A 95,143-nucleotide genomic window follows, 5' to 3' on the forward strand; every position below is an offset into this window, starting at 1 on the left:
AGTTCCGTGGTCATCTCTATAATTGGTATGAAACGGATACGCTCAGGCCTCTTTTACCTACTTATGTATCAACTGTTGATTCAGGAAATCTTGCTGGTCATTTGATAACACTCTCTTCTGCCTTAAGTGAATGGGCTGAAAAACCGCATCTTTTTTTTCAAATTGATCGAGAAGGCTTATCAGATGTTCTTACTATTCTTGAAGAAACTGTCAGAGAAATTCCAGATTATCAACCTAGGTTACGCTCTTTACGCCAAAAAATCGAAGAAAACATCACTCGTTTTCATGACTCTGTCTTCACTTTTGCAGAACAAGAAAATACGCTCCCTTCTCACATCATAGATCTTTCACTTGTAGCCCACGATATTGTGCGCTTAGTCGGTGAACTTGACCATGAAATTCAAACGATAGAATCTGCGCGTGCGCTTTCTTGGGCTAAATGCCTTATCGATACCTGTAACGCTTATCATCATGATGAGACTGCTCATTGTGATCCTGAAAAATTACATACAAAACTAAACAGACTGGCTATAGTGGCACGGCAAATAGCCTTTGATATGAAATTTGATTTTTTAGAACAGCCTAACCGGCATCTCTTATCTATTGGATATCGTGTTCAAGAAAACAAACTCGATGAAAATTGTTATGATCTACTTGCTTCAGAAGCACGTCTTGCAAGCTTTTTTTCCATCGCAAAAGGAGATATAAAACTTAAACATTGGTTTCGTCTTGGTCGACTCCTCGTCCCCATAGGTTGGAAAGGTGCGCTCCTATCATGGTCTGGATCGATGTTCGAATATCTGATGCCATCTCTCGTAATGCATGAACCTTTAGGATCTCTCCTAGATCAAACAAATCGATTGATTATTCGTTGTCAAATACAATATGCCCATAAACGGGAATTGCCATGGGGCATTTCAGAAGCCGCATTTAATGCTCGCGATCATTTAATGAATTACCAATACGCTCATTTTGGTGTTCCAAACCTCGGACTCCAACGTGGTCTTTCACGCAATGCTGTCATTGCTCCCTATGCCAGCCTTCTAGCGGCACAATATGCTCCTGCTTGTGCTGTCGCTAATTTAAAACGACTCCGTGATCTTGGAGCTTTAGGAACATATGGTTATTATGACTCTGTCGATTTTACTCCTTCACGCGTGAAAACAGGAGAAAAATACGCTGTTGTACGCAATTATTATGCGCACCATCATGGCATGTCTATCCTTGCTCTTAACAATGTTATTTTTCAAGGACGAATGCGTGATCGTTTTCACCGTGATCCCGTTGTTGAAGCAACGCAACTGCTGTTACAGGAAAGAGCGCCTCATCTCATTCCTATTATTCATACCAAAGCTGTTAATCGTATGCGCAATAAGTCTCAAGCATTTGAAGCCGCCACTTTGCGCATTATTACAAACCCGTTGCTCAAACCACGAGCAACTTTACTTTTGTCTAATGGTTTTTTTTCTACCATGTTAACAGCGAATGGTTCTGGTTACAGCCGTTGGCACGATTATGCGATTACGCGTTTTATTCCTGATGCAACAGAAGATCAACAAGGTACTTTATTCTTCTTACGCGATACGCATAGTGGACGGTGGTGGTCTGTTACTGGTGAACCAACACGTGTTATTGAAGAAGAAGCTGTCAGCATTTTTACAGATGAAAAGGCTGAATATACAAAAATGGTTGATGGTATAAAATCAACACTTGAATGTCTTATTACATCTGAAGGATGTGGCGAAGGTAGACGTATTCAACTGATGAATACGACAAATAAAGACCGACTCATTGAAGTGACTTCTTATGGTGAATTAGCGCTTGCCACAATGGATACAGACCAAGCTCATCCTGTTTTTTCCCGTATGTTTATAGAGACAGAAATTGCGGAAGAAGGTAAAACAATTTTTGCCAAAAGGCGCAAACGCTCACCTAGCGATCCTGAAATCTATGTTGCCCATTTTGTCTCCAGTACAACAGATACTCTCCAAGAGACAGAAGCTGAAACGGATCGCTCTCTGTTTATTGGTCGGGGGCGATCCATTCATCGGCCTGTTGCATTTGACCAAAATGCTCGTTTCAGTAACAGTCAAGGTTGCGTTCTTGATCCTGTTATGTCATTGCGATGCCGTATAAAAATTCCAGCCCATGAAAAAGCAGAACTTATTTTTTGGACTTTTGCTGCTCATACAAAAGAAGCGCTAAATAATCATATTAAACATTATCGACAACCTGATATGTTTCAAAAAGAACTTTCAATGGCATGGACGCGCTCACAAGTCGCACTGTATCAGAGCGGAACTGAGCTTAAAGAAGCTATTGTCTATCAAAAATATGCAACACCACTTATTTATCCAGAACGAACGTGGCGTCTTCCTTCTGAAATATTAGCAAAAACGCTAGGAAAACAGTCTGATCTTTGGCCCATGTCTATCTCGGGAGATAATCCACTCTGTCTTCTTAGGTTAAATAACGAGGGAAATATAACCGTACTGCGCGAGCTCCTTAAAGCACACGAATATTGGCGTATGCGCGGACTCATTGTTGATTTGGTTATTCTTAACGAACAAACATTTTCCTATATACAAAATACACAACGCGCTCTTGAGTGGGTCTGTGAATCTTATTATCACCACACGCAAAAAGCAGATGAAAGCCAACATATTTTCATGCTTCGACGCGATCAAATAAGTGAACAGAGCTTTAAAACGCTTCTTGCATCAGCGCGCATCGTTCTTGATGCCCAAAATGGCTCTTTATCTGAACAACTTAAACGACTTGATGAGAATAATTTTAATCTCACAATTCGTAAAAATTATCAAGAATCTTATGATCAATTAGACTTGTCAAGATATAACGAAGGAAAGCAATTTACAACACAAACTGAACAAAATCTTTTTTCTTCCATTGGTCTTATTAGCCAACAAAAATCCTCCTCTTCTCTCCCAAATGGAGAAGGTCTAAGATATTGGAATGGTTACGGTGGTTTTAATCAGCACAATCATTATGTAATACGTCTGCATGGACGTACCACCACACCGCATCCGTGGATTAATGTCATTGCTAATCACAGATTTGGTTTTCATGTCTCTGCTGAAGGTGCAATTTTTACTTGGGTTAACAATAGCCGCGATTATCAACTAACTCCTTGGGCGAATGATCCAACGTCTAACCGGCCAGGAGAAGCTCTTTATCTTGTTGATCGCCAGTCTTTAAAACGTTTCTCACCCGTTTCTACTGTTGAATGTGACGAAAATATTGTCTATGAGGCTTGTCACGGGTTTGGATTCTCAACTTTTAAATCAACACATTCAGAAATTGCATTAGAACTGACTCATACACTTGATCCCGAAAAACCTATTCGCTTTTCACGTCTTATCCTTACGAATGAAGGGGAAAAGCCACGTAGTTTACGCCTTTATAATTATGTTGAATGGGTTTTAGGAAATGTCCGTACAAAATATGCCCCTTTTATTGTTTCCTCTTATGAGGCCAGATGGGGTGCACATTTTATTCAAAATCCCTATCACATAGAGAAATCTCAACAAGTTACATTTTTATCAGCATCCGAAATGCCAACCAGCACTACGACTAATCGCGCTGAATTTATTGGTGCAACGGGAACTGTAACACGTCCAAATGCGATCCGTAAAGCCGGTGCTCTTTCGAATACCATTGAAGCAGGATGTGATCCTTGTTCAGCATTCACCTATGATATTGATCTTCAACCAGGGCAAACAAAAGAAATCATCTTCTATCTTGGCAGTGCTGAAAACAGGCAAGAAGCTGAAAAATTACTCAATCAAGTACGTGCAAGTGATTTTGAAATTCTGCTCACAAAACAAAAACAGCAATGGAGTGATTTTGTTTCTCCTTTCCAAGTCAAAACACCTGACGCTTCTTTTAATCTTATGGTCAACCATTGGCTTCCTTATCAAATCTACGCATGCCGCATCATGGCACGCGCAGGCTTTTATCAAGCGAGTGGTGCATTTGGTTTTCGTGATCAGTTACAAGATAGCTTGTCTTTGTTATTGCTGGAACCACAATTAGCACGTGAACAATTGTTAAATGCAGCAGCGCACCAATTTCTTGAAGGTGATGTGCAACATTGGTGGTTGCCTGACACAAATGCTGGTGTTCGTACGCGTATTTCTGATGATATCGTTTGGTTTGCATATGCAACAGCTCTTTATGTTAATACCACTGGCGATGATGACTTTCTTGATACGCTCATTCCTTTTATTGAAGGTGATGTTCTCAAAAGTGAGCAACAGGATGCTTATTTTCAACCTATCCAATCCTCAAAGGGTGCAACAGTTTATGAACATTGTGCTTTAGCTTTAGACCTTGCCATTAAACGCTGCGGACCACATGGTCTCCCTCTTATTTTAGGTGGGGATTGGAATGATGGCATGAATTTGGTAGGTGTGGAAGGAAAAGGCGAAAGCATTTGGTTAGGATGGTTTCTTGGGTACACATTACAAGCTTTTATCTCTTTAGCAAAAAAACGTGGTGACAATAGCCATATGCAAATATGGAGTACGTACCTTGAACATTTAACAAAATCCCTAGAAGAAAACGGTTGGGATGGTGCTTGGTATCGACGTGGTTATTTTGATGATGGAACACCTCTTGGCTCTAAAATCAATGATGAATGTCAAATCGATACCATTGCTCAATCTTGGGCTGTCATTTCTCAAATGGCATCGCCTGAACGTCAAAAACAAGCGATGAAATCAATGTTGGAACATCTCTATGATAAAAAAGGCGGACTCATTCGCCTTTTTTGGCCACCGTTTGATAAAAGTACACTCGAGCCTGGTTATATAAAAGGTTATCCTCCAGGAATCCGAGAAAATGGTGGTCAATACACGCATGGTGCCATTTGGAGTATTTTTGCGTTGGCTGAAATGGAACAAAACGATAAAGCTTATGCTTTATTTTCTATGATAAACCCAATTACTCATGGACAAGATCCTGAAATTTATCGTGTTGAACCTTATGTGATGTCCGCAGATATTTATTCTGTTGAACCACGGTGTGGTCAAGGCGGTTGGACTTGGTATACAGGTTCAGCCGGTTGGTTTTACCGCGCCGCAACACAAGCTATTCTTGGAATACAGCGTCAGGGAGATCTGTTGTTTTTACAACCACATTTACCCTCTATTTGGCCAAAATATGAAGCAACAATGAAGTTTTATGATGCCGTTTATAGCATTAAAGTAAAATGGGGACCTAAAAATATGCTCCATGTTAATGGCAAAGAATATACCGAAGTTCATACAGGGATAAAGTTACAAAAAACAGGTCAGCATGAAATTATACGTATTGTCAAATCTTAGAGATGAAAGATGAAAAAAGAGAGAAGACTTTTTATTCTTGCTCAAAACTGTATAGTTGCTATATTGCACCGCCTATATTAGCCGTGTTGGTGCATAATATTTTAGATTTTATGAAACTGAAAGAAAAAGGTTATGAATCATCCGGATATTGCTAGACGTGTTTACAATCACACTTGGAAACTTGATCCCATTATTCGCTCACTTCTTGATACGGATTTTTATAAGCTTCTTATGGTGCAGATGATTTGGGGGTTATATCCTAATGTTAATGTTACTTTTTCCCTCATAAATCGCTCTAAAACAATACGTCTTGCCGATGATATTGATGAGAGTGAATTACGTGCTCAACTTGATCATGCTCTTAGTTTGCGCTTTACAAAAAAAGAAATGATCTGGCTTGCTGGTAATACATTTTATGGACGCAAACAAATTTTTGAACCGGATTTTCTTCAGTGGCTTGAGAGTTTTCAACTCCCAGAATATGAACTAACCCGTAAAGATGGCCAGTATATTCTTCATTTTTATGGTTCGTGGGCTCATAGCTCTATGTGGGAAATTCCAGCCCTTGCTATTATAAGTGAATTACGTTCACGTGCTGCTCTCAAAAAACTAGATCGTTTTGCTCTTGATGTACTTTATGCGCGTGCTAAAGCAAAAATGTGGAGTAAAGTTGAACGTCTCAAAAAATTGCCTGATATTAAAATATCTGACTTTGGGACTAGGCGCCGCCATTCTTTTTTATGGCAGCGCTGGTGTGTGGAAGCATTAAAAGAAGGCATTGGTAATTCTTTTACTGGAACTTCTAATGTTCTTCTTGCCATGGATACGGATTTAGAAGCTCTTGGAACCAATGCACATGAATTGCCCATGGTGATTGCAGCTCTCAGCAACAACGATGATGAATTACGCAGAGCTCCATATCAAGTCTTGCAAGATTGGAACCGTTATTATGGTGGAAATCTTCTCATTGTTTTACCTGATACCTTTGGTACAGAAGCATTTTTACGCAATGCACCAGATTGGGTCGCTGATTGGACGGGTTTCAGACCCGATAGTGCGCCCCCTATTGAAGGTGGTGAACGTATTATTCAATGGTGGAAAGAAAAAGGAAAAGATCCACGCAAAAAACTTTTAATTTTTTCTGATGCTCTTGATGTCAATACAATTGAAAAAACCTATCATCATTTTCATGGTAGAGTGCGCATGAGTTTTGGATGGGGCACGGATCTTACCAATGACTTTACAGGCTGTGCACCTCAGGAAATCGAAACTCTTGATGCTCTTTCCCTTGTTTGTAAAACCACTCATGCCAATGGTCGACCAGCCGTAAAACTTTCAGATAATCCTGAAAAAACGATTGGTGATCCAAAAGAAGTACAACGTTATCTCAATTTTTTTGGTAATAATAAAGAGAATTGCTAGACCTATAAAGTAAAGACCTAGTTTCCGGTTTTTTAAAACGAGTATATTGAATCATCATATTGTTTATAAGATTGATTTTTGTCCTGCCCTAAGGATGAGGATTCTTAGCCTTTGCTGGTCCGTAAACAGTTTGGCTGTTTTTTGAACAGATTGTACTTGGCCTACCACTTATATGCTTCACTTACATAAGAATCGACAGATAAAAAAATATTTACTACGCATTAAAAAATACTTAACGTGCTAGGGAAGTTTAACCAAGGAGTCTTTCTTATATCATTGTTATAAATAACGGTATTATACGGCATAACAAGATACTATCATTTTGCATGTATGAAGGTTTTCAAGTTTTAAGGGTTATTGTTGTAGTTTGACAGTAGGTTTTGTACTAAGTGGGAAGAGATAGGATTAAGTATGAATACGTGGTAATTTGTTGTTTTTATATACAATTTTTACCATTAAATGCGCGTTTTATCAAAATAGATTTTGACACCTAAAATTGCAAAAATTACCGAAAATTAGAAAAAAGTGCGTTTCCATAGTAAAAATGAGAAAAGGCTTTGAAAACCCTTTGAGAACATCTTTAAACTCTTTAAAAAAATAAATTGGTACAAAATCTAGTGTCAAAATATACAAAACCAGATGACAAGATATAATTGTAACATTAGGAATTACTAAAGCCACATTGGAAGATGACAAATAGCATGGGGACTATCAGTGTGCATTTTGCAAGGCAAGGATGATAGTGCTCAAATAGACTTTATACACTTTACAGGAGATTTTACTTTATCCATGAATGGTCTGCTACCATGAAATGAGTAAAGCGTTGAGAAATGTTTCATTAAAATAAATGTGTAAATAACATGTTTAGGAGCCCTTTTGTTTTACGTGAAGGGCATGACCTCATTAAAAAACAGAGAATGCAATAATATTTTTATTTCGAAAAAGCTTTATACGAAGACAGAGAATTTATTTATTCGCATATTATAATAAGAATGCGTGTATGCATAAAACCATTTGAAAAACTCTGTTGTTTCTTATGAATTATTCTTAAGTTAAGAACAGATGTAACATTAAAGATTGATATAATAGACCGGCTTCTTAACTGTATAAGTACAAAAATGATGGTGTTTAGTAAGCTTTGTACTATATCCTCATTAAGAGATATAAAAACAAACGAAATGTCTTTTTAGAAAGAAATAGCTATCATATCAATGACTTCTCAATGATGTATATATAGAGAGATTCATACAAACATACCTAAAATAATGCTCTCTTCCATGAATGTGGTTTATCATTGTTTACCAAGTGAGAACATTTTGAGTGTTCGTAAACAGTCTTCTTTGTTCATAAAAATTATTTCACAAACATATTATTAATTAATTGCTTTCAGAAAGCTCGCTATTTCATATGCATTTTGGATATGGAGAGCTTATACTCACAACTTAAAAGTTCTCATAGTTTTTACAAATAAGCCGAAGCTAAAAAGAGTATCTCATAAAGCCTTTTTTATCATTATGAAGATGGACGTGTTCCAATATAAATGGCAATCAGCAATAATATAACCGCAACAAGTAAGGAAATCCATAAAGGAGGGTGTACCATTACGAAAAAAGATAAAAATCCTCCTGCCATACTAATCATTGCAAAAACTTTAATGAATGGAGATATTGCTTTTTTTTCTTCCCATCGCTTAATAGGGGGACCAAAAATACGATGATTGTTCAACCATTGATGAAAACGTGGAGAAGAACGCGTAAAACACCATGAGGCAACTAACAAAAAAGGCATAGTTGGCATAATAGGTAATACTACACCGATAATACCTAATATAACCATTATCCACCCTGCTATATAATAGCAGATACGCAAAGGGTGCGATATCTTAAAATCTTTTTTCATTTTCTCGTACTATTTTCCTCTACGCAAAGTCCTATACAAAAACATTGTATCTGTTTTTTGTTTACATGTCTGAGTGAACAATTACACTCTACCCCTTCATGCGTAAGCGTCTTTTTTGTTATAAGTTCCTTGAAAATACCGAATAGCTTACGCAATATGATAATTATTTTAAATGATTTCAAGAAAAGAGAAGAGATTTTAGAAAAACAAAAAAATAAAAAGGCTGCAGAATAAATCAATGCAGCCTCTTAATTAAGAATGCAGTGTTGGGGGGGGGAGAAAATATACTGCATTCACCTGCTAGACATTAGGAGGAAAAATAACCTAGCACCCCAAACTCTAATTAAAATAAAGATGAGAAACAATATATAAAAATGCATGGCTGATATGCATGAATTTTAACATTTTCAAGTTTCTTGAACTGTGCTTTGACGAAAGAAAATCATCATGAAAATAGCCATAAAAATCAACGTCAAGATCAACACAATTGTGGAAGCAGAATCAGAGCCGATAAATAAGCTTAGATAAATCCCTAAAAAACCAGAAAAAGCTGCAACAAGTATCGCGATCATTAACATAAAAGAAAACCGCTTTGTAACAAGATAGGCAATTGCTCCTGGTGCTATCAGTAAAGAAATAACGAGCACAATACCTACAGCTTTCAAAGCCGCAACAATTGTAAGAGAAATCATCGTTAGAAGGGTATAGTGGAGTAGAGATATTGGTAACCCCATTGCACGTCCTTGAACTGTGTCAAAAATATACAGCATAAAGTCGCGCCATTTTGCTGCTAAAATAAAAGTGACAATAGCAGAAATGATCGCCGTCTGCGTTATATCAAGCCAGTTAACACCCAAGAGATTACCAAATAGAATATGATTCAAATCTAAGCTACTATAAATAGATGTGGCTAAAACAAGCCCCAAGCCAAACATCGAAGAAAAGACCACTCCCATTACCGTGTCCTGTTTGATACGGCTATTGCTCCCTAAAAAGCCCGTTAATAGTGCACATACCATTCCTGCAACAAAAGCACCGCAAGTAATCAAAGTCATTGTAATGTTCTCTGGACGCATATGCTGAAACCAAGCAAATGGCAAAGAAGTTAAAAATGCGATTACCCATGGTGTTGTCATATAACCAACAACAACACCTGGAAAAACTGCATGAGAAATGGCATCGCCTAACAGCGCCCATCCTTTCAAAATAAGAAAACAGGAAAGCATCGCCATGGGAATAGAAAGAATCATGACAATAAGCATACCCTTAAGCATAAAAGAAAACTGAAACGGAAGCAGTAATTGATCAATCATGATAATATTACACCCTTTTTTGCCGCATTTATGCGTAAGCGCGCAGCAATATACCCATGTTTAGGAGCAAAAATAAAAGCCAAAACAAATAAAGATGCTTGAAAAAGCACAACAACCCCCCCCGTTTGTGCATTCAAAAAATAACTCACATAAACACCCAAGACACTTGTGAATGTTCCAATTACAACCGCAATAACCAAGATGTTCACGAAACGATCACTTAAAAGATAGGCTGTTGCCCCAGGTGTCACAACAAGACAAATGACTAAGAACGCTCCAACAGTTTGCATAGCAGCAACAGTACAAGCGGCAAGCAATGTGAAAAAAAGAATTTTTAAAAACTTTACGTTTAATCCAATGGCATGTGCATGCGTTTCATCAAATAACGAAACAAGAAGATCTTTCCATTTCAAAAGCAATATAAGCAACGAAACAAAGCCGATAAAAGCCAATTGTAGAATATCTGATGAACTAACTGCTAAAATATTTCCCAAAACAATCGTATCAATATTAACAGCCATTGGTTTTAATGATTTGAGAAACAACCCAAAGGCGAAAAAGGAAGAAAAAATGAGCCCAATAATGGTATCTTCTTTAAGCTTTGTCCGGTGGTTAAAAAAGAGCATTGCTGCTGCTGCAAGACCACCGGAAAAAAAAGCGCCAAGTGAAAAAGGTAACCCTAACAGGTAGGCTCCTGCTACACCAGGAACAATCGAATGGGAAAGTGCATCACCAATCAATGACCAACCTTTTAACATCAAAAAAGCCGAAAGAAAGGCACAAACACACCCAACTAACCCAGAAACCCACATTGCATTCACCATATATTGATAGCTCAGTGGCTCAAGCAACCAAGAAATCATGCAACGTGCTCCACTCTTTCAATATCTTCACAAACTGCAGACTGCTTTCTTCCCATGAAAACATCATTTTTTTTCGTACTTTGAAGATCAAAAATATGGTGGTGCAAAGACCCTCCAAAAGTTTTCTCCAAATTTTCCTTTGTAAAGATTTTTTCTGTTAATCCAGAAGCTAAAACGGTCCCTTTTATTAAAACTGTATGATCACAAAATTCGCGAACAGATCCTAAATTGTGCGTTGAAACCAAGATTACAGCTCCTTCTTTACGAAGATCTTGTAACAAAGCAATGATTTTATCTTCTGTTGTAACGTCAACCCCTGTAAACGGCTCATCTAATAAAATAGCTTTTGCTTTCTGTGCAAGAGCGCGCGCTAGGAAAACACGCTTTTTTTGTCCACCAGAAAGTTCTCCAATCTGGCGCTTGGCAAAAGCCAACATATCAACGCGTTCTAAGGCAATGCGAACGGCTTCATAATCTTGTGGACGGGCATAGCGAAAGAAATTCATATGACCGTACCGCCCCATCAATACAACATCTTCAACCAAGACAGGAAAATTCCAATCAACATCTTCACTTTGAGGAACATAAGCAATAAGATTTTTTTTCAAAGCTATATCAACGGGCAAGTCAAACATGCGAATTTTTCCCTTTGAGGGGCGTACAAACCCCATAATCGCTTTAAATAATGTTGACTTACCGGATCCATTAACTCCAACCAATGCCGTAATAGAACCCTTTGGACTTTCAAAATTCACTTCACGTAAAGCTGTGTGTCCATTACGATACGTTACCGTTACTCCTTGGGCAAATATTCCACAATCCGTCATTGGCTTTTTACTCCCTCTAATAAAGCATTGCTAATACGCCCACTCGTGACACGTAATAAATCAATATAAGTGGGCACCTCACCATTTTTCTCACTTAAAGAATCAACATAAAGAACACCACCGTATTTGGCCCCTGTTTCTCTGGCAACCTGCTTAGCAGGAGCAGGAGAAATGGTGCTTTCAGAAAAAACTGCATGAATATTGTATTTGCGAACCATATCAATAACATGCTTGACCTGCTGTGGTGTTCCTTGTTGGTCAGCATTAATGGGCCATAAATAAAGTTCTTTTAGATCAAAATCACGCGCCAAATAGCTAAAAGCGCCCTCACTGGTCACAAGCCAACGTTTATCTTGCGGGACGGCTTCTAATTCAGCCCTAATTGGATCAATGGTTGCACGAATTTTCTGTTTATAAATTTCAGCATTCTCTTTATAAATTTCAGCATGTTCAGGATCATATTTTACAAAAGCATCGCGAATATTATCAACGTAAATCAAAGCAGAGGTCGGTGACATCCACGCATGAGGATTGGGTTTGCCGCTAAAGGGGCCATCACCAATTTTAATGGGTACAACACCTTTTGAAACAACAACACTTGGAACATCCTTGATGTTTTGAAAAAACTTTTCAAACCAAAGCTCTAACTCTAATCCATTCCACAATACAAGGTTAGCTCCCTGAGCACGCATAAGATCGCGTGGGGTGGGTTGATATTCATGAATTTCCGCACCTGGTTTTGTAATGGATTCAACATCAGCGGCATCACCTGCTACATTGCGTGCCATATCAGCAATGATAGTGAATGTCGTAACAGCTTTAAATTTACCAGCACACAAAGCAAAATTGGGTGTAAAAAAAATAACACTTCCAAAAACTATGCTGAAAAACGTTCTTACGTTCATTGATTCTCTCTTTCCTTTATATGCCTTCTTTTTATTGCAAATAATTTGCATTATCATTTAGCAATAGCAGTTATCTTTTATATTTGCAATGAAGGATTAAGAGAAAAAATAACTTTTCAAGATGTTTAAAAACAGTTTTTTCATATTGAAAAAATTGATGATTTAAGCAGCTTGTTTTGGTAAGGAGGTCCGCTTTCAAGAAGCTCTATAGCTCTTTAATGCCAAAAAAGGGAGCACTCAAAAATGCTCCCACTTCATCTAAAATATCTCATAAAAAATGAGAATACTCAGTAGCGCAAATATGCACCTGTCATTTTGGTAACATTATCCACGATCTTTAAGGCAAGCTTTTCTAAATCTTCATCTGTTAGAGTCCGTTCTATGGGCTGAATAGTTACTTCAATCGCCACAGATTTTTTATCTTCACCAAAGCTTGGATCTTCAAAAATATCAAAAATCTGCACAGAATGAATAAGTTTTTTATCGGCTCCACTTGCTGCACGAATAATAAGAGAAGAGGAAACAGTTTTATCCGCTATAAAGGCAAAATCACGCCGCACCATTTGAAAAGGTGAGAGTTTCAAAGGAGGACGGCTTTTGGTCGTTTTTTTCTTTGATTCTGGAATTCGGTCTAGAAAAATTTCAAAGCCGCATAAAGGGCCACTGACATCTAATTTTTCTAATGTAGCAGGATGAAAAACACCAAAAAAACCAAGAATAATCTTTGATCCAAGTTTTATGACACCTGAACGACCAGGGTGATACCAACTGGGTGCTCCAACTTCAATCTGCACTTTCCCAACATCTATATTGCATGCTTCTAAAATAGCTAAAGCATCTGCTTTGGCATCAAAAACATCAACGACGGTTGCATTTCCATTCCAAAAACGCCCAGCCCCTTTAAATTGCTCTGTTCCGCGACGAATCCCACTAACAACACGGTGTTGTTTATCAGGGGTGTCGCCTTCATAAATACTGGAAACTTCAAACAAAGCAAGATCGGAAAAACCACGATCCGCATTTCTCTGTGCCGCCATAATCAAACCAGGTAAAAGGGAAGGACGCATCATTGACATATCAGCAGCAATAGGATTAACCAATTTAAGCTCTTCTTGACCTCCTCCAAAAGCAAGAGCTTGATTTTCAGAAATAAAAGACCATGTTATCGCTTCTTTCATACCACGTTGCACTAAAGCCAAACGTGTAGCACGTGAGCGAATTTGTGCGCATGTTAAAATTTGATCTTTTCCTTCTGTGAAGTTTTCCAAAGGAATAGGTTTAATTTTATCTAACCCATAAATCCTCATGACCTCTTCCACCAAATCAGCTTTACCCATAATATCATGGCGCCATGATGGTACTTTTACCGTAACGACATCTCCTTTTCCTTCAACAAAAAATCCAAGTTTTGTTAAAATAGAGATGACTTTTTCAGGCTCTATTTCCAAATTTGTTAAACGTTTAATTTCAGAAAAAGGAAAAGCGATCTGTTTTATTTCTTGTTGCTGATAGCCAACGATCCTCTTCTTAGATACTTCACCACCACAAAGGCGTAAGACCAACTCTGTTGCAATCTCAAGCCCTGTTTCTATAAAAGCCGGATCAACACCTCGTTCAAATCGATAACGCGCATCACTGATAAGACCTAATGCTCTTCCTGTTTGTGCAATGCTTTTCGCATCCCAAAGCGCCGATTCAATAATAACGCGATGTGTTGTTTCATCACAACTCGTTCTTTCACCACCCATGATACCGGCAATCGAAACAACACCTTCTTCATCTGCAATCACACAATTCTTAGCGCCCAAACGATAGATTTTTCCGTTCAGTGCTTGAAGTTGTTCTCCTTCACGAGCACAACGTACACACAAATTACCTTTAATTTTATCAGCATCAAAAACATGGAGTGGACGACCAAGGTCAAAACTGATGTAGTTGGTCATATCAACAAGCGCATTAATCGGTCTCAAACCAATTGCATTCAAACGCTGTTGCATCCACTGTGGCGATGCACCATTTTGAACATTGCGAACTTCACGCCAAGCAAAACCTAAACATAATGATGAATCTTGTGAAAAATCTAATGAAACATCGAGAGGTGTTTCAAAGGAAGGTTCAAATTTTGACAAGGATAATTCTTTTAATTTTCCCATTCCGGCGGCAGCAAGATCACGGGCAATACCACGAACACCTGTACAATCAGAGCGATTGGGGGTCAAACCAATATCAATAATCGGATCATCTAAACCAGCATAAGCTGCAAATGAATCTCCAATAGGTGCATCTTCTGGAAGTTCGATAATCCCGTCATGTTCATTTGATAATTCAAGCTCCGCTTGCGAACACATCATCCCAAAACTTTCAACACCGCGGATTTTTCCTACAGATAATGTCACATCGAGTCCTGAAATATAAGTGCCTGGTAGTGCTAAAACACCAACAAGACCTGCACGCGCATTTGGTGCTCCACAGACAACTTGAACAGGTGTAGAAGTTCCTGTATCGACGGACAGAATCTGGAGTTTATCTGCATCAGGATGCTTTATTGCAGTTAAAACTTTTGCAATCACAAAACCTTTTAAAGAAGACCGATCATCAACGTAATCAACTTCAAGACCTATAGCTGTTAGTTTCTCACAAATTTCATCCAAAGATGCATTTGTCTCTAAGTGATCTTTTAACCACGACAATGTAAATTTCATTTTAAAACCTCACATGAAAGCGATGACTAAGATCACACATTTCTATTAGGAAAAAAAGCAGGCATATCAAAGCAACGAAAGCCATAATGGTCTAACCAACGCAGATCGGCATCAAAAAAAGCTCGTAAATCAGGCATACCGTATTTCAACATGGCAATACGATCAATGCCCATTCCCCATGCAAAGCCTTGATATTCATCGGGGTCTAAACCAACATTTTTCAACACATGAGGATGCACCATTCCGCATCCTAAAATTTCCAACCAATCCTGTCCTTCTCCGAACTTTACTTCTGAACCAGAACGATCACATTGAATATCCACTTCCATAGATGGTTCGGTAAAAGGAAAAAAAGAGGGACGAAAACGCATTTTTACAGAGGGAACTTCAAAAAATTCTTTACAAAAGGTTTCATGTAACCACATCATATGGGCAATGGTGGAGGTTTTATCAATGACAAGACCTTCCACCTGATGGAACATAGGAGAATGTGTTGCATCCGAATCCATACGGTAAGTTTTTCCAGGAATAATGATCCGTATCGGTGCTTTTTGTTTTTCTAGTGTGCGAATTTGTACAGGTGATGTATGGGTCCGCAATAATTTTCGTTCTCCCATTTTATCGACATCAAAAAAGAAGGTATCATGCATTTCTCGTGCTGGATGTCCTTCAGGAAAATTCAATGCCGTAAAATTATAATAATCTGTTTCAATATCAGGCCCCTCTGCAATAGAAAAACCCAACTTTGTATAAATGGCAATAATTTCTTCAATCACTTGTGAGATAGGATGAATGCGTCCCCGTTCTATAGGTGAAGAGCGAACAGGCAAGGTAACATCAACTGTTTCACGAGAAAGACGGGTATCCATTGCCTGTCTTTTCAGAAGATCACGCTTTTGTGCCCATAATTCTAAAATACGATTTTTTAATCCATTAAGAACTGGTCCAACTTTATGGCGCTCGCCAGCATCCATTTTTCCTAATTCTTTTAATTTTTCAGAGATACTACCTTTTTTACCCAATGCTGCAATACGCACTTCCTCAAGTGCTTGTTCATCACCTGCTGCCTCTAAGGCTAAACAAATTTCTTGTTCCAGACGCTCAATATCATTCATATTTTTGCCTATTTTTTAATAAAGAAAAACCCGCACTCGCAATAGCCAGCACGGGACCTCGAATAAATGAATGCTTTAAGAGAACACGACTGGCTTATTTGACAGCGCCTTCGAAAGCATTAGGTGTCGTATCTTTTAAATATTCCAAAGCCTTTTTTGCCGAGGCAATTAAAGCAGAAAAAGCTTCTGCTTCGTGGATTGCTATATCTGAAAGAACCTTACGATCAACTTCAATACCGGCTTTTGATAAGCCATCAATAAAACGTCCATAAGTTAAACCTTCTGCGCGAACAGCCGCATTAATTCTCTGAATCCACAAAGCACGGAAAGTACGTTTTCTATTTTTGCGATCACGATAAGCGTATTGCTTTGAACGATCAACTGCTGCTTTAGCCGCACGAATGGTATTTTTACGACGACCGTAAAAACCTTCAGCCTGTTTAAGAACTTTTTTGTGCTTAGCGTGTGCTGTCACACCTCTTTTCACACGTGCCATATTATAATCTCCTCAAAATCAAAAGCGTAAGGTTTAAACACCATTCGGCAAATAATGCTGAATGACTTTTTTAGCATCTTGTTCACACAAAACCATTGTTCCACGCGCATCGCGAATAAATTTATTCGAACGCTTAATCATACCGTGGCGCTTACCGGCAGCTGCTACTTTAATTTTGCCTGACGCAGTGATTTTAAACCGCTTTTTAGCGGATGATTTGGTCTTCATCTTGGGCATTTTGCTACTCCATACATTAATTTATTCAATCAAACATTTTATTCACTCAAGCGGACCAACGCTTGAGCAAGCATTTAAACAGCCACGGCATGCCCTGCCGGGCGGTTCTACATAGTGTTTCCATAAGCTACTATACACAAAATAGCAAGACCGTATTACAAAAAAATCGGCGCTCCATTGCCTTGAAGCTCAACTAAAGGTGCCGGAATAGCATTTGTTTTGATGGCTGCTTTACATAAATCGGCAATAATGCATTGCCCACATTGTACTTTACGTGCTTGGCAAATATAGCGTCCATGTAAAATCAGCCAATGATGCGCATCACGAAGATAATGGATTGGTATAATCTTTAATAATTTTTTCTCAACAATCTCTGGTGTTTTGCCAGGTGCTAAACCAAGACGGTTGCTTAAGCGAAAAATATGTGTATCTACTGCCAATGTAGGCTGACCAAAAGCAACATTCAAAATAACATTAGCCGTTTTGCGCCCCACTCCAGGAAGGGCCATAAGTGCTTCACGCGTATCAGGTACTTGACCTCTATAATAATCAATTAAACAGTTGCAAAGTGCATAAACATTGCGTGCTTTTGCTCGCCAAAGACCAATTGAACGGATATGATGTGCTATTTCTTCTTCTCCTAATGCGACCATTTTTTCCGGTTGATCAGCAAGGCGAAATAATTCTTTTGTCGCTTTATTAACGCTTACATCTGTCGCTTGAGCCGAAAGCACAACGGCAACCAAAAGCGTAAAAATATTTGTATAGATAAGATCACTCTTAGGCGCTGGGCGCTGCACAGAAAAACGGCGAAATATTTCTGCAATTTCATTTTCATTATATAATATACCAGATAAATTTCGCACTTTTGACAATTTTATGGTACGTTGAGGCATTGAACTCTCTTAAATCTTCTCTCTTGAAGTTATCATTTACGCTCGCCATATGAGAGGAATGCAGCGAACGCTTTTATAGAGTTTGGTCAAGTAAAGCCGTTTTAAAGAGGATACTCATGAATGACACATGTGACACCTTTCTCCAATCCCTTTCTTTTAGGGTTTGAAACCGTAGAAAAAATATTGCAACGTATCGGTAAAGCTGATGAGGCTTACCCAGCCTATAACATTGAACGTTTGCATAAAAATGATGATGCAAATCATATCCGGATAACTTTGGCTGTTGCAGGATTTAAGGTTAACCATCTTAATATTTTGCTCGATGATAATCAATTGGTTATTCATGGTAAACAAACAGACAACCAAAATCATCAATATTTATATCGTGGTATAGCTGCGCGACAATTCCAGCGAACCTTTGTTCTCGCGGAAGGGATGCATGTTACAAATGCAGAGTTGAAAAATGGTCTTTTATCAATTAATCTGTATCAACCAAAATTAAAAAAAGAAATAAAACAGATTCCAATTAAAGTCAGTAGTGGTGTGTCATAAAAGTTAAGGCGTAAAGGAACAGTGAAATGGGAGAACATAAACAAAACTTGTCGTTTCAGAACACGTCCCACTCTGATGCGGGACAGATTGCCTATTTAAAAAAAGTTTGTACAGATGATCTGGCTAAAAACTTTCCAGATCTTCCACCAATGACCCCAGGCATTACGATATGGGCTCTCTTTGGTGAAACAGGTTATCCTCTCATTTTATCCGATGAGCGTTCTATTGCCCTTGCTGGAGCCAATGAGCATGAACTACAAATTGTAACTCTGCACTAGATTACCTTACGAGAAAAAGCTGTACTCTTTATAAATTCTATCTGTTTTTTCGTAAAGGGTGTAATGTGAGTTATAATGAGATAAGTATTGGGTTATATTCATAATTAATTTTTTACAACTGGAATGAGAGTCCCGAAAATCATAAGGTTCTCTCATTTTAGATCCTCTTACATTGCAACAATTAAAGTCACTTTGCTTGTATTCATAAGCAGGAAGAACCGTGTGGATAAAAATGCTTGAAGAAAGGAATAAAAATATCTCTTGTGAATTGCCTTAATTACCAAGGATGCTCGCAATATTGGGGATGAAAAAATGTATGATGGTGTCAGTTTGCTTCTTTATAAGTGTGAAGATGTTCTTTATAGATTTATATTATTCACGGGGACTTTTATACCATTCATAGGCGCTATCGTGAAATGAGCTCGAGTGCATTGAAAGATGTTGCTTTAAAATGAGTACATGAAGGCTATACAAGTGTATTTTGTTTGGGGTGTTCCGTTCTTCCTAAGGGAAGTAACTCCATTGAAGAGTGTAAAAAAAGCATGAGATAATGCGTCATCATTATTTAAAAGATATTGCTATGAATGCTTTTGAAAGGTGTAAGGCTAAATTGTAAGGAGATGATAGATTTTTACCATGATGCCTTATATTCTTTCCAAATGAGGCTGTCTTCTTGTTCCCAAAATTACGCAAACAGATAGATGCAATATACTAACCAAATCTGGCCAAATCTTGCATACAAAAATCTAGAACAGTTCGTGCCACACCGAAGTGTTTTGATATTTGTCTCAAACGTGGAATTGCACAGGGATTAGATGTTGATTAACAGGTAACAAAAAAATAAGGCCTTATGAAAAAGTTTATGCAGAGCTTTTAATTTTGTGCTTCAAATGCCTCAGTACAAGGTATTTTTCTCTTTTGAATATTAAAGCTCTTGTTTTTATAATGAAGTTACAGCACAACAAGTAAAATGGAATTATTTGAGGGGAAAAAAATAATGCCTTCTTACCGTTCAAGAATATCGACCCACGGGCGTAATATGGCAGGAGCCCGCGGACTTTGGCGTGCAACAGGGATGAAAGATACTGATTTTGGTAAACCCATTATTGCGATTGCGAATTCTTTTACACAATTTGTACCAGGGCACGTCCATTTAAAAGATCTTGGGCAATTAGTCGCACAACAGATAGCAGTTGCTGGTGGTGTTGCGAAAGAATTTAATACCATTGCTGTAGATGATGGAATTGCAATGGGGCACGATGGAATGCTCTATTCTTTGCCATCACGTGAAATCATTGCTGATTCTGTAGAGTATATGGTTAATGCACATTGTGCAGATGCACTTGTCTGTATTTCTAATTGTGACAAAATTACGCCTGGTATGTTAATGGCTGCTTTACGGTTGAATATTCCGACAATCTTTGTTTCAGGCGGTCCTATGGAAGCAGGTAAGATTAAATGGAAGGATCAAGATCTAAGGGTTGATTTGGTCGATGCCATGGTCGCAGCAGCTTCAGAACAGAATTCAGAAGAAGAAGTTGCTGAAATGGAGCGTGCTGCTTGTCCTACATGTGGTTCTTGTTCAGGAATGTTTACGGCCAACTCCATGAATTGCTTAACGGAAGCATTGGGGCTTTCGCTTCCCGGAAATGGATCAATGTTAGCAACACATGCAGATCGACGGATGCTTTTTGAAGAAGCTGGAAAACAGATTGTTGCATTGGTTAAACGTTATTATGAAAAAGATGATGAAACAGTTTTGCCGCGCTCTATTGCTTCACGCAAGGCTTTTGAAAATGCAATGACCGTTGATATTGCCATGGGGGGATCAACCAATACAGTACTGCACCTTTTAGCGGCGGCGCGAGAAGGTGAGGTGGATTTTACCATGACAGATATTGATCATCTTTCACGTCGTGTTCCTGTTTTATGTAAGGTTGCTCCTGCTGTTGCAAATGTACATATGGAAGATGTTCATCGCGCTGGTGGTATTATGGGGCTTTTAGGCGAACTGGATGCGGCAGGACTCATTGATACGTCAACTTATACGGTTCACGCAAAAACGATGAAAGAAGCTCTTTACCGCTGGGATATAAAGCAAACTAATGAACCAACAGTTCGTGCATTTTATCGTGCCGCTCCAGGTGGTATTCCAACACAGACAGCTTTTAGCCAATCTTGTCGCTATGAGACTCTTGATCTTGATCGTGAAAAAGGTGTGATTCGCGATAGGGAACATGCATATTCACAAGATGGAGGATTGGCAGTTCTTTATGGAAATCTTGCGAAAGATGGCTGCATTGTAAAAACAGCAGGCGTTGATCAATCAATTTTAACTTTTAAAGGTCCGGCAAGAATTTTTGAAAGCCAAGATTCAGCTGTTTCAGCTATATTAACTGATAAGATTAAAACAGGTGAAATTGTTTTAATACGTTATGAAGGTCCACGTGGTGGACCTGGAATGCAAGAAATGCTTTATCCAACAAGTTATCTCAAATCTAAAGGATTAGGAAAGGTTTGTGCACTTGTTACAGATGGACGTTTTTCAGGGGGAAGTTCAGGGCTTTCGATAGGACATATTTCACCAGAAGCTGCTGAAGGAGGAGAAATTGCGTTGGTAGAGGAGGGGGATATCATAGAAATTGATATTCCAAATCGTAGAATTCATATGTTGGTGGATGATGTTGAAATGAAGCAGCGCCGTGCTAAGATGGAAGCAAAAGGAAAAGATGCTTGGCAACCGATTGAAAAGCGTCAGCGTAAAGTTTCAAAGGCTCTCAAAGCCTACGCAGCGATGACCACATCTGCTGCAAAGGGTGCAGTACGTAATATTTTATGAGATGAATAGAGATAGTACTCTGATTTTTTGCATCTTTTGTACGATATTCTAAGCTAATTATTCTATGAGTTTATGCACTTATCAGAATATTTCGAGTCATGATCAGTATGATTAAAAAGCTATCAATACGACTAAAAGCTGCTGAGGATTGCTTATTTTAGCAGCTAGGTAAGACAGATAAAGATAGATATGGTATGATTACTATTCATATCATATTCCAATTTTATACGAAATTACGATTTCTTGTTACTCATATTTATGAAAGATATTTATTGTACTGGTGGCATTATCTTGCAGTACCGTAAAACACTGCCATTTAGGGCTGTAATATAGAGCATCCTCGTTAATATATTAAGTGTTTTTTAGTGCGTGGTGAATATTCTTAGACTTGTTTGTAAAGCTTTGAGTTTAAGTGAATCTTATGACTGGGAATTCAAGGCAAAACCCGTTAGAATCTGGACTGTTTGCAGGCTTGGTTCGAATGAAAATCTTCATCCTTTGAGGTGCGGGAAGGAGTTCAAAGGATGTTTAGGAAAATAAAATGCTGCTGTGATATATCTGATTATATGGTTCATATGAAAACAGTAAAAGAGCTCTTTATAACTTAAAATGTGAAGAAAATGCGAGACCCATTATCTATGAATTTATTATGCAAAATGGGGTGGTATCCCAACACCGACAGCTTTAAACTAAAACTGTTGCTATGATAACAATAATATTGATTGTGAAAAAGCATAATTCATTAAATATTGCGTATTTGCAAGGTGGAGGAGATTTCATGACAATCTTTACAAAAAACGACTATCTTGTAAAAATAGTCGATATTGACCAATTTTTTGTATACGGGACAATATTGATCTAAGGAAATATGAAATATAATGCATAGGATTTTGCCTCTATATGCATTACACTTATCAAAATATATTTTGTAGAAAAGCGATGGGAATACGGTAACAACAGTTTGTGCTGTAGCATATCAAAAAGGGATACTTCATCTCCTATTAAGAAGGTTTTTTAATAAAAATAACATCCGTTTTCTATAAAGGGTTACTCTTTTCAAGCTGTTTGAGGTGGTAAATTGCTTCTAAAGCTTGTTTAGGGGAGAGTTCGTCGGGATGGATATTTTTTAAAGCTTCGTGAAGTACACAATGTTTGTTTCTTGCTTCATTGACGGGAGATGTTGCTTTAAGAGAAAAGAGTGGTAAATCATCAATGAGTTTATGTCCTTTTCCAGCCATTTCACCTTGTTCTAATTGATGGAGTACATCTGTTGCTCGTGTAATAACGGCTGGGGGAAGTCCAGCAAGCTTTGCGACTTGTACACCATAGGAACGGTCAGCAGCTCCTGGTGTGACCTCATGAAGAAAAACTACATCACCATCCCAATTTTTGACTTTCATGGTTACATTATGCAGTCTGTCAAGTTTTTCGGTAAGTGCAGTCATTTCATGAAAATGGGTAGCCAGAATAGCACGACAATGGTTAACTTCATGGAGATATTCAACAGCAGCCCAAGCAATAGAAAGTCCATCAAAGGTTGATGTTCCACGTCCTATTTCATCAAGAATAACAAGGGAATGGTGGCTAGCATGATTAAGAATCGTTGCTGTTTCAACCATTTCCATCATAAAGGTTGAGCGCCCCCGTGCAAGATCATCGGAAGCTCCAACGCGACTAAATAGGCGATCAACGACACCAATATGTGCTGAAGTTGCTGGAACGAAGGACCCCATTTGCGCCATAATAGCAATAAGAGCATTTTGCCGCAAAAAAGTTGATTTTCCTCCCATATTAGGCCCTGTCAACAGCCAGATTGCTGCATATTGCTGATTTTCTTGCACAGAGAGATCGCAATTATTGGCAATAAAAGGTTCTGCTGCTTGTTTGCGGAGTGCTTGCTCGACGACAGGATGGCGTCCTGCTGTGATATGAAAGGTAAGTGAAAGATCAATTTTAGGGCGGCAATATCCTTGTTCTTCAGCAAGATATGCTAAAGCGACAGAGACATCTAAAATAGCAAGTGCTTCAGAGGCTTTACGAATAAAATCAACTTGTTCAGTAATTTCCTGAACGAGAATATCAAAAATCTCTAGTTCAAGTGTCAATGCGTGATTGGCAGCATGGGCAATACGGCTTTCAAGGTCAGCGAGCTCTGTTGTCGTAAAACGCATAGCGTTTGCCATTGTTTGCCGATGAATAAAACGTGCTTTAGCTTGTGGATTATTTGTAAGAGCAGATGCTTGTGTACTGGTTACTTCAATGAAATAACCTAGAATATTATTATGCTTTATTTTAAGCGTCTTAATATCTGTTTCTTGGGCATATTGCGCTTGAAGTTCAGCAATGACACGGCGCGATTCATCACGTAAAGCACGCATTTCATCGAGCTCTTTATGATAATTGGAACGAATAAAACCACCATCACGTTTAAGGAGTGGGAGATCATCAGCTAATGCTTGTTCTAAATGAAAATATAACGCTGTGGGTAAGTTTGAGAACATCTGTTGTACATCACTTATTTCTTGAGGCAGAAGCTCATTATCAAGAAGTTGATGCAATTCACGAATGATTTCAAAGCCGCGCTGGATTGTCGCCATATCACGGGGACCTCCTCGTCCAAGAGCCAAACGTGAAACGGCGCGGGGCATATCTGGTCCCCCTTTTAAAATAAGCTTTATCGCTTCTGCAAGAGAAGGATTACGTAGAAAAAAATCGATAGAATCCAAACGCGTATCAATAGCTGAAGGAGTGGTAAGGGGAGCAATAAGGCGGTCAATAAGAAGGCGTGATCCCCCTCCTGTTACAGTGCGATCAATAGCTTTTAATAAACTTCCATCCCGTTGACCTGAAGTTGTACGAATAAGTTCAAGGCTTAATCTGGTTGCGGCATCAATAAAGAGAGTCGCACTTTCATTTTGGCGCTCAGGTTGCATGAGGGGAGGACGATGCGTGATTTGTGTTTTTTCAATATAACGAATAGCAGCTACAATAGCAGAGAGTTCGGAACGTGAATAATCGGCAACGCCTTCAAGAGTTGAGAGTTTAAAATAATTGCAAATATCGCGTTCAGCAGTCAGTGCATCAAAGAGACAAGCAGGTTGAGGTGAAACAATACGATCAAGAACATTAAAAAGTGGTTTGTGAGATTTATCATGAAAGAATGAATCAGCAACAATAATTTCTTGTGGATCCACACGCATAATATCTGCTAAAAGTTTCTCTTGGCGGCTTTCTATTACACGAAATATGCCTGTTGAGATATCAATCCAAGAAAGAGCAAATTCCTCTCCATCGCTAGTTTTTATACGGGAAAGTGTCATAAAATAATTTGCGCGTGTTGGATCAAGGAGTTTTTCTTCTGTTATCGTTCCAGGTGTTACAAGGCGAACAACATCACGCCGAACAACAGATTTTGAGCCACGTTTTTTTGCTTCAGCAGGATCTTCTATTTGTTCACAAACAGCAACACGGTAACCACAAGCAATCAGTTTTTGTAAATAATCATCTGCAGCATGAACGGGAACACCACACATAGGAATATCTTGTCCTAAATGTTTTCCGCGTGCTGTGAGTGTGATTCCTAAAGCCTGAGCAGCTTCAATCGCATCATTAAAAAATAATTCATAAAAATCCCCCATTCGGTAAAAGAGAAGGGAATCATGATGGACGGCTTTGATTTCTATGTACTGCTCCATCATAGGTGTCAGACGTTCTTGAGAGGAAGCAGATGAGGAGGCAGGCTGTGGAATTAAATTATTTTTATGGTTGTTTTTTTTATCCATTTGTACGAGGCCTGTTTCCTTTAAGTGAAGTTTTTACTCTTTTTTGTTTACTTCAATATCTATTTATCTCTAAATTGCAACGCATCATCAGATTTGCTAAGGCAAGAATAGCGATTTCTAATATATGAATCAAATTTAATGACTATACGCATTATCAAGCAACATTTACACTGTTTTTGGAGAAAATAAAGTGAGATGAAAAAAAGCGAGCAGGATCAGAAAATGTCTCAAACTGTTTACAGTGCGAGCGAACGAGAAGCTCTAGATTTTCATAGTCGTGGTCGACCAGGAAAGCTTGAGATTGTTGCAACAAAGTCTATGACAACACAGCATGATTTAGCACTTGCTTATTCACCAGGTGTTGCAGTTCCAGTGAAGGCAATTGCTCAAAATCCAGCGCTAGCTTATGATTATACAGCAAAAGGAAATCTTGTTGCTGTTATTTCAAATGGTACAGCTATCTTAGGGTTAGGCAACTTAGGGGCCCTTGCCTCTAAGCCGGTCATGGAAGGCAAAGCAGTGCTATTTAAGCGTTTTGCGGATATTGATTCCATTGATTTAGAAATTGATATAAACGATACAGAAAGTTTTATCAATTTGGTGCGTCATTTAGAACCTTCTTTTGGTGGAATTAATCTTGAAGATATTAAGGCGCCTGAGTGCTTTATGATTGAAAGCCGCCTACGCGAGGTGATGAATATACCTGTTTTTCACGACGACCAACATGGTACAGCAATTATTGTTGCTGCTGGTGTTCTCAATGCTTTGACTTTAACAGGGCGCGATATGCAAAATACGCGGTTAGTCTGTAATGGTGCTGGTTCTGCCGGGATTGCTTGTATTGAATTGATTAAAGCGATGGGCTTTCGTTCCGAAAATATCATATTATGTGATACAAAGGGTGTGGTCTATGAAGGGCGCAAAGAGGGAATGAATCAGTGGAAATCTGCGCATGCTATTCAAACAGATAAACGTACGCTTGTGGAGGCAATGGAAGGTGCAGATATATTTTTTGGGGTTTCTGCTAAAGGTGCTCTTACTCCTGAAATGGTAAGATCCATGGCCCCCCAGCCGATCATTTTTGCTATGGCTAATCCCGATCCAGAAATTACGCCGGAAGAGGTTATGCAAGTGCGTCATGATGCCATTGTCGCAACAGGACGTTCCGATTATCCAAATCAGATTAATAATGTTCTCTGTTTTCCTTATATATTTCGTGGTGCACTTGATGTGCGTGCAAGAGTTATTAATGAAGACATGAAGATTGCTGCGGCAAAGGCTCTTGCCAATTTAGCGCATGAAGAAGTGCCTGACAGCGTTGCAGAAGCTTATCGTGGAAAGCGATTAAAATTTGGTCCTGATTATATCATCCCTGTTCCTTTTGATCCGCGTTTATTAACGGTTGTTTCAATAGCGGTAGCAAAAGCAGCAATGGAAAGCGGTGTTGCGCAAAAGAACATAGATGATTTAGAGGCCTATGAGCGCGATTTGAATGCGAGACGTGATCCTACTTCCTCGATGATGCGTGGGATTTATAATCATGTTCGTCAAGCGCCAAAACAAATTGTCTTTGCAGAAGGTGAAGAAGAGCAAGTTATGCGGGCGGCCGTTTCCTATGTTCATCAAAAATTAGGACAAGCGATTTTGGTTGGTCGTGAAGAGCAAGTAAGAGAAGCGGCTGTTATCGCTGGAATTGATCTGGATCGTGAAGGTATTTCTATTATGAATGCTAAGCTTTCTTGCCGTACAGATGCTTATGCGAATTATCTTTATAAAAAGATGCAGCGTCAAGGCTGGCTGTTGCGTGATTGTCATCGTCGTATCAATAATGATCGCAATTATTTTGCTGCGTGTATGGTGGCACTAGGAGATGCTGATGCAATGGTTACAGGGGTGACACGCAATTATGAAACAGCGCTGATTGATATACGTCGTGCAATTGATGAAAAACCAAAAGAACGATTGATTGGTATCTCAATGGCTATGTGCCGTGGAAGAACTGTGTTTATTGCGGATACAGCCGTTTATGAAAATCCTAATGCTGAAGAACTTGCTGATATAGCGGAACAAACCGCTTCGTTTGTACGTGGATTTGGATATAAACCACGGGTAGCATTTCTAGCATTTTCTACGTTTGGTTATATGAAAGGGCCGATCACACAGCAAATTCAGGATGCGATTAATATTTTGCATGAACGCAAGGTTGATTTTGAGTTTGATGGAGAAATGAGCGCCGATGTGGCACTCAATTCCAAATTGATGCAGCAATATCCATTTATGGGATTAACAAAACCCGCTAACATTTTGGTTATGCCTGGATATCACGTGTCTTCCATTGTAAGCAAAATGTTACAAGAACTAGGTGAAGCAACCATCATTGGCCCTATTTTAATTGGATTGGAAAAATCTGTCCAAATTGTACCGTTTAGTGGAAGCGATACAGATGTTGTCAATATTGCAATGCTTGCGGCTTATCATGCCGCAAAAGTCGTCTAAAGGAAAAAAGCCCCTAATATACCAATAATATATCAAGGGGCTTTTGATAGCAAAGAATAAATTTTTTAAGAGGGCTGTATTTGACTGTCTTTTTGTTCTTCAGCAAGACGCTTTTGGAAGAGTGCTGCAAAATCAATAGGATCAATCCACAAAGGTGGAAAACCACCATTTTGAGTAGCATCAGATATAATTTGGCGAGCAAATGGGAATAAAAGACGGGGACATTCAATAAAGACCAATGGCATCACATGTTCTTGTGGAATGTTTTTAAGGTGAAAAACACCACCGTAAATCAATTCTACATGAAATAATGTTTCAGTTTCATCATTGGCTTTGACGGAGAGAGACAAAACGACATCATAATTGTCATCACCAATTGGGTTCGCATTGACGTTAATATTGATATCAATTTGTGGTGACTTTTCACGTGCACGCAATGAACGAGGAGCACCTGGGTTTTCGAATGATAAATCTTTTAAATATTGAGTTAATACAGCAAAAACCGGCTCTCCACCACTGTTATTTATTTCACCTTCGGCCATACGACGAACCTCTCTCATTATAATATGTATATTTATTTAGATCTAAAGTCCGAATTGGTTATCACGCCTTGCAAAAGGTTGCAAGAAATGCGCTCTTTATCTTGAATATTTTTTTAGTTTGTTACAGATTTTTTAGGCATTTCAATGGTTATCATTATTTTTGCGCCATGGAGATTCTGTCGTATCATAAATTGTGTAATCTTCTGCGTTAAGATCAATTATTTTTTCAGAGTCATTTTTTCTTTTAGTATTGGGATTCATTTTGTTTTTTAATGATGTAAAGAAATGCCAAACAACAGAGCGAATTGGTTTAATAAGAAGTAATATTCCCAAGAGATCACTTACAAAGCCAGGAAGAATAAGTAAAATTGCACTAAACATGATGAAAGCATCATTAATAATATTATTCTCTAATGTGCGTCCTTGGATAAGTTCAGTTTGTATATTTTTTAAAAGGCTAATCCCTTGAATTCGCAATAAAACAACCCCAACTATGGTTGTGAGAATAACCAAACTCAAAGTTGCCAAAATACCAATTTCTTGACCAACAAAGATAAAACCAGCAATCTCGATTAAAAGAATGCAAAGAAAGATAACAACAAAAAAACGAGGGTTTATAGAATAAAGTTTTATCACATGAAAATTTCCTTCTGGATGAGGTGGGGAGAAATTCTTAAGAGCACTCCGTTTAATATAAAATCTATAAAAATATTTGAATGATAAGATTCCTTATTTTACATATTTATTGATAAATGGTATTGACTGCAATGTTTATTAGAGATTTAAGCTTTGGAGATTGACAGCGCCCATGGAATTTGACGTTATACTTGTCATAGCTCTTGTTGTTATGGTTGTTATTTTTGTGCAACTCCGTAATGTATTAGGGAAACGAATTGGGTTTGAAAAGCCCCCCTTTGATCCTTATTCACGTCGTTCTAAAAAACAGGTTGAAGCAGAAACGGCTGATAATATTGTTTCGTTCCCTCATCATAAAAATTCACAAAAAGATGACTTTAGTGAAATTGATAAAATTTCACCGGAGGGGAGTATTTTGAATAAAAATTTGCGGGAATTGCATAGAATTGATCCTCATTTTTCTCCTCAATTTTTTATAAAAGGTGCACAAATTGCTTATGAAATGATTGTAACAGCTTTTGCCAAAGGTGATCTCAATCAACTTAAAAGCTTGCTGTGTCAGGATGTTTTTGAGAGCTTTTGTGCGGCTATTGAGCAACGAGAAAAAAATAAAGAAAGAATAGAGTTCACTTTTGTTGGAATTAATAAGATTGAATTTGTTGCGGCGGCAATACAAGAAAAGGATGAACTTTTAACAATACGTATTGTCAGTGAGATGATTTCTGTTACTTATAATGAACAGGGCGAGCGTATAGACGGTGATCCTGATGCTATTGTAGAAATTAGGGATATTTGGACTTTTGTTCGCAATAGTTTGTCGTCAGATCCCAACTGGAAACTTTTTGCTACAGAAAATGAAAATTAAAATACTTTTTGTTTTTCTTCCATAAGCATTCAATGATTTATGAGAAATTAAAATGTCCTCAAGTAAATGGAGACAAAAAAGAGATTTATTGGCTTCACAAGATCGCCTTTTATGGGAGATGGTTTGTCGTACGATAACGCCGCTTCATGGTAAGATGCTGTCTTCTACTTCAGAAATGATTGCAAATATTAATGATAAAAAACAGCCTGTAACTCAAATCTCCACATTATCTCAGAAAAATCAACAATCCTCGACGATTAATAAAAGAGGAAAGAGGGCAGTTACACAAGCACAAAAGATTCATTTCTTTGATCATGTTGCACATCGTAAAATTTCCCAAGGTCGTTATCCTCTTGAGGCGCGTCTTGATCTCCACGGTTATATGCAGGAAGAAGCTTATTTTTTCTTAAAAAATTTTCTACAATCCTCTCAGCAGAGAGGATTGCGTTATGTCCTTGTGATTACAGGAAAAGGACGATCCGTTGGGAGCGATGGAGCTTTGTATAGGTTTGTTCCGTATTGGTTATCAACACCAGCTTTTCGATATTATGTCCACGCGTTTGAGCAAGCAGCGCGTCAGCATGGAGGAGAAGGTGCGCTTTATGTTTGGTTGCGCCGTTTTGTGTAGGGAAAAGGAAAGTGATGTTGTTGTGGTTGTTCTAGGTTTAATATTGATTTATACGTAATAATTTATAGTTTTCGTATGTTTCGTAAGAGCCTTGAATTACAATATCCCCTTATTTATAATTTTTTATAAAAAATTATAAATATATTATTTTACATTCTAGGTATTACTGCACGCTTTTGTTTATCGCATGCTTTAATGGGGTACATGCCTTACGTAAAACAGAATGCCATTGGATTGCATATATTCACGAGCTTGTTTTAAAGAAATATTTCTCAATGCTCCCCAGCCCATTTCGCGACACCATTTGTGAAGGGTATAACGGTAAATCCATTGAGCGCTCCCTATCTTTATGCTTTATAAAAGAGCACGCTGGCATCATCATACACTTTGCCAGCTCCCAATGTTGCGACACCCCTTGAAGCCCTTGGTACTTGAAAGCATTTATAAGAGGCAAGCTTTTCTCTAAGTGTTTTTACTCTCCACAGCTCTCATCTCGCTCGTGACACCCAAACGAAAGATTTTTATTGATTCAATATAAGAGGGCTTAAAATGAGAGAGATATTGATGAATCTCATTCAGGTTGCGAAGCGATACATTATTTTTATAAACCACAGCATTACTCTATTAAATACATGAAAAATAACAACATGAAAAATTGAGAAACTGTATTATTCAAAAGAGATTGCTATGGATAGTGTTAAAATCAGTACAACTAAATTAAAGAGAATCTTGAAAATAAACAAGAAACTTTACAATATATAGCTATGCAATAGCACTAAAAGATACAATTTCGCTGAATGATTTCATGAAGAATTTTTTTCATTCATCAAAAGCTTCATCAAATTTCTTTCTCATAATAATTTGATAACTAAAATTTAATAACGAAGCGCAGAAAGCATAAAATATGAGATTCAATCGAGGATATTACACTCTTATCCGACGTCTTTCAGATATTGGTTGAAATGCTAGCTTAGCATGAAAGGCACAATAGGGGCTATTTTCATCAGAATCTGCACCACAAAAATGAAAATCTGCTGATAGTGGATCGCCAACCGGCCATCTACATGTATTTTCACTCAATTGTAGAAGATTAAGTTGACGTGATATAGGCACAACTACATTGGATTTTGTGGATACATCAACTTCTTTTACATCTTCCACTACAAATTCTGTCTTTAAAGCTGTTTCTTCAATACTTACAGAGCTTACAGATGATGTGTTTATTGGCGATACCGTGGACGTGTTGCGACGCACACGTGGAGATGGTGGGCTGCTTCCCATGGGAGTTTTTTGCGCACGTGCGCTTCCTTGTGCTGTCTTACCACGTCCTGGCAACTTTAATCGATGTACTTTGCCGATGACTGCATTTCTACTGACCCCACCTAATTGAGCAGCGATTTGACTTGCACTTAACCCTTCACTCCAAAGCTTTTTAAGAAGCTCAACGCGTTCACATGTCCAACCCATACCAGCACTCCATTCCGATTATGTCACTAAGATGCTCTCCCCCTTTGCATCTTCAAATGTTTAAATAATATTTTCATTACGCTGAATGAAAGAGTTTTACACTCTAAGCGAGCATAAGAAAATCATCCAACCTGTGGACTTACAAATCAAAACACATCATCTTTCTTATTATATTGTAAATTACAATATGCACTCACTCTATGACAAGAGTCTTTACCTCTTGAAGAGTTTATTTAGAATGTTTTCCCCAACTTGCAAATCAATCATAGGTTAAACTATCACTTTTGTTTAAGGCTTTTCCCCAAAATGCTTATTGGTAGAACCTTTATTGACTTTTTTTCAATTGGTGTAATGATCTATTCCATAGGTGTAATCATTAATCGTAATGAAATGTTGAAAGCACCGTAGCGAAATGTACCATGTTGTTTTATTTGTAGTGTTACTTTGTATATATATTGAAAAGGTTAAAATATAAAGGAAATTATGATGGATGCCGTTTCTATACAACCACTTTATGAATGCTTCGCACGACGAAATTTGCATTTTGAACAGGGGCATGGTGTATGGCTTATTTCCGATAAGGGAGAGCATTATCTTGATTTCACGTCTGGTATTGCTGTTAATGCATTAGGGTATTCACATCCAAAATTGGTTGATACGCTCAAAATGCAAGCTGAAAAACTTTGGCATGTTTCTAATCTTTTTCAATCTCCTGAACAAGCATCTCTTGCTACACGGCTTTGTGCAAATAGTTTTGCGGATAAGGTTTTTTTCTGCAATTCAGGCACTGAAGCATTGGAGTGCGCATTCAAAACGGCACGCCATTATTATTATGCTGCGGGTCATTCAGAACGCATTGAAATTATTACTTTTGAAGGGGCCTTTCATGGACGTACACTTGCAGCACTTGCTGCGACTGGGCATGAAAAATATCTTGAAGGCTTTGGACCTAAAGCTAGTGGATTTATTCAAGTACCTTTTTGTGATGAAATCGCTTTGCGTAACGCTATTAATAAAAATACTGCCGCTGTTCTTATTGAACCTATTCAAGGAGAAGGAGGAATACGAACGGTTTCTCATGAATATTTAAGATTTTTGCGCAAAATATGCGATGATAATGGTCTGTTATTGATTTTGGATGAAGTCCAAACGGGTATAGGACGAACAGGAAAGCTTTTTGCTTATGAATGGAGTGATGTCTCGCCTGATATTCTTACCCTCGCAAAAGGATTAGGAGGAGGATTTCCATTAGGTGCTTGCCTTGCAACGGATAAAGTTGCAAAAAGCATGACACTTGGGACCCATGGTTCAACCTTTGGAGGAAATCTTCTTGGAATGGCTGTAGGAAATAGTGTTCTTGATATTTTGTTAGAGCCAAATTTTCTCAACCATGTTCAGTGCATGGGAAATAAACTAAAAAGTGGACTTTTGCACATTCTCAATAGCTATCCTGATGTTATCTGCGCAGTTCAGGGGATGGGCCTAATGGTGGGTATTCAGTGTGTTGTGTCTTCAAATCTTGTCGTTAATGCTTTAGAAAATGAATATCTTTTAAGTGTTGCTGCCAACAACAACGTTGTGCGCTTATTGCCTCCTCTCATCATTAGGGAAGAAGAAATAGATGAAAGTTTGCATCGTATTGAAAAAGCAATAGCTTATCTTTCGCAAGTAAACAAAGAAAGACAAATATCACACACATGACAAATGCTCTTCGTCATTTCACGGATTTATCCATTTTAACGCCAGCAATAGCACGCGCACTGATCGACTATGCAAAAATCCTTAAAGCATCTTTTAAAGCAGGAAAAGGTTCAAAACCTTTTATGGGTAAAACGCTTGCGATGATTTTTGAAAAACCATCCACACGAACCCGTGTTTCATTCGATATCAGTATGCGTCAGCTTGGCGGAGATACAATCATGCTCACAGGTTCAGAGATGCAGCTTGGTCATAGTGAAACTATAGCTGACACGGCTCGTGTTTTATCCCGTTTTGTGGATATCGTGATATTACGAACCACAAAACATCAACGTATGCTTGAATTGGCACAATATGCACAAATTCCTGTCATTAATGCCCTTACAGATGATACACACCCCTGCCAAGTTCTAGCAGATATATTAACCTATGAAGAGCATCGGGGACCAATTTCTGGAAAAATATTTGCGTGGATGGGGGACGGTAATAATGTGCTCCATTCCTTAATTGAAGCCGCAACTCTTTTTGATTTTCATTTGCGTATTGCCACTCCAAAGGGCAGTGAACCACAAGAAAAATTTATACATTGGGCACGTGAACGAGGAGCGCACCTTACACTAACCCATAATCCCCAAAAAGCAGCTCAAGATGCTGATTGTATTATGACCGATACATGGGTCTCCATGGGACAAGAATTTCGTGCTCGCAGTCATTCTATTTTTCAGCCTTATCAAGTCAATGAATCTCTCATGAAATTAGCAAAATCTGATGCTCTTTTTATGCATTGTCTTCCTGCTCATCGTGGTGAAGAAGTTGTTGATTCTGTGATTGATGGACCGCACTCCGTTGTTTTCGATGAGGCTGAAAATCGTCTTCATACTCAAAAAGCAATTCTTTCTTGGTGTTTACAAGATGCGTTTTTCTCTCCACAATAGCCTTCCTACAACAAATTATATAAAAAAGGCAAAGCTATGAGTGAACAAGCTAAAGATGAAGCCTCTCTTAACAACAACTTCTTGTATGAAGATGATAGTGTTATTCCCTTTCAAGTTGAAGAACTTGATATCCGTGGACGTGCTGTACAACTTGGGAAAACTTTAAATTCTATTCTTAACAGACATCAATACCCTGAACCGGTTTCTTATCTTCTAGCAGAAGCTTTACTTTTAACTGTTCTGCTTGGAACTTCTCTAAAACTTACGGGAAAATTTATTTTACAAACTCATTCCGATGGGCCGGTTAATATGTTGGTGTGCGATTTTTCGCCTCCGTCCAGTTTACGTGGATACGCTCGTTTTGATAAAGAACAGCTTAAACAAGCCATAGACAATAATCAAATCTCTTCAGAAACACTTTTAGGAAAAGGCACTTTAGCCTTCACAATTGATCAAGGTCCCCATATGCAACCCTATCAAGGGATAGTTGCATTAGAAGGATCAAATTTACAAGAAGCTTCTCGTATTTATTTTGATCGATCAGAACAAATTCCTACCGATATCCGCTTGGCTGTTGCTATATTAATTAATCGTGACCAACAAGGAAAAACGCAGAAAAGCTGGCGAGCTGGAGGTATTTTGGTCCAACTTTTACCCCAAGAATCGTCTCATCATAAAATAGATGCTCCTCATCAAAAGCGAGAAGAAACGAAAACCCATACCCAATTGGATAACCAATGGCAGGAAGCTAAAATGCTCATGGCAACGATTGAAAGTTCAGAATTAACAGATCCTCAAGTCGGTAGCAAAGAGCTCTTGTTTCGTCTTTTTCATGAACAAGGTATTAGAGTTTTTAATCCTTTTTCTCTTGTCGATCAATGTTCTTGTTCACACGAAAAAATTAAAGGAATCCTAGCAGGATTTTCTATTGATGAACGCAATAAAATGGTTAAAAATAAATATATTTCAGTCACATGTGAATTTTGCTCAAAAACATATTGTTTTACACCGCAAGAGTTTTTAGAAGAAAAAACATAATCAAATGTTTTTCATAAAAAATGATGATTGCAACTTTTATTTGCATCATAAAAATTTACGCCTAAGCTCATATGAACTTGTAGAGTATTTCTTTTCTTAAAGTTTTTTAATGTATACGAGTGATCTTTCTGCTGAAATCAGCAATTACGTCATAGAGTGCTTAAAAAGAGTTCTCTGTACAATATATTTTCTCCTCTCGAAAAAGCTTCTTTTTTACTTTTTACATCTCAAAAGTTTATTTCTTACAATGAATTCTTTTATAATATTCATTGATAGATTGATTATATACTCATAACTTATTTTCTCTGTTAAATAAGATTTTTTGATTGTAGTCATATTTTCTTACTCGGATTTATCTTATTTAAGAGTCAAAAAAGCTCATTAGCTATAATCATAAGAGAAGTTATCGAGAGAATAAATAATGTATAGACTCAATATGGACTTTATAGAGTCTATTACGAACAGATAGTGTAATGGGAATAAATATAACAATGATGCTGCGAAGGAACGGATTTGTTATTTTATAAAGATGAAAATAGTGGTGAGGTCTCCTCATAACAATGTGCATTTCAGATAAAAAAGCGGAGACAGAGCACTATATGATTTTGAAAATAATAGTTGGTTTCTTCACTAATTTAGCGATGTTTCTATAGCAATATTGTTTTGTCCAACTAATTAAAAATAAAGCTCCTAAACAGATATTTAATTGCTAAAGAAAAATGAAAACTACTTAAATTTTGTCATATTTTGGAGGTTTGCTCTACAGATATTTCTGTACACATGTTTTTGAATCAACAATGGTAATGCTTTTGCCAAATTTTCCTAAGAAGAATGAGGGGTCGTATAAATAAAATAGCATACATAGCATGATTAAACGTTATGTTTTTACAAACCTGCATTATTATATTTTTCAACTTAAAATATTGCCAATTATTTTCACGTTTAGACAATTCATAAAAGGTATTTTTAGCCTTTATCTTAAATGTTTTTTTGATTCAACATATAGAAACTTTGAAAAATCTCATAGTATAAGGTATTGTCATTTAACAGATAAAGATTGTAAATTATTATTTATAAATCAATATGTTGATATTTTATTTTTCTTCTGTCATGATCGCTTGTTCAATTTTGGGTAGAATTTTTTTTTGATAAATTTGCCATGTTAAGGGACCAACATGTTTGGCAATAATGATGCTCTCTTTATTCAAGAGAAAGGTTTCTGGGGGTCCATATATTCCCCAATCAATGGCTGTATATCCTGAAACATCAAAGCCAATAAATTTAAAAGGATTGCCAAAATTGTTTAAAAAGCGCAGGGCGTTAGTTTTGTTATCTTTATAATTAATACCAATCAGATCAAAACGTTTATCTTGTGCAATTTTCATAAGAATAGGATGCTCTTCGCGACAGGGCAAACACCAAGAGCCCCAAAAGTTGACCAATGTGACACGTCCTTTAAACTGTTTTGAATTGAGATAACTTTCTTTATCAAGAAGAGGAAGATGAATATTAGGAGCAGATTTTTCAGCTAATGCGTTTGGAAGAAGAGAAGAATCTTTAAGGTGTTTTTTATCCATAAAGTTGAAAAAAAGCACCATGAGAAGAAGAAAAAGTACAAATGGTCCAAAAAAAACAAGCAGAACAGGCAAAGATATATTTTTTTTAAGTTTTGGAGGGATGTTTTTCATTATACTTTTCTTTTTGTGACAACTCTTTTTTGTTTAGCTGTTGGAGAATTTTTTTTTGGTATAGGGCTTTGCAAAGAATATATCCAATAAGACATAAGAGGGATATTGCAGAAAGCACATAACTTAAAACAACAATTTGCTCGTGTTTAAGGGTGCTAAGGAAAAAATCAATTTTCTGAGATAGATTTCCTAAAAGTCCGCCCTGGATGCTATTTAGGTCGAGCATGATGAAGCGTCCTGTTGTTGTGCACGACGGGATTTTTTAATCTGAAGTATTCGGATATAATGACGATTGATTTCATTTCGCATAGCCATCAAATAGAGCGCAATAAACATAAAGATGAAACAAAATAGCATTGTTATAAGGGGCCATAACATAGCATTGTCGATTGTTGATCCTCCAGCACGTAACAATGATGCTGGTTGATGCAATGTATTCCACCAATTAACGGAAAATTTAATAACAGGAATATTAACAAACCCAACAAGTGTAAGAATTGAAGTAGCGCGAGCGGCTTTTACTTTGTTGTCAAAAGCGCGTCCAAGCAGGATAATGGAAAGATAGATAAAAAGCAGAATTAAAACTGATGTTAACCGTGCATCCCAGACCCACCACGTTCCCCATGTAGGTCGCCCCCAAAGTGCTCCTGTCATGAGAGCCAAGGCAGTAAAAATTGCCCCAATAGGCGCGCCACATTTAAGTGCCACATCAGCAAGATGATATTTCCAAATCAGATTTCCTAATGCCGCTGCACTCATCATTACATAACAGAATGTCGACAACCACGCAAAGGGTACATGAAGGTACATAATCTTAACAGTAATGCCTTGTTGATAGTCATCAGGGGAATGCATCACCAGAATAAGCCCTAAGATAAGGAAACACAATGTTATGCCGGCCAACCAAGGTAAGACGATACTGCTTATTTTCATGAAAAAGGTGAAACTTGCAGGAAGCGATCTGATTTTATATGTACGAGATAGTTCATTCATGAAATTCATAATAGGCAGAGTTTTGCTATGCGGCAATCATCTTTTATTATTCTGATAAAAGTTTAAGCGTTATCGCAGCAACAAAAGAGCCAAAGAGACTCAAAAGAAGTGAAAAAGCGCTGAGAAGAGCCAAGGACGTGAGAAAAGAAATATTTGGATTTATTGGGGCTGTAGCAGCAGAAACACCAAAAATCATAATTGGAATGATCCACGGCAAGATAATGATAAAAATAAGCAGAGTACTGTGCAACAATGAGGTTGCGAGTGCAGCTCCTATGGCGCCAATAAAAATAATGGCTGGTGTTCCGCATAAAAGGGTAAGTATTGTTGTAAAAGTTATTGTTAGATCTAAATGGAGCATGAGGGCTAAAATAGGTGTAGCAAAAATAAGAGGAAGCATTGTCCCTACCCAATGGGCAAGACATTTGGTAAAGATAATTAATGTAAAACTTTGTCTTTTCCCTGAAAGGATAAATTGGTCGAGATTACCATCATCGCGATCGATTTGGAAAAGTTTGTTCAGATTGAGGAGTCCAGCAAGAAAGGCTCCAAACCACAATATACCAGGCCCTATTTGTGCAAGAATTTTGGGATCTGGTCCAATGGCAAAGGGGGTTATGACAACAACAGCGATAAAAAACAATAGTCCTTTTAGTGAAGAGGCTTGTGGTGCTAATAATAGTTTAAGCTCACGCCAGAACAATGCTTTCATTTGATTCTCTCCTAGAGAGGTGAAAATTTTTCCAGAGCAATTTTATGGTTTTCTGGAATACCTAGGAAATTATGAGTTGCAGCGATAATCATACCACCTTGATTGAGATGACGCTGGAAAATACAAGTAAGGAGTTTTTGAGCATGGTTATCAAGCCCAGATATTGGTTCATCTAAAATCCAAAGAGGACGATAGGAGAGCAAAAGGCGAGCAATAGCTACACGTCTTTGTTGCCCAGTTGACAGAGCGTTAAAGGGTAAATGTTCAAGGTTAGAAAGACCAATATCGGCAAGAGCTTCATGCACAAAGCGTGAATGTTGACCGTAAAAATTTGCCCAAAATTGCAAATTGTCCATAACAGATAAGAGAGGCTTCATAGCATTTTGAGGACCAAGATAATGACACGCAGTTGCAACAGGGTATATTTGATCATGGTCTTTAAGTATTATATGACCTTCAGAAGCTTCAAGAAGACCAACAATGATTCGGAGTAATGTAGACTTTCCGATACCATTAGGGCCGGTGATTGTCATCAGTTGCCGTGAAAATAAACAAAAAGAAAGACCTTTAAACAGAATTTCCTCATTTCTGTAAGCGGCTAAATCTTTGCCTGATAACACCATGTGATTGCCTATTTTGTTTTTATTTTCATATTCTTTATTGCATTATTGAATAAAAAACACATTTTTTATTCAATTGTACCTAGAATAGTTCTAGAAATAGTTCTATAAGGGATACCTTACATCAATATCTGGTGTAAAATGGTTTCTGGCGCTGATTTCCGCATTTGCCTATGAGAGGGTGGAGGGGGAAATGGATAGCGGAGGTAGTTGCGTCTGCGCTCAAGCTGCGACCTTGACTCGTAGTTTGTGTTGTTCATTCCTGGAAATTGGGTGGTTATAGTATGAGGGTGGACAGTCATGACTCAAATTGATAGCTTTAATTGTCGCAGAGTATTAAATGTTGGTGGCAAAGAATATACTTATTATAGCTTGATCGAAGCGGAGAAGAATGGCCTTGAAGGTGTTTCTCGTTTACCGTTTTCGATGAAAGTTATTCTCGAAAATTTATTGCGATTTGAAGATGGTCGCACAGTTAAAAAAGAGGATATCCTCAATGTTGCTAAGTGGTTAAACGACAAAGGGAGCGCTGGGGCAGAAATTGCTTACCGTCCTGCACGTGTTCTTATGCAGGATTTTACAGGTGTTCCAGCAGTTGTTGATCTTTCTGCAATGCGTGATGCTATGGTTAAACTTGGTGGTAACGCTGAAAAAATCAATCCTCTCATTCCCGTTGATCTCATCATTGATCACTCCGTTATTGTTGATGCTTTTGGCAATTCCATGGCTTTTAAGGAAAACGTTGAGCATGAATATGAACGCAATGGTGAACGCTATCGTTTCCTTAAATGGGGGCAGCAAGCCTTTCAAAATTTTCGCGTTGTTCCTCCAGGAACAGGGATTTGTCATCAGGTTAACCTAGAATATTTAGCACAATGTGTATGGATGAAGAATGAAGAGGGGTGTGAGACGGTTTATCCTGACACCTGTGTGGGAACTGATTCGCATACGACTATGGTAAATGGTTTAGGGGTTTTGGGTTGGGGTGTTGGTGGTATTGAAGCAGAAGCTGCAATGTTAGGCCAACCTGTTTCTATGTTGTTACCTGAAGTGATCGGTTTTCGTCTAACAGGTAAACTTAAAGAAGGTGTAACAGCTACCGATCTCGTATTAACGGTGACCCAAATGCTACGCCGGAAGGGTGTTGTCGGTAAATTTGTTGAGTTTTTTGGTCCTGGTTTGGAGCAGATGACGCTTGCTGATCGGGCAACGATTGGAAATATGGCACCTGAATATGGAGCAACGTGTGGTTTTTTCCCAATTGATAAGGAGACAGTGCGTTATCTCAATATGACAGGGCGTGATGAAAATCGAATTGCTTTAGTAGAGGCTTACACCAAAGCACAAGGGATGTGGCATGACGAAATGGTAGCTCATCCCATTTTTAGTGATACAATTGAATTAGATATGGGAACTGTTGTTCCTTCAATGGCTGGTCCTAAACGTCCTGAAGGACGTGTTGCATTGGAAAATGTTGGGCAGGGTTTTGAAAAGGCATTGGTCGAAGACTATAAGAAGACTTCTGGACAAGATAAGCGTTATCAGGTTGAGGGTGAAGAATATACGCTTGGTCACGGTGATGTGGTGATCGCTGCGATTACGTCGTGTACGAATACATCGAATCCAAGTGTTCTTATTGCAGCGGGTCTTTTGGCACGAAATGCTGTGGCAAAAGGTCTCAAGAGCAAACCATGGGTAAAAACTTCTCTTGCACCTGGTTCACAAGTCGTTGAGGCTTACCTTCAAAATTCGGGTCTGCAAAAAGATTTAGATGCATTAGGATTTAACTTAGTAGGATTTGGGTGCACAACATGTATTGGGAATTCAGGTCCTTTGCACCCAGCTATTTCCAAAACGATTAATGACAATGGTATAATTGCATCTGCAGTTCTTTCCGGAAATCGTAATTTTGAAGGGCGTGTTTCCCCTGATGTGCAAGCGAATTATTTAGCTTCACCACCGTTAGTTGTTGCACATGCGCTCATCGGGACGGTGTGTAAAGATTTAACCAAGGAACCTCTTGGTGAAGATTCAAATGGTCACCCCATTTATTTGAGAGATATTTGGCCAACTTCTCAAGAAATACAAGAGTTTATCGAAAAAAATGTCACGCGTAAGGTTTTTGCCGAAAAGTATGCAGATGTTTTTAAGGGAGATGAAAATTGGCAAAAAGTTCAGATTCCTACGGGTTCTACCTATTCTTGGGATGAGCAATCCACCTATGTACGCAATCCACCTTATTTCGATAATATGCAGAAAACACCTGATATTTTACCAGATATTAGAGATGCACGGATTTTAGGTTTATTTGGTGATAAAATCACGACGGATCATATTTCTCCTGCTGGTTCTATTAAAGCAGCTTCTCCTGCCGGAAAATATTTAATGGATCATGGTGTTAAAGTGGCTGATTTTAATCAGTATGGAACGCGTCGTGGGAATCATGAAGTTATGGTGCGTGGGACCTTTGCCAATATTCGTATTCGTAATTTCATGTTAGGGGAAAATGGTCGAGAAGGAGGTTATACGGTTCATTATCCGTCAGTGGTAGAACAAGCCATTTACGATGCGGCTATGGCGTATAAACAAGAAGGTATTCCGCTCGTTGTTTTTGCTGGTATTGAATATGGTAATGGATCATCCCGCGATTGGGCAGCCAAAGGTACCAATCTTCTTGGTGTAAAAGCAGTGATTGTGCAGTCTTTTGAAAGGATTCATCGCTCTAATCTTGTTGGTATGGGCATTGTTCCCTTTGTCTTTGAGGAGGGTGTAAGTTGGAAATCTTTGGGCTTAAAGGGAGATGAAAAGGTAACAATTGAAGGAATTCATAACTTGAAACCTCGTCAAAAGACAGTAGCAACAATTACTTTTTCTGATGGTACGGTAAAAACCGTTCCGTTATTATGTCGTATTGATACTGAAGATGAGCTAGACTATTTGCATCATGGGGGAATTTTGCAATATGTCTTGCGTAAGCTAGCCGTTTAAATTCTTTTGTTTGTTAAGGAGTATCTGTTATTAAGCTATAAAGTTGCGGATCAAAGAGTTTGGCTTCGTTTTTTATAACTATCTTTGAAAATTTAATTGACGTTAGCTTTAGGATTGCGCTATAAGTCACACGAGTTATAGGCAGCTTTATAGTTTTGCTTGGGTTGGATTTATTTATATTGGTAGAGTTGTTCTTTAGATTCATTTTACCAAGGTGTTGAAAGAGAGATTATATTTATGGCGAATACACCTTCTGCTCGAAAAGCGGTGCGCAAGGTTGCGGCACGCACACAGGTTAATAAAGCCCGCCGTTCACGCGTTCGTACCTTTATACGTAAGTTTGATGATGCTTTAGCGGGTGGCGATAAGGCATCTGCAGAGATTGCATTTAAGAATTTTGAGCCTGAAATTATGCGTGCAGTTTCTAAAGGGGTTTTTCATAAAAATGCTGCTGCGAGGAAAGTATCGCGTTTAGCTAAACGTTTGAAGGCTCTCAGCGTTTAAGCTTTTTCTTCTTTATTGAGAATAAAGCCAGTATCCATGAGGATGCTGGCTTTTTGTTTATTATTTCAAAAAGTTTCTATTGAAAATAAGAATCGGTGATGATTCTCCACTTGAAAAAGGAGAGAAAGTTTATAGGGGGGGGTATGGTTATCCACAAGCTTTGTGGATTTGTACAGAGTCTTTTTTGTCAAGCATTTTATTTTTTTTTTTAAATCTGAAGAGATTCTTTAATTATTGGTAAATTTAGAGAAAAAAAATGAATTGAATCAATATTTTTTTCAGTCCTCATTAATATAAGCATTTTTTTCGGGTTTTTTGATTTTATTTTGACCTCTTGCATTTTACCTCTGCTGTTTTGTATGGTTCTTATGAAGACTAAGACTAAAAGGCATGAAGGGGTTACATCAGCGCATTATTCTGTATTTTTTTGAATACAAGATGTCTTGATTTAGACTTTTCGAAACTTTTGTGTTGGAGAGGTTTTCTGACGGTTTTTTAGTTTTCTTAATGGATATGTTTACCATTTTTAGAAGGGTGGGTCATATCATGAGTGCAAGTAAATCTTATTGGTCATCTTTGTTAGTGGGGTTGTGATGAGGCTATCCTAGGGGAGGGTGAGTAATCTTATTTGGGGTAGGGCGTTTTGCCTTGGCTAGATTTATTTTAGCTGTTTGGCAGGACAAAATTTTATTTTTATCAGGATGGAAGATGGTGGATAAATTGAACTCTAAAGCTAGTTCCTTAAAAAGGGTTTCGGTAAATATCCTGTCGGCAGAGAACATAATAAAGAATAGGATGACGGAGAGTGATGAGAACGTTTGTAGAAATGCTTCTATAAGGCATTCTATTGTTTCAGAGGAGGAAAGTGCGGCGGCTTTTATACGTGTTATGGCGCAATTAAAGGTGCAGGTTGGTGTTGAGGCTTATACCAGTTGGTTTGGACGTGTGAAGCTTGCTGAATATAGTCATACTCTTGTAAAGCTTTCTGTTCCTACTGCCTTTTTACGCTCATGGATTAATAATCACTATGGTTCTCTTTTGACTCATTTATGGAAACAAGAGAATTCAGCAATTCTTCGTGTTGAGGTTATTGTTCGTGGTATGGAACGTGTTTCAAGAGATGTCGTTTGTAAAAGAAGTGTTCCTTCTGTTGTGTTAGAGGAGCAGGCGGCTTCATCTTTTGTTGAAAGTTGCGCAGAGCATTCAGCTAAGAGTTCTCAAACGGGAGTTTTTGGATCTCCACTTGATTCTCGCTATACTTTTGAAAGTTTTGTTGAGGGGGCTTCTAATCGCGTTGCTTTAGCAGCTGCGCGTTCAATTGCGGAGGGACATAAAAGTGCTTTACGTTTTAATCCTCTTTTTATTCACGCATCTGTTGGTTTAGGAAAAACACATTTGCTTCAAGCGATTGCTGCTTCTGCATTGAAGCGTTTAACGTCTGCGCGCGTTATTTATTTAACTGCTGAATATTTTATGTGGCGTTTTGCAACAGCTATTCGTGATAATGATGCTCTTTCTTTTAAAGAACAGCTTCGTGATATCGACCTTTTGATTATTGATGATATGCAGTTTTTGCAGGGTAAGTCGATACAACATGAGTTTTGCCATTTGCTTAATATGTTGCTTGATAGTGCAAAACAGGTTGTTGTCGCTGCAGATCGTCCACCAGCAGAATTAGAATCGCTTGATCTTCGCGTTCGTTCTCGTCTTCAGGGAGGGGTAGCTCTTGAAATTGAAGCACCAGATTATGAAATGCGTTTGCAAATGTTGCGCCAGCGGTTGAAGGTGGCGCAACAAGATGATGGCATGGTATCAATTTCTGATGATATCTTGGAATATATTGCGAAAACGGTTTTAGGGTCGGGGCGTGATATTGAAGGTGCGTTTAATCAGCTCTTGTTTCGTCAATCTTTTGAGTCTGATTTATCTTTAGAGCGGATTGATGAGTTATTAGGTCACTTGACACGTCCTGGTGAACCTAAGCGTATTCGGATTGAAGAAATTCAGCGTACGGTAGCACGCCATTATAATGTTTCTAAACAGGACTTGTTATCTAATCGTCGAACACGTACGGTTGTGAAGCCACGGCAAGTTGCAATGTATTTAGCAAAAGTATTAACTCCTCGCTCATTGCCAGAAATTGGACGCCGTTTTGGTGGGCGTGATCATACAACAGTTTTACACGCTGTGCGTAAAATTGAAGATTTGGTTTGTGGTGATCAGACCTTGGCTAAGGAACTTGAATTGCTGAAGCGGTTGATTGGAGAACAAGCTGTATAGTGTTTATCATTTCTTTTTGTGGGGATACTTTAAAGAATTTAATGAAAAGATTTATTTTTTCTTATGCAGGAGTGACTTGCCATTTTAAGAGAGGTTTAATAAACTCTAGCAGGCGATTCTTTAAAGAGGGTCTATTCTTTAATCCTAAAGAATTCTTATAGTTTTTAGTAAATCATACGGGGCTTTTATGCGTATTACAGTTGATCGCAGTCAATTTCTCAAGTCTCTTGGTCGGGTTCACCGTGTGGTAGAGCGCCGTAATACTGTTCCTATTTTATCGAATGTGCTGATTAATGCAGAAAATGGCCGTGTGCAGTTAAAAGCAACAGACCTTGATTTAGAGGTTACGGAATCTTTCGCAGTTAATGTTAAACAAGCTGGAGCAACAACTGTTCCAGCACATTTGCTCTATGATATCATTCGTAAACTTCCTGATAGCAATGAAGTTGTATTATCCGTCGATGAGAATCAAGCAGGTACAATGTCCGTTGTTTCGGGTTGTGCACATTTTCAGCTTCAATGTCTTCCGAAGGCAGATTTTCCAGAGTCGCTTCCTGGGCAGTTTGGTTATCGTTTTTCTCTATCGGCATCAGGCTTAAAACATTTACTTGATTGTACACAATTTGCTATTTCTACTGAAGAAACTCGTTATTATCTTAATGGTATTTATTTCCATATTATTAATGATGATGTTTTGAAATTGCGTTTGGTTGCAACTGATGGTCATCGTTTGGCACAAGTTGAGATGGAGGCTCCTTCAGGAGTTGAGGGAATGCCCGGTGTTATTGTTCCCCGTAAAGCTGTAGGAGAATTGCAAAAACTTCTTTCAGAAGAAAATGATAGCGATGTATGTATAGAGCTTTCAGAGACAAAAATTCGTTTTTCTATAGGTTCTGTGATTTTTACATCAAAATTAATTGATGGAACATTTCCGGACTATCAACGTGTTATCCCTCTTGGAAATGATAAAGAATTAATTGTTAATAGGCAGGACTTTTCTTCTGCAGTTGATCGTGTTTCAACAATTTCAAGTGATCGGGGGCGTGCAGTTAAATTAACGATTGAGCATGGACAGTTAAAGCTTGTTGTTAATAGCCCAGATTCAGGCAGTGCAGAAGATCAATTATCAGCAACTTATGCATCTGAACCGCTTGAGATAGGGTTTAATTCACGTTATCTTTTGGATATTGCTGGGCAGCTTTCAAGCGATGAGATGGTTTTTATGTTGGCTGAGGCCGGAGCACCAGCTCTGATTCGTGATAATGATGATGCGGATGTGCTCTATGTACTGATGCCTATTCGCGTTTAAGGGGCTATTGTTTTGCAATGCATGGTTAGTCATGTGCACAAAGTAGCAGTAAGGCAGCTGAAGCTTTTACGTTATCGCAATTATTCTTTTTTCAATATTCATTTTTCTGGTCAGCATGTGGTTTTTACTGGCCATAACGGTGCTGGTAAGACGAATCTTTTAGAGGCGTTATCTTTTCTGTCTCCTGGTCGTGGTTTGCGACGTGCTGTTTATTCCGACGTTAGCTTTGTAGATGGTAGTGGTGGAGGATTTGTTGTATTTGCGCGTCTTGAATGTGCCCTTTATGGTGAAGTAAAGATTGGTACAGCTTTTGAGGTTAGCGATAACAGTCGAAAGGTCCATATTAATGGTGTGAACGAGTCGGGTGATTGCCTAACAGATTATTGTCATATTAGTGTCCTAACACCATCTATGGATGGTCTTTTTACAGGTCCTTCGCTTGAGCGCCGTAGTTTTTTGGATCGTATGGTTTTGGCAATTGATCCTTTGCATAGGCGCCGCATAGCCGATTATGATAGAGCTATGCGCGCACGTAATCGTTTGTTTTTAGACGGAAATGAAGATTGCGCTTGGTTTGATGCTTTAGAAAAGCAGATGGCAGAACTGGCGACAGCTATTTCTGCGGCGCGTGTTGATGTTATTCGTCTTTTAAATGACATGTTTACACAAATGCCATCACAGATACCTTTTCCACGAGCTTTTTTGCAAATTGATGGCTTTTTGGAAACAGCTCTTAGTGAAATATCAGCAACTGAAGTTGAAGAACAATTTTGTGATCGATTACGGCATAATCGCGCAATGGATCGTGCTGCTGGTAGGACGTTAGAAGGACCACATCGTGCGGATTTACAGGTTTTTTATGCTGATAAAAATATGGGAGCTGCCTCTTGTTCAACAGGTGAACAAAAAGCGCTGCTGACAGGTTTAGTTTTGTGTCATGCACGTCTAACAGGTATGATATCGGAAAGATCTCCCATTCTTCTTCTTGATGAAATGGCGGCCCATCTTGATTCGCATCGACGTGCTGCTTTATTTGATATTCTTGATGATTTAGCTGTACAAACATTTATGACAGGAACAGATCGTCTTTTATTTGATGATTTAAAAGGACGCGCAGAATTCTTTGAGATTAAGGATGGAGCTTTATTGCCATAAAAACATGCTAAATATTTTTTTAATAAGTGATAGGTCTGAAAGAAAAGGCTTGCTATGTCTGAGATGATAACGATTTTAAATGGTCCTAATTTAAATTTTCTAGGTCAACGTGAGCCAGAAATTTATGGAACTGAAACTTTAGAAGATATTGAAAAAAGATGCAGAGAATGGGCAAAAAAAAATGATATTATAATAAATTTTTATCAAAGTAACTGTGAAGGGCAATTAGTAGCATGGATACAAGAGGCAATAGAGACAAGTTCTGGATTGATCATTAACCCAGCGGCTTACAGTCATACATCTGTTGCACTTCTTGATGCCCTAAAAATGTTTTCAGGGCCGAAAGTAGAAGTTCATTTATCTCATATTTATCAGCGTGAAGCTTTTCGTCACCATTCTTATACATCTGCAGGTGTAGACGCTATCATAACTGGGTGTGGAGGTGATGGATATTGGTTTGCACTTGAGTATATTGCAAAACAATTAAGCAAAACAAATTAAATTGTGATAGATAAAGAGTAAGCGTTTGATAAGAGTAATATAGGCATTGAATTCTCTTGATAATTATTTTCAAATCTGTACAATGTGAGGTGTGTATTTATGACAATTTTTAGTGCGTATGACGGGGGTAAGTGAAGGTGAAAAGCTTTGTTAGACAATTAGAAATGCTTGTGATTTTAGGGGGAGCACTGCTTTTGTCTGGTTGTAAAATTGATGTTATGCAGCCATCAGGTTATGTTGCACGTCAACAGCTCATTTTGATCGTTGTTTGTGTGGTGGTGATGCTTTGTATTGTCATCCCAGTTATGGTGAGTGTGGTATTTTTAGCTATAAAATATCGTGCATCGAATATGAAAGCGGACTATTCTCCTGATTGGGCGCATTCAAATAAAATTGAAGCATTGATGTGGGGTATTCCAGTTGTAATTGTAATGGTTTTAGGTTCATTAACAGCTTATTATACCTATAAGCTTGAACCTACAAATCCTCTTCCAGTGGAAGTTGTGGGTGAAGGAACGCCATTACAGATTGATGCTGTTGCTCTTGATTGGAAATGGCTTTTTATTTATCCTGAATATGGTGTTGCATCGATTAATGAGATTTATGCGCCTGAAGGACGTCAAGTTTTATTGCAATTGACGTCAGAGAATTCTGTTAATGCTTTTTGGGTTCCCAAATTGGGTACAGTTCTTTACGCTATGCCACAGATGAATGCTAAGTTGCATTTGGTCGCTGAAGAGCAAGGCGTATTCAAAGGAGCTTCAGCAAATTACAGTGGCGATGGTTTTGCGAGTATGCGGTTTAAGTGGCATTCCGTTTCTTCTCAGAACTTTGAAGATTGGATTGTAAAAGCTCGGGCTAATGGTCAAGTACTTAATCGCGCATCTTATCGTCAACTTTCTATTGCGCCTCGTATGGGTGATATTGCTGCGAAGGAAAAGGATGCTGAAGTTCGTTATTTTGCACCTGTTGAGAAGCGGCTTTACTATCGTGTTGTTAATCGATGTGTCGATGAAAAGACGGTATGTAATGAAGATTTAATGAAGCGTGCCGCTGCTCAGACACTGTGGGGTGCGCTATGTTCAGTATTTGATCCTGATGTTATTTAAAGAGTTAATAAAGTAAAGAGCCTTTTAACAAAGGTTTCTTTTAAACTTGAATTTCATTTGAAATGGGTTGAGAAATGTTTGGAAGACTTACAGATCCTACGGCAGGTGCTTTTCATGCGCTTGCACATGAACCGATCGTTTTGTATACATGTATTGCAATTGTTTTAGTTGGTTTAATTGCTGTTATTGCTCTAACAGCACTTGGGTGGTGGGGGATTTTATGGCGAAATTGGATCACAACGGTTGACCATAAACGCATAGGAATTATGTATATCGTGCTTGGCATTATCATGCTTGTTCGTGGTTTTGCGGATGCGATTATGATGCGGACACATCAAGCTTTTGCTCTTGGGAGTGAAACAGCGGGTTATTTACCTCCTGAGCATTTCGATCAAATTTTTTCAGCACATGGTACGATCATGATTTTTTTCATGGCCACGCCTATTTTATTTGGTCTTTTTAATTATCTTATACCGCTTCAAATTGGTGCGCGTGATGTTGCTTTTCCCTTTGCAAATAATCTAGGTTTTTGGATTACGGCTGCAGGGGCGATATTGATTAACATATCCTTAGGTGTTGGGAATTTTGGTCGTGGTGGTTGGTTGATGTATCCACCTTTTACAGAATTGCAAACGAGTCCAGATACAGGGGTAGATTATTATTTATGGTCACTTCAGCTTTCTGGTATTGCAACAACAATGGGATCAGTGAATTTTATTGCAACGATGATTAAAATGCGTGCTCCTGGAATGACAATGATGAGAATGCCTATTTTTTGTTGGAGTGCTTTTGTCAGCAATGTTCTTATTTTAGTTATTTACCCTGTCTTAGCTGTAGCATTTGCATTGTTGGCGTGTGATCGTTATTTGGGCATGAATTTCTTTACCAATGTTGCTGGTGGAAATCCAATGGTGTGGATTAACTATGTTTGGATTTTTGGTCATCCTGAAGTTTATGTTTTAGTTGTTCCTGCTTTTGGAATCGTTTCTGAGGTTGTATCAACTTTTTCTTCAAAACGTCTCTTTGGTTATACCTCAATGGTATGGGCAATGTTGGTTATTTTGATTCTTTCTATGCTTGTTTGGGGGCATCACTTCTTTACAATGGGTGGCGGTGAAGCTGTGAATACTTTCTTTGGTATTGCAACGATGATTATTGCGGTTCCAACAGGTGTTAAAGTCTTTAATTGGCTGCTGACCATGTATAAGGGGCGGATTCGCTTTGAGCCTCCAATGCTTTGGTGCATGGGAATGATTTTTACATTTGTTGGTGGTGGGTTGACAGGTGTTTTGTTGTCTATTGTGCCTGCTGATTGGCAGTTTCATAATTCGTTGTTTTTGGTAGCGCATTTCCATCATACAATTATTGGGGGGGTCGTTTTTGCGTACTTAGCGGGGATTGCATTTTGGTTTCCAAAAGTTTTCGGTTATAAACCGAATCGGGCATTGGGTATTGCATCTTTCTGGTGTTGGTTTATTGGTTTTTACCTTGCCTTTTTCCCAGTCTACGCACTTGGTTTAATGGGGGCGACGCGTCGTCTCCAGCATTACATGGAACCTAGTTGGCAACCAATGTTTATGATTGCTGCATTGGGTGCTATTATTATCTTGCTCGGTATCCTTTGTTTTGTGCTGCAAGTTGTTTTGGCGGTTTGGTACGGTATTAAACATAAAGGATGCTTACCGGTGATAATAGGTGATCCTTGGGGTGATGCACGAACACTTGAATGGTCTATCTCTTCACCGCCTCCTTCTTACAATTTTGCAATACTTCCAGAGGTACAATCTGATGATGCTTATTGGAATATGAAGAAGAATGGTTATCAGCGTCCGACAAGTGGATTTGCAAAAATTCATATGCCATCAAATACGTCCGCTGGAATTATTGCAGGATTCTTTTCATTGGTTGTCGGTTTCGCCCTTGTTTGGCATATTTGGTGGCTTGTTGCGATTGGATTGATTGGTTTTGTTGCAACGATTGTGTGTCATTCGTTAACAGGCGATCATCATGGTTACTATATTCCAGCTGAAGAAGTGCAGAAAACAGAGGACGCTTTTACAGCTGTTCTTAAAGAACAAGGAGTAGCAGTATGAGCGCGGTGACAATGAATAACGCGAGTACTATAGATGAACTTCACCACGATAGTAGTTCGGTAATGACGTTTGGTTTTTGGGTCTATATTCTTTCAGACTTGATCCTGTTTTCAACACTGTTTTCAAGTTTTGCTGTATTTTCTGCTTCTTATGGCGGTGGTAAAGCGGGCAATGAGTTTATAGATTTAAAGTTTGTTTTGGTTGAGACTGCTTTCTTGTTGTTTTCATCCGTCACTTATGGCTTTGCAATGGTACAAGCACATAAAAATAACATCAGTGGTGTTCGTTTATGGATGGCTATTACCTTTGTATTGGGGTTTTGCTTTATTGGAATGGAAATTTACGAATTTCATGAACTTTTGAACGAGGTATTCTATTACGATCCTAATGCTTATGCAGGTATTGATCCTGCAACAGGTTTACAGCTTTTTGGACGAGAAGTTCTATCTGCATATTGGTCAGCGTTTTTTGCTTTAGTTGGTACCCACGGTCTTCATGTAAGTGTTGGTCTTCTCTGGATGATAGTGATGTTTTTTCATCTTCGTCGTAATGGTTTGGATCAGAACAATAAAACACGTTTAGCATGCCTTTCCATTTTTTGGCATTTACTTGATATTGTATGGATTGGTGTTTTCACCATGGTTTATCTATTAGGAGCGTTGTGATGAGCGTGCAAAATGAAACACATGGTCCCAGTACTGGTTCCTATTTAGTTGGCTTTATTCTGGCTGTATTTTTCACTTTGGGTTCTTTTATTCCTGTGATGTATGGAATGATGGAAAGTTGGGCAGTTAGTACGAAGGTTGCGTATCTTATTGGGATGGCGATTATTCAGATTATAGTACAAATTGTTTTCTTTTTGCACTTGAATTCTGGTCCAGATGCCAAGTGGAATTTAAGCGCATTGTGGTTTGCTGCTATTTGCGTTTTTGTTATTATTGGGGGAACTTGGTGGGCTATTTCTCATTTGAATTATAATATGATGGGTGGTTCAGGACGTGTTATTGAACCGGAAATATCAAGTGGAGATGATTCTTCAGTATCTGAGCAGTTATCAGACAAAGACATGTCCGTAAGAAAACAGCCAGAAAAGATACAGGGCTCAGAAGTTTCGATGGAGCAAGGTGCAAGTACACAAACTCCTGTGGATCAAGCACCTGGTTCAGAAGTTCCTATGGGGCAGGGTCTAAGTACGCAAACTCCTGTGGATCAAGCACCTGGTTCAGAAATGCCTATGGGGCAGGGTCTAAGTACGCAAACTCCTGTGGATCAAGCACCTGGTTCAGAAATGCCTATGGGGCAGGGTCTAAGTACGCAAACTCCTGTAGATCAAGCACCTGGTTCAGAAATACCTATGGGGCAGGGTCTAAGTACGCAAACTCCTGTAGATCAAGCACCTGGTTCAGAAATGCCTATGGGGCAGGGTTTAAGTACGCAAACTCCTGTAGAAGAGTAGTGGTTAGAAATATCTGTGGAGCTGATGCGGCATGTATCAGCTCTTACAAGAAATTCGTGGGATATTAAAGAGGGGGTAGGTACAAGATATCAATGAAATGAGTAGTATCATTATTTTGAATGTACTTTTATTTTATAAAAGAGAAATTCCATGGGGTATTGAGTTAAGCTTTAATTTTTGAGACAAATAGCTCTTTGTAGAATATACAAAAAGTGATATTTATACAATTCACTACAAAGAGAGAGAATGTGAAAAACAAGTTTTTATGTTGTATAAGATAAAAAAAGCTACGAAGCAGTAACGTTTTTATGATTTACAGGATTTATATTAAAGATACCATTAAAGTTATTTGCAATAATAATATGCCATTTAAATCAAAAATTTAGAGAATAATCAGAAAACTTAATGAAACCCGTTGTAATGACAGTTATTGGTGCTGGTTCTTTTGGTACTGCATTAGCGATAGCTCTTGCCCGTAATGGTCATAATGTTTTACTTTGGGGATATAGTCCTCAACATATCCAAGAATTACAGGAACAACGCTGTAATCAAGTATATTTACCTGATATTCGATTTCCTGAAAATTTATTACTTGAAGCTTCGCTTGAAACTGCAATAGCAGCAAGTCACAATATATTAATCGCTGTTCCAAGCCATGTATTTCATCAAGTTTTGTATAATATTCAGCCTTATTTAGATCAGCATTCACGCGTTATTTGGGCTACAAAAGGTTTAGAACATGGTACTGGACGTTTCTTACAAGAGGTTGCTCGTGAGATTTTAGGTGAAAAAATTCCTTTAGCTGTTTTTTCTGGACCAACTTTTGCTCAAGAACTCGCTATTGGTTGGCCTACTGCAATGACGATAGCAGCTTCTGATGTTGAGTTTGGTAAAGAATTGCAGCAACTTTTTCATTGTGACAAAAGTTTTAGAGTTTATAAAAGTTCAGATATGATTGGTGTTCAATTAGGGGGAGCAGTCAAAAATGTTATTGCTATTGGTGCAGGAATATCAGATGGCATGGGATTTGGGGCAAATGCACGAATAGCTCTCATCACACGAGGATTAGCTGAAATCAGTCGTTTAGGAGGAGCTATGGGTGCTGAGCTTTCCACATTTATGGGAATGACAGGCTTAGGTGATCTGGTTTTGACATGTACTGATAATCAGTCGCGTAATCGCCGTTTTGGAATACTTCTTGGTAAAGGAATAGATATAAAAGAAGCGGAAAAACAAATTGGTCAGGTTGTGGAAGGGTACTTAAATACCAAGGAAGTACATACATTGGCGCAGCGTATTGGGGTGGAAATGCCCATTGTAGAACAAATTTATCAAATTCTCTATTGTGGTAAAAACATAACTGAAGCGGCAAACACATTACTAAGCCGCGCCCTCAAGGACGAAATACACTGATATTTTGTTTTTAAAAAATAATTCCAATCGTAAAAAATAGAAACATGTTATGAAGCATATAAAATAGATTGTATTGATGGTTGTATAAGGCAGTCATATTCCAGCAAATTATAGATTCATATCATTCGATTCTTTATAAAACATGGCTGAAATATAAAAGTTTTGGCTTTTGTCTAAGAGCTATCTCTTTGAAAATAGATTATCGTTTCCACTTACGCATGTTTATGTAATGTAATGAACAAGATATTTTGATTGTCTCTTAAATTCATCTCACAATGATATTTGCAAACAAAATAATACAAGACTCATTAGGTAGAAGCATCTTATTTATGTAACGTATAAGCTAAGAATATCGGGGCAGGGATATTGTGTATCTCTGTTTTTGTAATTCTTTAAAACAAGAAGACAATCTAATTTGGGAAGAAGATGGAATTTTAAAGATAAAAACCAATTCTCATCTTTACAATTATTTTTAAATTCAGTTTTACGCTATCGAAAGCAATATCTTTTAAATAATGGAGATTATCTCACACCTTTATTTTTTCATTTTCTAATGAAAGCATTTCTCTGATGTGTCAGGTAAAATAGAATGCCCAAAAAACCCGATTGTTGTTGTATATTCACGCGTTTATTTTAAAGAGACCTCTCTTAAAACTCTAAAGCCCAATTCGTGACGGGGACCGTGAATAGTGTAGCGATAAAGCCATTGTGCGCATCCCCATCTTTACGTTTATGAAGGAGGAAGCCGAGCATCATTACCCCCTCGATGTTGAGACAGTTCTTGGCAATTGAAGTTGTTCAGTAGAGATATTTACGCCTTTTATTTTCTCACATGTCAATTCTGTTTTTTATATGCAAGAAATGATTTTTGGAATTACAACTTTAAAAGTCTAAGATTGAAAAAATGTTATTGTACTTGTTTGTGGCTGTCATCTAAACTGAAAAAAATGTGATTATAAAGATAACAAATTGATTTATATGAATAATTCATTTTATTTTTGTATTGAGTTAATTAAAAAATATGTGTTTTCTTGTCACAAGCGGGTTAGTATGTGGATAAAAATTATTAAAAATACTTCTAATGGATCATCTCACGTATCAAGAGTTGTTTCAACATTAGAATATGGCAAGTAAAATGATGGTGTCGGTTTGTCATCTGTATAAACATTAAAATGGTGGTGCAAAAAGGATTTGATGTACTTCACAGGGATTTTTTATACGTATCTACAGATACCATTGTGAAATGGAATGGCGTGCATTGAGAGATATCTTTAAAAAATGCATGAAGGAGCAACAACTGTAGTGTTTTTGGGCGTTCTCTTTTATCTGACACATTAGAGAAATGCTTTCATTAAAAAATGAGAAAAATAAAGGTGTGAGGTAAAGCGTAACCTCTATTATTAAAAAAATATTGATGCGGATGCTTTGAAAACCGTAAAGCCTCATTAAAGAATAATAGTAAGGCTAATGATTGATTTGTTGACGCCTTCATATTCTTCCTAAATTAGATTGTATTTCCGTTTCAAGAATAAACCAAACGGTAGGCAATATTTTTTTCAATTTGGTATACAAAAGCTGAGACTAAGGATTTTAATAATTCTCTAATCTCTGTTTCAAACTGCGGTGGCATGAGGGCTGGATATTGATTTATAAGCAACGGCAAAAGCATATGCTTTAGTAAAGTAAATAACGTCATAAAATACAAAATTTATCAACCATGGATTGAAAAAACATTCGGATTTTTTATAAAATAATTTGCAAAACAAGGCATCATATATCTGGTTTTGTATTACACTTATTCTTATAAAGCCCCCCACAGGTGACTTACGTCATATTTTTCTAAGTGCGATGATTTTTATCCTTCCTGAGTATCATCACTTTTTTTCAGTTCTTCAAGTATTGGCATAGACATGATGTTATAGCCTGAATCAACATAATGGATTTCACCTGTAACACCTGATGATAAGTCAGAGAGTAAATAAAGAGCAGATTTTCCAATTTCATGAATATTTACGGTACGCCGTAATGGGGCATTACGGCGTTGATGTGAAAATATTGCCCGTGCGGCTGCAATACCATTACCTGCTAAAGTTCTAACAGGACCAGCGGAAATCGCATTGACACGGATATTTTGAGGACCAAAGTCCGCTGCTAAATAACGGACCATAGCTTCTAAAGCTGCTTTAGCAACACCCATGATGTTATAATTAGGCACAACTTGCTGTGAAGCACCATAGGTAAGAGTTAAAAGTGTTCCTCCATTGGGCATAAGCTTACTCGCACGCTGAGCAATTTCAGTAAAGGAATACGCTGAAATAACCATCGTACGTTGAAAGTTTTCACGTGTTGTAACATCAACGTAACGCCCTTTTAGCTGATTTTTATCTGAAAAACCAATGGCATGGACAATAAAATCAATAGTTTCCCATTCTTTTTCAAGTTGCTCAAAGACGTAGTCAATATTTTCACTTTTTTCAACATCACATTCTAGCACTAATTTGCAGCCAAGTTTATCTGCTAGAGGCTGAACACGTTTTCCAAAAGCATTTCCTTGATAAGTCAATGCTAATTCAGCTCCTGCTTGTGCGAGCTGACAGGCAATGCCCCAAGCAATTGAATGGTCATTCGCAATTCCCATAATAAGGCCACGTTTGCCCTCCATCAAACCTTTCATATTATTCTCCGTAAGACCGTGCTTTTTTCAATTACTAAGAACTTTTGTTTATTCATAGCGTTGGAAAACAAGCGTTGCATTGGTACCGCCAAAGCCAAAAGTATTTGACAACACGGTATTAAGTTGTTGATGATCGCGGCGTTTACGAACAATTGGCATATCGGCAAAAGCTGGATCAAGTTCTTCAATATGAGCACTTTCACAAATAAAATTATGATTCATCATTAACAATGTATAGATTGCTTCTTGAACACCAGCTGCACCCAAGGAATGTCCTGTTAGAGATTTGGTAGCGGAAATGGGGGGGCATTGATCACCTGCTCCAAAGACACGACGGATAGCTTCTATCTCAGGAGGATCACCAACAGGAGTTGCTGTCGCATGGGGATTGATATAATCAATTTTATTATTGACTGTTGCAAGGGCCATGCGCATGCACCGTTCCGCTCCCTCTCCTGATGGGGCAACCATATCATGCCCATCGGATGTTGCACCGTATCCAACGATTTCTCCGTAGATTTTTGCACCACGTGCTTTAGCAAGTTCTAAATCTTCAAGGACTAAAACACCAGCCCCTCCAGCAATGACAAAACCATCACGATTAACATCATAAGCACGTGAAGCTTTGTGAGGGATGTCATTATATCTGCTGGACATAGCGCCCATGGCATCGAATAAAACAGATAGTGTCCAATCCAAATCTTCGCAGCCACCCGCAAAGACGCGTTTCTGCTTACCATATTGAATCATTTCGTAAGCATTACCAATACAATGATTTGAGGTAGCACAAGCTGAAGAGATTGAATAATTGATCCCCTTTATTTTAAAGAAAGTTGCAAGTGTTGCGGATGCTGTAGAACTCATCGCTTTAGGGACAACAAAAGGTCCAACACGTTTTGGACCTTTTTGGCGTGTAATATCAGCAGCCTCAACGATTGAATGTGTTGAAGCACCTCCAGAACCCATAATAATACCCGTGTGTTCATTCGATACTTCATGCGGTTCTAGACCCGCATCAGCAATTGCCTGATCCATGGCGATGTGATTCCATGCTGTTCCACGCCCATGAAAACGTAGAGCGCGTCGATCTACAAGTTCTTCTATATTAATATCGGGTTTGCCATAAACTCTGCTACGAAAGCCTAATTCGGCATATTGAGGTGCGTAAGAAATTCCGGATTTTGCTTCACGTAAACTGGTTAAAACAGCTCCAGGGTTATTTCCAATCGCGGAGACAATTCCCATTCCGGTTACAACAACTCGACGCATTCATACCTCCTCGTTCCATACAGAATAGTGAAAAGTTCTTTCTAATGGAAATAACGTTCAATCTTCTTTGAATAAAGCAACGCGTAAATCATTCGCCTTATAAATAGTCTCTCCATCTGCTTTTAACCACCCATCAGCTATTCCTAAGACTAAATTTCCACGTCGAATACGCTTAAAATCTATTTCATATTCAAGAATTTTGGTTTGTGGAGTTACCATCCCTGATAACTTTACTTCACCTGTTGATATCGCTCTTCCTTTTCCTGGTTCGCCTAGCCAACCAAGAAAAAAGCCTGTTAATTGCCACATACCATCCAGTCCGAGACATCCTGGCATGACGGGATCGCCTATAAAGTGACAATTAAAGAACCACATGTCAGGTGTAATGTCAAATTCGGCGCGAACCATCCCTTTATCGTATTTACCATCAGTTTCACTAATTTGAGTGATTCGATGAATCATCAACATTGGCGGTGCTGGCAATTGCGCATTACCTCTACCAAACATTTCGCCGCGAGCGCAGCTTAGAAGCTCTTCATAAGTGTAGCGAGACTTTTGTTCAGCCATTGTTACTCCATTTATTTGCATATATCTTTATTTCTGCGCTTTTCTCAACCTACTTTTAGAGCAAATTTTAAAGAGAGGGAAATGATTTTATATCATTTTTAATGACAAAAGCCTTTTTTTATGTATTCTACATAGGTAATTATTTAAAAATGGAATACAAGATTACACCATACTATTCCCATTTTTTTGTATTTTGATCTTATTTAGCAGGAATATATTTGGGTTTGTAATATGTCAGTGAGTGCAGACAATTTAGATATCAATGAAGAGCAACAGTTCACAAAAGAGTGTGGAAAAATTGTGCAATATTATTCCATTTCTATGTTAGAAAAGCGTTTGCGTCAAAATGGTTTGCGTCCAACACGTCAGCGGTTGGAACTTGCGCATATGATTTTTTCCCAAGGAAATCGTCATATTACTGCTGAAGAGCTCTATGAGGAAGCTGTGAGGGCAGGTGTACCTGTATCTTTAGCAACGGTTTATAATACGCTTCATCAATTTACGGAAGCGGGATTATTACGGATTATTGCCGTAGAAGGCTCAAAAACTTGGTTTGATACCAATACCTCTGATCACTACCATTTTTATATAGAAGGCGAAAATCGTATTCTTGATATTCCTTACAATTTGGAAGAAGCTCCCATTATTAGAAATTTGCCTGAGCCACCAGAAGGTATGGAAATTTCACATGTTGATTTGATCGTGCGATTGAAACCAAAAAATCAATCTTGTGATAGGCAGTGAAGATATTCAATGAGGAATAAAAATTAAACTTGATGAGTTTGAGCGTTCACCAACCTTTTACTTTTTCATCAGGATAGATTCCCCATAACTGGGGTTGCTGAAGCCATCCGCGCGTATTATTAATGTTTAGTTCGCACCATTGTCCATCACATTGGCGGATATTACCAATGACATTAGGTTCTACTTCCGCCACAAGTTCTGCGTTGTCGGTGGGGTTTTTTCGTAGCATCAGCCTTTTTGTTTTATCTTTTTGCCATGGAATAGTTATAGCGGTTCGCTTTCCCGATAAAAGCGATTGATACACCCATCCCTCATCGCCTTCTGCATCACGAATTTTGCGCCATTGATCATATTCTTGAATGATTTCAATAGGTAATCCCTTCTTTTTGTAGGTAAAAATGATAGAATAGTTGCTTCCTGGTCCGACGCGTACATTAACGCTGGTGGGTTTAATAGAAGCAAATCGCGGAAGTGGTAAACCACTAGGCCCTAAATTTTGATTAAATGTTTGTGCATGCAACAAATGAGGTGAACCCAATACAATGACTGTTGTTATTAAGATACATGATGCGAGTATTGAAATACGAAACCAACGAGAATTTTGCACACCGAACTCCTTTATTTCGTCATATATTGGAAATTTAAAATCTGAAAGATAAGACTGGAAACTGATAAAAAGTATGACACACTGCTCGTTAAAGAGATCTAAACGATGAGCAAATTGCTACAAAAATATCAAAATAAGGAAAACAAAAGTTTGTATTTCTTAGTGCTTATTTTGTTTATGAGGGGATAGATATAAATAAACATTGGATTTTTATGTAGCTGTACGCGCGATAAAACAGTAAAGCATACTGGAGCCGTCTGGAGCCGTAGCAGTTTTTGTACAGGAAATTAGGGCTAACGTATTGCATCTCTTTTCTAAGTTTGTTTCTCGAAGTAAAAGTACATGTATGCATATTATGAACAAAGCTGTTCAGTAAAGGGGGTATCGTGTGGCATGAAAAAAGTTTTGAATGGACAAAATAATACGATAAATAAAATATTTAAGCGTAAAAATATGAGCAACATTATAGAGTAGGTTGATATGTGAAGGGCTAATTTTAACAGGACACTTTTTCGTGATAATCCATTTTATAAAATTTGCTATACCATAATCTTATACCATGATAATGCTTATCTGTATGGTAGATAAGGTGGCTCCATCGTTCTATTTATCAGCTTTCAATGTTATGCAGTTCCTATTATTTAGGGTGTTCATAAGAAGCATTTTTGTTTTTTCTTAAATAGCTTTTATTCCATTTGCATACGAATTCCGCTTATGATGTACAAGAAAATAATCTTCATTGATTCAATATGAGAAGGTGTTGAGAAACTTTACGTGATTCAGAATTATTACTTAATATGAAAAACGATTACTTATAGTGATAAATCAATGCGTTAAAAACTTTAACTCGCTATTTAAATTGTAAAAATATTTCCATCAAAAATGGTAATAAAAGGCACATTCATCCATATTAAAATACAGTGGTTTCTCTGTTTATTGTCAATTTTCTTTTTCTCTAACTCTGTATAGAAGAAAGTTGAATGAAATAGAAGGGCTTATTCGATACACTTATGAGGGTAATTACATAAGTGATAAATAGAAGACATTTAGCAAGAAAAAAGAATCTGTAGTGCAGTGGTTGAAATTCGTCATCCTCTAGAGAGACAGAGGCAAGAGATATAAAAAGTTATGGAATTATATCGTTTTGTTACATAACTGAAGGGAAAGAGGATTATGCATTTGATATAATATTTTTACACACAACCGCATATTGCGATAGTTATTTTTGTTTTGCAATCTGATCTAGGATGTTCGAAAGATGTAGAATATTTAATGACAAAAAAGAAAATCATCATGAAATTTTCACATAAAAACAGTTATTTAAGAGATATCCAGAAAAAGAAAAGTTATAGCGAAAAGTGATAATAAAACACCTCACACTCAATTCACAGAGGAACAAGTCACTTAAATATCTAAAGTGTAGTTTGTTATCTATTTTTGAAATATAAGAGTGAAATAAAAGCCACCTCTATGATAGAAACCTTATTATTTTCAAATAACTAACATACTATACAACATTGCACAAGAAAACCTACACAAAAGCAATTTATTAAAACCGCCTATGAAAATAAAATCTTCTAGTAGCTTATTATCTATTGCTTATGCAATTATATAATATCATAAAGTATATTACTTCGCCGCAACAGTTCGTCCGTTACTAACAAAACCTTCTCTTTGCGCACGCTTACGAGCAAGCTTACGTGTACGACGAATAGCCTCAGCCTTTTCACGAGCACGCTTCTCAGATGGCTTCTCATAATAACTACGCATTTTCATTTCACGGAAGATACCTTCACGCTGCATCTTTTTTTTCAACGCGCGGAGCGCTTGGTCAACATTATTATCACGAACGAGTACTTGCACTATCTATCCTGCTTTTTTCAGTGTCATAAATGATAGGAAAAACCTACGTCCTTTTAAAGGCATATCCAAAAGGACAAACACCTATATCATATAAAGAAGGCATTTGTCTATATCGCTTTTTAAAATTCTATTCTTTTTGCAATAAAACGCTTTTTATAATGAATGATAGAATTTACGGTTATAAATTTATGAAAGTCCTTGTATTTGATCATTTTCGTCAAGATGAATTTTTTCAGCTGTGGGATAATGGGGTAGTCCCGGCATGGTCATAACATCTCCACAAATGACAACAATAAAGCCGGCTCCCGCACAGAGACGAACTTCTCGTACGGGAATTTCAAAATCAACAGGAGCACCATATTGCTTGGGATCAGAAGAAAAAGAATAAGGTGTTTTTGCCATACAAATAGGGTAGTCCCCAAAACCTTCTTTTTCCCAAGATTCAAGTTGTTTGAGAATAGGGGTTGGGATGACGGCGCCACGCCCACCGTATAGTTTTGTTATAATACAATTAATTTTTTGAACGAGTGGAATATTATCTTGATATAAAACTTTAAAATGAGAATGTGTTTCTTCAATCAAGGTAACGAGTTCTTGTGCAAGTTCTATAGCGCCTTTTCCACCTTGTTCCCAATGCTTACAGATAATAGCTTTGTGTCCAGTTGTTGCAACTATTTTTTGTAATGTTTTTATTTCAGCATCGCTATCGCTGTTAAAATGATTGATAGCCACAACACAAGGAATACCGTAGTGCTCCATATTTTTTATATGTCGTAAAAGATTGGCTGTTCCTTTTTCTAAAGCGGTGATATTTTCTTCTGTCAGGTTATTTTTATCCACACCACCATTCATTTTTAATGCACGAATAGTTGCGACGATCACTGTAGCATTTGGTACAATACCTGCTTGTCTACATTTGATATTGAAGAACTTTTCTGCTCCAAGATCTGCTCCAAACCCTGCTTCTGTGACAACATAATCAGCAAGTTTTAAAGCAGTTTTTGTTGCTATAACTGAATTGCAACCATGAGCAATGTTGGCAAAAGGTCCTCCATGAACGAGAACAGGGTTATTTTCAATTGTCTGTACGAGATTGGGTTGTATAGCATCTTTGAGAAGAACTGCCATTGCACCTTCCGCATTGAGATCAGAAACGGTGATGGGCGTTTTATCATAACGATAAGCAACAATAATTTTTTTGAGTCTTTGTGTAAGGTTTTCTAAATTTTCAGAGAGACAAAGAAGTGCCATAATTTCTGACGCAACAGTAATATCAAAACCTGTTTGGCGTGGAAAACCATTTGTTATGCCCCCCAATGAAATAACAATATCGCGCAATGCACGGTCATTCATATCAAGAACGCGTTTCCAAACAATGCGACGTGGATCAATGTTTAGAGTATTGCCCCAATAAAGATGATTATCTATCATCGCGGCAAGAAGATTATGAGCAGCTGTAATAGCATGAAAATCACCGGTAAAATGTAAATTAAGGTCATCCATTGGAACGACTTGCGCATAACCACCACCAGCAGCACCACCTTTTACGCCAAAACAGGGACCTAAAGACGGTTCTCTCAAGGTAGCGATTGTTTTTTTACCAATAAGATTAAGAGCATCATTTAGTCCAACTGTTGTTGTTGTTTTGCCTTCTCCGGCAGGTGTGGGATTGATAGCTGTGACGAGGATAAGTTTACCATCTGGATTTTTATTAAGCGATTTTATGTATTCAGAAGAAATTTTAGCTTTATCATGGCCATAGGGAATAAGATTTTCATGTGAGATACCAATTTTTTGTGCAATTTCAATAATATGTTGTTTTTTAGCAGTGCGAGCAATTTCAATATCTGTTTTAAGCATGGAAAAATTCTTTAAACTTAACTTTTATTAATGTTCGGGATCTGTACCCCATGAATTAATTAGAAGAATTCATAGAGAACAAAAAATGTTAAGATATCATAGAAGTCGATGATATGCCATGCAAGAGATAATGCTAAAGAAGCACAAGAAGAGTTTTATTGTTTTTTAGGAAAAGAATCTCTCTGCTTTTAAGCAGTAAAAATACGTTTAATTCAATTAAAAATATTTCGAAAAGAAGCTTTGGTTTGCAACAAAATTCTGATGATATTAATGGATACCATAAGTGTTTGATGGTGGTACGTTTGAGAAGTAGTTTATTTATTCTTTCCAACAACACACTGAAAAAGTTTTATATGGTGATAAACCGGAATTTATGGTGGCACATCTGAAGTGCCTCTTAAGTTGGAACTGCTAGAAATAAAATATTCAGAAATATCCAGTTATGGAAAAATTAGAAATCAGCACGTGAAAAATTACCTGACTGATTAGAGAGTATAATCCGGAAGAGACCAAAAACAAGCGCATAGATTGAAAAAAGAAAACAACAACACACGCTACTCACGCAATCGCTATGATTATTAGCTAACAAAAGCACCTTGGGGCTGCATTGAAGGACTCGTAACATCCTATTCTAGCAAAATAGCTAAAGAAACGACTCACAACAGAATGAAATAACAAAATGCAAAAAAATCAAAGATAGGTAAAAATAAATCACAAAATAAAGAATTTAAAAAGCCTGACTTTATAAGTAAGGTATTATATTGATAGATGGCGCACCCGAAGAGATTCGAACTCCTGACCCCCAGATTCGTAGTCTGGTGCTCTATCCAGCTGAGCTACGGGTGCATACACTTCAATTTTTTACATTGTCTAAGACAAAAGGTTCCTAATCGTTTCATTCAAGAAATGCAAGTGAAACTTGGGGCGTCATAAAAAAATCTCTCTTTTTTATGAGATATTTTAAAAAAGGATATAATATATTATTGTTTCAGTTGGTTTTGATTTGATCATTTTTTTGTTTTGACCGTACAAAGCAATATGAACGATAGTTAACTTGACGTTTTAATCTATGAAAGATAGTCAAGCAGGGATGAGATGTGTTTTTTGCGGTGGGGGTAAGATATATACACCCGCTGTATGGTTTTTGTGTAAAACGCCGATATTACTGTTGAAAACTATTTCAGATGAACATGACACAGCAAGGATGGGTGTATGGCGTTATTAAAAAAGAGCTTTCCATTAGTGTTTTTAATCGTTGTTTTAACGGTTACTTATTGGGCTGGAAAAAAGAGTGCAGAACAACCCATTTCTATAGTGGATAAAACAGGAGTATCCCATAAAGCTTCAAAGGAAAAAATGGGACGACCACCGGTGAATGTTGTCGTTGATCTTGTAAAAGTTCAAGATCTTTATGAACAACTTAACGTGCTTGGGAGTGGAAAAGCTCTTGCAGAAGTCGATCTTACCCCTTTATCCTCAGGTGTTATTGATAAGCTTTTTGTATCAGCTGGCACAAAAGTACAAGCCGATGATGTGATTGCAAAGCTTGATTCTAAAAAAGAGGAAATAGCGGCTGCAAAAGCAAAAGTACAACGTGATAATAATGCGTTAACGCTTTCGCGCATTCTTAAATTACGCGCCAGCAATACAGCAACGGAAGTTCAAGAAATTATGGCACGCTTAGAGTTGGATAACGCAAATTTAGTTTTGCGTAATGCTGAATTAGAGCTCGATAGGCGAACAATTCGTGCACCGATTCCTGGAGTTGTTGGTATTTTGCCCGTTGATGCGGGGAATAATGTAGCCCTTAATACTGTAATAGGCCGTATTGAGAATAGAGAACGTATTTTGGTCGATATATGGGCCCCTGAACGATATGTGTCGCGCATCCATAAAGGAGATGAGGTAACGGCAACGTTAACAGCGCAGCCAGATAGATCTTTTGTTGGTCATATTTATGCGATTGATAATATCGTTGATCCAGAAAGTCGCACACTTCATGCTCAGGTTGAAATTAATAATGAAAAAGATACGCTCATGTCTGGTATGTCCTTTTCTGTTGTCTTGCAATTTCATGGTGGTTCTTTTCCTGTCGTTAATCCTCTTGCTGTTCAATGGAACAGTAAAGGGTCATTCGTTTGGCGCGTGAGAGAAGGAAAAGTAGAGTCTATACCCGTATCAATTATTCAGCATAAAGCGGATCAGGTTTTCGTGAAAGCTGCCCTAGAAAATGGTGATCAGGTTGTCATTCAAGGGGTGCAAATGCTTTATCCAGGAAGTAAAGTAACTATTGATGATCCAAAGTCCCATCAACAGCAATTATCAGCAGGTTATGGAATGGATATACAATGAGCCAAGAATTGAGCACAAAACAGCCTACGTCAAAGGTGGAGCAAGGTGGTCTCATTACCTTATTTATTCGCAGACCGGTTTTTACTCTTGTTTTGAATGCTATGATCATCATTGCAGGATTTGCAGCATGGTTAAATGTTGATGTAAGAGAATTACCCGATGTTGATACTCCCGTAACAACGATTGTGACGATGTTTTCTGGTGCATCGGCAGAAACAATTGATCGTGAAGTTACAAAAGTTATAGAAGATGCTGTTTCTCGTGTTTCAGGTGTTAAGACGATTTCTTCAACGTCTTCTTTTGGACGCTCCCGCGTGCAGATTAATTTTAATGTCGGTGTTGATTTGAATGTAGCGGCATCTGATATTCGTGATGCTCTCTCCCGTGTTACCTATTCTTTACCGAAAGATGCGGATTCGCCTTTGATTATTAAAGCAGATTCGAATGCTGCTGCCATGATGTATTTGGTTGTGACGTCACCAACAATGAGTGTTGATGATTTAACCACGATTGTAAACGATCAGATTGTTGATGCTATTTCTGCTGTTGATGGTGTTGGTGATGTACAGGTCGATAGTGCTCGCACAAAGATTTTTCAGATTGATATAGATCAAGCAAAACTTGCAAGTTATGGATTAACTGTAGCAGATATTTCACGTGTTCTTGCTGATATGACAACAGATGTGCCAGTAGGGTCATTACGCAATTCTAAGCAAACTTTAGTTGTACGTGCTACTGCACGTTTAACAACACCAGAATCTTTTGAACAAGTTGTTTTAAAGCCTCATGTGCATCTTGGTGATGTTGCGCATGTTACTTTATCGCCGGATATAGAAACGGTTATTCTTCGTATCAATGGAAAGACAGGTATTGGATTAGGTATCGTACGTAAAGCACAATCCAACACTCTTAATATTTCTGAAGGTGTGAGAGCTGTTGTTGATAATCTCAAAAGTATTGTTCCTTCTTCTGTACATATAGACGTTATTAATGACGATGCAATTTTTATTAAAAGTGCCCTTCATGAGGTTGAGGTTGCGTTGGTCATTGCTATTTTGAGCGTTGTCTTGGTCATTTTTCTTTTTCTCAAAGACATTCGTGTAACACTGATACCTGCTTTATCTCTTCCTGTCGCTTTGATTGGTACCATTGCAGCTATTTATCTTGTAGGATTTTCATTGAATATTCTCACATTTTTAGGACTTGTTTTAGCAACAGGGCTTGTTGTGGATGATGCCATTGTTGTTCTTGAGAATATTGTTCGGTGGCGCAACATGGGATTAGGTTCCAGAGCAGCGGCGGTGATAGGAACACGTGAAGTATTTTTTGCTGTTTTAGCAACAACATTGACATTAGTGGCTGTGTTTGTTCCTATTTCCTTTCTTCCTGGGCAAGTTGGAGGACTTTTTAGAGAATTCGGTTTTGTTTTGGCAATTTCTATTTTGCTTTCTTCAATTGTTGCTTTAACACTTTGTCCCATGTTGGCTTCACGTTTTCTCAAAGAACATATTGAGGATAAAGAGGAAAAGTCCCATCATTATTTTACTTTTTTATATAAATTAGGTACTTTTTTTCATAAGGCATATACTTACAGTTTGCATAAGTGTTTAGAAAAGCCTTGGGCTGTTGTTTTTGCTTCACTTATTTTTGGGGGTCTTTGTGTTGGAGGCTATACGAAGCTACAACAGGAATTAACGCCAGCAGAAGACAGAGCTGTGATCTTTTTGGTCATTAATGGACCACAAGGGATTTCGACACAATATTTGAACGAGCAGGTAGAGCAAATTGAAGCAAGTCTACAGCCATTACGTGATGCAGGGGAGATTGCTAACAGTTACTCTATCGCGGGTATTGGAGGTTCACCCAATACTGCTTTTTTGATTTTATTGCTTTCATCTTGGGATAAACGTTTACGTAGTCAGCAAGAAATTGTGAAAGATGTTAATGCAAAGGTTAAACAGTTTCCTGCAGTTTTTGTGTTTGCTGCGCAGGGAAATTCTCTAGGTGTGAGCGGAACTGGGCAAGGGTTACAATTTGCAATTCTTGGCAATGATTATGCAACATTACAACCCATTGCTGATAAGCTGGTGAGTGCTTTACAAGATGATCCGCGTTTTATTCGCCCACGCCTTACTGTTGATGCAACACAACCGCAATTTTTTATTGAAATCAATCGAAAAAAAGCCTCTGATTTAGGGATTGATATCACCAATTTGGGCGATACATTACAAGCAATGTTGGATGGTAAAAAGATTGGTTCCATTAACGTGGATGATCATTCTTACGATGTTAAATTGATATCGCGTAAAAATTCTATGAAGAGTCCTAGTGATTTAGAAAATATTTTCTTAAAGACTAAAGACAATCGATATGTTCCTTTATCGGTTATTGCGCGTTTACATGAAAAAGCTATCGCCCCCCAATTAAAACGGGAAAAACGCATGAGTGCTGTTATTTTAAGCGCAAATCTTGCTCCAGATATCGCTTTAGGGGAAGCTTACCAAACTGTACAGAAAATTGCTTCTCCTTTGTTATCGAAAGGAACCTATTTGGTTCCCTTAGGGGAAGCCGAAACGCTTAATGAAACATCTTCCAATTTTATGATTGTTTTTGGTATTGCCTTTTTGATTATTTTATTGATTTTGGCTGCTCAGTTTGAAAGCTTTATTTCAGGATTCATTATCATGGCCACTGTCCCATTAGGGATTGGTTGCGCTGTAATTGCTATGCTATTAAGCGGTGTGAGTCTTAATATTTACAGCCAAATTGGATTAATTTTGTTAATTGGTGTTATGGCAAAAAATGGTATTCTCATTGTTGAATTTGCAGATCAATTACGCGATCAGGGAAGAAGCGTGCGTGAAGCCGTAGAAGAAGCAGCAAACATTCGCCTTCGTCCAGTTTGTATGACAATGATTTGTGCCATTTTAGGAGGTATTCCTTTGGTTTTAGCCAAAGGTGCTGGCGCAGAAGCTCGTATAGCTTTAGGTTGGGTTATCGTTGGTGGCTTAGGTTTAGCAACTATTTTTACGCTTTATGTCACACCGGTTGCGTATCTTTTTTTGGGGCGTTTTATAAGACCAAAAGCAGAAGAAGATTTACGTTTAATAAAAGAACTCAATCAAGTTAAATGATGTATCTGGTAGAAAAGATTTGAAAGTTTATTCTTGTAAAAATATCATTTTCGGATCTTATCCTTTTATTTTGTATATTCCTTCATTTTGATGTGAGCAGTGAAAATAGCGAGCAATAAAGGAGACGCTTTCTGCTTTGTTATTGTTTAGGCATAGATTTCATTATCAATAACCATATAGGATAAGCTTATGGGAGATAGCTTTTCGATTCGAAATGAAAAGGCTTTTGAAGCCACATTAAAAGCTTTACGAAACCATGCTGCAAAGGATGGGGTCTATGATATTCGTCGGCATTTTGTAGAAGATGAACAGCGTTTTTCCCATTTTTCCCTCAGACTTGATGATCTTCTTTTCGATTTTTCAAAATGTGGCGTGACATTTAAAACATTGCAACTTCTAGATGATTTAGCTGTCGCAGCAGATGTGTTAGGCCGGCGTGATGCAATGTTTTCTGGTAAGGCGATTAATACAACTGAAAAACGCTCAGTTCTTCATGTTGCATTACGTTTACCTGCGGATGAAATTTTCATGTTGGATGGTCATAATCTTATTCGCGATATTCAAGACGTCCTTGAAGATATGGAAAGATTTTCTGAAAAGGTGCGTGATGGCAGCTATAAGGGAAACAGTGGCGAGAGAATAAGTGATATTGTCAATATTGGTATTGGTGGTTCTGATCTTGGTCCTGCAATGGTCACATATGCTTTAAAACCTTATCATGATGGTCCACAGTGTCATTTTGTTTCGAATGCTGACAGTGCTCATATTTCTGATACTCTCTCTATTTTGAATCCAGCAACAACGCTGTTTGTCATTGCTTCTAAAACTTTTACAACGGCTGAAACAATGGTAAATGCTCAAGTTGCACGTCAGTGGATTTGTTCACATTTAGGAGAAGAAGCCGTTTGTACGCATTTTGTTGCTGTTTCAAGTGCGCTTGATAAAGTAGCAGAATTTGGCATAGATTCCACAAGAGTTTTTAAATTTTGGAATTGGGTTGGAGGACGTTATTCAATTTGGTCAGCCATTGGACTTGTTGTTATGTGTGCAATAGGTGGTGGAAATTTTCGCCAATTTCTCAATGGTGCTTTGCAAATGGACCAACATTTTAAAACTATGCCTTTGCATAAAAATATTCCTATTCGTTTTGCTCTTTTAGGATTCTGGCATCGTGTTATTTGTGGTTATTCATCACGTTCTATCATTCCTTATGCACAGCGTTTAATACATTTTCCAGCTTATTTACAACAGCTTGATATGGAATCAAATGGTAAGCAAGTCTCGCTGGATGGAAAACCATTAAGTTTTTCAAGTGGTCCAATTGTTTGGGGGGATTCAGGCACAAATAGTCAACATGCTTTTTTTCAGCTTCTTCATCAAGGAACAGATATTATTCCTGTAGAGTTTATTTTATTTATAAAAGGGCATGAGAAAAATTTACATTCTATGTATGAGATGTTGCTAGCAAACGGTTTAGCACAGTCAAAAGCATTGATGAAGGGGCGTAGTATTGAAGATACTCGGCATATCTTGATAAAAAATGGAGTTGATGAGGATGAAGCAAATCATTTAGCACTTCATAGAAGTTTTAAAGGAAACCGTCCTAGCATTACGCTAGTTCAAGATTTATTAACACCTTTTGCACTCGGTCGTCTTATTGCGCTTTATGAACACCGTACTTTTGTTGAAGGGATTTTAATGAATATTAATTCATTTGATCAATGGGGTGTTGAACTTGGTAAAGAATTAGCAAACGAGTTACTACCAATTCTTCGTGGAGAAAGTAAAGCGGATAATCGTGATAGTTCAACATTAGGGTTGCTAGCACATATTCAAGCAAGACGTGCAAAATAAATATAATTTTACAGTAGGTTTTGTACTAACTAAGCAAAAGTAGAATGAGAGAGAAATATGAGATAATTCTTTCAATTGTACTATGCGTTCTCTTATTATCTGAACTGGATTTATGTAACAAAAAATCAAAAAAGTGCAAAAGTTGTAAAAATGAAAATTTATTCGCAAAAACGATAAAGAGCTTTGAAAGGTCTTTGAAGACCCTTTGAAAAATGGATTGGTACAAAACCTAGTGGCAAAATATACAAAACTCGCTGGCAAGCTACAGCAAGCTACACCGCTGGGCTGGCAAGCTACAGCAAGCTACACCGCTGGCAAGCTACAACATTTTAATAATATTGCTTTATAAACTTTGGCGGAGAGAGAGGGATTTGAACCCCCGATAGAGTCACCCCTATGCCGCATTTCGAGTGCGGTGCTTTCAACCACTCAGCCATCTCTCCATAATAAAGTGAAACAAAAATCAGCACTATTTGAGTGTATAAGGGGTAGATAACCTTCAATTGTTTTTGGTACAACCTTTTTTTCTTTTTTATGGGACTTTATTGACAGAGAATAGAAATTCCTTCATATATACAAAATATAAGCGTGGGGAGATCTGCGCATATTTGTGTTGAAGAAGGTTTTATCCTTCTTTAAAATCTATTACGACTGATAAAAAGCAGCCTATTTTCCCTTATTTCAAGGTAGAAATTAAATAAGAGCTGGAGTGAACGGAAGGATAAAAAATGTTCGCAGTCATTAAAACTGGTGGTAAGCAATATCGCATTGTTGCTAATCAAGTGGTAAAAGTTGAAAAAGTTAGTGGAAATGCGGGTGATGTTGTTGAATTCAATGACATATTGATGGTTGGGCAAGAAGGTAATGCGGTTATTGGTACCCCTATCGTTGCTGATGCATTGGTGACAGCTGAGATTATAGAACAGGCACGTGGGCGCAAGGTTATCGCATTTAAGAAGCGCCGTCGTCAAAATTCTAAACGCACGCGTGGTCATCGTCAAGAATTTACGAGGCTTCGTGTTTTAGAAATTTTAATGGGTGGTTCAAAACCTAAAAAAGTCGCTGCGAAACCGATAAAAGAAGAAGCAACTGCACCAAAAGAAACAAAAGCTGCTGCTGTTGTTGAAAAAACGGCTGAAAAAAAGACTGCGTCGCAGAAGAAAGCGTCTGTAGCATCAAAGAGTAAGAAAGATTAAAGGAGAGCGTCTATGGCACATAAAAAAGCTGGTGGTTCCTCGCGTAATGGTCGCGATTCAGAATCGAAACGTTTAGGCGTTAAAAAATTTGGTGGTGAGACCGTTATTGCTGGAAATATTATTATTCGCCAGCGTGGTACACGTTGGCATCCTGGCAACAATGTCGGCATTGGAAAAGACCATACGCTTTTTGCATTATCAAATGGAAAGGTTTCCTTTCAACGCAAAGCGGGTAATCGTTCTTATGTTTCAGTCATTCCTATGGTGGAGGCAGCAGAGTAATCTGTAACACTTTCTAGCAACCAATAAGCTTTCATTGAATTGTAGTTGTGGTTTCATAAGTATTAAAAGGGAAAGATAGAATCTCATCTTTCCCTTTTTGCGTTGGTACTATAGTAAATGTAGAAGATATAACGAAAAAGATAGAATTGGGGAAATGGCTTTTCTCAATGAGGGGAGAAGTTTGTGTGATGTTAGTATTTAGCACTGAACCTATTGGTATTATGATAGAATTTGTTGATAAATTTCTGTATAATAATAGTGATGAGAGACTTTCTTTTTATACATGAAGAAGTGTCTAGTAATTTCTTTATAAGAGAAGCAGTTTGTTTTCAGGAAATTATGAGAAATTTAATGAAAGCATTATTTATGTAATCATTTTGATAAAGATGAATCTTTATATCGGCATTGTGGTATTGATGAGTTGTTATACTGTTTTTAGGTAGTGGTGTGGATAGATGAGGCTATTCATTTAAAAGGACATAGGGATAAAAAATCTATAAGATGGCAGTCAAAGCTACTTTGAAAGTGACGTGCGTTAAGGAATTTTCGGTAAATCGAAAGTGAAGTTATATTTTTAAGGAGGACGGTGTTTAAAGATATAAAAATAACCAACGTGCAATCAGCGCTCTTCAAGAATATTTTTCTGATTTCACTATTATGGTGCATTGTTGGAAATAAACAAGCATAGGAGCTAGGGTTAAGGCAATAATTTCTTTTCATTTTTTACTTTATTTATCTTATTTGTAGAGTTTTTCTTGATTTTGGTAGTTGATTATGGATGGTGCTTGGGGGATATCCATACTTTGCAAATGGTGACAAGGGGCATTGTGTTTGCGATATTGATTGAAGTAAAGGAGGAGCTTAAAATATATAAATGTTATATATTGAGGGTTTTGTATCATAGGATAGCTTCACGGAATTTTAAAGATGATGAGTTGCATGGAGCAATTTTTAATTATGTAATGAATTTATAAAGAGGGATGATAGGTTAAATAAACTTTGAGGAATCAGTTAAAATATTAGTTGAAGTTACGGATGGTTGGGAAGGATGCTTTCTTGTAGAGGGAATAATGAAAAGTTATGTTGAATAACTTTGGAGGATGAGAGCGTTTTTAAAACATAGTTTTTCAGGTGATTGGTGCTGTAAAAATCGGGGTTTTGTCTTTGTAAAGTAAAAGAGTAAAGGCAAACTTGTGCGTGATGCTTTTAAGCACCTCACTTAGCTATATTCCGTAAAATATAAATAAAGCTGTGGTGGTATTTATAGCTTGTATTTTGGGAAATGCAGCTTTGAAAAGGAATTTATCAGAGATATTGGTGTTCAAATGTGAGGCAATTTGAATTCATGATGAGATATGAGAAAGCAGAAGCAATGAATATAGATTTTGCCGATGGTGAAATCTTGTCTATAAGATCTATACAACTTGCAGCTGCTTTTGATCATAAAAATGATGCAATTTATGCTGCTGCTGAATTGCTTGTTCAGGTTGGTGCCGTTGATAAGTGTTATCTGGCAAGCATGCTTGCACGTGAAGAAACAACCAATACTTGGTTTGGAAATGGTATAGCCATTCCTCATGGTATGGCTGAAAATCGTGATTTAATTATCAAGGATGCTGTTGCTGTTATACAGGTTCCTGCTGGTGTTGAGTGGCAGGATGGCAAAAAAGCACATTTGGTTATTGCCATTGCAGCGTGTCCAGATCGCTATAGAGAAATTTGTAAAAAATTGACGTCTCTTTTATTTGATAAAAAACAGCTTGAAGTACTTGCAACAACTATGGACAAACAGCAAATTGTTACAACTTTGTTTGACCAAGATATGAAGATAGAAAAAACTTTTATTGGTGACCTTTCGGTATGTCAGGAATGGACTTTAGATTATCCAAGTGGTCTTCATGCACGACCAGCTTCTCTTTGGGTTGATTTTGCAAAAAAGGCTCAAAATTCTATCAGAGTTCGCCATGGTCAATATACCGTTGAAATGAAAAATTTGGTTGGTTTATTGCAATTAGGAGCAAAAAACGGTGATGTTCTGATTTTTTCTACAGATGCTGCAGAAGGAGCACAACTTCTCAATGATGCCATTGCTATTGCAAAAAAAGTGAGTATTAGTGAAAAATGTCTGATGAGAGCAATGGAATCTCAAACAAAGGCTTTTCATGGTTGGTATCCACGCTCTATGCAAAAAGGCATTTCTGGTGTTGGAGCGAGTTCAGGATTAGCATTTGGTAAGATTTTTGTTTTAAGGCAAAATGATATTTCCATAATAGATCAGCCAATTGATTTTGCAGCTGGTGCAGCATGTCTTGAAAATGCTCTTACAAAAACAAAACATAAAATGGCATCTGTGATTTCTGATATTACAGTGCGTATGGGCGCAGATTCTGCAGCGATTTTTTCTGCGCAAATGGTTTTGCTTGAAGATGAAAATTTAATAGCTCAAGCTTGTCGTTTTATAGCGGAAGGTCATGGTGTAGCTTGGTCTTGGGATAGAGCGGTTCGTCAATTTTCAGATATGTTTTTTAAGGTAGATAACCCTTTGTTAGCAGAACGTGCTGTTAATTTAGTTGATGTTGGTCGACGTGTTTTAGGTGAAATCAATCCATCCTATAGATCGTTCTTTTTAAATGATATTCCACATGGTGTAATTCTGGTTACAAATGACCTTTCTCCTTCTGATGTAGCACAACTTGATTGTACAAGGGTAAAAGGATTAGCAACAGCATGGGGAGGTCCGTTATCTCATACAGCTATTTTGGCGCGTACTCTTGGTATTCCAATGGTTGTTGCTGCAGGTGATGATATTTTAGCGATTCAGTCTGATATTCAGGCTATTATTGATGGCGATAACGGGTTTATTTACCTTGATCCTACGCTTGAAGACGTTGAAGATGCTCAAAGGCATATTGATACTGTTGCGCAAAAACGTGTCAGTGAAACAAGTGCGTGTAGGTTACCAGCGCAAACGACAGATGGTCAAAGAATTCGTATTATGGCTAATGTCAACTACGCAAGTCAGGTTCCTATTGCGCTTGATTTGGGGGCTGAAGGTGTTGGACTCATGCGCACAGAATTTTTGTTTTTAGAGAATCCACATATTCCGGATGAAGAGCTACAATTTAATACATATCGGGCGATGATTACAGCTGTAAGAGATAAGCCATTAATTATTCGTGCGCTCGATATTGGTGGGGATAAACAGGTTACGCATTTACATTTATCTAAAGAGGACAATCCTTTTTTAGGTGTTCGAGGAACGCGGCTTTTGTTACGTCGACGTGATCTCTTGGTGCCTCAATTACGGGCTTTGTATCGAGCAGCAAAAGAGGGTGGAGATCTATGGATTGTGTTTCCGATGGTAATGTCTGTTTCAGAGATTGTCGCTATAAAAAAGATTGCAGAGGAAATCCGCAACGATATTGATGCACCAAAATTAAAACTTGGTATTATGATCGAAGTTCCAGCAGCGGCCATTATGGCAGATGTATTGAGCGCCCATGTTGATTTTTTTTCAATTGGAACCAATGACCTAACACAGTATACAATGGCTGTTGATCGGCAAAATCCATACCTTGTGTCTGAAGCTGATAGCCTTGATCCAGCAGTTTTGCGTATGATTTATCAGACTATTCAGGGAGCTGCACAACATAAGTGTTGGGTTAGTGTATGTGGTGGTATGGCTGGAGATCCTTTTGGTGCAATGATTTTGACTGGATTGGGAATTAATGAGCTTTCTATGATATCTTGCGATATTTCTCCAGTAAAGGCGTGTTTACAAACTCATAGTTTTGAAGATATGAAAATTTTAGCACAAAAAGCATTACAATGTGAAACGGCACGAGCTGTACGTGCTCTAAGCAGGGATATAAGGTGATAAAGAACATTAAGAGGTATGAGCTAGCTCATTTTGCAGAGTAATCAGGTCTTTAGTGCTGTAAAACATTATCCTTTAGGACGATTATAGGCAGTATATTAATTTATAATGGTAATTTATCGTTTTACATAATGAGAGCCCTGAATATCGTAGAGTTTTCTCGTTTTAAATTTCTCTATATTGAATTAATAAAAATTATTTTTTTATACGTTACAAGAAGGAGTAACGTATGGATAAAACACTTTAGGAAAGAATAAAAGCCTTTTATGTATTCTCTCAAATAGCAAGGGATATTGCAACATTAGGGGATAAATAGCGCGATGGTACTTGGCTTGTATTTTTTATTTAAGGAAAGATGAAGCTATCCAACAGATTTTATACCATTTATAGACACCGTATGAGATAGATATGACAAGCTTTAAGAGATGTTTTTTTAACAAACGTGTGGATGAGAAAGAAAATAGTATTCTTAGAGTATCTTGTTTTGTTATGAGAGCATATCTCACTTAAAGAATGCAATAATCAAAAGTATGAAGAGTACGTAATCTCTTTTAAATAATAGAGATTACTTTAGATATTTTGAAAACTGTAAAGCTGAATTTAAAAGTATAGGCTAAAAATGAAAATAGCTTTGCATCGTTATGATTGTGTATTTGAAAAAAATGAGACTATTTTCTCATTTCAGAAAATAAGATATATTCATGCATATTAAATTAAAAATGCAAAGGTCTTTTTTGTTTAAGTTTTATTTTCTTTAGTATCACCTAAATATAGAACTGTGAAATTGAATAGAGGATTAGAGTAGGGCTTATTCTATAATCCTATGAAAGAGAAAATTGACATCATAACACTATTTTACAGCCCTCAGTGTTGCAAGAATTCGTGCTATTTGAAAAAATGCATAAGAGGTATTTATCATCTCTTAAAATGTACTTCCCCCCACATACTATCTCCGCTTATGACGTATAAGCAAGTGATTTTAATTAATTCAATATGAAAGGGGTTATGATGAAAAAAATCACGATATTCGAGGTTTTTATGATGCATGAACGATAATTTATATTTATAAATCAATATCTTATATGTTGTCTGAAACATAAAAGTGATGAACAGGTAGATCTCATTTCAAGAGAGAGATGTTTGTAATCAAAGTTATAGTGATTAAGTATTTTCATCCTTGGAGGAAAGAAGGAGATTGAAAATGATTTTTATTGAAATAAAATTTACTATTTGGATAAACAATTTTAATATTAGGGATATAAGAAGTTTATATCGTTATTATGCTATTTATTATTAGGGTAATCAATGGTGTTAAGCGAGAGATATTTAATTATTTGGTTGTGTAAAACCATGGACTGTATGCCAATTTTAAGAGAAGTATTTTTTGTGAAGCAGAAAGTGCACAAATGAGCATGAAAGTTTATGACTGGTGACAATCTTTTTATTCCCATTATTGTATTATACAAACCTATCCACGGAAAAAGTTTTTTCTTAAAAAGAAGGGATGTGCTTGTTATTCAACAGATATAAGCTCTTACTTTAATAAATGAATTTCTTTTTTGAACTTTGAATGTATAATTTAGGCTTGCACGTTATTTCTTTCTGGGTATAGTGCGAGACTTCTGGAGAGGTGGCCGAGTGGTTGAAGGCGCACGCCTGGAACGCGTGTATATGGGAAACCATATCGAGGGTTCGAATCCCTCTCTCTCCGCCATTAATTTAAAACGAATTTTCATATGCTTGTATGACATAGCTTAAAAAGCTCAGGATTTGCAGGATTTTTATTGTTTTCAATTGACCAGTTTGTGCTGATCTGTGTCTGTCATTATGTATAACTAGAAATTGCTGGTGAATTTCCATGAATTTTATAATTTCTAAGCTCCTATCCTCTCGATCTTTAGATAACTTGATCTAGCATAAACGATCTTTTCAAATATCATAAAGGGATTTTGCCATTATCACTAACTTCTGATAAAGCTTCAGAATTAATGGTGATCATAGTGCTATTTGTAATTCCGATTAACGGGCTAAATGCGTTTTATCTACACGAGAGGCAACAAATACCTAAGCTTTTCTCACGCAATGTGCTCATTTAAAATTAATGGCATGAATATTTATACAAAATTTTTATCTATACGGTAATCAAAAAAAGGCTGACGTAATATAATAATTGAATATCATTTATGCGGCGTTTTCTTTTATCTCTAAGCTTTGTATATAAATAGATAGTCCGTGTAAAATAAATAAAGGGGCGAAAAAACCTATAAATATACACAGGACGTATAATATAGAAAATGAAAAAAGTTTTCCTGCATATAAAAGCACAATAGAGAATAAAGCTGTTACGATGCGCACACTGGCATCGCCTGCCAAAATCACTTCGGCTAAATTTTCACTAGGTGTGATAGCTTGTCCAATTGTTATTCCCGATACCCTAAAATAAAATTGTCCAATACCTAATAAAAAACCCATAATATAAAGGGAATATTGAGTAAAATTTAAATATAAAACAAAAGAGATTGCGATCACTGCAAAAGCCGGTGTTCCCCATACAAAAAAACGAATTAAAGATGGAAATTTCCGTAAATAATAGGATGAGATAAGACCATTGACTACAAAACCCAGTGCTGACAAAGAAAAAATAGAATTTTGAATAGCTGTAAATTTTATATTATCTGGTGTTATAGATGCAAGAACAAGTGGCAATAGAACAATAGGCCCTGTATAGAGAAAATTACTCAAAATACGATTAATCGTTAAAAAACGCAACGCAGAAATCCGCCAAAGGCACCGAAAACCAACTCCATAAGTTTTTTGAGATGGCTTTTTTAATAGTTCTTTTACTCTGTTTATTTGTTGTATAGACTTTATACGAAACCATAAGCTGGCATTCAAAAGATAAATCAATACAATAAAGGATATGGCTGTTTTGTGCCCAAAATGGGCAATTATAAAATATATAAGCAATGGGGATATAATAACAAAAAACTGACAGCAACTAGTATAAAATGCAAAAATTCCAGCTTTTTGTTTGGGAGCTGGAACCAGCTGATTTAAGGCACTATTGTTATTTGGGTTATCAGCCCCCATCAAGAGAGCAAGTAAAAAAAATACAAATAAAATAAGTACCGGATTGTTTATAAATAATAAGAACGATAATAAACAAGCGCAAATAATTTGACTATAAAACCCAATTATAAAGCCTTGATAGCGTACCAACACATTTCCCAAACATAAGCCTGCAATTCCAATTGCGATTAAATTAACAACATTTAAAGTAGCAGATGCTTCTCCCGTTGTATCTTGGAATTGTAATAAAGAAAGGCCAATAGATAATACACCACTAGCACAAAAACTCGTCAAACAACCAATCAAAATCATAAGAAAAACAGAATTACGCAATAGCCTTCCCACTCTTAAAAAAAGACTCAAGCCATTTTATGATTTTTTCCATTGTCGAATATGGTTCGGTACTAAATTCCAGTTTTTCATAAAATTTTAGTTCAAATACGTTATAGGCACTTATTTTTTGCAAGTCATCTGTCAGTACGGATTCTATATTTGGCAACGTTGCGCCCATAGATTGAGACAAATAATAGGAAATTGCTTTCCAATACATATAAGTATGCTCTCTTGCCAAATAATTTTCCAAGGCATATTTCAGGTGACAACCATCTAAAATATATTTCGAATAATGGTGCAGCGGATAACAAATACAAATAGCATTCGTTTCATGTACGGGACAAGAAGAAATATTAATATTTTTATCATTTCATAATATTATAAAAACTTTCAGTGAGCAGATCTTCTAAATTTAGTCTAGTCACAACAAGATTGGGTGCTAATTTTTGGGCAACATGAGACCAAGCCAATCTTACTACTAAAGTTTCCAAAACCTTTAAGTCAGATTCTGGATAAGCTTTTTTTAAATTTCTCCCCCATATGGTTCTATGACATATAATAATTGGCTCATCTCGTCTGAATGAACAAGATGTAATTCTAAACCAATATTATCACAAAGTTTTTAGTTCTTGAATTGCTCGTATCCTAATCTGGTATTCTTAAATCATCATAGGAACTAAAGATTTTTTAAGTATTTCAACTTTTATTAAACTTTGTAATAATATATTGGAATCTCCTCTTCACGGACTTCGACAATTATTTTCTCACCACTATAAGAACAAAAATTATCTTTGAATTTGCTTACTTTTAGAAAGAAAAATGAGCAACACTCTTCCTTAACTAAAAGAAATACGCTCTCTACCTTTTTCTTTATGATGATCAAAAACCTATTCTGTTACAATTTAACCATTAATTATTAGGATAAATATTCTGCGTTTAGCCTAATAAACTGTTATGATCGATGGTTTCTCTCTGTTCTAAAAATCAGCGCTTTTCTTCCTAGAGATACTCGTAATTGCTGTACAATCTTTCCCCAAAAGGCACTCCTTCAACATTGCTATAACACGATCATTCTGAGAAGTTTTATACATACACAGTGCCTTATACCGAATGCTACGTATTTTTTTAACTTATTTAACTAACCAACATCTTCTAATGGGCAAAATAAATTACGAAATTTGTATGCTGTCACAATTCGAAAAACAATCACATATCTCCCTCTAATAATAGACGATGTGATTAGAAGAAAGCCTTAATGATATCTGTAGAATAAATTAACTGGAAAAAATTGCCAGCACTGATAGAACAAATTTTATTTTATGCCTTGAAACTTTCTCTAAATTTTAATCCTTTTTGTTAAAGGTTCTTATGTAATCTTTTCTATATTCAGCATTCTTTTTCCACTTGTTTGCAACAAAAGATTAATAGCTAAATTCACCTATGTTATAATAGTTCTTCTTTTGGTAAAATAGGGCTGCTTCAATCTCGACATGTAAATATTTTAATTCTTTAATATATTATCTTCATATGCTTTAGATTAACAACACACCAAAACAAAAATATTTATTTTACTTAAGTTATTGAATATTATTTAAAAAATATGGAAATAAAGTGATGCAAGAGTTAAACAAATTATTTAAAAGTTCAAATCCACCTACATTAGAGCCATCACGCATGGTAATAACAGCTGTCATTAGGTATACTAAATATGCTTGATGACTTTTTTGCTTCATGCCTGTAGAGGAAGTTCCAGATAGAGATAATACCAGAATCTATTCGTGAATGCTCGATAATAAAGCTATAAACAAAATTATTTCCCTTTTGCTTAATCCGTTAAGCCTGATACATTTTTTATTCCTAAAGAATAACGCTCTATTGTGTGCTGTAAAATGCGGTTTCTAAAAAATTTCTATGTTGGTTTGGGGTGGGGTCCGTAAACTTCAGAACCTTATCTTCTACAGAACCTAGGGGCGTATTATGGGAAGCAGGAGTAAAAGAGTAAAATCCTGTATGAGAAAGAATCCATTAGAGTCTATTAAAGAGCGAGCAGTTACCTATCTCCAATAGTGAGATTTTCTGTAGCAATTGCATATATGCATCCTACTTCTGCTGCAATTGATTTGTGTCTTGTATTGGCAGGTAGATGTATAATATCTCCTGGTGTACAGGTTATACGTTTTTCGCTATAGAAAAAATCTAACTCTCCCTCTATAATTAAGAGAGTTTCATCGACCTTGTGAATATGCCAATCGTGTATTTTTTTGGAAAAGTCTCTTTGTATCTCTATTGATCCTTGTTTTGGCATCATCATTTTTAATATATCATAGATATTTTTATTTAATTTAATTTTAGAAAATTTAGTCATTATCGTGCTCCATTATATGATATGGGCAAGGTGGGGATTCAATATTATTATCTTGCAAGAAATATTGCGTCCACTCTCTATTCTGAGGATCGCCATATTTTCCTAAAAAGGGGGATTTTGTGATAATGTCAAAAGGTTCAAGTCTTTTTCCTACAGCGGAGAATGCATTTTTTGCTTTTTGTTCTGTATCTAGTAGATCAGAAAAAAACCACCTAGGCTCGAAAGTTAACATAAATATAGAACTTACTTAATTCTGTTTATATGAGACGGGGTATTGTAAACTATAAACATAGGTTCGCCATGAAAGCAGAACTCCCATAGAGGATTGTCCATATTTTTGGGTATATGCTTAGGTCATTCTCGGTCATCAAGCATTCTCAAATCTTTCAGCATAGACCAGAATTTTTCTCTATAAACTTCGATACTTTGTACGGGGGCAGGTTCCTCGAATGCAACAAAAGATGTGTTCTTTCCAAAATTTTTATAGTTATCGCAATAATTTATCAGGTCTTCCATCATATTTTTTGCGGTCAACTTATTGTAGAATCCAAATCTAAGCATATTTTTGAGTATCCATTTACACCGAATAGGCAGGGAAAAGGCCTAATTGTGTTATTCATGGTTGCATCGAATTCTTTAAAAACGACCTGCTTCCATTTTCCATATTTGTCTATATTTTCAATTATTTGTGCTGCTGAATCCATGTTTTCCTCCTAATTGTTGTATTTTATAAGAAATTGCTACGAATAATCCTTTCCAAAGCTGATAATTCATCATCACTGTGTCCCCAAATTGCTATAATGGCCGGGCAGGTATTTAAATCGATGGTTAGAGGGAGGGGCTCGTTTTCTTTAAAAAAGAGCATAAAATGAACTATATTTTCCCAAGAATGAAGCTTTTGTCGCCATACGTTAACATCTTTTATAATATGACCGTCGATCTTGTTGATAAGAAAGATAATACGCCCTTTTTTCTTAAGGCGGCTTGGTGTTTGCGAAAACATGCCCGCAATAAGGTTAACGGAGCTTTCAAGTAAATCATCATCATAGCAATGCGCGAATAAAGTTGGCGCAATTCCTCCGTGGAGGCGGGCTCCTACTTCGATCATCACTGGACCACGAGTTGTTTGCATGATTTCCATATGCGCGGGTCCATATTCAATCCCCAGCGCGCGAATGCATTGTTTTGCATAAGAGATAAGAGGGGCATAAGAGGGATCTTGAGCATCAAGTACATCAAGCGATTCATAAACAAAGGCACTTCCATTATGAATACCTTTTTTATATCGTGATAAAGCACATATCTTTATAGCATCTCCCTTTACAATGGCATCGACGATGTATTCCTCTCCCTCCAATCTTTCTTGGAGCAAATAAGTCTCGTTAGGTGTGCCAAAAATATTTTTCTGAGTCCAGTCAATCTCAGAAATCCACGCTGCTACTTCGTCACGGCTCGAGAAAAACAAAACACCATCGCTTCCAGCAGAATCGTTTGGCTTTACCACATAGCCGCTGGGACTTTCAAAACCATCGAGAGTACAATTGTCTTTTGTAAGAATTTTTGATTGGATGTAAGATAAACCATTTTCACAAAGGCGCTTTTGCATTGCTGCCTTTTTCCGTCGCCAATCGGTGGTTGAGGGATTATTCCCAGGGCAATTATAATAAGCCGCCAATTGATCTGCACAATAAATACTTACCTCGGCGCCTGCTACCACAGACTCTATTGCGCCGATAGGAAAGCGTGTCTTTATCTCATCTACATTATGAAGTTTCGCTTCTGCCATGCCCTCTCCCTGATAAGAAAGCATATAGTGTGAAAAAGGAGCTTGTTGAGAGACAACACCATAACAAGCATAGCCTAATTTTTGCAAAGCAGGACCATAGAGGGCGCCCGTGGAGAAAGGGTCGACAATAAGAATAGTTTTTCTCATACTTTGTTCCGCTGCAATAAAAGGAAAAGAACATAAATAAAGATTATTAAGCCTATAAGGGGTAGAAGATAAACAGCTGCTTGAGGACCCATAAGGGCAGAGCTTGTAAGAAGACCAAGGATAACATAACCTGCCGATTGGGAGAGAGTATAAAGCATGCCGCTATAGCTTCCCACCAGCTCTGCTTGATCCTCTGTTTTAGTCGCTTCAATCGTATGTTTGCGGGCATTAATTCGCATGGTATTCATTGAAAAGCCAATAAAAAAGCAAAAGATCACAGCCAAATAGGGCGATTGTGTGGTGCTAAAAATAAGATCAGCTACGCTCAACATAAGGGCTGGGAGAATAAATTCAAAGCGAGGGATTTTGATAAAAGCAGCCAAAAAAGCGCCCATGCCCGCAACCGCACTGCAAAGCCCATAATATTCAGAGCCAAAATTTTTCACACTCTGAAAAAGAATGGTTGCCAGCGTATTATAAGCGCAAATATGAAAGCCAATAAGTCCTATGCAGACGCATAAAAGTTTAAGCTCACGGGAGAGTCCATCCGCTTGCGGTGTGGGTGCTGTCTTCTTATCGGTTGCAGGTGCTGTGGTATCTGTAGCGTTATATTCATCGCAAAAGATGATATATCCGGCTATAAGGCTTATAATGATGTCAAACACACAAAGTGCTACAATCAAACCATTATAGCCGATTTCAGCTGCTGCCCCTCGAGGGCTGGTTGCTTCTAAGAGATAACCACTCAATGCTGCTCCCAAAAAGGCGCCAATTTGCACCACTGTTTGCATAATGCGGGAAGCCTTTTGGGCACTAATATAACCACTAAGCGCTAGTTTAGTATTATAAGTCTCGAGTGTGCTTAAGGTAATCAAAGAGAGATAGCCGATAGAGATAGAGACAGCGATAAAACCAAAGGGGGTATCAGCGTAATGAAAAAGTGCAATCAATAAAAGAAGGCTATAGATAATGATCCGCCTTTTGTATAAATCGACCAACCGCAGTGAGGCTTTAATGCGCACAAGTCCGCTTTTTTTCAAAAGATAGGGCATAAGGGTGCCCAAAGCCATGGTTACGCCTAGGAAAACAGATGAGGATGTTATGCGATAAGCATTCCAAAGATTACTTAAGAACAGAACCATATCAGAGAGATAAAGCAGGACAACAAGCCCATAAAACCGAAACATTTGCTGTTTGTGCACATCATCCCCCCCATTTCGGAATCTCTTAAAACACGCAGTATTATAAATCAGCACACATGTTTACGAATAATGAATACACACACATATTACTGGGAATGTCAAGTTTTTTGATCGGGAAAAATTGAACGCTGATGTTTATGGTAGTGATAGCTTATTTTCATGAGAATGAGTAGCGATGGAGGCTGGTATTTTCACTGTGTCTCTTGTGGGGGGCTTGCCAATAAGGGGAAAGCCAGATAACGAACATAACTATGTCCTAGAGATATATTTTGCGCTTTCAAGTTGATTTTGTTTATACTCAAGGTTGAGGTTTTTCTATTGATCGTTGTTAGATGTTGTTGTGACAACAAACTTCGTTATCTATCAGAAACATTTATGGCATTAGCGCTAAGGTATGCAGTTGTATTAAAGCCTTTGCATCGTAGTCTTTTCATAGCAAGGTATTATTGGTTCAGTTTTAGGAGGCTTTGTTACGGCTGATTTGGGCGTCGTCGTTGTTTGAGGTCTTATTATAATATTCTTAGTTTCAGTTTATGAGTATACCGAAAGATATAGTGAAACATTTGATTCAAACGCTTTGCAAGGCATATTTCAATATCTCAGCGATGTTTTCCGAGAATTGCTCTGCTGCTTTTTGAAGGAATCGGATATTAAATGCTTATAGCGAGGGCAGTGGTTTGAGAAAGGATTGAGTTGATTTTATTAGATTCCTATGTAGTGCAATCTAGTATTAGCTCTTAGGAGGAAATTTATACTTAGATCTAACTCATTTCTATATGCTTACACAACGTTATAGAAGTAATCCTCAGAAACTCTACTAGAATTCGTTAAAAAATGGCAGGGTATGGAGTGTGAACAAAAAATATATTTTTTACAAATACTTAATCTCATTTTAAGCTGTCTAACATATAAATTCATCTTAAAACTAAGTCTATATACCGCCATTTATCATAAAGTTAATAAGTTATACAAATGCGTGAGTATTGTGTTTTTCTGTTTAGAGACGAGTAAAAAAACACCTTATTAAACATTAAGAGATTTTAGACATAAAACAATTTAACTTATGGAGAGTATATAGACAAAATGTATCTTGATAAAAAAGTTTATAATTTCATGTGGTCTTCAAAGAAATTTTCTGGTTCTTTTATTGTCTTATGCGGGTTTGATGGGAGTGGAAAGACAACACAAATAAAAGAAATTTCTCGCCATTACTCAACAGAAAAACATATAATACAAACTTTTCAACCCAGTTATTGGTATAGAAATAATCCAGAAATTAGAGATTACTTAGATAATGGAAAAGCAATTGATCCGTTGCTTTTAGCACTCTTATCAGCGACAGATAGACGCAAACATACACTTGAAATTATTGAACCTTCCTTAGCTTCATCGCAAAATTTATTAATTAGCGATCGATATGTTTATTCTAGTCTTGCTTATTTTTATGCTCGAGAGCTTTCTGTTGAAAGTGTAGTTAAATTAAATCAATCTATTCCAAGACCTCATATTACATTTTATCTTCATTTGCCGCCCACTACTATACTGGAGCGGTTGCAGAAAAGGGATGGTTTAAACTTAAAATACGAAGAAAAACTCTCTTTTATTGAAAAAGTTTATGAAGTATACCAAGTTTTATCAGAAATAGATGAGCGGTTTATAACACTTGATGGAACTGCTCCTGTTTCTTTAATTCATCATCAAATACGACATCATATAGATGAAGTTTGTTTTTGATTATGAATAAACTAATTTATTAATCAATTTATCCACGATAGATCCTTCTTTATATATTCGTACTCTAAATTTGAAACTTTAGAGATATGATTGCAATAATTTAACTACTCAGGAAAAATATCACGTTATATATTTTAATTGGAAAATTAACTGTAATGGGCTTGTTTTAAAAGATTTAGAGAAGGGGAGTAGAAAAGTTATCAATATTTATCGTGAGGATAATAGTATGTTTATTCTTTTAGAGACGAAGTGTGGTGATAGAAGAACGACATGGAGGGATATACATGAGCATATTTTTGTGCACGGAATAATAAGGATAATGATGTGTGTGAAGCTTCCATATTATAAAATTGTTTCACATATGTATAAAGGTGTAGCTTCTGAAGAAAATGAACATAAAATATTAATTTTATTGTATTTTTATTCATAAATATTTCGTTTTCATAGAAAAATTAATCATATCACAGCACAAAGATTTTAAAAGCTTCAAAAAAGGAATTTTGCTTTCTTAAATTTAATGATCTAAAATCAAAATTGTAAGAATGCATGTTTAAAACAGGATATATCATGCATATCGACAGGTATTTATTTTAGAGGATAATTTATGTTCACTTCAAATTTGAAGGAACGCATTGCTTTATTTAAAAATAGAACTTTTCTCTATTTTACTTTGAGCGGCTTATTTGCTACATTTGGAAACGGACTAAATTATATTGCATTGTCATGGCTTGCTTATAATCAGACGAGTTCAATCCGTGGTGTAGCGTTGATGATGCTTTTTCTTTGGGCGCCTAGCATTATTTTTGCTCCTATTTGGGGCATATTGGCAGATAAATATAATCGTAAAACGCAAATTATTATTTCAAATCTTGTGAGAGGTTTGGTAATCGTTGGCTGGGTAATGCTTTGGCATTTTGGTATAGACATTGAATTGATGGTCTTATCTGCTCTTTTGGGTATTTTTATCTCTTTTTATATGCCATCAGCTATTTCTTTAATTCAAAGTATTGTGCTGAAGGAACAGCTCATTAATGCAAATGCGACCATCGATATGGTTTATGAACTTGGCACTATCGCAGGTATGGGCTTAAGTGGATTGATACTGGCCTATGCAGGAATAAAAGGAACTCTTCTAATAGGTGGTATATTCTTTATTATTGCTGGTTTATTTAATTTTGCAATGAAGGTACCTAAAAACCGAAGATCTAAAAATCAAAACCAGCAAAATTGGTGGGAAAATTATACAGCATCCCTTCATTATTTTAAACAGAATCCGGCTCTTTTTGTACCTTATGTAAGCCAGATGATTATTATGACTCTTTTGATGACCATTCCTGTTATTCTCGTTCCTTATATACAAGAGGTTTTGCATGCGGATAGCAGGACCTTTGCAATATTTGAGGTGCTTTATTCTATGGGCGTATTGACAGGTGCGTTTTTTTCACCGCTTCTTTGTAAAACTTTATCTGTAAGGAAAACATTAGCCATTTTATTAGCTTTTATGGCTATTGGCCTCGCTATTCTATCTGTTAATACACACAATTTTGTTGCTTTTCCTGTTTACTTTATGATTGGATTTGGACTTTCGAGTTGGGCTCTTTCGATTTCTTTATCACAACTCTCTTGTGATCCTGAATACCAAGGAAGATTGCAGGCAAGTTTTAATGGTATCTCTGGATGTTTTATCCTCGGAGTCTATCTCATTATGGCAAGCGATAACAGTAGCATATCACCTCAATCGATATATTTTTTTCAAAGCATTTTTGCGCTTGTTGGAATACTCATAGTGCTGTTTTATAGACATGAAAAACAATAAATTACATTTAAGTGTGGTAAATATACGCTATTTTATAAACATTTACGCTACAGCATATTTCATATTTTTCTTTTACAGAGGAGTGAGAAAATGTAAAAGTTGGTGCTTAATGAATAAAGCATACATTGATGTATGCTAGAGAATATTCTCTATTTTTTGATAATGATCCAAAAGAATTGCTGTGTTTCTTTAATTCATCTCACTGTTGTTAAGAAGACGAAAACGCAACACTTTAAATCTTCTTAAAAGTTTTTTGTTTAAGTACAGTAGAAAGTAAAGCGATGAGGTAATATCTTATCATATGGGGAGGATGTTGCATTATTTTTGTTTTTCAAAATCCATATGAAAAATTGTATCAATTTCATCTTCATTGGAATGAGCATTTCTGCGACGATTCAAGGTTTGTACAATCTCTTTTTTTAAAACAGCATCTGTTTCACTTAAACGGAGAATACTGAGTTCTAATTCAAGAGATAAAGCTAAATCAACGCACAGTCTAAGCTCTTCTCCAATGTCCAAACCACGTTGATAGTCGTCATAAAGACCAACCAGTGTATCAGATAATTCTTTATCGCATAAAGAGGTCATACTTAATTCTTCCACGTTGCGGTTTTGCATGCAGTTTTTTTAGTATCACACCACTATCATCACTTAGAATTGCCATGTATTACGAACCTCATGGTTTTGTCAATTTTCTGCAAAATACGCGCTTTTAAATCAATACCTATTTAAAGATTTTATTACTCCAACATTTTGAAGCGCCCAATTGTAAATATGGATGGTAATGTGTTTACTATAGAACTTATAGCATTTAAAATACATTGCCAAAAGGCTTTTAATGTGCATAGAAGAGGAGCATTCTGGCGATAAACCAAACACCCTGAAATCTCTCTTGCCAATTACAGCTAAATCAGCGCTATTAATATATAAAATAAGCAAACATGGTTTGTAAACGTCTAACTTTTTAATAACGAGTGATGATCTCATTTTTTGTAGAAGACCGATTATTTTGCCACTTTTATACTGATTTTTAGACGTTGATAAACTTTTTACCTTATGTTGTAATGTAAAAACTTTGGGAAGTGTATTTATAGATTCTTGCAAAGAAGTTTAAGCAGGTTTACTAGGCTGTTGAGTGAGAGAACTTGTGTTGGGCTTTTTGCTTCTGAAAAAATATGACTGTGACTTTTGAGAAAGCAGTTGGCAAGAATTGGCTTGGCGTGCAAACTGATAGAGTTGGCAGTGGCGCGTTTAGCTTTTTCATTGGGCTGTGTCCAAATGTTTTTGACTTTGGAAAATAGGCTCTGATAGGCTTGAGTTTTGCCAAGGTTATATTACAGGGGCGCAAGCTCAGTAAAATACCACGGCGATCGCATTTTTTGTGTGATTGTCATAATTTTCGCTCCTGCTTAAACGGATACTGTAGCGTCCATTTTTGTGGGGTTATGTGTGTAGATCTTTGCCCAACATAAGGGGCAGTAATAATAGATATAAATCAATATAATTATTTAGTCAACAATTATATTGATTTTGGAGTGTTTTTTTGGCTCGTCCGGAAGCAAAACCTAAAACTGAGTTGGCAAAACGTTTTCGTGAAGTGCGCCACGCTCTTGGTTTTACAGAGCGTAAGCAGTTTGCTGAACATCTTGGTATCACTGCTGGCTCTGTAGGAACTTATGAAACTGGTATAAGTGAGCCTACAGCCTCTGCGCTTTCCAAATATCAAAAAATTTGTGGTGTTTCATTAGATTGGCTTGTAACGGGCAATGGCGAGATGTTTTCAGATATGGCACAGGCGAAAGCAGCTGGTTTTAAACCGCAAGCGATACCTGCTGGGCTGATGAAAAAGCTTGGACATTTGGTTTATACGACCTATCATGATGCAAAAATAGAGCTTTCTCCTGAAGATGTTGCGGAATTGGCAGCAGAGCTTTATGGAAAATTGCAAGAGCTTATTCAAAACCTCAATGATATGGAAGAAGTCGAAGCCACTTTGCCCCTTTTGAAATTACATTTAAAGCGTAAAATCGAAACTGAAAAGCACATCTAGAAACTTCATAAGATACGAATGAGCAGCCTTTTTAAAAAATAAAACTTTTTTGATTTTCTGCTGTGTAACCAAGTTTGGAATGTGAAAATTTCACGATCTTCGAGTCTTTTATTCAATCTGAAAAACGAGAAAATATCATTATATATTAATGTATTGCTCTAATAAAGATAAAACTACTTATAAAAGAATTACAGTTAGTAATACAAAAAGATTTATTCAAAAATAAGCTAATATAGCATCTATAGCACCATTAATATTTTTGGGTGAAGGAAAAGGATACTGATAACATTGAAAATATAATGGGTTATGTGGGGAAAACAGCTAAAAAACAGCTTCTTTTCGGTTTGTGGTATTTAAAAAATTTATACAACAGTAGGAAATACAATGACGATGTTTTTTTCTTATAGATAGGGTAACAGACATATGAGAGAGACGAACTAAGAGATATTTATAGGCGCGCTTTTGTCTTTTTATGAAGATGATGAGATGAGCACGTTGAAACTTTTTACAGGGCGTGCATCATTATATTAAGGCAGATTTCTTTCAAAGATATGTATCATATGTTGAAACAGCTTACCTCGCAGAAAAGAGTGAGGTCATTATGATAATCGTCATCCATTACATTATGCTATAAGTTAAAAAAACATAAATTTGTGCTTATAAGAACAGCTAATTTATTGAGAAGTATTTTTACAAATTTATAAAAATTATTTTTTGTACTCTTGCCATTCTTCTGATGCGCTTTATTTAAAAAGTAGAATTGCTCTTTAGTGAAACTATTTTTGTTAAGAGATAAATCGCAGTGTTTTTGAATGGAGATCAAGTTATATTTTCAAAGTCTTGTGTTTTTATTTATTTTTTAGCTTGAATCCCTCTAGCTAAAAGGGTTGGGGACTTTTCTAGATTCGATGTTGTTGCAAAGATTTTAGGGCGATGCTGTGATGAAGATCGCTATCGCAGAGGGGTAGTTTTTATCGTTATTTATTTGTTTTGGGGTGCGCAAACACGGTTTTGCCGTGAGGTTTTTGCGCGTTGTGTTGATTTGACTCTGTTGGAGGAGGTTCTTATGAAAAAAAAATATTCCACACCAAATTTAATTAAAGTTGTTTCGCTCAGCGCGGCAATAGCTACACTCTTATCGAGTGTTTCTCCTGTTTTTGCCGCCAATCTTGCCTTCACTGGAGGGACTAATCTAAGTACACCTGGTGCCGGTGTTTCCTATACATACGGTAGTCATGGGAGTGTTGTTTTAGCTGGTGATGATGATCACTGTGGTGTGGATAATGTTGTTGGTCGTGGAGGCAAACAACAAGCGTCAGTTACTAAACGAATAACTGCAGAAGAGCAATATAACAGATTTATCACTGATCAAAAATATGGTGATCGTAATCCTTATGGCGCAACTACTGAAAAGGTCACTTGGGGTGGTGATAGTTGGACAAACCCTCGTGGTGGCTATATGGGGACGCTGACTAGTGGTATCATTAGCGCGATGCCTGAGGCTTATGGTGTTTATTCTTTTGCTACCGGTTGTGGATCTGCAGCGACGGGTAATTATTCAACCGTTTTTGGTGCAGGCGCAACGGCAAAAGCTGGTGGAGCGCAAGCTTTTGGTGTTTCTGCGCTTGCAGCTGGAAAAGCAAGTGTTGCTATGGGTGTGGGATCAGAAGCATCGGGGGAGTCTTCGGTTGCTGTTGGAGGGCTTACAACCGCTTCTGGTAAAAATAGCGTTGCTTTAGGGACTAAGACAAAAGCAGAAAAGAATTATGCAATTGCTATAGGTTCGGACGCTGACGCTTTGGGATCAGGTTCTATTGCAATAGGGAGCAGGCTCTCTGACAGAACTGAAGCATCTAACCCTCAAAGAAGAGTAATTGCAAAGGCAGAAAATGCGATTGCTATAGGTACGCATACCTATGCTGAAACGGAAGATTCAGTTGCTATTGGTGCAAACGCACAGGCGCTTGTGAAGGATGGTGTTGCTATTGGTGGGGGCTCTGTTTCTAATAGAGACAAGGGCGCTAAAGGGTATGACCCTTACCTTGATGGTGATACGACAGAAACCGGTATGGCATGGGTGAGCACAACAGGTGCTTTTAGTGTTGGTGAAGTTGGTGGCAGGGATAACGGTACGCTAACACGGCAAATTACAGGGGTCGCTGCGGGTAGTGAAGATACCGATGCGGTAAACGTGGCGCAGCTGAGAGCTATGAGAGACGTCATAGCAGGGGGAGGTACTTGGCAGATTTCTGCTAATGATAAAGATCCTACAGAGGTTAAAGCAGGCAATACCGTAGATTTTTCAGTAAAAAGTGAAAAAGAAGAAGGACAAGACAACTTAAAGATTGCAAAAAATACTGAAGATAATAAGCATAAAATTGAATTTACTTTGAGTGATCATCTTAAATTGACGCAAGTCACCACAGGCCAAAGCACGATGAGTGATGATGGCTTTTTTGTTAATGGTAAAGATGGTTCGCGCATGACTGTGGATGGCTTTTTTATTAATGATAATGGTCCAAATATAACTGTGGATGGTATTGATGTAGCCAATCAAAAGATCACAAATGTAGCAGAAGGGACTAAAGATACCGATGCAGTGAATTATAAACAGCTGAGAGCTGTACAAGAGGCAACCAAAACGAGTTGGCAGCTTGCTGTTAACGGTGGAGATGCTACAGCTATTGGACCAAATGGCACAGTAAATTTCCAAGCAGCTGGAGACGAAGATAGAAAGAATATTAAGATTACAAAAGATAATGATCACAATGTCACATTTGATCTAGCTGATAATATTAATGTAATGAGTGTCACAGCAGGAGAAAGCATTATGAGTGCTGCTGGCTTTATGTTTACTGATGGTACTGGGCCGAGCATAACTGTTAATGGCATTCATGCTGGTGATAAAACAATTAAAGGAGTAGCGGCAGGGGAAGGCGATACCGATGCTGTAAATTATAAGCAGTTAAAAGACTTTACAGCAGGGATGGCAACAGGCTGGAAACTTTCTGTTGATGGTAACAATGTTACAGATGTTAAAGCTGGGAGTACAGTAGATCTTGTTGCGGGTGAAATCAAAAATATCAAAATTGCAAAAGACAATAATAGAGTTACATTTTCTTTGAATGATAATCTTACGCTCACAAGTGTCGCAACAGGCAACAGTATTATGAGTAATGAGGGCTTTAAGTTTGTTAATGGGGGACCAAGTATAACTATTGATGGTATTGATGCTGGCAATAAAAAGATTACAAAAGTTGCAAAGGGAACTGAAGATAATGATGCTGTAAATTATAAGCAGCTAAAAGATTTTACAGCAGGGATGGCAACAGGTTGGAAACTTGCTGTTGAAGATGAAGAGCCTACAGATATTGGTGCAGAGAGTACAGTAAAGTTTGTAGGTGTTAACGCAGAGGATGGTAATGAAGAAAGTAAGAATATCAAAATTACCAAAAACGATGACAATACTGTAAAGTTTGATTTGAATGATATTGTCAGAGTTAAACGTGTAATAGCAGGTAAGGCGAATGTAAGTGATAATGGCTTCGTGATTACTGGTGGTCCTAATATGACTACTGGTGGTATTTATGCTGGTAATAAAAAGATTACGGGAGTGCTGGCGGGAACTGATGCTGAGGATGCAGTTAATTATAAGCAGTTGCAAGATTTTACAGCGAAAATTAAAACGGGTTGGAAACTTGCTGTTGAAGATGAAGAGCCTACAGATATTGGTGCAGAGAGTACAGTAAAGTTTGTAGGTGTTAA

At 37.3% G+C, this 95,143-nt stretch carries 66 protein-coding genes, 3 tRNA genes and 2 pseudogenes (1 of these 71 cut by a window edge); 35 read left to right on the forward strand and 36 right to left on the reverse strand.

The window, feature by feature from the left end; translation table 11 throughout:
* Window positions 1–5,345, forward strand: the 3' portion of a protein-coding gene (locus ACFIK6_RS00905) for a GH36-type glycosyl hydrolase domain-containing protein (RefSeq protein WP_375677278.1). 3,226 nt of this gene lie to the left of the window's left edge; the window shows 5,345 of its 8,571 coding nt (coding positions 3,227–8,571); its start codon lies off the left edge, out of view; its stop codon occupies window positions 5,343–5,345.
* Between the two features lie 132 nt (window positions 5,346–5,477).
* Complete coding sequence (pncB, locus tag ACFIK6_RS00910; protein ID WP_375641366.1) at window positions 5,478–6,767, forward strand: nicotinate phosphoribosyltransferase; 1,290 nt, start codon at window positions 5,478–5,480, stop codon at window positions 6,765–6,767.
* A gap of 1,512 nt (window positions 6,768–8,279) precedes the next feature.
* Here pncB and ACFIK6_RS00915 read toward each other — a convergent pair.
* The 10 genes from ACFIK6_RS00915 to nth form a co-directional block, all read right to left on the reverse strand.
* Window positions 8,280–8,666 carry a YbaN family protein gene (locus ACFIK6_RS00915; RefSeq protein ID WP_375641367.1) on the reverse strand — a complete coding sequence of 129 codons (387 nt, stop codon included), beginning with the start codon at window positions 8,664–8,666 and terminating at the stop codon, window positions 8,280–8,282.
* Between the two features lie 407 nt (window positions 8,667–9,073).
* Entirely contained in the window at window positions 9,074–9,979 is a 906-nt protein-coding gene (locus ACFIK6_RS00920) for a metal ABC transporter permease (RefSeq protein WP_375641368.1), read from the reverse strand.
* Entirely contained in the window at window positions 9,976–10,842 is an 867-nt protein-coding gene (locus ACFIK6_RS00925; RefSeq protein ID WP_273722439.1) for a metal ABC transporter permease, read from the reverse strand. Before ACFIK6_RS00925 ends, ACFIK6_RS00920 begins: the two co-directional genes overlap by 4 nt.
* Window positions 10,839–11,669 carry a manganese/iron ABC transporter ATP-binding protein gene (locus tag ACFIK6_RS00930; protein WP_375641370.1) on the reverse strand — a complete coding sequence of 277 codons (831 nt, stop codon included), beginning with the start codon at window positions 11,667–11,669 and terminating at the stop codon, window positions 10,839–10,841. The genes ACFIK6_RS00925 and ACFIK6_RS00930 overlap by 4 nt, the downstream gene beginning before the upstream one ends.
* Complete coding sequence (locus tag ACFIK6_RS00935) at window positions 11,666–12,574, reverse strand: metal ABC transporter substrate-binding protein (protein ID WP_375641371.1); 909 nt, start codon at window positions 12,572–12,574, stop codon at window positions 11,666–11,668. Before ACFIK6_RS00935 ends, ACFIK6_RS00930 begins: the two co-directional genes overlap by 4 nt.
* Before the next feature lie 287 nt (window positions 12,575–12,861).
* The gene (gene pheT / locus ACFIK6_RS00940; RefSeq protein ID WP_375641372.1) at window positions 12,862–15,276 is read right to left on the reverse strand and encodes a phenylalanine--tRNA ligase subunit beta; all 2,415 of its coding nucleotides are present in this window, start codon (window positions 15,274–15,276) and stop codon (window positions 12,862–12,864) included.
* A 32-nt stretch (window positions 15,277–15,308) separates the two neighbouring features.
* The gene (pheS, locus tag ACFIK6_RS00945) at window positions 15,309–16,391 is read right to left on the reverse strand and encodes a phenylalanine--tRNA ligase subunit alpha (RefSeq protein WP_375641374.1); all 1,083 of its coding nucleotides are present in this window, start codon (window positions 16,389–16,391) and stop codon (window positions 15,309–15,311) included.
* A 94-nt stretch (window positions 16,392–16,485) separates the two neighbouring features.
* Entirely contained in the window at window positions 16,486–16,887 is a 402-nt protein-coding gene (gene rplT, locus ACFIK6_RS00950) for a 50S ribosomal protein L20 (RefSeq protein WP_142416222.1), read from the reverse strand.
* A 33-nt stretch (window positions 16,888–16,920) separates the two neighbouring features.
* On the reverse strand, window positions 16,921–17,124 hold the full coding sequence (rpmI, locus tag ACFIK6_RS00955; RefSeq protein WP_273722445.1) for a 50S ribosomal protein L35: 204 nt from the start codon (window positions 17,122–17,124) through the stop codon (window positions 16,921–16,923).
* Window positions 17,125–17,279: 155 nt separating this feature from the next.
* Window positions 17,280–18,020, reverse strand: coding sequence for an endonuclease III (nth, locus tag ACFIK6_RS00960; RefSeq protein ID WP_375641375.1), 741 nt, complete (start codon window positions 18,018–18,020; stop codon window positions 17,280–17,282).
* A gap of 120 nt (window positions 18,021–18,140) precedes the next feature.
* Here nth and ACFIK6_RS00965 point away from each other — a divergent pair, with 120 nt between their 5' ends.
* From ACFIK6_RS00965 to ilvD, 3 genes are all read left to right on the forward strand, one after another.
* Entirely contained in the window at window positions 18,141–18,572 is a 432-nt protein-coding gene (locus ACFIK6_RS00965; protein WP_273722447.1) for an Hsp20 family protein, read from the forward strand.
* Between the two features lie 26 nt (window positions 18,573–18,598).
* Window positions 18,599–18,850: a DUF1150 domain-containing protein gene (locus tag ACFIK6_RS00970; protein ID WP_273722448.1), complete on the forward strand. Its 252-nt coding sequence runs from the start codon at window positions 18,599–18,601 to the stop codon at window positions 18,848–18,850.
* Window positions 18,851–19,847: 997 nt separating this feature from the next.
* Entirely contained in the window at window positions 19,848–21,689 is a 1,842-nt protein-coding gene (ilvD, locus tag ACFIK6_RS00975; RefSeq protein WP_375641377.1) for a dihydroxy-acid dehydratase, read from the forward strand.
* 1,037 nt (window positions 21,690–22,726) lie between these two features.
* Here ilvD and mutS read toward each other — a convergent pair.
* Complete coding sequence (gene mutS, locus ACFIK6_RS00980) at window positions 22,727–25,471, reverse strand: DNA mismatch repair protein MutS (RefSeq protein ID WP_375641378.1); 2,745 nt, start codon at window positions 25,469–25,471, stop codon at window positions 22,727–22,729.
* Between the two features lie 195 nt (window positions 25,472–25,666).
* Here mutS and ACFIK6_RS00985 point away from each other — a divergent pair, with 195 nt between their 5' ends.
* Complete coding sequence (locus tag ACFIK6_RS00985; RefSeq protein ID WP_375641379.1) at window positions 25,667–27,967, forward strand: NADP-dependent malic enzyme; 2,301 nt, start codon at window positions 25,667–25,669, stop codon at window positions 27,965–27,967.
* 65 nt (window positions 27,968–28,032) lie between these two features.
* Here ACFIK6_RS00985 and secB read toward each other — a convergent pair whose 3' ends face one another.
* Entirely contained in the window at window positions 28,033–28,509 is a 477-nt protein-coding gene (secB, locus tag ACFIK6_RS00990; protein ID WP_375641381.1) for a protein-export chaperone SecB, read from the reverse strand.
* A 141-nt stretch (window positions 28,510–28,650) separates the two neighbouring features.
* The gene (locus tag ACFIK6_RS00995; protein ID WP_375641382.1) at window positions 28,651–29,145 is read right to left on the reverse strand and encodes an FxsA family protein; all 495 of its coding nucleotides are present in this window, start codon (window positions 29,143–29,145) and stop codon (window positions 28,651–28,653) included.
* 172 nt (window positions 29,146–29,317) lie between these two features.
* Here ACFIK6_RS00995 and ACFIK6_RS01000 point away from each other — a divergent pair, with 172 nt between their 5' ends.
* Both ACFIK6_RS01000 and ACFIK6_RS01005 read left to right on the forward strand, forming a co-directional pair.
* The gene (locus ACFIK6_RS01000) at window positions 29,318–30,010 is read left to right on the forward strand and encodes a Tim44/TimA family putative adaptor protein (protein WP_375641383.1); all 693 of its coding nucleotides are present in this window, start codon (window positions 29,318–29,320) and stop codon (window positions 30,008–30,010) included.
* Between the two features lie 52 nt (window positions 30,011–30,062).
* Window positions 30,063–30,638 (forward strand): Smr/MutS family protein, encoded by a 576-nt coding sequence (locus ACFIK6_RS01005; protein ID WP_375641385.1) that lies wholly within the window; start codon window positions 30,063–30,065, stop codon window positions 30,636–30,638.
* 924 nt (window positions 30,639–31,562) lie between these two features.
* Here the strand turns inward: ACFIK6_RS01005 and ACFIK6_RS01010 are convergent.
* Window positions 31,563–32,105 carry a GcrA family cell cycle regulator gene (locus ACFIK6_RS01010; RefSeq protein WP_375641386.1) on the reverse strand — a complete coding sequence of 181 codons (543 nt, stop codon included), beginning with the start codon at window positions 32,103–32,105 and terminating at the stop codon, window positions 31,563–31,565.
* Window positions 32,106–32,591: 486 nt separating this feature from the next.
* Here ACFIK6_RS01010 and ACFIK6_RS01015 point away from each other — a divergent pair, with 486 nt between their 5' ends.
* Genes ACFIK6_RS01015 through ACFIK6_RS01025 form a run of 3 tightly spaced genes read left to right on the forward strand, consistent with a single transcriptional unit; the run spans window position 32,592 to window position 35,776 of the window.
* Complete coding sequence (locus ACFIK6_RS01015) at window positions 32,592–33,806, forward strand: aspartate aminotransferase family protein (RefSeq protein WP_375641387.1); 1,215 nt, start codon at window positions 32,592–32,594, stop codon at window positions 33,804–33,806.
* Window positions 33,803–34,738, forward strand: a complete 936-nt coding sequence (gene argF / locus ACFIK6_RS01020; RefSeq protein ID WP_375641389.1) for an ornithine carbamoyltransferase — start codon at window positions 33,803–33,805, stop codon at window positions 34,736–34,738. Before ACFIK6_RS01015 ends, argF begins: the two co-directional genes overlap by 4 nt.
* Before the next feature lie 36 nt (window positions 34,739–34,774).
* Window positions 34,775–35,776, forward strand: a complete 1,002-nt coding sequence (locus tag ACFIK6_RS01025; RefSeq protein WP_375641390.1) for an Hsp33 family molecular chaperone — start codon at window positions 34,775–34,777, stop codon at window positions 35,774–35,776.
* A gap of 1,094 nt (window positions 35,777–36,870) precedes the next feature.
* On the opposite strand, the gene ACFIK6_RS01030 is transcribed toward ACFIK6_RS01025, so the two are convergent.
* The 5 genes from ACFIK6_RS01030 to ccmA are packed head-to-tail and all read right to left on the reverse strand — an operon-like array spanning window position 36,871 to window position 39,792.
* Window positions 36,871–37,464 carry a DsbE family thiol:disulfide interchange protein gene (locus ACFIK6_RS01030; protein WP_375641392.1) on the reverse strand — a complete coding sequence of 198 codons (594 nt, stop codon included), beginning with the start codon at window positions 37,462–37,464 and terminating at the stop codon, window positions 36,871–36,873.
* Window positions 37,439–37,690, reverse strand: coding sequence for a hypothetical protein (locus tag ACFIK6_RS01035; protein ID WP_375641393.1), 252 nt, complete (start codon window positions 37,688–37,690; stop codon window positions 37,439–37,441). Before ACFIK6_RS01035 ends, ACFIK6_RS01030 begins: the two co-directional genes overlap by 26 nt.
* Entirely contained in the window at window positions 37,678–38,457 is a 780-nt protein-coding gene (locus tag ACFIK6_RS01040) for a heme ABC transporter permease (RefSeq protein WP_375641394.1), read from the reverse strand. The genes ACFIK6_RS01035 and ACFIK6_RS01040 overlap by 13 nt, the downstream gene beginning before the upstream one ends.
* Before the next feature lie 46 nt (window positions 38,458–38,503).
* Entirely contained in the window at window positions 38,504–39,169 is a 666-nt protein-coding gene (gene ccmB / locus ACFIK6_RS01045; RefSeq protein ID WP_375641396.1) for a heme exporter protein CcmB, read from the reverse strand.
* 11 nt (window positions 39,170–39,180) lie between these two features.
* Window positions 39,181–39,792, reverse strand: coding sequence for a heme ABC exporter ATP-binding protein CcmA (ccmA, locus tag ACFIK6_RS01050; RefSeq protein ID WP_375641397.1), 612 nt, complete (start codon window positions 39,790–39,792; stop codon window positions 39,181–39,183).
* Window positions 39,793–40,089: 297 nt separating this feature from the next.
* Between ccmA and acnA the strand changes: the two genes are divergently transcribed.
* The 11 genes from acnA to gpsA all read left to right on the forward strand — a co-directional run bounded on the left by acnA (window position 40,090) and on the right by gpsA (window position 54,597).
* On the forward strand, window positions 40,090–42,777 hold the full coding sequence (gene acnA / locus ACFIK6_RS01055) for an aconitate hydratase AcnA (RefSeq protein ID WP_375641399.1): 2,688 nt from the start codon (window positions 40,090–40,092) through the stop codon (window positions 42,775–42,777).
* Window positions 42,778–43,014: 237 nt separating this feature from the next.
* The gene (rpsT, locus tag ACFIK6_RS01060) at window positions 43,015–43,281 is read left to right on the forward strand and encodes a 30S ribosomal protein S20 (protein ID WP_273790272.1); all 267 of its coding nucleotides are present in this window, start codon (window positions 43,015–43,017) and stop codon (window positions 43,279–43,281) included.
* A gap of 708 nt (window positions 43,282–43,989) precedes the next feature.
* The gene (dnaA, locus tag ACFIK6_RS01065) at window positions 43,990–45,561 is read left to right on the forward strand and encodes a chromosomal replication initiator protein DnaA (protein WP_375641440.1); all 1,572 of its coding nucleotides are present in this window, start codon (window positions 43,990–43,992) and stop codon (window positions 45,559–45,561) included.
* A gap of 187 nt (window positions 45,562–45,748) precedes the next feature.
* Window positions 45,749–46,870 carry a DNA polymerase III subunit beta gene (gene dnaN / locus ACFIK6_RS01070; protein WP_375641400.1) on the forward strand — a complete coding sequence of 374 codons (1,122 nt, stop codon included), beginning with the start codon at window positions 45,749–45,751 and terminating at the stop codon, window positions 46,868–46,870.
* Window positions 46,871–46,891: 21 nt separating this feature from the next.
* Window positions 46,892–48,025, forward strand: a complete 1,134-nt coding sequence (gene recF / locus ACFIK6_RS01075) for a DNA replication/repair protein RecF (RefSeq protein WP_375641441.1) — start codon at window positions 46,892–46,894, stop codon at window positions 48,023–48,025.
* A 54-nt stretch (window positions 48,026–48,079) separates the two neighbouring features.
* A complete protein-coding gene (gene aroQ / locus ACFIK6_RS01080; protein ID WP_375641401.1) occupies window positions 48,080–48,526 on the forward strand; it encodes a type II 3-dehydroquinate dehydratase in 447 nt (148 codons plus the stop codon).
* Window positions 48,527–48,663: 137 nt separating this feature from the next.
* Window positions 48,664–49,635, forward strand: coding sequence for a ubiquinol oxidase subunit II (gene cyoA / locus ACFIK6_RS01085; protein WP_375641442.1), 972 nt, complete (start codon window positions 48,664–48,666; stop codon window positions 49,633–49,635).
* 74 nt (window positions 49,636–49,709) lie between these two features.
* Window positions 49,710–51,728 (forward strand): cytochrome o ubiquinol oxidase subunit I, encoded by a 2,019-nt coding sequence (gene cyoB, locus ACFIK6_RS01090; protein WP_375641403.1) that lies wholly within the window; start codon window positions 49,710–49,712, stop codon window positions 51,726–51,728.
* The gene (locus ACFIK6_RS01095) at window positions 51,725–52,393 is read left to right on the forward strand and encodes a cytochrome (ubi)quinol oxidase subunit III (RefSeq protein ID WP_375641404.1); all 669 of its coding nucleotides are present in this window, start codon (window positions 51,725–51,727) and stop codon (window positions 52,391–52,393) included. Before cyoB ends, ACFIK6_RS01095 begins: the two co-directional genes overlap by 4 nt.
* A complete protein-coding gene (gene cyoD, locus ACFIK6_RS01100; RefSeq protein ID WP_375641405.1) occupies window positions 52,393–53,184 on the forward strand; it encodes a cytochrome o ubiquinol oxidase subunit IV in 792 nt (263 codons plus the stop codon). Before ACFIK6_RS01095 ends, cyoD begins: the two co-directional genes overlap by 1 nt.
* A gap of 405 nt (window positions 53,185–53,589) precedes the next feature.
* Entirely contained in the window at window positions 53,590–54,597 is a 1,008-nt protein-coding gene (gene gpsA / locus ACFIK6_RS01105; RefSeq protein ID WP_375641406.1) for an NAD(P)H-dependent glycerol-3-phosphate dehydrogenase, read from the forward strand.
* 1,855 nt (window positions 54,598–56,452) lie between these two features.
* On the opposite strand, the gene fabI is transcribed toward gpsA, so the two are convergent.
* From fabI to fabA, 3 genes are read right to left on the reverse strand one after another with little or no spacing between them, the layout of a single operon-like run.
* Window positions 56,453–57,271 carry an enoyl-ACP reductase FabI gene (fabI, locus tag ACFIK6_RS01110; protein ID WP_375641408.1) on the reverse strand — a complete coding sequence of 273 codons (819 nt, stop codon included), beginning with the start codon at window positions 57,269–57,271 and terminating at the stop codon, window positions 56,453–56,455.
* Window positions 57,272–57,319: 48 nt separating this feature from the next.
* Window positions 57,320–58,540 carry a beta-ketoacyl-ACP synthase I gene (gene fabB, locus ACFIK6_RS01115; protein WP_375641409.1) on the reverse strand — a complete coding sequence of 407 codons (1,221 nt, stop codon included), beginning with the start codon at window positions 58,538–58,540 and terminating at the stop codon, window positions 57,320–57,322.
* A gap of 57 nt (window positions 58,541–58,597) precedes the next feature.
* The gene (gene fabA / locus ACFIK6_RS01120) at window positions 58,598–59,107 is read right to left on the reverse strand and encodes a 3-hydroxyacyl-[acyl-carrier-protein] dehydratase FabA (protein WP_273722474.1); all 510 of its coding nucleotides are present in this window, start codon (window positions 59,105–59,107) and stop codon (window positions 58,598–58,600) included.
* A 231-nt stretch (window positions 59,108–59,338) separates the two neighbouring features.
* Between fabA and irrA the strand changes: the two genes are divergently transcribed.
* The gene (gene irrA / locus ACFIK6_RS01125) at window positions 59,339–59,851 is read left to right on the forward strand and encodes an iron response transcriptional regulator IrrA (RefSeq protein WP_375641410.1); all 513 of its coding nucleotides are present in this window, start codon (window positions 59,339–59,341) and stop codon (window positions 59,849–59,851) included.
* A 46-nt stretch (window positions 59,852–59,897) separates the two neighbouring features.
* Here the strand turns inward: irrA and ACFIK6_RS01130 are convergent, their stop codons facing one another.
* The 4 genes from ACFIK6_RS01130 to ACFIK6_RS01145 all read right to left on the reverse strand — a co-directional run bounded on the left by ACFIK6_RS01130 (window position 59,898) and on the right by ACFIK6_RS01145 (window position 65,027).
* Window positions 59,898–60,458, reverse strand: coding sequence for an SH3 domain-containing protein (locus tag ACFIK6_RS01130; RefSeq protein WP_375641412.1), 561 nt, complete (start codon window positions 60,456–60,458; stop codon window positions 59,898–59,900).
* 1,629 nt (window positions 60,459–62,087) lie between these two features.
* On the reverse strand, window positions 62,088–62,321 hold the full coding sequence (gene rpsU, locus ACFIK6_RS01135) for a 30S ribosomal protein S21 (protein ID WP_273722477.1): 234 nt from the start codon (window positions 62,319–62,321) through the stop codon (window positions 62,088–62,090).
* A 186-nt stretch (window positions 62,322–62,507) separates the two neighbouring features.
* Window positions 62,508–64,181 (reverse strand): formate--tetrahydrofolate ligase, encoded by a 1,674-nt coding sequence (locus ACFIK6_RS01140; RefSeq protein WP_375641413.1) that lies wholly within the window; start codon window positions 64,179–64,181, stop codon window positions 62,508–62,510.
* Window positions 64,182–64,950: 769 nt separating this feature from the next.
* A tRNA-Arg gene (locus ACFIK6_RS01145) sits at window positions 64,951–65,027 on the reverse strand.
* A 366-nt stretch (window positions 65,028–65,393) separates the two neighbouring features.
* On the opposite strand from ACFIK6_RS01145, the gene ACFIK6_RS01150 reads away from it, so the two are divergent.
* The 4 genes from ACFIK6_RS01150 to ACFIK6_RS01165 all read left to right on the forward strand — a co-directional run bounded on the left by ACFIK6_RS01150 (window position 65,394) and on the right by ACFIK6_RS01165 (window position 71,870).
* Window positions 65,394–66,533, forward strand: a complete 1,140-nt coding sequence (locus ACFIK6_RS01150) for an efflux RND transporter periplasmic adaptor subunit (RefSeq protein ID WP_375641414.1) — start codon at window positions 65,394–65,396, stop codon at window positions 66,531–66,533.
* Window positions 66,530–69,667, forward strand: a complete 3,138-nt coding sequence (locus ACFIK6_RS01155) for an efflux RND transporter permease subunit (protein ID WP_375641416.1) — start codon at window positions 66,530–66,532, stop codon at window positions 69,665–69,667. Before ACFIK6_RS01150 ends, ACFIK6_RS01155 begins: the two co-directional genes overlap by 4 nt.
* Before the next feature lie 189 nt (window positions 69,668–69,856).
* Window positions 69,857–71,521, forward strand: coding sequence for a glucose-6-phosphate isomerase (pgi, locus tag ACFIK6_RS01160; RefSeq protein WP_375641417.1), 1,665 nt, complete (start codon window positions 69,857–69,859; stop codon window positions 71,519–71,521).
* Between the two features lie 217 nt (window positions 71,522–71,738).
* Window positions 71,739–71,870 carry a hypothetical protein gene (locus tag ACFIK6_RS01165; RefSeq protein ID WP_375677279.1) on the forward strand — a complete coding sequence of 44 codons (132 nt, stop codon included), beginning with the start codon at window positions 71,739–71,741 and terminating at the stop codon, window positions 71,868–71,870.
* Window positions 71,871–71,874: 4 nt separating this feature from the next.
* Here ACFIK6_RS01165 and ACFIK6_RS01170 read toward each other — a convergent pair.
* Window positions 71,875–71,964 (reverse strand) — tRNA-Ser (locus tag ACFIK6_RS01170).
* 285 nt (window positions 71,965–72,249) lie between these two features.
* Between ACFIK6_RS01170 and rplU the strand changes: the two genes are divergently transcribed.
* The 4 genes from rplU to ACFIK6_RS01190 all read left to right on the forward strand — a co-directional run bounded on the left by rplU (window position 72,250) and on the right by ACFIK6_RS01190 (window position 78,590).
* The gene (rplU, locus tag ACFIK6_RS01175) at window positions 72,250–72,717 is read left to right on the forward strand and encodes a 50S ribosomal protein L21 (RefSeq protein ID WP_375641418.1); all 468 of its coding nucleotides are present in this window, start codon (window positions 72,250–72,252) and stop codon (window positions 72,715–72,717) included.
* A 12-nt stretch (window positions 72,718–72,729) separates the two neighbouring features.
* Window positions 72,730–72,999 (forward strand): 50S ribosomal protein L27, encoded by a 270-nt coding sequence (gene rpmA / locus ACFIK6_RS01180; protein WP_273723965.1) that lies wholly within the window; start codon window positions 72,730–72,732, stop codon window positions 72,997–72,999.
* Window positions 73,000–74,344: 1,345 nt separating this feature from the next.
* Entirely contained in the window at window positions 74,345–76,876 is a 2,532-nt protein-coding gene (ptsP, locus tag ACFIK6_RS01185; protein ID WP_375641419.1) for a phosphoenolpyruvate--protein phosphotransferase, read from the forward strand.
* Between the two features lie 1,624 nt (window positions 76,877–78,500).
* A tRNA-Ser gene (locus tag ACFIK6_RS01190) sits at window positions 78,501–78,590 on the forward strand.
* 467 nt (window positions 78,591–79,057) lie between these two features.
* On the opposite strand, the gene ACFIK6_RS01195 is transcribed toward ACFIK6_RS01190, so the two are convergent.
* From ACFIK6_RS01195 to ACFIK6_RS01230, 8 genes and pseudogenes are all read right to left on the reverse strand, one after another.
* Window positions 79,058–80,278 carry an MFS transporter gene (locus tag ACFIK6_RS01195; protein ID WP_375641420.1) on the reverse strand — a complete coding sequence of 407 codons (1,221 nt, stop codon included), beginning with the start codon at window positions 80,276–80,278 and terminating at the stop codon, window positions 79,058–79,060.
* Window positions 80,271–80,516, reverse strand: coding sequence for a hypothetical protein (locus tag ACFIK6_RS01200; RefSeq protein ID WP_375641421.1), 246 nt, complete (start codon window positions 80,514–80,516; stop codon window positions 80,271–80,273). The genes ACFIK6_RS01195 and ACFIK6_RS01200 overlap by 8 nt, the downstream gene beginning before the upstream one ends.
* Window positions 80,517–82,328: 1,812 nt before the next feature.
* Window positions 82,329–82,643 carry a cupin domain-containing protein gene (locus ACFIK6_RS01205; RefSeq protein ID WP_375641422.1) on the reverse strand — a complete coding sequence of 105 codons (315 nt, stop codon included), beginning with the start codon at window positions 82,641–82,643 and terminating at the stop codon, window positions 82,329–82,331.
* Complete coding sequence (locus tag ACFIK6_RS01210) at window positions 82,636–82,875, reverse strand: YqcI/YcgG family protein (RefSeq protein WP_375641423.1); 240 nt, start codon at window positions 82,873–82,875, stop codon at window positions 82,636–82,638. The genes ACFIK6_RS01205 and ACFIK6_RS01210 overlap by 8 nt, the downstream gene beginning before the upstream one ends.
* A gap of 11 nt (window positions 82,876–82,886) precedes the next feature.
* Window positions 82,887–83,204 (reverse strand): annotated as a pseudogene (locus ACFIK6_RS01215) (YqcI/YcgG family protein).
* Complete coding sequence (locus ACFIK6_RS01220; RefSeq protein WP_375641444.1) at window positions 83,174–83,347, reverse strand: hypothetical protein; 174 nt, start codon at window positions 83,345–83,347, stop codon at window positions 83,174–83,176. Before ACFIK6_RS01220 ends, ACFIK6_RS01215 begins: the two are co-directional and overlap by 31 nt.
* A gap of 23 nt (window positions 83,348–83,370) precedes the next feature.
* Window positions 83,371–84,576: an ATP-grasp domain-containing protein gene (locus tag ACFIK6_RS01225; protein WP_375641424.1), complete on the reverse strand. Its 1,206-nt coding sequence runs from the start codon at window positions 84,574–84,576 to the stop codon at window positions 83,371–83,373.
* The gene (locus tag ACFIK6_RS01230) at window positions 84,573–85,763 is read right to left on the reverse strand and encodes a hypothetical protein (protein WP_375641443.1); all 1,191 of its coding nucleotides are present in this window, start codon (window positions 85,761–85,763) and stop codon (window positions 84,573–84,575) included. Before ACFIK6_RS01230 ends, ACFIK6_RS01225 begins: the two co-directional genes overlap by 4 nt.
* Window positions 85,764–86,861: 1,098 nt before the next feature.
* Here ACFIK6_RS01230 and tmk point away from each other — a divergent pair.
* Both tmk and ACFIK6_RS01240 read left to right on the forward strand, forming a co-directional pair.
* A complete protein-coding gene (gene tmk / locus ACFIK6_RS01235; protein ID WP_375641425.1) occupies window positions 86,862–87,512 on the forward strand; it encodes a dTMP kinase in 651 nt (216 codons plus the stop codon).
* 604 nt (window positions 87,513–88,116) lie between these two features.
* Window positions 88,117–89,328: an MFS transporter gene (locus tag ACFIK6_RS01240; protein ID WP_375641426.1), complete on the forward strand. Its 1,212-nt coding sequence runs from the start codon at window positions 88,117–88,119 to the stop codon at window positions 89,326–89,328.
* 318 nt (window positions 89,329–89,646) lie between these two features.
* Here ACFIK6_RS01240 and ACFIK6_RS01245 read toward each other — a convergent pair whose 3' ends face one another.
* Window positions 89,647–89,916 (reverse strand): hypothetical protein, encoded by a 270-nt coding sequence (locus ACFIK6_RS01245; protein WP_273723956.1) that lies wholly within the window; start codon window positions 89,914–89,916, stop codon window positions 89,647–89,649.
* 955 nt (window positions 89,917–90,871) lie between these two features.
* On the opposite strand from ACFIK6_RS01245, the gene ACFIK6_RS01250 reads away from it, so the two are divergent.
* Entirely contained in the window at window positions 90,872–91,378 is a 507-nt protein-coding gene (locus ACFIK6_RS01250; RefSeq protein WP_375641427.1) for a helix-turn-helix domain-containing protein, read from the forward strand.
* Window positions 91,379–92,444: 1,066 nt separating this feature from the next.
* Window positions 92,445–95,143, forward strand: a pseudogene (locus ACFIK6_RS01255) (hypothetical protein); the annotation flags it as partial.

Source organism: Bartonella sp. AS69XJJH (genome assembly GCF_042195585.1).
GTDB lineage: Bacteria > Pseudomonadota > Alphaproteobacteria > Rhizobiales > Rhizobiaceae > Bartonella.

Excerpts from the sequence above, each read along its gene's own strand:
- ACFIK6_RS01140 (WP_375641413.1), bottom strand. The coding sequence starts at position 64,181 with ATGCTTAAAACAGATATTGAAATTGCTCGCACTGCTAAAAAACAACAT.
- ccmB (WP_375641396.1), bottom strand. The coding sequence starts at position 39,169 with ATGAAAGCATTGTTCTGGCGTGAGCTTAAACTATTATTAGCACCACAA.
- ACFIK6_RS00965 (WP_273722447.1), top strand. The coding sequence starts at position 18,141 with ATGACACATGTGACACCTTTCTCCAATCCCTTTCTTTTAGGGTTTGAA.
- mutS (WP_375641378.1), bottom strand. The coding sequence starts at position 25,471 with ATGGATAAAAAAAACAACCATAAAAATAATTTAATTCCACAGCCTGCC.
- cyoD (WP_375641405.1), top strand. The coding sequence starts at position 52,393 with ATGAGCGTGCAAAATGAAACACATGGTCCCAGTACTGGTTCCTATTTA.
- ACFIK6_RS01005 (WP_375641385.1), top strand. The coding sequence starts at position 30,063 with ATGTCCTCAAGTAAATGGAGACAAAAAAGAGATTTATTGGCTTCACAA.
- ccmA (WP_375641397.1), bottom strand. The coding sequence starts at position 39,792 with ATGGTGTTATCAGGCAAAGATTTAGCCGCTTACAGAAATGAGGAAATT.
- ACFIK6_RS01230 (WP_375641443.1), bottom strand. The coding sequence starts at position 85,763 with ATGTTTCGGTTTTATGGGCTTGTTGTCCTGCTTTATCTCTCTGATATG.
- rplT (WP_142416222.1), bottom strand. The coding sequence starts at position 16,887 with ATGGCACGTGTGAAAAGAGGTGTGACAGCACACGCTAAGCACAAAAAA.
- irrA (WP_375641410.1), top strand. The coding sequence starts at position 59,339 with ATGTCAGTGAGTGCAGACAATTTAGATATCAATGAAGAGCAACAGTTC.
- pncB (WP_375641366.1), top strand. The coding sequence starts at position 5,478 with ATGAATCATCCGGATATTGCTAGACGTGTTTACAATCACACTTGGAAA.
- tmk (WP_375641425.1), top strand. The coding sequence starts at position 86,862 with ATGTATCTTGATAAAAAAGTTTATAATTTCATGTGGTCTTCAAAGAAA.
- ilvD (WP_375641377.1), top strand. The coding sequence starts at position 19,848 with ATGCCTTCTTACCGTTCAAGAATATCGACCCACGGGCGTAATATGGCA.
- ACFIK6_RS01225 (WP_375641424.1), bottom strand. The coding sequence starts at position 84,576 with ATGAGAAAAACTATTCTTATTGTCGACCCTTTCTCCACGGGCGCCCTC.
- ACFIK6_RS00935 (WP_375641371.1), bottom strand. The coding sequence starts at position 12,574 with ATGAACGTAAGAACGTTTTTCAGCATAGTTTTTGGAAGTGTTATTTTT.
- ACFIK6_RS00930 (WP_375641370.1), bottom strand. The coding sequence starts at position 11,669 with ATGACGGATTGTGGAATATTTGCCCAAGGAGTAACGGTAACGTATCGT.
- ACFIK6_RS01205 (WP_375641422.1), bottom strand. The coding sequence starts at position 82,643 with ATGACTAAATTTTCTAAAATTAAATTAAATAAAAATATCTATGATATA.
- ACFIK6_RS00970 (WP_273722448.1), top strand. The coding sequence starts at position 18,599 with ATGGGAGAACATAAACAAAACTTGTCGTTTCAGAACACGTCCCACTCT.
- ACFIK6_RS01245 (WP_273723956.1), bottom strand. The coding sequence starts at position 89,916 with ATGACCTCTTTATGCGATAAAGAATTATCTGATACACTGGTTGGTCTT.
- ACFIK6_RS00985 (WP_375641379.1), top strand. The coding sequence starts at position 25,667 with ATGAAAAAAAGCGAGCAGGATCAGAAAATGTCTCAAACTGTTTACAGT.
- pheS (WP_375641374.1), bottom strand. The coding sequence starts at position 16,391 with ATGAATGATATTGAGCGTCTGGAACAAGAAATTTGTTTAGCCTTAGAG.
- rpsT (WP_273790272.1), top strand. The coding sequence starts at position 43,015 with ATGGCGAATACACCTTCTGCTCGAAAAGCGGTGCGCAAGGTTGCGGCA.
- rpmI (WP_273722445.1), bottom strand. The coding sequence starts at position 17,124 with ATGCCCAAGATGAAGACCAAATCATCCGCTAAAAAGCGGTTTAAAATC.
- dnaA (WP_375641440.1), top strand. The coding sequence starts at position 43,990 with ATGGTGGATAAATTGAACTCTAAAGCTAGTTCCTTAAAAAGGGTTTCG.
- secB (WP_375641381.1), bottom strand. The coding sequence starts at position 28,509 with ATGGCCGAAGGTGAAATAAATAACAGTGGTGGAGAGCCGGTTTTTGCT.
- ACFIK6_RS01150 (WP_375641414.1), top strand. The coding sequence starts at position 65,394 with ATGGCGTTATTAAAAAAGAGCTTTCCATTAGTGTTTTTAATCGTTGTT.
- fabI (WP_375641408.1), bottom strand. The coding sequence starts at position 57,271 with ATGAAAGGTTTGATGGAGGGCAAACGTGGCCTTATTATGGGAATTGCG.
- dnaN (WP_375641400.1), top strand. The coding sequence starts at position 45,749 with ATGCGTATTACAGTTGATCGCAGTCAATTTCTCAAGTCTCTTGGTCGG.
- fabA (WP_273722474.1), bottom strand. The coding sequence starts at position 59,107 with ATGGCTGAACAAAAGTCTCGCTACACTTATGAAGAGCTTCTAAGCTGC.
- gpsA (WP_375641406.1), top strand. The coding sequence starts at position 53,590 with ATGAAACCCGTTGTAATGACAGTTATTGGTGCTGGTTCTTTTGGTACT.
- ACFIK6_RS00925 (WP_273722439.1), bottom strand. The coding sequence starts at position 10,842 with ATGATTTCTTGGTTGCTTGAGCCACTGAGCTATCAATATATGGTGAAT.
- ACFIK6_RS01040 (WP_375641394.1), bottom strand. The coding sequence starts at position 38,457 with ATGAATGAACTATCTCGTACATATAAAATCAGATCGCTTCCTGCAAGT.
- ACFIK6_RS01035 (WP_375641393.1), bottom strand. The coding sequence starts at position 37,690 with ATGCTCGACCTAAATAGCATCCAGGGCGGACTTTTAGGAAATCTATCT.
- ACFIK6_RS01240 (WP_375641426.1), top strand. The coding sequence starts at position 88,117 with ATGTTCACTTCAAATTTGAAGGAACGCATTGCTTTATTTAAAAATAGA.
- ACFIK6_RS01000 (WP_375641383.1), top strand. The coding sequence starts at position 29,318 with ATGGAATTTGACGTTATACTTGTCATAGCTCTTGTTGTTATGGTTGTT.
- ACFIK6_RS00920 (WP_375641368.1), bottom strand. The coding sequence starts at position 9,979 with ATGATTGATCAATTACTGCTTCCGTTTCAGTTTTCTTTTATGCTTAAG.
- argF (WP_375641389.1), top strand. The coding sequence starts at position 33,803 with ATGACAAATGCTCTTCGTCATTTCACGGATTTATCCATTTTAACGCCA.
- ACFIK6_RS01095 (WP_375641404.1), top strand. The coding sequence starts at position 51,725 with ATGAGCGCGGTGACAATGAATAACGCGAGTACTATAGATGAACTTCAC.
- ACFIK6_RS01025 (WP_375641390.1), top strand. The coding sequence starts at position 34,775 with ATGAGTGAACAAGCTAAAGATGAAGCCTCTCTTAACAACAACTTCTTG.
- rpmA (WP_273723965.1), top strand. The coding sequence starts at position 72,730 with ATGGCACATAAAAAAGCTGGTGGTTCCTCGCGTAATGGTCGCGATTCA.
- fabB (WP_375641409.1), bottom strand. The coding sequence starts at position 58,540 with ATGCGTCGAGTTGTTGTAACCGGAATGGGAATTGTCTCCGCGATTGGA.
- nth (WP_375641375.1), bottom strand. The coding sequence starts at position 18,020 with ATGCCTCAACGTACCATAAAATTGTCAAAAGTGCGAAATTTATCTGGT.
- rplU (WP_375641418.1), top strand. The coding sequence starts at position 72,250 with ATGTTCGCAGTCATTAAAACTGGTGGTAAGCAATATCGCATTGTTGCT.
- ACFIK6_RS00915 (WP_375641367.1), bottom strand. The coding sequence starts at position 8,666 with ATGAAAAAAGATTTTAAGATATCGCACCCTTTGCGTATCTGCTATTAT.
- ACFIK6_RS01220 (WP_375641444.1), bottom strand. The coding sequence starts at position 83,347 with ATGGATTCAGCAGCACAAATAATTGAAAATATAGACAAATATGGAAAA.
- ACFIK6_RS01030 (WP_375641392.1), bottom strand. The coding sequence starts at position 37,464 with ATGAAAAACATCCCTCCAAAACTTAAAAAAAATATATCTTTGCCTGTT.
- ACFIK6_RS01210 (WP_375641423.1), bottom strand. The coding sequence starts at position 82,875 with ATGTTAACTTTCGAGCCTAGGTGGTTTTTTTCTGATCTACTAGATACA.
- pgi (WP_375641417.1), top strand. The coding sequence starts at position 69,857 with ATGGGAGATAGCTTTTCGATTCGAAATGAAAAGGCTTTTGAAGCCACA.
- ACFIK6_RS01015 (WP_375641387.1), top strand. The coding sequence starts at position 32,592 with ATGGATGCCGTTTCTATACAACCACTTTATGAATGCTTCGCACGACGA.
- ptsP (WP_375641419.1), top strand. The coding sequence starts at position 74,345 with ATGATGAGATATGAGAAAGCAGAAGCAATGAATATAGATTTTGCCGAT.
- ACFIK6_RS01010 (WP_375641386.1), bottom strand. The coding sequence starts at position 32,105 with ATGGGTTGGACATGTGAACGCGTTGAGCTTCTTAAAAAGCTTTGGAGT.
- ACFIK6_RS01155 (WP_375641416.1), top strand. The coding sequence starts at position 66,530 with ATGAGCCAAGAATTGAGCACAAAACAGCCTACGTCAAAGGTGGAGCAA.
- cyoB (WP_375641403.1), top strand. The coding sequence starts at position 49,710 with ATGTTTGGAAGACTTACAGATCCTACGGCAGGTGCTTTTCATGCGCTT.
- recF (WP_375641441.1), top strand. The coding sequence starts at position 46,892 with ATGGTTAGTCATGTGCACAAAGTAGCAGTAAGGCAGCTGAAGCTTTTA.
- pheT (WP_375641372.1), bottom strand. The coding sequence starts at position 15,276 with ATGAAATTTACATTGTCGTGGTTAAAAGATCACTTAGAGACAAATGCA.
- aroQ (WP_375641401.1), top strand. The coding sequence starts at position 48,080 with ATGTCTGAGATGATAACGATTTTAAATGGTCCTAATTTAAATTTTCTA.
- acnA (WP_375641399.1), top strand. The coding sequence starts at position 40,090 with ATGACTCAAATTGATAGCTTTAATTGTCGCAGAGTATTAAATGTTGGT.